The organism is Petrimonas sp., assembly GCF_963921705.1.
Lineage (GTDB): Bacteria > Bacteroidota > Bacteroidia > Bacteroidales > Dysgonomonadaceae > Petrimonas > Petrimonas sulfuriphila.
In genome coordinates, this window is record NZ_OY997410.1 from 1,787,818 (window position 1) to 1,903,160 (window position 115,343).

At 41.9% G+C, this 115,343-nt stretch carries 84 protein-coding genes, 1 tRNA gene and 3 pseudogenes (2 of these 88 only partly in view); 64 read left to right on the top strand and 24 right to left on the bottom strand.

What is annotated here, in order from left to right; genetic code table 11:
* Positions 1 to 1,140: the 5' portion of a transposase gene (locus AACM02_RS07375; RefSeq protein WP_339115938.1), read on the bottom strand. It extends 303 nt beyond the left edge of the window; the window shows 1,140 of its 1,443 coding nt (coding positions 1-1,140); its start codon is at positions 1,138 to 1,140; its stop codon lies beyond the left edge, outside the window.
* 164 nt (positions 1,141 to 1,304) lie between these two features.
* Between AACM02_RS07375 and AACM02_RS07380 the strand changes: the two genes are divergently transcribed.
* From AACM02_RS07380 to AACM02_RS07420, 9 genes are all read left to right on the top strand, one after another.
* Positions 1,305 to 2,684 (top strand): hypothetical protein, encoded by a 1,380-nt coding sequence (locus tag AACM02_RS07380; protein WP_339116535.1) that lies wholly within the window; start codon positions 1,305 to 1,307, stop codon positions 2,682 to 2,684.
* A gap of 214 nt (positions 2,685 to 2,898) precedes the next feature.
* Entirely contained in the window at positions 2,899 to 3,339 is a 441-nt protein-coding gene (locus AACM02_RS07385; protein WP_332456760.1) for a hypothetical protein, read from the top strand.
* A gap of 429 nt (positions 3,340 to 3,768) precedes the next feature.
* Positions 3,769 to 4,785 (top strand): tRNA (adenosine(37)-N6)-threonylcarbamoyltransferase complex transferase subunit TsaD, encoded by a 1,017-nt coding sequence (tsaD, locus tag AACM02_RS07390; protein ID WP_339116536.1) that lies wholly within the window; start codon positions 3,769 to 3,771, stop codon positions 4,783 to 4,785.
* Between the two features lie 31 nt (positions 4,786 to 4,816).
* Positions 4,817 to 6,514, top strand: coding sequence for a glutamine--tRNA ligase/YqeY domain fusion protein (locus AACM02_RS07395; RefSeq protein ID WP_339116537.1), 1,698 nt, complete (start codon positions 4,817 to 4,819; stop codon positions 6,512 to 6,514).
* A 1-nt stretch (position 6,515) separates the two neighbouring features.
* Positions 6,516 to 7,946, top strand: a complete 1,431-nt coding sequence (locus AACM02_RS07400) for a tetratricopeptide repeat protein (RefSeq protein WP_339116538.1) — start codon at positions 6,516 to 6,518, stop codon at positions 7,944 to 7,946.
* Positions 7,947 to 7,950: 4 nt separating this feature from the next.
* Positions 7,951 to 9,075: a DUF5009 domain-containing protein gene (locus AACM02_RS07405; RefSeq protein ID WP_339116539.1), complete on the top strand. Its 1,125-nt coding sequence runs from the start codon at positions 7,951 to 7,953 to the stop codon at positions 9,073 to 9,075.
* A 221-nt stretch (positions 9,076 to 9,296) separates the two neighbouring features.
* On the top strand, positions 9,297 to 10,766 hold the full coding sequence (locus tag AACM02_RS07410; RefSeq protein WP_339116540.1) for a Gfo/Idh/MocA family oxidoreductase: 1,470 nt from the start codon (positions 9,297 to 9,299) through the stop codon (positions 10,764 to 10,766).
* Between the two features lie 119 nt (positions 10,767 to 10,885).
* The gene (locus AACM02_RS07415) at positions 10,886 to 11,758 is read left to right on the top strand and encodes a DUF1080 domain-containing protein (RefSeq protein WP_214062443.1); all 873 of its coding nucleotides are present in this window, start codon (positions 10,886 to 10,888) and stop codon (positions 11,756 to 11,758) included.
* A gap of 67 nt (positions 11,759 to 11,825) precedes the next feature.
* Positions 11,826 to 12,719, top strand: coding sequence for a sugar phosphate isomerase/epimerase (locus AACM02_RS07420; protein ID WP_339116541.1), 894 nt, complete (start codon positions 11,826 to 11,828; stop codon positions 12,717 to 12,719).
* Positions 12,720 to 12,749: 30 nt separating this feature from the next.
* Here the strand turns inward: AACM02_RS07420 and AACM02_RS07425 are convergent, their stop codons facing one another.
* A complete protein-coding gene (locus AACM02_RS07425; protein ID WP_339116542.1) occupies positions 12,750 to 13,916 on the bottom strand; it encodes a helix-turn-helix transcriptional regulator in 1,167 nt (388 codons plus the stop codon).
* Positions 13,917 to 14,109: 193 nt separating this feature from the next.
* Between AACM02_RS07425 and AACM02_RS07430 the strand changes: the two genes are divergently transcribed.
* The gene (locus AACM02_RS07430; protein ID WP_214063748.1) at positions 14,110 to 14,247 is read left to right on the top strand and encodes a hypothetical protein; all 138 of its coding nucleotides are present in this window, start codon (positions 14,110 to 14,112) and stop codon (positions 14,245 to 14,247) included.
* A 39-nt stretch (positions 14,248 to 14,286) separates the two neighbouring features.
* Positions 14,287 to 16,260, top strand: coding sequence for a hypothetical protein (locus tag AACM02_RS07435; RefSeq protein ID WP_339116543.1), 1,974 nt, complete (start codon positions 14,287 to 14,289; stop codon positions 16,258 to 16,260).
* Positions 16,261 to 16,323: 63 nt separating this feature from the next.
* Here the strand turns inward: AACM02_RS07435 and AACM02_RS07440 are convergent, their stop codons facing one another.
* Complete coding sequence (locus AACM02_RS07440) at positions 16,324 to 17,316, bottom strand: class II fructose-bisphosphate aldolase (RefSeq protein ID WP_214063297.1); 993 nt, start codon at positions 17,314 to 17,316, stop codon at positions 16,324 to 16,326.
* A gap of 270 nt (positions 17,317 to 17,586) precedes the next feature.
* Between AACM02_RS07440 and AACM02_RS07445 the strand changes: the two genes are divergently transcribed.
* The 10 genes from AACM02_RS07445 (at position 17,587) to AACM02_RS07490 (ending at position 25,844) form a co-directional block, all read left to right on the top strand.
* Positions 17,587 to 18,744: an NAD(P) transhydrogenase subunit alpha gene (locus tag AACM02_RS07445; RefSeq protein WP_339116544.1), complete on the top strand. Its 1,158-nt coding sequence runs from the start codon at positions 17,587 to 17,589 to the stop codon at positions 18,742 to 18,744.
* Positions 18,745 to 18,772: 28 nt separating this feature from the next.
* Entirely contained in the window at positions 18,773 to 19,090 is a 318-nt protein-coding gene (locus AACM02_RS07450) for an NAD(P) transhydrogenase subunit alpha (RefSeq protein ID WP_339116545.1), read from the top strand.
* A complete protein-coding gene (locus AACM02_RS07455; RefSeq protein WP_339116546.1) occupies positions 19,087 to 20,511 on the top strand; it encodes an NAD(P)(+) transhydrogenase (Re/Si-specific) subunit beta in 1,425 nt (474 codons plus the stop codon). The genes AACM02_RS07450 and AACM02_RS07455 overlap by 4 nt, the downstream gene beginning before the upstream one ends.
* A gap of 165 nt (positions 20,512 to 20,676) precedes the next feature.
* Positions 20,677 to 20,988 carry a DUF3467 domain-containing protein gene (locus AACM02_RS07460; RefSeq protein ID WP_339116547.1) on the top strand — a complete coding sequence of 104 codons (312 nt, stop codon included), beginning with the start codon at positions 20,677 to 20,679 and terminating at the stop codon, positions 20,986 to 20,988.
* Positions 20,989 to 21,039: 51 nt separating this feature from the next.
* On the top strand, positions 21,040 to 21,288 hold the full coding sequence (locus AACM02_RS07465) for a DUF4492 domain-containing protein (protein ID WP_339116548.1): 249 nt from the start codon (positions 21,040 to 21,042) through the stop codon (positions 21,286 to 21,288).
* Between the two features lie 38 nt (positions 21,289 to 21,326).
* Entirely contained in the window at positions 21,327 to 22,874 is a 1,548-nt protein-coding gene (locus AACM02_RS07470; protein WP_339116549.1) for a cytochrome ubiquinol oxidase subunit I, read from the top strand.
* Between the two features lie 44 nt (positions 22,875 to 22,918).
* Entirely contained in the window at positions 22,919 to 24,073 is a 1,155-nt protein-coding gene (cydB, locus tag AACM02_RS07475; protein WP_339116550.1) for a cytochrome d ubiquinol oxidase subunit II, read from the top strand.
* Positions 24,074 to 24,200: 127 nt separating this feature from the next.
* Positions 24,201 to 25,112, top strand: coding sequence for an RsiV family protein (locus AACM02_RS07480; protein ID WP_339116551.1), 912 nt, complete (start codon positions 24,201 to 24,203; stop codon positions 25,110 to 25,112).
* Complete coding sequence (rsmG, locus tag AACM02_RS07485; RefSeq protein ID WP_339116552.1) at positions 25,109 to 25,729, top strand: 16S rRNA (guanine(527)-N(7))-methyltransferase RsmG; 621 nt, start codon at positions 25,109 to 25,111, stop codon at positions 25,727 to 25,729. Before AACM02_RS07480 ends, rsmG begins: the two co-directional genes overlap by 4 nt.
* A 40-nt stretch (positions 25,730 to 25,769) precedes the next feature.
* A tRNA-Val gene (locus tag AACM02_RS07490) sits at positions 25,770 to 25,844 on the top strand.
* A gap of 72 nt (positions 25,845 to 25,916) precedes the next feature.
* Here AACM02_RS07490 and rsgA read toward each other — a convergent pair.
* The 5 genes from rsgA to AACM02_RS07515 form a co-directional block, all read right to left on the bottom strand.
* Positions 25,917 to 26,984: a ribosome small subunit-dependent GTPase A gene (rsgA, locus tag AACM02_RS07495; protein ID WP_339116553.1), complete on the bottom strand. Its 1,068-nt coding sequence runs from the start codon at positions 26,982 to 26,984 to the stop codon at positions 25,917 to 25,919.
* Between the two features lie 17 nt (positions 26,985 to 27,001).
* Positions 27,002 to 27,151, bottom strand: coding sequence for a hypothetical protein (locus AACM02_RS07500; protein ID WP_339116554.1), 150 nt, complete (start codon positions 27,149 to 27,151; stop codon positions 27,002 to 27,004).
* A gap of 75 nt (positions 27,152 to 27,226) precedes the next feature.
* Positions 27,227 to 28,285, bottom strand: a complete 1,059-nt coding sequence (locus AACM02_RS07505) for a hypothetical protein (protein ID WP_339116555.1) — start codon at positions 28,283 to 28,285, stop codon at positions 27,227 to 27,229.
* Positions 28,286 to 28,882: 597 nt separating this feature from the next.
* Positions 28,883 to 29,020 carry a hypothetical protein gene (locus AACM02_RS07510; protein ID WP_339116556.1) on the bottom strand — a complete coding sequence of 46 codons (138 nt, stop codon included), beginning with the start codon at positions 29,018 to 29,020 and terminating at the stop codon, positions 28,883 to 28,885.
* Positions 29,021 to 29,747: 727 nt separating this feature from the next.
* Positions 29,748 to 30,074 carry a carboxypeptidase-like regulatory domain-containing protein gene (locus AACM02_RS07515; protein ID WP_313380657.1) on the bottom strand — a complete coding sequence of 109 codons (327 nt, stop codon included), beginning with the start codon at positions 30,072 to 30,074 and terminating at the stop codon, positions 29,748 to 29,750.
* 262 nt (positions 30,075 to 30,336) lie between these two features.
* Between AACM02_RS07515 and AACM02_RS07520 the strand changes: the two genes are divergently transcribed.
* Positions 30,337 to 31,557: a serine hydrolase domain-containing protein gene (locus AACM02_RS07520; protein ID WP_339116557.1), complete on the top strand. Its 1,221-nt coding sequence runs from the start codon at positions 30,337 to 30,339 to the stop codon at positions 31,555 to 31,557.
* An 80-nt stretch (positions 31,558 to 31,637) separates the two neighbouring features.
* Here the strand turns inward: AACM02_RS07520 and AACM02_RS07525 are convergent, their stop codons facing one another.
* On the bottom strand, positions 31,638 to 31,913 hold the full coding sequence (locus tag AACM02_RS07525; protein ID WP_339116558.1) for a carboxypeptidase-like regulatory domain-containing protein: 276 nt from the start codon (positions 31,911 to 31,913) through the stop codon (positions 31,638 to 31,640).
* Between the two features lie 183 nt (positions 31,914 to 32,096).
* On the opposite strand from AACM02_RS07525, the gene AACM02_RS07530 reads away from it, so the two are divergent.
* The gene (locus AACM02_RS07530) at positions 32,097 to 32,546 is read left to right on the top strand and encodes an AAA family ATPase (RefSeq protein WP_339117444.1); all 450 of its coding nucleotides are present in this window, start codon (positions 32,097 to 32,099) and stop codon (positions 32,544 to 32,546) included.
* Positions 32,547 to 32,875: 329 nt separating this feature from the next.
* Here AACM02_RS07530 and AACM02_RS07535 read toward each other — a convergent pair whose 3' ends face one another.
* Complete coding sequence (locus AACM02_RS07535; protein WP_339116559.1) at positions 32,876 to 34,354, bottom strand: hypothetical protein; 1,479 nt, start codon at positions 34,352 to 34,354, stop codon at positions 32,876 to 32,878.
* A 337-nt stretch (positions 34,355 to 34,691) separates the two neighbouring features.
* Positions 34,692 to 35,792, bottom strand: coding sequence for a LacI family DNA-binding transcriptional regulator (locus AACM02_RS07540; RefSeq protein ID WP_339116560.1), 1,101 nt, complete (start codon positions 35,790 to 35,792; stop codon positions 34,692 to 34,694).
* A gap of 342 nt (positions 35,793 to 36,134) precedes the next feature.
* Here AACM02_RS07540 and AACM02_RS07545 point away from each other — a divergent pair, with 342 nt between their 5' ends.
* The 10 genes and pseudogenes from AACM02_RS07545 to AACM02_RS07590 all read left to right on the top strand — a co-directional run.
* A complete protein-coding gene (locus AACM02_RS07545; protein ID WP_339116561.1) occupies positions 36,135 to 36,617 on the top strand; it encodes a carboxypeptidase-like regulatory domain-containing protein in 483 nt (160 codons plus the stop codon).
* A 46-nt stretch (positions 36,618 to 36,663) separates the two neighbouring features.
* Positions 36,664 to 38,883 (top strand): GH32 C-terminal domain-containing protein, encoded by a 2,220-nt coding sequence (locus AACM02_RS07550; protein WP_339116562.1) that lies wholly within the window; start codon positions 36,664 to 36,666, stop codon positions 38,881 to 38,883.
* A gap of 72 nt (positions 38,884 to 38,955) precedes the next feature.
* Positions 38,956 to 39,195: a hypothetical protein gene (locus AACM02_RS07555; RefSeq protein WP_339116563.1), complete on the top strand. Its 240-nt coding sequence runs from the start codon at positions 38,956 to 38,958 to the stop codon at positions 39,193 to 39,195.
* Positions 39,196 to 39,273: 78 nt separating this feature from the next.
* Entirely contained in the window at positions 39,274 to 42,345 is a 3,072-nt protein-coding gene (locus AACM02_RS07560; RefSeq protein WP_339116564.1) for a TonB-dependent receptor, read from the top strand.
* 12 nt (positions 42,346 to 42,357) lie between these two features.
* Entirely contained in the window at positions 42,358 to 44,256 is a 1,899-nt protein-coding gene (locus tag AACM02_RS07565) for a RagB/SusD family nutrient uptake outer membrane protein (RefSeq protein WP_339116565.1), read from the top strand.
* A 27-nt stretch (positions 44,257 to 44,283) separates the two neighbouring features.
* Positions 44,284 to 44,769, top strand: a complete 486-nt coding sequence (locus AACM02_RS07570; protein ID WP_339116566.1) for a DUF5018-related domain-containing protein — start codon at positions 44,284 to 44,286, stop codon at positions 44,767 to 44,769.
* A gap of 117 nt (positions 44,770 to 44,886) precedes the next feature.
* The gene (locus tag AACM02_RS07575) at positions 44,887 to 47,682 is read left to right on the top strand and encodes a hypothetical protein (protein WP_339116567.1); all 2,796 of its coding nucleotides are present in this window, start codon (positions 44,887 to 44,889) and stop codon (positions 47,680 to 47,682) included.
* Between the two features lie 88 nt (positions 47,683 to 47,770).
* Positions 47,771 to 48,241 carry a glycoside hydrolase domain-containing protein gene (locus AACM02_RS07580; RefSeq protein WP_339116568.1) on the top strand — a complete coding sequence of 157 codons (471 nt, stop codon included), beginning with the start codon at positions 47,771 to 47,773 and terminating at the stop codon, positions 48,239 to 48,241.
* Positions 48,238 to 50,778 carry a glycosyl hydrolase 2 galactose-binding domain-containing protein gene (locus tag AACM02_RS07585; protein ID WP_339116569.1) on the top strand — a complete coding sequence of 847 codons (2,541 nt, stop codon included), beginning with the start codon at positions 48,238 to 48,240 and terminating at the stop codon, positions 50,776 to 50,778. Before AACM02_RS07580 ends, AACM02_RS07585 begins: the two co-directional genes overlap by 4 nt.
* A 257-nt stretch (positions 50,779 to 51,035) precedes the next feature.
* Positions 51,036 to 51,935 (top strand): annotated as a pseudogene (locus AACM02_RS07590) (IS4 family transposase); the annotation flags it as partial.
* Between the two features lie 107 nt (positions 51,936 to 52,042).
* Here the strand turns inward: AACM02_RS07590 and AACM02_RS07595 are convergent.
* The 3 genes from AACM02_RS07595 to AACM02_RS07605 are packed head-to-tail and all read right to left on the bottom strand — an operon-like array spanning position 52,043 to position 55,290.
* The gene (locus AACM02_RS07595) at positions 52,043 to 53,074 is read right to left on the bottom strand and encodes a site-specific integrase (RefSeq protein ID WP_339116570.1); all 1,032 of its coding nucleotides are present in this window, start codon (positions 53,072 to 53,074) and stop codon (positions 52,043 to 52,045) included.
* Complete coding sequence (locus tag AACM02_RS07600) at positions 53,058 to 54,062, bottom strand: tyrosine-type recombinase/integrase (RefSeq protein WP_339116571.1); 1,005 nt, start codon at positions 54,060 to 54,062, stop codon at positions 53,058 to 53,060. The genes AACM02_RS07595 and AACM02_RS07600 overlap by 17 nt, the downstream gene beginning before the upstream one ends.
* A complete protein-coding gene (locus tag AACM02_RS07605) occupies positions 54,055 to 55,290 on the bottom strand; it encodes a site-specific integrase (protein ID WP_339116572.1) in 1,236 nt (411 codons plus the stop codon). The genes AACM02_RS07600 and AACM02_RS07605 overlap by 8 nt, the downstream gene beginning before the upstream one ends.
* Before the next feature lie 167 nt (positions 55,291 to 55,457).
* Here AACM02_RS07605 and AACM02_RS07610 point away from each other — a divergent pair, with 167 nt between their 5' ends.
* Both AACM02_RS07610 and AACM02_RS07615 read left to right on the top strand, forming a co-directional pair.
* On the top strand, positions 55,458 to 55,691 hold the full coding sequence (locus tag AACM02_RS07610) for a hypothetical protein (protein ID WP_339116573.1): 234 nt from the start codon (positions 55,458 to 55,460) through the stop codon (positions 55,689 to 55,691).
* Positions 55,692 to 56,058: 367 nt separating this feature from the next.
* Entirely contained in the window at positions 56,059 to 57,501 is a 1,443-nt protein-coding gene (locus tag AACM02_RS07615; protein WP_339115938.1) for a transposase, read from the top strand.
* Positions 57,502 to 57,813: 312 nt separating this feature from the next.
* Here AACM02_RS07615 and AACM02_RS07620 read toward each other — a convergent pair whose 3' ends face one another.
* Positions 57,814 to 59,025 (bottom strand): transposase, encoded by a 1,212-nt coding sequence (locus tag AACM02_RS07620; RefSeq protein ID WP_339116574.1) that lies wholly within the window; start codon positions 59,023 to 59,025, stop codon positions 57,814 to 57,816.
* Between the two features lie 158 nt (positions 59,026 to 59,183).
* On the opposite strand from AACM02_RS07620, the gene AACM02_RS07625 reads away from it, so the two are divergent.
* The 13 genes and pseudogenes from AACM02_RS07625 to AACM02_RS07685 all read left to right on the top strand — a co-directional run bounded on the left by AACM02_RS07625 (position 59,184) and on the right by AACM02_RS07685 (position 76,532).
* Positions 59,184 to 60,293 carry a class I mannose-6-phosphate isomerase gene (locus AACM02_RS07625; RefSeq protein WP_339116575.1) on the top strand — a complete coding sequence of 370 codons (1,110 nt, stop codon included), beginning with the start codon at positions 59,184 to 59,186 and terminating at the stop codon, positions 60,291 to 60,293.
* Positions 60,294 to 60,354: 61 nt separating this feature from the next.
* On the top strand, positions 60,355 to 60,978 hold the full coding sequence (locus tag AACM02_RS07630; protein WP_339116576.1) for an SIS domain-containing protein: 624 nt from the start codon (positions 60,355 to 60,357) through the stop codon (positions 60,976 to 60,978).
* A gap of 294 nt (positions 60,979 to 61,272) precedes the next feature.
* Positions 61,273 to 62,715: a transposase gene (locus AACM02_RS07635; protein WP_339115938.1), complete on the top strand. Its 1,443-nt coding sequence runs from the start codon at positions 61,273 to 61,275 to the stop codon at positions 62,713 to 62,715.
* Between the two features lie 154 nt (positions 62,716 to 62,869).
* A complete protein-coding gene (locus AACM02_RS07640; RefSeq protein WP_339116577.1) occupies positions 62,870 to 64,078 on the top strand; it encodes an MFS transporter in 1,209 nt (402 codons plus the stop codon).
* Positions 64,079 to 64,129: 51 nt separating this feature from the next.
* On the top strand, positions 64,130 to 65,296 hold the full coding sequence (locus AACM02_RS07645) for a Gfo/Idh/MocA family oxidoreductase (protein ID WP_339116578.1): 1,167 nt from the start codon (positions 64,130 to 64,132) through the stop codon (positions 65,294 to 65,296).
* Between the two features lie 74 nt (positions 65,297 to 65,370).
* A complete protein-coding gene (locus tag AACM02_RS07650) occupies positions 65,371 to 66,741 on the top strand; it encodes a Gfo/Idh/MocA family oxidoreductase (RefSeq protein ID WP_339115905.1) in 1,371 nt (456 codons plus the stop codon).
* A gap of 21 nt (positions 66,742 to 66,762) precedes the next feature.
* A complete protein-coding gene (locus tag AACM02_RS07655; protein ID WP_332457699.1) occupies positions 66,763 to 67,686 on the top strand; it encodes a sugar phosphate isomerase/epimerase in 924 nt (307 codons plus the stop codon).
* A 291-nt stretch (positions 67,687 to 67,977) separates the two neighbouring features.
* Complete coding sequence (locus AACM02_RS07660; protein WP_339116579.1) at positions 67,978 to 69,384, top strand: transposase; 1,407 nt, start codon at positions 67,978 to 67,980, stop codon at positions 69,382 to 69,384.
* A 140-nt stretch (positions 69,385 to 69,524) separates the two neighbouring features.
* The gene (locus AACM02_RS07665) at positions 69,525 to 71,429 is read left to right on the top strand and encodes a PfkB family carbohydrate kinase (RefSeq protein WP_339116580.1); all 1,905 of its coding nucleotides are present in this window, start codon (positions 69,525 to 69,527) and stop codon (positions 71,427 to 71,429) included.
* A gap of 6 nt (positions 71,430 to 71,435) precedes the next feature.
* A complete protein-coding gene (locus AACM02_RS07670) occupies positions 71,436 to 72,539 on the top strand; it encodes a hypothetical protein (RefSeq protein WP_339116581.1) in 1,104 nt (367 codons plus the stop codon).
* A gap of 352 nt (positions 72,540 to 72,891) precedes the next feature.
* Positions 72,892 to 74,400, top strand: a pseudogene (locus tag AACM02_RS07675) (glycoside hydrolase family 32 protein).
* 12 nt (positions 74,401 to 74,412) lie between these two features.
* Complete coding sequence (locus AACM02_RS07680) at positions 74,413 to 75,276, top strand: carbohydrate kinase (protein WP_339116582.1); 864 nt, start codon at positions 74,413 to 74,415, stop codon at positions 75,274 to 75,276.
* A gap of 104 nt (positions 75,277 to 75,380) precedes the next feature.
* Positions 75,381 to 76,532 carry a sugar MFS transporter gene (locus tag AACM02_RS07685; protein WP_339116583.1) on the top strand — a complete coding sequence of 384 codons (1,152 nt, stop codon included), beginning with the start codon at positions 75,381 to 75,383 and terminating at the stop codon, positions 76,530 to 76,532.
* Positions 76,533 to 76,658: 126 nt separating this feature from the next.
* On the opposite strand, the pseudogene AACM02_RS07690 reads toward AACM02_RS07685, so the two are convergent.
* From AACM02_RS07690 to AACM02_RS07700, 3 genes and pseudogenes are all read right to left on the bottom strand, one after another.
* Positions 76,659 to 77,623 (bottom strand): annotated as a pseudogene (locus AACM02_RS07690) (IS256 family transposase).
* Positions 77,624 to 77,668: 45 nt separating this feature from the next.
* On the bottom strand, positions 77,669 to 79,648 hold the full coding sequence (locus AACM02_RS07695; protein ID WP_339116584.1) for a DUF2075 domain-containing protein: 1,980 nt from the start codon (positions 79,646 to 79,648) through the stop codon (positions 77,669 to 77,671).
* Positions 79,649 to 79,726: 78 nt separating this feature from the next.
* Complete coding sequence (locus AACM02_RS07700; protein WP_339116585.1) at positions 79,727 to 80,563, bottom strand: exonuclease domain-containing protein; 837 nt, start codon at positions 80,561 to 80,563, stop codon at positions 79,727 to 79,729.
* Between the two features lie 1,160 nt (positions 80,564 to 81,723).
* Between AACM02_RS07700 and AACM02_RS07705 the strand changes: the two genes are divergently transcribed.
* The 10 genes from AACM02_RS07705 (at position 81,724) to AACM02_RS07750 (ending at position 97,859) form a co-directional block, all read left to right on the top strand.
* The gene (locus AACM02_RS07705; protein ID WP_339116586.1) at positions 81,724 to 82,464 is read left to right on the top strand and encodes a GntR family transcriptional regulator; all 741 of its coding nucleotides are present in this window, start codon (positions 81,724 to 81,726) and stop codon (positions 82,462 to 82,464) included.
* A gap of 106 nt (positions 82,465 to 82,570) precedes the next feature.
* A complete protein-coding gene (locus AACM02_RS07710) occupies positions 82,571 to 83,482 on the top strand; it encodes a dihydrodipicolinate synthase family protein (RefSeq protein WP_339116587.1) in 912 nt (303 codons plus the stop codon).
* Positions 83,483 to 83,561: 79 nt separating this feature from the next.
* Positions 83,562 to 86,726, top strand: a complete 3,165-nt coding sequence (locus AACM02_RS07715; RefSeq protein WP_339116588.1) for a TonB-dependent receptor — start codon at positions 83,562 to 83,564, stop codon at positions 86,724 to 86,726.
* A 50-nt stretch (positions 86,727 to 86,776) separates the two neighbouring features.
* Positions 86,777 to 88,204: a RagB/SusD family nutrient uptake outer membrane protein gene (locus AACM02_RS07720; RefSeq protein ID WP_339116589.1), complete on the top strand. Its 1,428-nt coding sequence runs from the start codon at positions 86,777 to 86,779 to the stop codon at positions 88,202 to 88,204.
* A 66-nt stretch (positions 88,205 to 88,270) separates the two neighbouring features.
* Positions 88,271 to 89,728 (top strand): sulfatase, encoded by a 1,458-nt coding sequence (locus tag AACM02_RS07725; RefSeq protein ID WP_339116590.1) that lies wholly within the window; start codon positions 88,271 to 88,273, stop codon positions 89,726 to 89,728.
* An 80-nt stretch (positions 89,729 to 89,808) separates the two neighbouring features.
* A complete protein-coding gene (locus AACM02_RS07730; RefSeq protein ID WP_339116591.1) occupies positions 89,809 to 90,966 on the top strand; it encodes a sialidase family protein in 1,158 nt (385 codons plus the stop codon).
* Positions 90,963 to 91,898 (top strand): dihydrodipicolinate synthase family protein, encoded by a 936-nt coding sequence (locus tag AACM02_RS07735; RefSeq protein WP_339116592.1) that lies wholly within the window; start codon positions 90,963 to 90,965, stop codon positions 91,896 to 91,898. The genes AACM02_RS07730 and AACM02_RS07735 overlap by 4 nt, the downstream gene beginning before the upstream one ends.
* Positions 91,899 to 91,955: 57 nt before the next feature.
* Complete coding sequence (locus AACM02_RS07740; RefSeq protein ID WP_339117445.1) at positions 91,956 to 93,560, top strand: sialidase family protein; 1,605 nt, start codon at positions 91,956 to 91,958, stop codon at positions 93,558 to 93,560.
* Between the two features lie 56 nt (positions 93,561 to 93,616).
* Positions 93,617 to 96,253, top strand: a complete 2,637-nt coding sequence (locus AACM02_RS07745; protein ID WP_339116593.1) for a sodium:solute symporter family transporter — start codon at positions 93,617 to 93,619, stop codon at positions 96,251 to 96,253.
* A gap of 271 nt (positions 96,254 to 96,524) precedes the next feature.
* Positions 96,525 to 97,859, top strand: a complete 1,335-nt coding sequence (locus AACM02_RS07750) for an IS5 family transposase (RefSeq protein ID WP_339116594.1) — start codon at positions 96,525 to 96,527, stop codon at positions 97,857 to 97,859.
* 94 nt (positions 97,860 to 97,953) lie between these two features.
* Here the strand turns inward: AACM02_RS07750 and AACM02_RS07755 are convergent, their stop codons facing one another.
* The 5 genes from AACM02_RS07755 to AACM02_RS07775 form a co-directional block, all read right to left on the bottom strand.
* Positions 97,954 to 100,224: a hypothetical protein gene (locus AACM02_RS07755; protein ID WP_339116595.1), complete on the bottom strand. Its 2,271-nt coding sequence runs from the start codon at positions 100,222 to 100,224 to the stop codon at positions 97,954 to 97,956.
* Between the two features lie 19 nt (positions 100,225 to 100,243).
* On the bottom strand, positions 100,244 to 101,317 hold the full coding sequence (locus AACM02_RS07760; protein ID WP_339116596.1) for a beta-galactosidase trimerization domain-containing protein: 1,074 nt from the start codon (positions 101,315 to 101,317) through the stop codon (positions 100,244 to 100,246).
* Between the two features lie 84 nt (positions 101,318 to 101,401).
* Positions 101,402 to 102,193 (bottom strand): alpha-L-fucosidase, encoded by a 792-nt coding sequence (locus tag AACM02_RS07765; protein WP_339116597.1) that lies wholly within the window; start codon positions 102,191 to 102,193, stop codon positions 101,402 to 101,404.
* A gap of 107 nt (positions 102,194 to 102,300) precedes the next feature.
* Positions 102,301 to 103,941, bottom strand: a complete 1,641-nt coding sequence (locus AACM02_RS07770) for a RagB/SusD family nutrient uptake outer membrane protein (protein ID WP_339116598.1) — start codon at positions 103,939 to 103,941, stop codon at positions 102,301 to 102,303.
* Positions 103,942 to 103,953: 12 nt separating this feature from the next.
* Positions 103,954 to 107,121: a TonB-dependent receptor gene (locus AACM02_RS07775; RefSeq protein WP_339116599.1), complete on the bottom strand. Its 3,168-nt coding sequence runs from the start codon at positions 107,119 to 107,121 to the stop codon at positions 103,954 to 103,956.
* A 583-nt stretch (positions 107,122 to 107,704) separates the two neighbouring features.
* Here AACM02_RS07775 and AACM02_RS07780 point away from each other — a divergent pair.
* The 6 genes from AACM02_RS07780 (at position 107,705) to AACM02_RS07805 (ending at position 114,481) form a co-directional block, all read left to right on the top strand.
* On the top strand, positions 107,705 to 108,004 hold the full coding sequence (locus AACM02_RS07780; protein ID WP_071135911.1) for a transposase: 300 nt from the start codon (positions 107,705 to 107,707) through the stop codon (positions 108,002 to 108,004).
* A complete protein-coding gene (locus AACM02_RS07785; RefSeq protein ID WP_339116238.1) occupies positions 108,001 to 108,894 on the top strand; it encodes an IS3 family transposase in 894 nt (297 codons plus the stop codon). Before AACM02_RS07780 ends, AACM02_RS07785 begins: the two co-directional genes overlap by 4 nt.
* Complete coding sequence (locus tag AACM02_RS07790) at positions 108,884 to 110,656, top strand: SusC/RagA family TonB-linked outer membrane protein (RefSeq protein WP_339116600.1); 1,773 nt, start codon at positions 108,884 to 108,886, stop codon at positions 110,654 to 110,656. Before AACM02_RS07785 ends, AACM02_RS07790 begins: the two co-directional genes overlap by 11 nt.
* Before the next feature lie 119 nt (positions 110,657 to 110,775).
* Positions 110,776 to 112,233, top strand: coding sequence for a RagB/SusD family nutrient uptake outer membrane protein (locus AACM02_RS07795; RefSeq protein ID WP_339116601.1), 1,458 nt, complete (start codon positions 110,776 to 110,778; stop codon positions 112,231 to 112,233).
* 161 nt (positions 112,234 to 112,394) lie between these two features.
* Positions 112,395 to 113,477, top strand: a complete 1,083-nt coding sequence (locus AACM02_RS07800) for an MBL fold metallo-hydrolase (protein ID WP_339116602.1) — start codon at positions 112,395 to 112,397, stop codon at positions 113,475 to 113,477.
* Between the two features lie 98 nt (positions 113,478 to 113,575).
* Entirely contained in the window at positions 113,576 to 114,481 is a 906-nt protein-coding gene (locus AACM02_RS07805; RefSeq protein WP_339116603.1) for a DUF6528 family protein, read from the top strand.
* Positions 114,482 to 114,729: 248 nt separating this feature from the next.
* Here AACM02_RS07805 and AACM02_RS07810 read toward each other — a convergent pair whose 3' ends face one another.
* Positions 114,730 to 115,343, bottom strand: the final stretch of a protein-coding gene (locus AACM02_RS07810; RefSeq protein ID WP_286879758.1) for a GDSL-type esterase/lipase family protein. The gene runs 1,507 nt beyond the window's last position; the window shows 614 of its 2,121 coding nt (coding positions 1,508-2,121); its start codon lies beyond the right edge, outside the window; it ends in the stop codon at positions 114,730 to 114,732.

Genomic DNA, 115,343 nt, shown 5'->3' on the forward strand with positions numbered 1-115,343 from the left:
GGATTGACATCTTCCCAGGTTCAACAATTGCTTCGATTCTCGATTGAACACCTCCACAACCCATCTTACCTGGTAATGCCCGATCAATCCCTTGAACGTCAGTTTCGTGTCCGTCGTCAACAAAACCTTCCATTTGTCATTTTTGCCCCGACGACTAAAGAAAAGGCAGATCTCAACACCTTGGTACAGCACCCTGGCCTGTTTGTACTGGTAACCCAGGGAACGGCAGCGCCTGGGTTTGCCCAGCATGTTATTGATCTGGGCGTGAGTCAGGCTCTTACCCTGATACTCAAACTTAGTCTTTGCAAACTTGTACATCCCGATCAGGTGAACTTCCTTGTCCTTCACACTCCGGATAGCCTGTATCAACGCATCGCAAGTAAACCAGCTGTCCACCAGGACGTAATCAACACGAAGCCCGCGATAGATGGCCGTGAAAAACATCCGCAGGACCATCTGAATCTTGTTCGTGTCCAGTTCTTCCACACGTTTAGCGGTGTACGAGTCCTTGATACGCTTGCAACTGTATTGCTTGCGGATCTGCTTTTTGGTCATCCCAAACGGGCGTTCCTGCTTTTTCCCTTTTTCCCGGTGAAGACTGAAATCCAGTGGTATGGAGGACTTACCGTCCCAGTACATCATCACCAACAGCTTGAATCCAAGCACGTAGCTGTTGGTTACATGATCCCATACCTTCCCGATCTTCTCTATACGCTTCCCGGTTTTAGACAGGGTGGTGTCATCGAAGATCAGGTAACGGGATGAGGTATCATCTACATCACTATCTTTGGACGTCACCGTCAGAAAACGATGCACAAGATGCCACATAAGCATCCGCCAGCATATGATGGAACTGTTCTTCAAGCGATAGAACACATCCTTGCCCATGGTGGAACCTTCACCTGTGGGGCTGTTCAGATAGGAGTTGACCGTCTTGTCTGAACTGACCACCATGGAGACCAGCAGGGCCAGGACCATTTTAAAATCATATCCCCGGGTCTTGAACCATTTGAACTCAGAAAGACCTTCGCTTAGCTTCAACGCCTTGAAGCGGCTAAAAATATCTTCAGCGGAAACCCTGCCGGGGGTAAAGTCCGCTTTCAACTCTTGAATCTTTTTAATATCTTTGTCCTGCAGCATATTTTAATGGTTTGGTTTCCATCGCTAAGATAATCATTTTCAATGATATATTAGCTAAAATATGCTGCTTTTTTTATCTCTTATCCTCTGATTATCAACTTCATTTTTAACTGCGAAACATCAGTAAAGAAATTCGAGAATTAGTTAAAGATGAAGCTTTGAAGATGATTGATGATGATTATGATGTTTTGTATATATTAGTGAAAGATGTTAAATTAAAGGATAATAGTACATTAGAAAGTAATCTTTCAAAATATTTGCCAAGAGAAAAACTATCTCAATTAATTCAAGAAATTCCTACTTTAACTATCTTTGTTCCTGAATTGATCGATGATGCATTTTCTGCTGTAAAATGGGATACTGATTTGGATATACCCAAAGTTGCTTTCATTGACAAAGAGAATAATGTTCATTATATTGATTCATTTGGTGATAAAAAGACCTTTGCCCATAATGAAATCCCTCTATTTCCAATAGTTGTTTTAAAAAAATCTGAAAGAATTGTTCTAAAGTCTTCAAAACTTAGATCCTCTATTCAAGATAATGTTACAGTGATAAGGGCCAACAACGGGCTAGAATTTGTATTTGACGATGAAATTTATGACAATATAAAACCAAAACAAATATTGACAAGACTAGGAGCGAATACAGACATCCCTTCAAATATGAATAAAATGTTTGATGCCAAAAGATTCAAGGATCAAGTCAACATTTGGCAAAGAGACTATATTTACTATGATATAAATTCTGTTACTGGTAGAGGATCTTTTAATGAAAACTTTGGCGAACATATTTATTCTTTTCAGCTATTAGGCGATCCTAATGGCGCATATAATGGGATATCTGATCAAACAGGTGACCCACGTTATAATTCATCCTTTGTTACAGGTCCTAGAGGAAGTACTCCAATCTGGACAGATGGAGAGTTTGAATTTTGGGTAAATGTAAAACTTGCATCGAAAACAGCAGTTGGGGATGGTATTAGAAAAAAATTTAAGGCGAAGGGTGAACAGTTATTTGATTTAGATATATATTATCCTCCTAGAGGCTCTGGTACTGCATTTGTAAGAGGAGTTAGTAAAACAAAAAAGTTTTTTTTACCACAACCCATGTACTTGTTTAGCTGGGATTTGGAGAAGTTTAGTGAAACAGTTAAGATAACTATCGAGGAACAGGACGATCCTGAAACTATTACAAATTCAGAAAAAACAACTTCAACCTTTGCAACTAATTTTGAATTCAATGCTTCTATTGGAGAAAAAGAGAAAGTAGGAGCGAAATTTGGAGCTACTTCCACTGAATCAAAAGAAGTCTTTTATTCAGTCGTGACCACTAAAAATGCCGATCCCTTAGGTGATGTCTACATAGCTTTTGGACATGATGTTATAATTTCTGAACAATTAGTTGATAATAATTTAATTACTCCAACAGGTGAAACACAACGTCCCCCCACACATTATCCAAATTATCAGCCAGCATTTAATCCATCATATATTTCAGGAGATTCTTATAAAATTGAAGTTGCAACTTTACAATTATATTAATTATCTTTGTATAAGATTATTAGTGCTGCAGTTTTTTTTTAATGACAATCTTAAAATTAGCTGATTATTTGATGAATAAAACAATATTTAACTTTTCTAGCCTGCAGATTTAGAGCATTATAAATAGAATTTCAACGAGCTGTGTAATTAAAATATTTTAATAATTATTTTTTATTTCGATTTCAATATTGTTTAAAACTGAAAATATAAGAATATGAAAACATTGCCCCAAATAGTTTTTACTCTTTTATTTGTTATTATTGCAGTTAGTGGATGTGATAAAAATGAAAGAGATCATTTAATTAACACAGAGGAGGAAATACCTAAAATAAAAGTGTCTGTTCATTATGTTTTAAATGAAAAGGAGTTTCCAGACACATATTCAGGTGTTTATATATTTTTTGAGAAAAAATCTGAAAACTTTATTTATTGGGATTATAACGGTGATGGTGTTTTTTCTAATGGAAAAGGATTTATCACTCCCAATAAAAGTTTGATAGTTGATAGTAATGGAATGGCAACATTTGAATTAAATGATGACGAAATAAAAAAAGACTTCATGATTTTAGTCGAAAGTAACAATACAAAAATTTATACATTGACTTATTTTGATAAATATGAAAAAGGAGTCTCTTTAAAAGCTATTTTCCGATAATTTATAAAAGTTTGAACTTGATCTGATAGTAGGACGATTTTAATCCCCCGCGACTATTCCAGTTATCGAATAATAGGGCGCTATATGGATATTGAAGATCCTACGGTCCTAATCCAAGACTGAACATGGTTGGAATAGGTTGGAAAATCATAGAATCAGATAGAATATTTAATAAAAATTTAAAAAGCCTTTCATAAATACTCAATCTCTTTCATTAGCTTTTTTCCATTATCTTTGCACTTTGTTATCGGTTACACCGTAACCCGATTATAATTCGTTTGGCGGTATTCAATTCTTAGCCGCAACGGATTACACAAACGGAGTAAGGGATGTGAAATAAATAAGTTGTCATTGTAAAATGCAAAAAGAACAAGTTTGTTGTTATAAGTTATTTGTTTTACGTCCCTAAGTGAATTACAACCGGATAGAATGATTACGATATTAGGTATAGAATCTTCCTGCGACGACACCTCGGCAGCGGTTATCCGCGACGGTGTCATTTTGTCGAACGTGATCGCCTCGCAGGCAGTACACGAGCGGTATGGCGGCGTGGTGCCCGAGCTGGCATCCCGCGCACATCAGCAGAACATCATTCCCGTGGTACACGATGCCCTGAAACAAGCGGGCGTCACAAAACAGGAAATTTCGGCGGTGGCTTTCACGCGCGGGCCGGGATTGTTGGGTTCGTTGTTGGTAGGAACCTCCTTTGCGAAAGGGCTCTCCTCTGCTCTTAATATCCCGATGGTGGAGGTGAACCATTTGCAAGCACACGTGCAAGCCCATTTCATCAAAGAAACCCCGGACGATACGAACCGACCGGAGTTCCCGTTTTTGTGCTTGCTGGTTTCGGGCGGTAACTCACAGATTATTCTCGTGAAATCGCACCGGCAGATGGAGATTATCGGGCAAACCATCGACGATGCCGCCGGTGAAGCCTTCGACAAATGCGCCAAGGTGATGGGCCTGGGTTATCCCGGAGGGCCTGTCGTGGATAAATTAGCCAAACAGGGCGATCCCGGCCGGTTTACTTTCAGCAAGCCCCATATCGCGGGATACGATTATAGCTTCAGCGGCCTGAAAACATCGTTTCTCTATTTCCTGCGCGACGAACTGAAAACCGATCCCGGCTTTATCGGGAAAAACAAGGAAGATCTCTGTGCGTCCCTGCAAAAAACGATCGTCGATATATTGATGGATAAGTTGTACCGCGCGTCAAAAGAGTTAAAAATAAAGGAAGTGGCCGTGGCGGGCGGTGTGTCTGCCAATTCAGGCTTGCGCGCTGCTTTTGAAGATTATAGTCGCCGTTATGGATGGAAAATACATATCCCGAAATTTGCTTATACTACCGATAATGCGGCTATGGTAGCTATCTCAGGGTACTACAAGTATCTCGACGGTGAGTTTTGCGGAAAAGACGTGGCGCCGTACGCCAGGGTATCCATATAACAGTATTTTAAAAATTAACCAACCATATATTATGTCACAAAAAGAGATTCCTGCTGTGGAAGAAAATAAGAAAAGTCTCAACTTCATTGAACAGATTGTTGAAAACGATTTAAAAGAAGGTAAAAACGACGGCCGTGTGCAAACCCGCTTTCCGCCGGAACCCAACGGGTACCTGCATATCGGGCACGCCAAAGCCGTGTGTATCGACTTCGGTATTGCCGAAAGATACGGTGGCATTTGCAACCTTCGGTTCGATGATACCAATCCGGTCAAGGAAGACGTTGAATACGTGGATTCCATTATGGAAGATATTCAGTGGCTCGGATTTCAGTGGAAGAACGTGTTTTACGCCTCCGATTACTTCCAGCAGTTATGGGATTTCGCCGTCCAGCTTATCCGGGAAGGAAAAGCCTATATCGATGAGCAATCGGCCGAAGAGATTGCGCGCCAAAAAGGGACGCCAACCGTTCCCGGGACGCCCAGCCCTTACCGCGAACGTCCCGTCCAGGAATCGCTCGACCTGTTTCAAAAGATGAATAGCGGTGACGTTCCAGAAGGAAAAATGGTGCTACGTGCCAAAATAGATATGGCGTCGTCAAACATGCACTTCCGTGACCCCATCCTATACCGGGTCCTCCATATCCCGCACCACCGTACGGGGACTGCCTGGAAAGCCTACCCCATGTATGATTTTGCGCACGGGCAATCCGACTATTTCGAAGGCGTGACCCATTCCATCTGCACCCTGGAATTTGTGGTACACCGCCCGCTTTACGATTGGTTTATCGACCAGCTGGCCACCGATGATTACCGTCCGCACCAGTACGAGTTCAACCGCCTGAACATGACCTACACCATGATGAGCAAGCGCAAGCTGCTTCAGCTCGTACAGGAGAAGCTGGTTTCGGGATGGGACGACCCGCGCATGCCCACGCTTTGCGGACTGCGCCGCCGCGGCTACACACCACAATCTATACGCAACTTTGTCGATAGTATCGGCTATACCAAATACGACGGGATGATCGACGTGTCGCTCCTTGAGTTTGCCGTGCGCGAGGACCTTAACAAAAAAGCCGTCCGCGTGTCGGGCGTTATCGACCCCGTAAAGCTTATCCTCACGAATTATCCCGAAGGACAAACGGAAGAGATGGAGGCGATCAACAACCCCGAGGACGAATCGATGGGAAGCCGCCGGGTTAAATTCTCGCGCGAACTCTGGATCGAACGCGACGATTTTATGGAAGACGCACCCCGTAAATACTTCCGTCTTACGCCGGGAAACGAAGTACGCCTGAAAAATGCCTACATCGTGAAATGTACCGGATGCAAAAAAGACGAAAACGGAAACGTTACGGAAGTATATGCCGAGTATGATCCGCAGACCCGGAGCGGGATGCCTGAGGCTAACCGCAAAGTGAAAGGAACCATCCACTGGGTGTCGGCACCGCATGCCATCGACGCTGAAGTACGGCTTTACGACCGGCTGTTTATCGTGGAGGATCCGGCCGGAGAGAAAGAAAAGGACTTTCGCGAACTGCTGAATCCCGATTCGCTTATCGTGAAGAAAAACTGCAAGGTGGAAGAATACCTGGCCGGCGCCGCACCGCTAGACAGCTTTCAATTCCAGCGTATCGGGTATTTTAACGTAGATACCGATTCTACGGGCGAAAAACTTGTCTTCAACCGGACAGTAGCCTTGAAGGATTCGTGGAAGAAACAAAATAGTTAAAATGGACGAGGAACTGGACGACATATCTTCCCTGGTGGAAAAATACGAGCAAATGAGTATGTTCGGCAGGAAAATTTATTTCGATGCCGACGAGTTTGCTGTGCTTGCTGATCATTACAACAATCTGGGAGACAATGAACTGGCCGAAGAGATTATTGAGGAGGGACTCAAGATGCATCCAGCCAGTCCGGAGTTGATGATTTTAAAGGCCAAGACATTGGTCTACTCCGAGTTGTATGACGAGGCGTTGTCGTACCTGAACAATATCCCCGGGGAGGGAGATATCGAGCTTCCCCTGCTTCGGATTGAGAGCCTGCTGCACCTGGAAAAGACGGATGAAGCCAATGAGGTGATCAATGAAACGATGAACAGGGAGCTGTCCATTGATGATTTGTACGTTTTTATTACCGAGGTTGGTTATGTGATGAACGATGTGGAGCATTTCGACCGGGCCATTTCCTACCTCGAGGAGAGCCTGAAGATTGATGAATCCAATCCCGATGTGCTTATCGATCTGGCATATGCCAACGAGATGAAAGGCGATTTCGCGCGAGCCATAGAATACAACAACCGGTTGCTAGACTTGGATCCCTATTCGTTTGAAGGTTGGGTAAACATCGGCAAGCTCTATTCGATGAATGAACAGTACGAGAAAGCCATTGATTCCTTCGATTTTGCGCTGACCATAAACGAAAACGATGTCTCGGCCTTGAAGATGAAAGCGTTGTCGCTCTACCTGAATGATAATGCACCCGAAGCCATCCGTATCTTCGAAGAATGCATCCGCATATCGCCCGATGACGAGTCGCTTTATGATTCGCTACTCGAGGGGTATGAGGCCATGGAACAGTACGACCAGATGATGCGCGTTATCGATATCAAGGAAAAGCGTTTCGGACCGAAAGGGATCGCTACGCGCCGGGCATTCGTTGAACTGTTGAAAGACAATATGGCTTCAGCCCGGGAATTATACAACAACATTCCCGCCGATGAAAAGGAATCGCTCGATTACTACATGCTCGAAGGAGAGTTGATGTTTATCGACGGCGATTTGCGAGGGGCGGAAGCGGCATATATAAAGGCTGCGCTATTGTCGGAAGATAACGAGGAGATCATTGACCGCCTGGCCAACGTGAGTGTTGCCCAGGAGAAATACGAACAGGCTGCGGAGTATCTGGAACAGTTGCTGAAGATCGACTCCGATTATCCGACGGCAAAATCGCGCTTGGCCTTCATCCGTTTCGAGATCGGAAACAAAGAACCTTTCGATGAAATCATGAAACAATTTTCAGACGATGAACTCCGTGCCTTACTGAACGTCATCTCTGGCTACGAAGATGCCGATTTCTCTAACTATAACCGCCAGAAGATGCTGGTTCGTCTCAATGAAGCGCGCGAAAACAGGGTGCTGTTTAAGAACATAAAATACTAAAAAAATGAATACACATTCCATCCCGTCCAATCGCCTCGCGTCTCTTGATATCCTGCGTGGCTTTGATCTTTTTATGCTGGTTTTCTTTCAGCCAGTTTTCGTAGCTTTTGCCAGGCACTGGAAAGACGTTCCGGTTTTTTCATTTCTGTTGCATCAGTTTGAACATGTTAAATGGGAGGGCTTTAGTGCCTGGGATTTGGTGATGCCGCTTTTCCTTTTTATGGTGGGTGCCGCCATGCCTTTCTCGTTTGAGAAATATCGCGCGAATCCTGACAAGAGGGCCATTTACAAAAAAATCACGAAGCGGTTTGTCATTCTGTTCATACTCGGTGCTGTGGTGCAGGGTGATCTGTTGAGCCTCGATCCGATGCAGATCCGCATTTATACCAATACATTGCAGGCAATTGCCGTAGGTTATGTTATTTCAGCCGTGCTACTGCTCCATCTGTCCCGGAAAGGCCAGGTGGTGGCCACTTTGTTGCTGCTGACTGGTTATTGGGCATTACTTACTTTCCTGGGCGACTTCACCCCCGACGGCAACTTTGCGGAAGCTGTCGATAGGGCCGTACTGGGAAGAGTTCGCGACGGCGTAACGTATGCCGAAGACGGTTCGTGGAGTTTTTCGGATAACTACCGCTATACCTGGGTGCTGACCAGTATGGTGTTTGGGGTAACCACTATGCTGGGTGCTTTTGCCGGACAAATCATGAAAAACGGTAAAGATAAACGGAAGAACAGCCAATTGCTGTTCATTATTGGTGGGGCGTTGCTCGTTTCAGCCTGGCTGTTGAGCTTCCAGACCCCTATCATCAAAAAGATATGGTCAGCCAGCATGACGCTCTGGTCCGGAGGATTATGTTTCCTGTTGATGGCATTGTTCTATTACATCGTCGATTACAAAGGCCGATCAAATGGATTGAACTGGCTGAAAATTTACGGAATGAATTCAATCGTTGCTTACACGCTTGGGATGGTTGTCAATTTCAGAAGTACGGCACATTCCCTGCTTTGGGGATTGGAAAAATATACGGGTGACTATTATTCTGCCATACTCACTTTTGCCAATTTTCTAATCCTATTTTTTATTTTGCAATTGATGTATAAGTTGAGGGTTTTTGTAAAAATTTAGGCGTACCCCCTGAGCGTAAATCAACTGAGTTACCCGTTCTTCACCGTAAGGTATTTCCGGGCTTTTATTTTTTTATTGAAAATTTCAGTTGTTCAGTTTTTATTGCTATTTTTACGGCAATTATTCTATATCCATTTTTCCCAGGAAAAAAAGAGTAACTTATTAAATCAGAAAAGTTATAAAACAATATTTTTGAATTTTTTAATCTAAAACAAATTTTTATGTCATCAAAAATGTCAAGAAGGAAGTTTATCCAGGCAGGCGCAACAGCTGCGGTTGGATTAACTGTCGTACCTTCATCGGTACTCGGTAAAAGCATGGGGCACATGGCTCCGAGTGATAAACTCAACATCGTTGGTGTTGGAGTTGGAGGGATGGGTTTTGCTAACCTGAAAAACCTCGAAAGCCAGAATATAATTGGCTTGTGCGATGTGGACTGGAAGTACAGCCAGCGCGTTTTTGATTATTTCCCGAAAGCGAAAAAATACTACGACTATCGTAAGATGTATGACGAATTAGGAAAATCAATCGACGGTGTTGTTGTAGCTACTGCTGACCATACTCACGCCATTGTTGCGGCTGAAGCCATGACCATGGGAAAACACGTGTATGTGCAGAAACCGTTGACACACAGTGTATATGAGTCGCGTCTTCTGACAAACCTGGCTAAAAAATACAAAGTAGCCACCCAGATGGGTAACCAGGGATCTTCGGGCCCAGGCGTTCGCCAGGTGATTGATTGGATCAGGGATGGACAAATTGGTGAAGTCACCCGCGTGGACACTTTCACCGACAGGCCCATCTGGCCGCAAGGTCTCATGACACCTAAGAAAGCAGACAAAGTGCCGTCTACCTTAAACTGGGATTTGTTTATCGGCCCGGCCAACAAACGTCCGTTCAACAACATCTATCACCCCTGGAACTGGCGTGGATGGTGGGACTTCGGAACAGGCGCATTGGGAGATATGGCCTGCCATATTTTGCATCCCGTGTTTAAAGGATTAAACCTCGGTTATCCCACAAAAGTTCAGGGCTCATCTACCATGTTGTTAACAGACTGTGCTCCCAATGCACAAATGGTGAAATATGTTTTCCCGTCTCGCGACAATATGCCGAAAGTAGCTATGCCTGAAGTGGAAGTTACCTGGTACGATGGCGGCCTGCAACCGTTCCGTCCCGAAGGAGTACCTGCCGGAAAGAACCTGAACGACCAGGGCGGTGGCGTTATTTTCCACGGAACAAAAGACACGTTGATCTGCGGCTGCTACGGCGTAAATCCATGGTTGGTATCCGGAAGGAAACCCAACTCCCCGAAAACCCAGCGTGAAGTTACCCTTTCTCACGAACTGGATTGGGTGCGTGCATGTAAGGAAAGTCCGGAAAATCGCGTTGAAACAGCCTCTCCTTTCTCAGAAGCAGGTCCTTTCAACGAAATGGTGGTCATGGGTGTTCTTGCCGTAAGATTACAGGGTCTTAACCAGGAACTCCACTGGGATGGTGAAAACATGAAGTTTACCAACATTCCGGCTGATGCGACAATAAAGACAATTATTGAAGACGGTTTCAAGATTACCGACGGTCACCCCACGTTTAACAAAACATGGACGGAACCTGTAAGTGCTAACGAGTATGCTGCCGAAATGATCAACCATACTTATCAAAACGGTTGGAAATTACCGGCAATGCCGTAAATTTTTAGATAACAGATGTCAGATATCAGACTCCTACGCTGTTTAACAACACCGTTTTGAGCCTGATGTCTGATGTCGTCATCTATAAGGAAAAGTTTAAATTTTAAAAAAGAACAAGTATGAAAAAAGTTTTTAATGTGCTCTTAAGCGTTGCGGTTGCCACAGCTTTTGTAGCTTGTACCGGAGGTGCAAAAAAAACAGCAGAAACAGAAGGTGTTGATTCTATGAAAACAGAAACTCCTCAATATTCAGTAGTTGACAAACCGCAAGTGGACTTGTCGAAGTTTGAAACGGATAAAGACGGTTACATCGTATTGTTCAACGGTAAAGACTTTACCGGCTGGCGCGGATACGGCAAGGATGCTGTACCCGGAAAATGGACCATCGAAGACGGTGCTATCAAGTTCAACGGTTCTGGAGGCGGTGAAGCCCAGGACGGTGACGGTGGCGATATTATTTTCGACCACAAGTTCAAAAACTTTGAACTGGTGCTGGAGTGGAAAGTCTCCAAAGGAGGTAACTCGGGTATTTTCTATCTGGCACAGGAAGTAACTACAACCGATAAAGACGGCAACGTAAAAACCGAACCTATCTATATTTCCTCTCCCGAATACCAGGTGCTGGATAATGCCAACCATCCCGATGCCAAACTGGGTAAGGACAATAACCGGCAATCCGCTTCGCTCTACGATATGATTCCTGCAGTTCCACAAAACCAGAAACCTTTTGGTGAATGGAACGCAGCAAAAATTATGGTGTATAAGGGAACCGTTGTTCACGGACAGAACAACGAAAATGTGGTTGAGTACCATTTGTGGACTCCCCAATGGACAGAAATGCTCCAGGCCAGCAAGTTCAGCCAGGAAAAATGGCCGTTGGCTTTTGAACTGCTGAATAACTGTGGCGGACCCAACCGCGAAGGATTCATCGGCTTCCAGGACCATGGGGATGATGTTTGGTTCCGTAACATTAAAGTTAAAATCTTAGATTAAGGGTATAATCCAAAAAAGAGTGTTTCTATCAAGTTTAGGAATACTCTTTTTTTAATAGAATAAAAGAATGAAAAAAAAATCAAATTTATTTGCAGTAATTTTGTTGGGTAGCCTGTTCCTGTTATCGGGTTGCGATCAGGGACAGAAAAAAGAAGCAACGGAAGCGAACGTTAAAAAAGACATCTACCTTCAGTTGTATTCTGTTCGGGACGACATAAAAGCCAACTATCAGGCAACCATAGATACTGTTGCCAATACAGGCTTTACCGGAGTAGAGGCGGCTGGTTATAACGACGGCCAGTTTTACGGAATGGCTCCTGCCGACTTTAAAAAATCCATTGAAGATGCCGGGTTGGAAGTTCTTTCTTCCCACGCAGGACGTCCGTTGGCTGATAATACAAAAGATACCAACTGGGACGAAGTTTGGAAATGGTGGGATACCGCTATCCAGGCTCATAAGGATGCTGGTATGAAATACCTGGTGGTCGCCTGGATCCCCACACCCAAAACGTTGGTCGATCTTAAAGCTTATTGCGATTACTTTAACCAGGTTGGAGAAAAATGTAACGCAGCAGGAATCCGCTTCGGCTATCACAACCACAACTTCGAATTCACCGAAATAGAAGGAGAAGTGATGTACGACTATATGTTAAAAAATACCGATCCTGCCAAGGTGTTCTTCCAGATGGACGTGTACTGGGTAGTTCGTGGTGGACAAAGCCCGGTGGAATACTTCAATGCTTATCCCGGACGTTTCGAAATTCTTCATATAAAAGACAATAAGGAACTCGGACAAAGCGGAATGGTCGGATTTGATGCTATTTTCAAAAATATTGACAAATCCGGTGCAAAATACCTGGTAGTAGAAGTTGAAAAATATACTGGAACTCCTTTTGAAGGTATAAAAGAAAGCTATAACTATCTGGCGAATGCTGATTACGTGAAGGCTAGTTATAAATAGTTCAAAAAAACCGGCAATTCGCCGGTTTTTTTATTTATGCTCCCTGTATTCTCCGGGAGCAATCCCTTCCTTCGCCTTGAATACCCTGTAAAACGCACTCAGACTCGAGAATCCCGACATCTCGGCGATCTGTAACATCGACAAATTGTCGTACTCCGGATTCTTCATGATTCCCTTTACATACTCTATACGAAAACCGTTCACCCAATCGCAGAAGTTCGTCTGCATCTCTTCATTCACAATTCGGGATATGTAGGTCCGGTTGGTCCCTGCCATCAATGCAATATCGGTAATCCGTAGTTCGGGATTCTTATACAGCTCGTTCTTTCTCAGTAAATCAGAGAGATGCTGCTTGGTTATTCTGTCGCTTAATGCCGGTTGCTTCCTCTCTGTGGCCCTGAGCCTTTTCTTGCGGTAATCATTCACGTCGTTCGTGAAATCGGCTACGGTAAAGTTTTGGTGATAGCCAACGTATCCGATAAAAAACAAAAAAAGCGAATGCGTGAGAGCCGGAAAGGCTATCAAAGGGCCTTTATCTACAAAGAAATCCTTGCCAATCACATTGGAGACAAGCGAGACAACGGAAGCAAACAGAAAGGCGAAAAGAATCCACTTTACCGAACTGAGGTCCTTACCCCCTGTGTTGGAGTAAAACTCTTTCACCTCCTTATTGTACCGGACTATAAGCCTGTATCCGAACCACACCGATAAGATTACCTGCACTAGAAAAAATGCCTTGAACAAGGTGGTGCGAAGAACCTGCAGCCGTACCAACCGAGGATAGGGCCCGGTAAAACCCTGCTCGTGGTACATGACTCCGCGGACAAAAAGGTTCAGTTCTTCGGGCGACATGGCGAAGTAGATGACGAACGAGAAGATCGACAACACCATCGCAGGCAGTAAAATCCAACTCCACCGCCAGTCGATCCGGATCTCGCGCGTAAGAAGCCGGATATAATAGTAATAAAGCGGGTAGGAGGAGAGGGACGTGAACACCCAGATGTTGTCCGTAAAGGCGAACAGGTCGTATTGCCGGTTGAAAAAAGCGGCGTGCACAAAATAATTGATTGCCGATAACGACAAGAAAAAAGCCAGGTAATTTTTCGGTAGATTCCGGTTATTGTCGCACAACAGAAGTACTACCCAAAACAGGCATACGAACATGGGCATGACCGACAGGATAAGTTGTATCAACATATGGGGGCAGTTTGTTTTTACAAAAATAAGTAATTTTTATGAATTAGGAATAAATTTTTACGAATCGGGAAAAAGAGAAACCCATCCCTCCGTAAATTTGCCAAAATTCTATACTGTGGTACCGTCTTTCCTTCTGCTTTCCCGATCAACGTAAAACGTGAACAGATAGTAAACTACAAACATTTTTTTAACAATGAGAACAGAACAAACACCAACGGAGAAACCTGCTGAACTTTACACAGCTCCTCAAATTGAAGTTATCGACATCGAACTGGAACAAAACATCATGGGCAGCGGTACATTGCCGGATGCACCGGGTGAGGACTGGTAAATGAATCCATTACAAATTACAATTTACAAATTTTAAATTATGAAGAATAAATTCTTATTGTGGGCAGCCTCGGCCCTGTTTGTGATTACCGGATGCACCACTGATGTGATTGTTGATGAGAAACCGGTCACGGTGAACGGCCGTAAGATTACCCTGACGGCATCCATGCCCAATGAGGCATCGCAAACCCGCCTCAGTCTGGAGCAGGAAGCGGGTACAAAGAACATTACTGTTAAATGGAAAGCGGGCGACGTGGTGCAGTTCTTCTTCAAGCAAGACGCAACGCTCGTGGCGGGAACTCCCGTAACGTTGGCCGAGACAGACATTACTATGGAAGGGAAGAAAGCTGCCTTTTCCCTCGAAGTGCCAACAGAGATCGATGAGCAATCCGCCTTTACGGTTTACAGCCTTCATGGGGCGGAAGCTTCCGTCAACGGCGGGAAGATAAACGCAAATGTTTCCCCGGTCGGGTTCAAGCCCATAAGCGAGTTGACAGACGTGCCTGTTGCGGGTAAGGTTGAGGTGGCTGCGGGCGCTTCGGCTGGCGATGTGCCCCTGGCTCATTTGGGTGTGTTGCATTGCCTGACCATCAGAAACAGTGCGGAAGCCGAATGGGTGGTTACCCCCGCCCTGGATTTTGTAAACGCGGAAGATGCCTGGTTTTACCGGCCCGATGTGGCCGGGATCCCTTACTACGACCTCGTAGGAGAAACCGTTGAATTCCTGCCCGGAACGCCATTATCCCCTTCCGCCGTAACCGTTCCTGCGGGAGGTAGCCTGCAACTGGTGCAATGGGTAATGCCCAACACCAATATTACTCCGGAAATATGGCTGACAGCTCAGCTTACGGGAGACATAAATGTTGTTTCCAGTAACAGCAAGCCCGCCCGGAGTACAGCCCTGGTGAAAGGGCGGGCGTATCACCTGTACGCCTTATGGGAGGGCACTTCGCTGAACTTTACAGACGATACGTTTACGCCTCCTCTCGCCATCGACGAGTTGACACTTTCCGGTGACCTGATGCATGCCGCTGATGGTTCCGGATTTATCGGTGTTGTTTATTCCAAAGGCGACGGAAAGGTCTATTACAACGCCGCGCAAACCAGCGGAACCTGGGTGGGTGAAACCGATTTTGGAACCGGATCCGAAGCACGCGTGGCCGTTGACCGGAGCGACCATCCGCATGTCGTGTTTAAGACTGTCGACAATAAAATTGCCTACCTAAGGCATAACGGCACGGCATGGAGCAGCCCCGTTTATATCGAATCCAACGACGCGGGAGCCTGTTCAAAACCCGATATTGATGTGGATGCAGGCGGGAATGCCCATATCACCTATACCGACACTCGGGGGCAGAACGGAAATTATACCGACCATCCCGATATCATGTATGCGGTAAACAGTTCGGGAGGCTTTGTTAAAACAGTTATCCATAACGGTTATTACGAGTCTTACGGAGGTGCGGACGCGGGAGCCGATTATTTCAACAAAGGTTCATACATTTCCGTAGATGGAGTAGGAAACTATTACATCATAGCGCATCATTACGGTTTTTGGAAGTGGATGTCCGGAACCGATCGTACCTACAGTATAGCCATAACTACCAATTCGGCGACCGGAAGCTCATCCGTATCATCCGCAGATCTTTACGATTTGTACGACCTGGAGTTTAACGGTACTGAGGTTGTCGCCCTTTATAAGGACTACACCGCGAACCGCACGGCTACTATTGAGGTTAGTGCCGCAACCGCTTTGTTTACAAACCCGCAAGACATTGTAACTGCAGTTACCCCTCACGGGTTATCGGGCACATCGTCTGCAACGCTTGTTGCCGGCTTGGCGGCTTCAAACTTGTTCACTAAGTACAACACGATGGAAAATACCGAATCGGGAGTGACGGTGAAGACAGGTACCCGGGTTGCGGCGGTGAATATCGGCACGGATTTCTTTTCGGTCTATACCGATAACGCCGACTCAAAGATCAAAATCCTGAAAATCATAATACCCCTATAACAGTAAAAATCCCCGGCCAGTATAGCCGGGGATTTTAGTATAATTCAGAAACCGTAAGGTGGATTACGCTTTGCCTGCGCTGCCGAGTACTTTCTCGGTTTTGTGCATATAGAGTTTCTTCAACGATTCGCGAGCCGGGCCCAGGTATTTGCGCGGGTCAAACTCAGCGGGCTGGTTGGCGAACACTTCACGAACGGCAGCTGTCATAGCCAGGCGGCCGTCGGAGTCGATGTTGATTTTACATACAGCCGATTTGGCAGCTTCACGCAGCCATTCTTCGGGAATACCGATCGAGTCTTTCAGCTTGCCGCCGTATTGGTTGATGATATCCACGTATTCCTGTGGAACCGAAGAAGAACCGTGCAGAACGATGGGGAATCCGGGTATACGCTCTTCGATCTCTTTCAAAATGTCGAAACGCAGCATAGGGGGAACCAACTTGCCGTTCTCGTCGCGTGTGCACTGGTCGGGCGTAAATTTAAACGCTCCGTGCGATGTCCCGATGGAGATAGCCAGAGAATCAACTCCGGTGCGGGTGACAAAATCAACCACTTCATCCGGTTCGGTGTACGTGTGGTGTTCGGCCTGAACATCGTCTTCGATACCGGCCAAAACGCCCAGTTCACCTTCAACCGTCACGTCGAATTGGTGCGCATAGTCCACCACTTTCTTGGTCAACGCGATGTTTTCTTCGTACGGAAGGTGCGAACCATCAATCATAACCGAAGAGAAACCGCTTTCGATACAATCCTTGCACAATTCAAAGCTGTCGCCGTGGTCCAGGTGAAGGACAATGGGTATCTCATATCCCAGTTCCTTTGCATACTGAACGGCACCTTGAGCCATATAACGCAGCAGGGTCTGATTGGCATACTTACGCGCACCGCTGGAAACCTGCAAAATTACGGGCGACTTTGTTGCCACGCAAGCAGAAACAATTGCCTGCAACTGTTCCATGTTGTTAAAATTGAAAGCAGGAATAGCATAGCCTCCCTCAATCGCTTTTTTAAACAATTCTTTTGAGTTTACCAAACCCAACTCTTTGTAACTTACCATATTCTTGTTATTTAAAAAATTAATGAATTACGTTCCCAAAACAAGGTACAAAAATAACATTTATTCTGCACAAACGGAAATTTTTTCTCCTAAGAGAATGTAAAAGAGTTGAGTTTATTAGAGATGGAGTCTCATATTTTTGTTAAAACTGTCGTTATGTCATTTTTTTCTCCTATTTTTGTGATTAATTTTTGAGTGGCCTTTACAAAGAGAAACATCCAAAAAGTTAGTTTTCTAATATTATTTTGAACAATAAATTACAAATCAATTATGATCGTAGGGATTCCCAAAGAAATTATGTCGGGAGAAGCTCGTGTGGCTGCTACCCCCGAAACCGTGAAGAAATTTATTCAGGACGGCATGACCGTGCTTGTGGAAGCCGGTGCCGGAGTAAAATCGCTTTATTACGACGAACAGTATAGAGAAGCCGGAGCCGAAATGGTAGGCGATGCGGAGCACCTCTTCGAAAGAGCTGACCTTATCCTGAAAGTGAAAGAACCGCTTTTTAACGAAAATGTGGGTAAGCACGAAGTGGAGATGATGCATCCGGGGCAGTTCCTGATTACGTTCATCCATCCCGCCTCACCCGTAAACCACAACATGGTAAAGCAATTGGCCGCCCGGGGCGTGACCGGCCTCACACTCGATAGCATCCCCCGCATCTCGCGCGCTCAAAACATGGACGCCCTCACCTCGATGAGTACTTGTGCAGGTTACAAGGGAATCATCATGGCGGCCGACGACCTGTCGGTATTCATGCCGCAGATGTTCACCGCCGTAGGAATGCTTAAGCCTGCCAACGTGCTGGTTATCGGTGCCGGTGTTGCCGGATTGCAGGCGCTGGCCACTGCCAAGCGGCTGGGGGCAGTGACTTACGCCATGGACATTCGTCCTGCTGCCAGCGAACAGGCCAAAAGCGTCGGAGCCAGGATCATTGAAACCGGCATTCCGGAAGAGTTGGCGGTCGGCAAGGGCGGATATGCGCAAAAGCTCCCCGAGGAGTGGTTGGCGAAAGAGCGTGAAGTGCTGGCAAGTGTGCTGAAAGATATGGACATTGTGTTCTGCAGCGCGTTGATTCCGGGAAAGGTGGCGCCGGTTCTTATTACCGGGGAAATGGTGGAATCGATGAAAAACGGAGCGGTGATTGTGGATATCTCCATCGATCAGGGCGGTAACTGCGAGGTTACCCCGGCAGGAAGAAAAGAGGTGATCCACAACGTGATGGTTCAGGGAATCAAGAATATACCGGGATTAATTCCCACCAGCTCTACCTGGATGTTCTCTCAAAACGTTTATAACCTGGTGAAATACTTATCGAAAGACGGAGAGGTAGCGCTAGACCTGAACGATGAAATTGTCCGTTCTATCCTGGTAACCCATAAGGGCGAGATCGTGCACGAGGGAACGCGTGAAGCGATGGGATTGTGAAAAATAAATTTTAATTGCTGAGGTTGACATGAATCCAGTTTTTTTGATAGTGATTTTTGCATTGGCCACCGGGGTCGGATACGTGATCATCAAAAACGTGCCGAGCTTGCTGCATACCCCGCTGATGTCGGGAATGAACGCCCTGTCGGGAATTACCATTCTCGGTGCGGTAGCCGCGGTGGGTTTGTCGGTTGCGGCCGTTCGGCAGCAGGACGTTATAACCGGACAGATCCTGGGTGGATTGGCCGTTGTTGCCGCTACGGTAAACGTTGTCGGCGGTTTCGGAGTTACACACCGGATGCTTAAGATGTTCGACAAGAAAAAGAAGGAGGAAAGGCCATCATGACACCCACTCTTTATTACGTTGTTTGTGCGGTTTTGTCCGTCACCGTTTTGTTGGGGATCTCCATGATGAGCCGGGTGAAGACGGCTGTCCGGGGCAACATCATCAGTGCGGCCAGTGTTCTCGCGGGGATTGTGGTTACGTTGCTTTACAACCGGATTGCTTCTGTTGGAAGCATATACGTTTATATGTTGGTGGGGGTTGTTATCGGAAGTGCGTTTGCCGTCCGTGTAAAAATGATCCAGATGCCACAGCTGGTCGCCTTGCTGAACGGGGTAGGCGGGCTGGCATCTGCCCTGGTAGGTATCCTGACGTTGCTGGGAGTGGGGCAGTGGGTAAGTGATTTTCCCGTCTTTTCCAACGTTACCGCCGTCCTGGCGATAGTGGTGGGGGTTATCACCCTGGTTGGTAGCCTGGTCGCTGCCGGGAAGCTGCATAAGCTTTTGTCCCAGAGGCCGGTAATCTGGAAAAACCACGCTGTCGTGTTGAACTTCAGCCTGATTGTGCTCACCGTTTCCGTGGTTTATTCTGCTTTTGCGGGAAACGTGTTTGGCCTGCCTGCGGACGTTGCACTGATTCTGTTGATAAGCATCGCATTCAGCACACTTTTCGGATTTGCTTTTTCCATCCGCGTGGGAGGAGCGGACATGCCCATTACCATCTCGCTGCTTAACTCGTTGAGCGGTGTGGCCGGAGCTATTGCCGGTATGGCGATCAGCGATATCCTGCTGGTTTCGGTCGGAGGGATTGTGGGTGCATCCGGATTATTCCTGACGCAGATCATGTGCCGTTCGATGAACCGCAGCCTGATGGATATTTTAACCGGGAAAACCTCCGTTTCGGGGAAAAAAGTGGTCCAGCCCCAGCCAGTAATGGAAGAGCCGAAAAGCGAAACGCCAGATGAGCAACCCGGTAAGCCGTCGGCCGGAGAAATCCTGCGGAATGCCCGGTCGGTGATCATCGTTCCCGGATACGGAATGGCCCTGGCACAGGCACAACACCTGGTACGCCAGCTGGCCGACAAGCTGGAGGCGAACGGTGCGGAAGTGCGTTACGCCATCCATCCCGTCGCCGGCCGCATGCCCGGGCACATGAACGTGCTGCTGGCGGAGGCCGACGTGCCTTACGAGCAGCTTTACGAGATGGACGTGATCAACGGCGACTTCAAAGACACCGATGCAGTGATCGTGATCGGCGCCAACGACGTGCTCAACCCGGCTGCCCGCGATGCGGTGGATACCCCCATCTACGGGATGCCCGTGCTGAATGTGGATGAGGCCCCGGAGGTTTTCATCTGCAATTTCGACCTGAGCCCCGGTTACGCCGGCGTGGAGAATCCGCTTTACACCAAAAGGAGCGGCGTTCACCTGATGCTGGGCGACGCCAAGGAGTCGCTCTCAACGATGATCGCGTGGTTGAATTAAAAAAACAGTTGCAAAAATGTCCCTGAAAACGGGACATTTTTGATTTAAAACAGGCCATTTCCCCATTTTCCCTTACGGATAGCTTTGTAGTTTAATAAATTTTATATTTCTTTGTTTGGCTTTATTTATCTTTTCCACACTTATTAATGTTTAATTTCTCGGCAAATGGAAAATTTCAACAACGATAATCAAATTCAGATAGAGCTCACGGAAGAAATTGCTCAGGGAACCTATTCTAATCTGGCCATCATCTCACACTCCTCTTCGGAATTTGTGGTGGATTTCGTACGGATTGTCCCGGGTATTCCCAAGGCAAAAGTAAAATCGCGCATTATCCTCACGCCCGAACACGCCAAAAGACTTCTTCTGGCGCTGAAGGACAATATTGATAAGTTTGAGAAGATGAACGGGACCATTTCGGTGAACAACGAAAATCCCGGTTTTCTCCCTCCCATAGGAGGAATGGGGCAGGCGTAGCCTCTCCCCCTTTTTTTGTTTACATTTATTTTAAAAATCACACTTTTTTTTATGGAATCAGAAGTAAAAAAAGAAAAATTCAATTGGTTCACCATGTTTTGGGAGGGCTTTATCAGTATGTCGAAACTCGGCAGGACACTGTGGATAATAGTGATTGTAAAGCTCATCATCATGTTTGCCATACTCAAGCCCATTTTTTTTCCCGATTTTCTCAAGGCACAGGTAAGCGACGAATCGGAAAAAGCGGGATACGTGCGTGAACAAATGATTGAAAGGTCGTCTTTCGATTCAGAAGAATAAAAATAAAATTATTAACCCAATTAATCTTTTAAAGATCTATGGACTTATTACTGAATGCATCAGCTGTTGGTTGGGCGAGAGGGCAGTTTGCCCTTACGGCCGGCTATCATTGGATTTTTGTCCCGCTTACGCTGGGATTGGCCGTGATCATGTCTATCATGGAAACCATGTATGTGCGTACCGGAGACGAGAAATGGAAAAAAACCGCCAAGTTCTGGCAAATCATTTTCGGTATCAATTTCGCTATCGGTGTGGCAACGGGCATTATCCTGGAATTTCAGTTCGGTACAAACTGGTCGAATTACAGTTTGTTCGTGGGCGATATTTTTGGCGCGCCGCTAGCCATTGAAGGTATTGTAGCGTTCTTCCTCGAAGCAACGTTCATTTCCATCATGTTTTTCGGGTGGGACCGGGTAAGCAAAAAGATGCACCTGGCTTCGACCTGGCTGGTGACCCTCGGGGCCACTCTGTCGGCGTTCTGGATCCTGGTGGCGAACGCCTGGATGCAGTATCCCATCGGGATGGAGTTCAACCCCGAGACCATGAGGAACGAGATGGTCGACTTCTGGGCGGTGGCCGGATCTCCCGTTGCCATCAACAAGTTTTTTCATACGGTCACCTCGTCGTGGGGCCTCGGCGCCGCGTTCGTGGTGGGGGTAAGCAGCTGGTACCTGATCAAGAAGAGGCACCAGGATTTTGCGCTCAGGAGCGTAAAGATTGCCACCATATTCGGATTGGTGTCGTTTATATTGATTGCGGTCAGTGGTGACGGGTCGGCCTATGAAGTCACGCAAAAGCAGCCGATGAAGCTAGCCGCCATGGAAGGCTTGTACGAAGGAAAGGAAGGGGCCGGATTGGTAGCTGTCGGTTTGCTCAACCCGAAAAAGGAAGCATACAACGACGACGTGAATCCCTACCTGTTCAAGATAGAAATCCCCAAGCTTTTGTCCCTGATGGGATACCGGAACATAAACGCGTTTGTACCCGGCATCAAGGACGTTATTGACGGCGGATACACACTGCCCGACGGCTCCACCGCCTTGTCTTTCCAGGAAAAAAGGGAGCGCGGCCTGCTGGCCCACAAGGCGCTGGCCGATTTCCAGCAAGCGAAGAGTGAAGGACGGGATACCGATGCCGCCAATTTCGAAACCATCATCAAAGACAATTACAGCTACTTCGGCTACGGTTTCCTGGAAAAGGAAGAAGACCTGATCCCGAATGTTCCCCTCACGTTTTACATGTTCCACTTTATGGTGATGGTAGGTGGATATTTCATCCTGTTCTTTGCGGTGGTTTGGTATTTCCACAGCAGGAAAAAGCTCGAAAACTTCACAGCCCTGCAATACATCGGTTTATGGAGTATCGTGCTGGCCTACCTGGCCAGCCAGTTCGGATGGGTGGTTGCCGAAGTGGGGCGCCAGCCGTGGACTATACAGGACGTGCTGCCTGTTCAGGCGGCAGCGTCGGGAGTATCTGCCGGAAACGTGATAACCACTTTTATCCTCTTCGCGGTGTTGTTCACCGTTCTACTTATTGCGGAAGTTACCATTATGCTGAAACAGATCCGGAAAGGGCCTGATTTCTAATCTTTCACAGAATAATTTATACACTTTAAAAACTCAAGCAAATTATGATAACTTACGAATTTCTACAGAATTACTGGTGGTTTATAATATCGCTGCTGGGAGGATTGTTGGTCTTTCTTCTTTTTGTGCAGGGTGGACAGTCGATGATCCATTCGATCTCGAAGACGGAAGATGAAAAGAAACTGGTTATAAATGCCCTGGGCCGCAAATGGGAGTACACCTTTACCACACTGGTCACGTTCGGTGGCGCGTTCTTTGCATCGTTCCCGTTGTTTTACGCCACCAGCTTCGGCGGGGCATACTGGGTATGGATGTTGCTTTTGTTCTCTTTTGTGGTGCAGGCCGTATCCTATGAATTTCAATCGAAGCCGGGTAATGTGTTCGGGCCGAAGACGTATCGGTCGTTCCTGTTCTTCAACGGGATAATCGGTACTTTCGTGCTGGGTGTTGCCGTTGCCACGTTCTTCACCGGATCGGAGTTTACCATCAACAAGGTGAATCTGGTGAGCTTTGGAACTGCCGGGAACGTGATGAGCGGGTGGGACAATCCGCTTCACGGCCTCGAAGCGCTGGGGAACCTGAGGAACTGGTGCCTGGGGCTGGCCGTTCTTTTTCTCGCAAGGACGATGGCGAGCCTGTTTTTTGTGAACAGGCTTGATCACGACGTGTTACACAAGAGATCGAGAAAATACACGCTGTACAACGGTGTGCCGTTTGTGGTATTCTTCCTGGCTTTTCTCATCTGGACGCTGGTTTCCGACGGCTATGCTGTTAATCCGGATACGCAAGAGGTATATATGGAACCCTACAAGTACCTGAACAACTTCATCCAGATGCCGGTGGTGCTTGTTCTTTTCCTGTTGGGTGTCGTGTCGGTCCTGTGGGGAATTTTCGGTACGGTGGCCAACAAATCGTTCAATAAGGGAATCTGGTTTGCCGGGGCTGGCACAGTGGTGGCGGTAACCATGCTGTTGCTTGTGGCCGGCTACAACCATACGGCATATTATCCGTCGTATACCAACCTGCAAAGCTCGCTTACCGTACAAAATTCATCCTCCAGCGAGTTCACGTTGACGGCCATGTCAATTGTTTCGTTGCTCGTTCCTTTTGTGTTTGCCTACATCGTTTATGCCTGGAGGGCGCTGGAAGGGAAGAAGCTGAAACTCGAAGACTTGAACAAGGACGGGCACGCCTATTAAAAATTCTGTGTCCGGTGTCATTTAAGAAGGGGAACAATCAAAAAAAGGTTGTTCCCTTTTATTTTAACCGTTTCAGGGCAGGTGTGAAAAATAAAATGTGTATATTTGCATACATATTTTTTAACAGATGAGACGAAAAGTATTCGTGTTTTCATTCCTTGTGGCGGTTCTGCTCTCTTCACTCTTCTCCTCCTGCAACCAGGACAAGAGAAGTTTGTTCAAGGCAGACAACGGGATAGAGTTTGATACGATAAACATAGAAAAGAAATACTTTCTGGATGATAATCCGGAAAATCCCTCGTGTAACCTGAAACTGACCTTTGTTTATCCGGAAAGAATTTCGAATTTCGACGCTCGGGCAGCCAGACGTGTTTTTCTAAGGACGGTGATCGGCCCCAGCTACGACAGCTTGTCCGTTCAGGAAGCCGTTGACAGGTACGCCCGGAATTATATCGCGAACTACCGCAATGATGCGGAGATCTATAAGGTCAACAAACCCTTGCACGACGAGCATGCCGGCGACACTGCAGAAGGCCTGTATGTCACCGATGAAGAGCTCGATTATCTCCCCGAGGTGTTTTACTCCTATTACGAGAACCTTTCCGATTCCATCGTTTACAACCAGTTTGGCATTATCTCGTTTCAGGTGAGGCAGGTGAACAACAAGGGTGGCCGCATGTCGTACGAAACCGTTAGAAACTACGTGCTCGACTTGTCGAGCGGCGAGCTGATGGCCGAAGGCGACATTTTCTCCGCCGGTTACGACCTGGCATTGCGTCCGATCCTTCAAAGCTTTTTGCTGGAAGCACACGGCGTAAAGTCCGTCCAGGAGCTGGAAGACCTGGGCTTTTTCGGTATTGACGAGATCGTTCCGAACAAGAATTTTCTCATTAACGATAAAGGAATAACCTACACGTTCAATAAGGGAGAGTACTCGGCTTACCAGCTTCAGGTACCCGAGGTTTTTATCCCGTATACGGCCGTCCGCTCCCTGTTGCGCGAGAATTCCGTTGTCTCAAAATTAGCCCGGCTGAAGTGAGTGTCATCGATACATATTTCCCCTCGCTTTCCGCGAAGCAGAAAGAGCAGTTCGACGCCCTTTTTGATTTGTATTCCGACTGGAACTCCCGGATAAACGTCATTTCGCGTAAGGATATCGATAATCTTTACCTCCACCATGTACTGCATTCGCTTGCCATTGCCCGGTTCATCCGTTTTCAACCCGGTACGTCCGTCATCGACGTAGGGACTGGCGGTGGGTTTCCCGGTGTGCCGCTGGCCGTGTTTTTCCCTGAGGTCCGCTTTCTGCTGCTGGACAGCATCGGGAAGAAGGTAAAGGTAGCCCGCGAGGTTTCGCAAGCCATCGGCCTGGAAAACGTGGACTTCATCCATTCGCGTATGGAAGACGAGAAGCGGAAATTCGACTTTGTAGTGAGTCGCGCCGTCATGCCGTTGCCCGATCTGGAGAAGATCGTGCGGAAAAACATCTCCTCCGAGCAGAGAAATGCACTCCCCAACGGGATTATCTGCCTTAAGGGCGGTAATCTGGCCTCCGAGCTGTCCCCGTTCAAGAACAAGGCGGAGGTGTTCTCCCTCAGCAGCTACTTCCCCGAACCTTTCTTCGAGACCAAGAAGTTGGTCTATCTGCCGGTGTAGGGTTGTATATTTGAAGAAAATGTTGTATTTTTGCAAGCCCGAATTGTTAGCTCAGCTGGTTTAGAGCGCTGCCTTGACAGGGCAGAGGTCGTTGGTTCGAATCCAACACAGTTCACTACATCACCTTACTTGTCTCCTCCGGGATTCATAATGTCGGTTTAAGCGGAGGATATTTGCATCGTCAAGTTTAGTACTTGTTCTTATTCATGTCCTTCTTATAATTCTTTATTATTTTCCCCAATTCTTTATCTTTTTTGCGTTTCTCCACCACTGTCAATTCAAAGTGCGCTTTCTCTCTTTCCAATTTTAAGTAATTTTCATAAGAGTTTTTATCTATATCTCCTTTTTCAACGGCTTCAAGAATGGAGCAGCCCGTCTCGCGGGTGTGTGTACAATCTTTGAACTTACAATTTTGAGAAAGACTGACAATCTTGTCAAATGTGATTTCTAATCCGCTTGTTGTGTCTGCAATGCCTACTTCTCTCATACCTGGGTTGTCAACCAGTATCCCTCCATTTTCAAGAATAATCAATTCTCTATGACTTGTAACGTGCCGCCCTTTATTTGTACTCTGGCTAATTGTATCTGTCCTCATTATGGTCCTGCCAGAGAGATTATTCAATAAGGTGGACTTCCCAACTCCCGAGGAACCAAGCATACAATATGTCTTCCCTTTTTCAATCGTCTTTTTTATTGCTTCATATCCATTTTGAGTCTCGTTACTTATTGCAATAACCGGTACATTTTTTATACGTAGTTTAATATCGTTCAGTATCCCATTCATTCTTTGCTCATCTATCAGGTCAGTTTTACTGAGCACAATGATGGGGCTAACGTCTGATGAGTAACAAATGGTCAGGTATCTTTCAAGTCTGTTTATATTGAAATCCCGATCAACCGCTTGAATTAAAAACGCATAATCAATGTTTGTCGCAATTATCTGTACCTCTCCGAATTGACTAACAGCCTGCCTCGAAATGATTGAGGACCGTGGTAATATTCCATGGATTATAGAAAAGCCTGAATCATAGATTGTCAATGCAACCCAATCGCCTACTGCTGGAAAATCTTCGCGACCTTTTGCTGAAAATCTCAAGTTGCCGGTAATCTCGGCTTCAAATTCGCCTTTTTCGGTTTTAACTATGTATCTTTCTTTATGTTCCGAAATTACCCTGCCAATTTCAAAGTCTTCAAGGTTATTCTCAATCCTTGATTTTTCAATCTTATCATTATATCCTAGATCATCTAATTTCATATCCGTATCAATCTACGTTATTTGAGGAACCTGCTGAAGAACTTCCACAGCTCATCACCCGTTCCATGCCCCACACTGCCAACGGCAGCAACAAAAAGCATGAGTACTGTCAGGAAGGGTCTGGCAGTCAGAACTTCAAATAAATGTTTCAGGTTAGATGTTGACATAAAAATAATGTTTTAAGTTCTTTACAAGCTCGTCATCTACTTTACAACCGAACGCTTTTTCTCTGCCGAGTTTATTTATTCTACTTCTTGCATAATCCGTTTCCAAATTGTTTGATTCTGGAAGATTTCATGCATCTTGTCATCGGTAAGTGCGTAACCGGGTTTCCATGTTACAACGATTAAGCGAATCTTGTCGTTTGCGTTTTTGGATATTGCCTTGTCGTTCGGTTTTACCAATGGTTGAGCTTTTTCGGTCTCGTTGTCGGAAACAAGCCCCGAAAAGTTACCCTTCTTTTCCATTGAATGAATGGCGTAGTATGCTTGCTTTTTTCTTTCGGCAGGCGACAGGTGGGCTAGTTCTTTCTTGTAGGAAGATGTCAAATCGTCTGTGGTGTTATTTTGAACCAGATCTTTTCGGAAGCTTTCCATATCTTTTCTGAATTCCTCGGCAGCTGCTTTATCGGTTTTCAGTAGTTCCTGATATGCTTTTTCAATCTCTTTCAAATTATCATCCATAGAAATCGGACTGCCATTTTCCTTGTTTTTCTGTTCTTCGTATTTTATCAGTGCATTGAGATATTCTTCTTGCGAAACAGGCAGGAATAATGGTTCATTGCCTGTGTAAATTGCGGTGGTTTCACGTCCTTCGTGTTCATAGATGGGAAAGCCCATAAAATCGCCGGTTTTTGCGGGTAGGGTATAAATTTCGCCGATACCTGACTGCAAGGATTGTCTGAAAATAGAGGCTATGTCATTGAAATAAAAGTTGATATTGCTTCCCGGCTTGCGCACGGTTTCTCCTTCTTCCAGCAGATAGGGCACAAAGTGTAGCTCCAATATGTGACTGGTTCCGTCGCTGTATGCTTCCACCTCGTAGCCTTGAGGTGTATTTACACTCGGAAGTGGCCGTAAAATGGCAAATATTTTTTGAGCAATCAGGTCATTTTCTGGTATTCTGTTTATAACTTTTCCCTTTATATAGGGTAAAAATGTGTCTTCGCCCACGGTTACGGGTTTAGGGGAATACTGCTGGCCAAAAATTGCCATGTTCGAGACTGCCAAAAGTAATATAAAGAGGCGTGTACGCATTATTGCAGATAAATTTTCATTCATGATACTTTCCGACTCCATCATCGTTTTAGATTTCAATGGTTCAAAGCTTCGCCATCATTTTTTTGATCACTGCAAAACTAATGAAAATTTTTTAATCCCTGTTGTTATCAACAAATTAATCGAAGGAGTACATCCATTCGGAAATCGAATGGGCCCCAATAGTAAACCTGCAATTAAATATTCTTGTTTTTTATGTGCACCCTGCATGAGCAGCGCGCACCTGTTGGAAGCAACAGTAAAATTTCAAAATTACAGCAGCATTTCATCCCACTGTACCCCTTGTTCAAGTAGCTACAGCATCCGTATATTTGGATGCTTCTGTCTGATTATCAAGGATAACCATTTTTAGTGTGTTTTTTCCCTCCTATAGTACAGTTGTATCAAGCCCGTTTCGAAAGTTTTTGCTGTGATAAATTCAAGTCTTTGTTCAGGTCTTCCATCTTCATAGTAATTCATTTCGGGGCTTACCCTCCTAAACTCTTCAGAGCTTATCGGCTAATTTTATAATCACATCTTCTTTTATAATTTCCTCAACGTTTGTCAGCGGTAAAACGACATGATTCAGGTCTGTTCCTTCAGTCCTGCTATGTAGAATTCCTCTGCACGTGCCTACCACTATTACACTGAGATGACGTGCGAACCCTTCGCTAATTGTGTATTTACTCCTATCGGCGCATCGGGTTCGTACATATCTCTCAGTATACCAAACTGATCAGTACTCAGTCTTACTAACCTGAAGTTAATAGTTTCTTTCATGCAACATTATCATCCTTGTTTTGGAAAGTATTTTTATAGTTGACATAATCATCATTCACCCGGGTACTCAAACTCTTAGATAATGGAATTCTCGTATATGACTCATTATACGTTATTGTTTTTCTATAGAAATGTACTTCCAGGTAGATCGATGAAGATCTTTGTAATTGAATTTAAAAAAATTGTACAGAAACTCCGGATCTTTCCAATTGCTGAATTGAAATGCAAGCTCGTCTTTGGAAACTCCTTTATACCAAAAAGTGAATAAATTTTCTACAAAGGTAGTAACAATTTTCATAATATCAACCTACAGGTTTACTTTAACGTCATTTTATCTCTAATTTAACAAATGCTGATACAATGACTATTTAATCATTTCCCGCTACATTAATTTTCCATGGTGATCTTCTTGGTTTAGCTTATCTACAGTAACTTGTTCGCAATTCTTGAGATTATCCCCACGCTCCGTTTCCCAAATCTTGATAATGCAATTTTGCAAGCTAATAAATATCTTTCGATATAAAAAGATTTTGTAAATAAATGTTTGAATAAAAGTAATTTGCTTGTTGAGTAATGTCATGTCAAATGAAACATTTGTCAGAAAAGCTCCTTTTATTGCAAATTAAAAAATCAGTCTTCCCCAAGCCCCGACAAGATAAAGAAATTCCTCAAACTTTTGTAAAACATAAAGTTTGAGGAATAGAGTGGGAGGGAAGAGTAGCCGATTTTACTTCACGGCCAGCTCTTCAGGTTCCTTGGCCTCTCCCCGGAGCTTGACATTCTGTTCCGGCAAAGCGCGAAACGAGATTTCTTTGTACCCGTCGACGGAGAACTTCAGCATTTTGTTTACGCTCTGGAGGTTTGTGAAAGCAAACTCACCGTGCTCATCGGTCGTGGTTTCGTTGATCAGTACCGAGTCCGGCAGGGAGTAGACAGCCACTTTGGCGTACTGAATGGGATTGTTGTTACTATCGGAAACAGTACCTTTTATCTTGGCGCTCATGGGTATGATCAACCCGCTTAGAAGAATAGAAAAGAGAATTTTTTGTACCATCTTGCTTGATTTTTATTTGTTACAATCATAAGACTTCAATTCTCTTTATATGGTTACAATAGTTTTCCTTTTTTTCTTTTTATCGCAGTGCTCCATCAGCATCTTATCCATCCCTGATTACATCAAAAAAAATGGGCAGAAGAAAATAGTTTTAGGAAAAACAGTATCTTTGCAAAACAATGATTATATACTATAAAATAACATGAGCGTTTGCTTTTAATTGATTACTTCTGCACAATAAACCAATTATCATCATAAAAACATGAAGAAAACGATTTTTTTGCTGATTGCTGTGTTCTGTTTATCAGCTACAGTCAAGAATGAACCGAAAGACTCCAAGACAAGTTATGCAAAAACAGTGCTGCAACCCTACGTGGACAGTGGTCAGTTGGCCGGTGCCATTAGTGTATTCTACAAGGACGGCGTGCAGGAAACCTGCTGCATAGGCTATGCCGACGTATCAAAAAAGCGCCCAATAAAGATGGACAATGTATTCATGCAATGTTCACAGACAAAAGGCTTCTGCGGAGTGACAATCGCCAAGCTGGTGGAAGAGGGCCGTATTTCACTCGACGACCCTGTTTCAAAGTATCTTCCGGAGTTTGTGGAATTATGGGTGTTGGATGCTGCAAATGACAGTGTCAAGACCCTTCGTAAGGCCAAGAACGTCCTTACCATCCGTATGGTGCTCAACCATACTGGAGGCTTCCCCTTCGAAATTAGTGCCAAGCGCTCCGACGTCAGGGGTGGCGGATGGTCCGGAGGAGCTCCTCTTCGCCAGACAGCCTCCATCGCTGCCGCATCGCCCATCATGTTCGAGCCCGGTACCCGCGAGCTCTATTCCAATACGGGAATTGACATTGGTGCAGCTATTGTTGAGGTCGTCACAGGGATGAAGTGGGAGGTATATCTCAAGCAGGAGGTGCTTGATCCCTTGGGAATGAAATCCACATGGTTCTGGCCTACCGACAAACAGCTTAAGAACAAGATAGAACTCTATGAGAACAAAGAAAATGCTCCAGCTGAGTGGCGTGAAGAAATGCCATGGCAGCAACGGCCTTATAATGACTCCCATGTATTTGCTTCTGCCGGTGCGGGTCTCTGGACTACCGCCAATGACCAGCTGAAGTTCTATAAGATGCTGATGAATCTTGGCTTGGGAGAGAATGGCGTGCGCATCTTGAAAGAAGAAACCGTGAAGAATCTTCTCGCTCTTTCCACCCGTCCCAAGGGTCTGGGCGGCTATTCCCTGGGCTTGTCAGCACCAGAACAGGACAGCGAAGACGCTTGGTTTGGTCATGGTGGTGCCTGGGGTACTAACTGTTCCGTCAATTGGCACAAGAAAGAGCTTAAGCTCTGGGTGGTCCAATCCGCCGGAGGAGGACAGCCATGGCTTGCCGAAATCAGTAAAGCTGCCGAGAAGTTCTTCGCTCAACCATTAAGCAAATCTGGCGTTGATGCATATACTGGAAGGACCGAATAATTCATTTCATGAGTCGGCTTGAATGATATCCGTGCCAGACTGTCCTCGACATTCTACTTTTTCATAAAAGCCAACTGCTTTTACTTTATGGCAAGCTCTTCAGGTTCCTTGGCCTCTCCCCGGAGCTTGACATTCTGTTCCGGCAAAGCGCGAAACGAGATTTCTTTGTACCCGTCGACGGAGAACTTCAGCATTTTGTTTACGCTCTGGAGATTTGTGAATGTAAACTCACCGTGCTCATCGGTCGTGGTTTCGTTGATCAGTACCGAGTCCGGCAGGGAGTATACAGCCACTTTGGCGTACTGAATGGGATTGTTGTTACTATCGGAAACAGTACCTTTTATCTTGGCGCTCATGGGTATGATCAACCCGCTTTTTTCTTTTCACTGGAAACTAAGCGGCCGTCTTTTTTGGTAGTTTTAAATACAATCATCACATTTGTGCAAAATAGAAATAGTATTTATGATATGCAAAAGCTTATCGATAGAAATATATAAACGTTTGTAAAAGAGGATCTAATCGTATTTCCTGCGGTTGTCATTTTAGGCCCAAGGCAATGCGGAAAGTCCACCTTGGTGAAAATGCTCTATCAAAATTCGAATGCCTATCTATATTTGGACCTTCAGAACCTGGATGACTTGAACAAGTTGAGAGAGCCTATGTTATTCTTCCAGGCTAATCAGGATGTGACAATTTGTTTGGACGAGATTCAGTTAGTCCCGGAACTTTTTTCTGTCTTACGAAGTGAAATAGACCGTCACCGTCGTCCAGGACGGTTCATTTTGCTTGGATCTGCTTCGCAGGACCTTATACAGAAAACGTCAGAATCGCTAAGTGTAACCTATCAAACTATTCGCCGGTATATCGACCTGATGGAACAGACCTTTATTATCCGTTCGCTACCGCCATTTGAAAAGAATATCAAGAAACGTCTGGTTAAATCCCCAAAAATTTTTGTGAGAGATAGTGGGTTATTACATAGGCTGTAAGTTTTCTTTTTATCGCAGTGCTACAGGGGATAAGTTAGACTTGCTTATTGAGAGGGGTACCCGAACGATAGCGGTAGAATGTAAAGACTCATCGGCACCACAGGTGACCAAAGGCTTTTGGAGAGCTATAGAAACCACAAAACCGGATAAAACATATATTGTTTCTCCCGTATCAGCATCTTATCCATTTAAAAATGATGTGGAAGTTTGCGGGTTGAGTGATTTTTTGGATACACCAATTAAAAATAACTATTCCAATCAATTATGACTTAGAAAACCCAACGTTAACTCGTATTAAAGTTAAGTGTCAATTTATTCCGAGAAGAAAATTATTTAATTTTTTGTATTCGTATATTTTGAACAGTGGCACTTCCATTTTTTACATATATGAAAGAGTTTGTGCCTTTTTGTTCAGGTAAACGATTCAGTATACACCTTTTGTTATTTATTGATACATCAAATAAATCTCCATAGACTATTACATCGAGAGTGATTGGTTTATCTAAGTCCTTTACAGCATAAAGTGATAGATTATGCATTAAGACGGTTTGATTGTTAACATTTAATGCCAATCGGTACCCATTCTCCCATTTATTAGTTGCTCGTAAAAATAATCCCAGCTCCTCATAATTCCCAATTGGTGTAATTTTCATTGAGATACGATAATTTTCTGGTAGGTTTGGAAGTGAAACGATTCCAATATTTCCTGATGCATTTATTTGAACATTGTTGTTGGACATCGTAACTGTATTTCCTTGTGAAGGTATTTCTATTGTTGGATTAGTTATATGCTCCATTGTTGGTAACACCTCCTTTAAAAATTTTGTAGATAATGTACCATCCGTTTCTTGATAAACTTCACGAAACAAAATAGTTCCACCCCATATCCTGTCTCCATTATCTTTATCATCTTTGCGGTAAGGGGAATATGCGACTGCTATACGACGATTATTTTTAAAACAGGTAGTTTTGTATACACTACCAAAATATTCAATTAAAGTTTGAGAATCAGGGTATATCCATGGGCCGTAGGCTTCTTTTGATAATAGATAATAAGTATGACCGCTAATACTGTATAACAGATAATACCAATCATTCCACTTAAAATAATCAGCACATTCTGGAGTTCCTCCCTGGCCTTGTAATGGGGACTCTACTTCTTCCCAACTCTTTAAGTCGCTAGAAATCAAATGAACAAGATAACCTCCAAAACCTCCTAATAAGGGTTCTTCCAAATTTCCAGAAATAAATAAATGAAAAAGACCATTTGCATCTTTAAAAATCTTTGGATCTCTGAAATCTCTACTAATACATTCTTCAGGAGCATAAAAAAATGGATTTGGTTCCTGTTTTTGAAAATTGTACCCTCCATCAAAACTGATTGCGTAGCTTAATTGTTCGTGTACTTTTTCGTTTTCTTTTACACGTGTAGCGTAAAATGCATAGAAATTACCACCTTCTGCGATAACTGATCCTGTGCATATAGATTTCTCCCATTTCTCGTTATCTATCCCTAATGCTACAGGATAATGTTTCCAATTTATTAAATCTGTTGTTGTACTTAATGCCCACTGATGCCCTCCCAATCCTTCCAATCCACTATGATGCCCCTCATCTAATAACCAATATAAATAAAAAGTTCCATTATAATAATAGGGCATACAATCTCCAGAAAATAAATGCTTCTCCAGCGGTTTAAAATATTGCATACTTGTTGTACGTTGAATAGAAGGATTATAATCTTTTACCACTTGTGCAAAAGTTGAAATTGTTATGAACAAAAAAGCTATGAGTAATTTCTTTTTCATCGAGATACGGTTTAGAGGTTATTGTATAATAAAATTTTATTTGTATTTATCTTGTTATTTTTGAATATAAATACTTTAATTAAATAAATGAAAAATTTTATCTTTTTCAAAATAAACAATTACATAGTGTCATATGCTATTTATATATGGTATAATATATTCTTTAAGTTCATACAATACAAACTAGTTATAAAATCTCGCCATAATTCTCTTTTAAATAATTTTATACGTCATTAAATCCTTATTTAAAATGTTTATAATTAGTTTTTATCAAACATATGAATTGTTATTTTTTATCGATATTTTATGTATTACGGTGATTTTAAAAACTACAGAACTATTGAAAAATACTTGATTCACGTATTTTTATTTCACCCTCTAAGTTCACTTTGACAGGCATCAATTTTTTATTTTTAATCCGTCTAAGTATAAGTTCAACGCTAATATTGGCAATTTCTTTGCAGGGCTGTTCATAAGACGTTAGCGAAAATTTTAAATGGTCGGAATATCTCATATTATCATACCCACAAATCAGAACATCAGACGATATTTTATAACCGATGGAATCCAAAGATGAAATAAGTACCGCGGCTGTAGAGTCGTTCGCACAAACTATGCCTGTTTTTCCGGGATCAATTTTAATTGATTTTACAAATTCAATATCTGCTGGATCGCCACAATAAATATTTTGGTTATTGAATAAAAAGTTGTTTTTTAAAACGGTATCTTTTACGCCTGACAAGCGTAAATCTACCGAACTGGCTGAACAAGGACGATAAAAAAAATGAACAACTTCGCATCCCGCATCCAACAAATGTTTCGCCATAATACATCCCGCATTGAAATTGTCAATACCAACAAGGTCATATTTACTTCTCTCCGGCGGCGTCACAATATCTCGGTCAATTAAAACGAGTGGTATGTTTGCTTTGCTTATTTCGTTGCATATTTGAATATTTATTTGGTTACTATCTTTAATCCTTTCTACAGGAGAAAAAAGAATACCATCTACTTCTTTTTTGATGTAGTCTTTACACCAGAATTCTATCATAGATCTTCTTGTTTGTGCATTATTTGCAGCAGTTCCTTCCCAAAGAAAATTGTAGTCTCCTTCCTCGGATAAATGTAACAGCTGGTCATTAATTACAGAAAAAATCTCAGATTCTCCCGCACCAGGCAGCAGCAATCCAATTATATACTTAGCCTTACTAGATGGTTGCTCGAATATAATTTGATTTCCATAACCTCTTTTTTTACGAATATATCCATTCTCTTGTAGGGCAAGATATACTTTAGATATCGTTGGACGTGAGACAGAAAACCTCTGAGCTACTTCTTCTTGAGTAGGTAATAGTGCTCCGAATGCATATACACCATTAATAATATCCTCTTTTAAATAATTATAGATTGTTTTGAAATTTTCTTTTTGATTTAGCATATTATTAAATTTAATGATACAAAGATAATATTTTTATACAATAAATTTACATGGATGTAAATAATAGTATGTTAATAATATGTAAAATACAAGTTAATTGGTAGGTTGTATTGTTTTGATGTAAATATATATATTATATTTGTTTTTTAAATATATTGTTTATTTGATAATATATTTACAATGATGTAACGTAATAGTTTGCATGAATGTCTCAAGTAGGGCATTGGAGCAGAAAACCAAGATTGTTGATTTATTTCAAAGTATCGTATTGAAAAGCATTATTTGCGATAAGTCCAAATTTAAATGAAAAGCAGTGTTTAATTAAAAAATGTTATTACAGCCATGAGTAAGAACCTAAACAAAGTAATATCCACACGTTGTTGGATATTTGTAATTTTTTTCAGTATTTTTCAAATACACATGTACGGGAAGACAGTTCTTGTGTCTAATTCAATTGAGATTGACAACATCTTGCAGCAACGAATTACAGTTACAGGAAAAGTTGTTGAGCCAAGTGGTGAACCAATAATTGGAGCAACAGTTATCGAAAAAGAGAATAGGGCTAATGGAACAGTAAGTGATGAAAATGGAAACTTTTCATTGGAAGTAGCTAATAATAGTTCACTCGTTATTAGCTTTATCGGATATAGGGTTATTGAAATCAGAGCTTCTCAAGTTAGCAATAGTACTATTACTATGTCGGAGGATATACAGAGTTTAGATGAACTTGTTGTTACAGGTTATACAACTCAAAAAAAAGCCGACCTACTCTTGCTACTCAGAAGCGTCTCTATGAAAATAAAATCAGAAATTCATTTTTCATGAGTTTAATTATTATTGTTCTTGAAATTTTTAAAAGGTGTGCATAGATATGAAAAATTTATTTTTAATAATTTGTTTATTTATTTTCTTTTCTGCTTGCAATAAATCTAACAGTTTTAATAATGCCAAGGGAGTATGGTTGTTCACTGATATTAATGACAAAACGGAACAAAATAGCCAATTAACGTCATATGGAGATATAGAATTTGTCACTTTAAAAGGTAGTGAAAACAGTGAATCTAAAAGAAGAAACGGTGATGGTTCGGTAGTTTATCTACGAAACGGTTGGTTTGATGCAGGTTTAGGAATAAATGAAGAATTAAATTTAACAGGTAAAAACATTTCAATTTTAGCTAGAGTAAAAGCCGACACTATAAATGGTTACACTCCAATATTAAATAAAGCAGGCAATGATCAAAATATAGCATACGCTATTGCATTTAACCAAACTGAAGAAAAGGATGTATTTATTGAAGCAAAAATTGGTTCGGATGATATTGCTGGAGCTCATTTATTAAAATATAAAATACCAAAAGAAAAAATATTAGATTGGCAAGATATAATTTTCAGATTTAATGGTAGTAAATCAGAATTGTATGTAAATGGGGCACTGTGTGATGATGAAGTTACGGTTGGCGATATAAGAGATTGGAATCGTCGTCCTTTCCTAATAGGCGCACAATATAAAAAGCCTTATGGATACAATGAGTCTAAAGATGAATATGTAGAATCAAAACTTAAAGGTTATATTGATCATATCATATTATGGGAAAGGTTTATTTCTGATGAAGAAATAAAAAAGTTTTCTGGCGTAAATGAATTACAGGATGCTAGACCTGATTATTATAATGAAAAATATAGACCTCAGTTTCATTTCACTGCTAAGAAAAACTGGCTTAATGATCCTAATGGCTTGGTATATTACGACGGCACTTATCATTTATTTTTTCAATATATGCCACCACACCGCCCGGGGGCTTTCAAAGACTGGGGACATGCTGTGAGTAAAGATCTTGTTCATTGGGAACAAATACCAAATCATATTACGCCTCATAAGGTTTGGGGAGGGTGCTGGTCAGGATCTGCTGTTGTTGATGTTAATAATGATGCAGGGTTTCAGGTTGGAGATAAAAAAACCATTATTGCTTTTATGACTTGTGGTGGAGTTGGTGGAAGAAGTGGCCTTGGCCCCCTAAATACACAATGTATAGCTTACAGTACAGACGGTGGCTTTACATTTAACTATTACGACCAAAATCCTGTAATTTCTAACATTTATCCTTTTAATCGTGATCCAAAAGTTACATGGGATGAAGCATCAAAAAAATGGATTATGTCTTTGTTTATGGATAATAAAGGTGATGATTTTGGACTTTTTTCATCTTCAGATCTCAAAGAATGGAAGTACTTGTCAACAATTTCTCTTCCAGGTGTAAAAGAATGCCCAGGATTTGAACCTTTACCAGTAGATGGCGATTCATCTAACCAAAAATGGTTACTTTTTGGTGCAAATGGTAATTATATGATTGGTTCTTTTGACGGTGCAAATTTTGAGCCTGAAACTGAAGTTATTCGTATGGATTATGGAAATAACTTTTTTGCCGGACAAACATGGGATAATGCACCGGACGGACGATGTGTACATATAGCATGGATGCATACAAAGCGTTATCCAGGTATGCCTTTTGAACAACAAATGAACTTTCCCACAGAGCTAACTTTACGAAATACACCAGATGGAGTAAGAGTTTTTAGAAATCCCGTACCAGAAATAGCAAATTTATATGAAAATAACTACAGCTGGAAGGATACCTTGTTGACTGCAGGTGAAAATCTCTTTAAAGAGTTAAATGGTGATTTATTCGATATTAATATTGAGGTAGATTATTCAAATTCTTCCTCATTTATAATTAACCTTAGAGGTGTACGCATATATTACGATATTGAGAAGAAAAAAATAATATGCGAAGGACCTGTTATTGAGAATAATATTGTTCCTGATATATGGAAGTCAGAGTCTGAACCAAAAAGTGATTATTTAAATAAACTTGGAGAGGCACCTCTATCGCCTATTGAAGGTAAAATAAAATTAAGAATATTAGTAGATCGAACGTCGATTGAGGTCTTTGGAAACGACGGTCAAATTGTTATCACTTCTTGTTTCATGCCAGATGACGAAAAAGTGTATTCATTTATTTCCGAGAATAAAACTAAAATTATTAGTTCGGATGTTTACTCGTTAAAATCAGCTTGGAATTTAGAAAGATAATTATTTATTGTATCTCGGTTTTAAAAACATAAAAAATTCGCAATAGATCAGAAAAATTTGAGGATAAACATTATGAAGCAAATTTTTATTATTTTATTTCTTTCGACTACATGTACTTTTTCCTTTTCTCAATACTCTTCAAAACAAGAATCAGGAAAAATGGAGTTATTGAGTCCCTATTTTCTTTTTCCTGAAAATGGGAATGTTCAACGGAAATTTTGCAAAGATTCTCTCCAATCACCTATAGAGAAACAAAAGAAAAGTTTAAACACAAAGAAACGTGCCCTTGATTTTACAGGAAAAAATAAATAATAAAATATCATTTGAAGGACATTAAATCTGACAGGTGTGATTAATGAAATGTGTATTAATTTTTAAAATGAGAACAGAATGAAAGAAAGACATTCAACTAGTAAATGGAAAGGACTGTTGTTCGCCATGCTGTGGACAATATCCTTGGGAATGTTTGCTCAAAACGTTATTGTTAAGGGCAATGTTACTGATGCAAACAATGAGCCCGTAATTGGTGCCACTATTGTAGTACAAGGAAGAAGTACTCATGGCACTGTTACGGATATTGATGGTAATTACACACTTGTAGATGTACCGTCTACCGCATCACTGATTTTTAGCTATGTAGGTATGCAGACACGAACAGTTGGTGTAGAAGGAAAAACAATTATTAATGTACAACTTTTAAACGACACTGAATTATTGGATGAAGTGGTAGTTATTGGTTACGGAACAAGTTCCAAAAGGGATTTAACTTCTGCCATTGCTACAGTTGATGCAGAAAAAATGAAAAACTTGCCTACAGCATCAGTAACTGACGGATTGGCAGGTAGAGCTGCCGGTATTATCGTTCAAAAAGCAGGAGGGGGTCTCGGACAAAAATCGACCATTTCTATTCGTGGAGGGGGAACACCTCTAGTTGTTATTGATGATTTTGTTGTACCGTATTCAGACTTTGAGAACTTAAACTCAGATGATATAGAGTCTATGTCTATTCTGAAAGACGCTTCGGCTGCCGCTGTTTATGGAGCACGTGCTGGAGATGGTATTATCGTGGTAAAAACTAAATCAGGGTCTAATGGGTTGAGATTCGACTATAGCTTTAATCAAAACTGGAGTCATCCAACCTATATGGCTAAAAGAATTGATTCGTATGAAACGGCACTTTTAAACAACCGAATCAATAAAATGTATAATCTTACCGAACCATACAATGCAGAGGCATTGGAAGCATTCAGAACGGGATCAGATCCTTACAATTTTCCAAACACGGACTGGCAAGAATTGACTCTGCGTAAATTTGCTCCAGAAAACAAACATTCACTATCTTTCCAGAGTGGATACAATCAATCCGATGTTTTTGCCAACAAACTGTTTGCATCTTTTCAAACGTATAATCAGGAATCGATGTATAAAATTAATTCGAACTGGCTTAAAAGACACAATCTTCGCTTGAATGAAGAAGTTATTTTTAAGAAAATAGGCCTTAAATTGAATTTTGGTGTAGATGGGTATATTGAAACAAACAGACAACCATTATCGCAATACAGTAACAGTTACTGGTACACATGGTCACACATTCAAAACAATTCAACAATGCTTATCCCGCTCAATAAATTTGGACAGCCTTACCTTGGATTCGACAACCCTTTGGTTGAATTATCGTTAGAATCAGGTTATAATAAAAGAGAGACCTCTACTATTAACACCACGTTTGGCGCCGAATTGGATATTCCTAAAGTAAATGGGTTGAAATTCCGTACTTCCGGTAATTATCGCATGGGATTTTATGATGGGAAAGCCTGGAATAAAACGGCAAAGCAATATGACTTGGAAGGCAATCCGGGGCCTGAATATCCGATGGATTTATTCTACACTAAGAATAAAGCAACACAATATACACTGCAATATTTCTTGAATTACAAAAACTCTTTTAACGACACACATAATGTAGAAGCTACTGCGGGTTTCGAACACACCTATGGTTTTTATACCAATACTGGGTTAGGCCGCAAAAACTATGTTTTTGAAATTGACCAAATAGGTTCGGGACCTGCCTCAACTATGGAAAATAGCGGCGGAGAAGATGAGGTTGGCCGTGCGGGTTTTGTAGGAAGAGCATCATATAACTACAAAAAGAAATACTATATAGAGGGTTCATTAAGACGTGACGGTAGTGACTTGTTTCCCAAAGATAAGCGATGGGGAACATTCTATGCAGGAACAGTTGCATATGCAATTTCTGAAGAAGATTTCTTTGCTCCCCTGAGAGACCGAAATATTCTTAACTTTTTTAAGATCAGGGCTAACTACGGGCAAATAGGTTTAGATAGTGGCGTTGGCAGATTTAGTTATTTACCTTCTTATGGATATAACGAAAGGGGTTATACTGTTGATGGAAATTTAGTTCCAACATTTAATGAAGGGGCATTAATAAGCAACGATATTACTTGGTATACAAGAAACTCTACAAATATTGGCCTTGATTTCAGTTCGCTTGCTAGAAGGTTGTCAGGCTCGCTAGAGTATTTCTATATGCAAACTACTGGCTATTTAAGTTCGCCATCTAACGTAGGTTATACCGACCCACTCGGAACCAGCTTACCGAACGTAAAATCTGATGGAGAACATAGGCGCGCTGGATTTGATGCTACTTTAACATGGAAAGACACTGCCGGAAACTTAACCTATGAAGTTGGAGTGAATGTTACTTATTTTGACCAACTGATTGCTAAATCTTGGTCTGAAGATTTGGCAAGCCAAAAAAACCCATATAAACGCGGAGTACAACAAACCGGATATTGGGGGCAAGCGTATATTAATAAAGGATTCTATAATTCTGCAGATGAAGTTTTGATGTATCCCAGACTGGACGGTTCAACAGGAATTACTGCCGGAGATTTACGTTACGAGGATTTTAACGGGGATGGTTTTATTGACGGAAACGACTTTGTAAGGCTTGGCAAAAATGGTTTCCCGCGCGCAAACTATGGTATTTTTGCGAACACATCCTATAAAGGATTTTTCGCAAACGTTCTATTTCAGGGCTCCTCATCGAGAGACTTATATATGGGAGACGTTTTGCGTGGAGGTTTAATGTATGGATTTATGCAAGATTTTTGGACTCCAGATAATAGGAATGCCACTTATCCCAGAAGGCTGGCAGGTAACTACAGTAACGGAGGTAACAACGGAGCCACAAGTGACTTTTGGTTGGTCAACGGAAGATATATCCGGTTAAAAACGTTGCAACTTGGCTATAATTTCAAAAATATTTTGTTTAAAAATGTTACTTGGATAAGAAACTGTCAAGTTGTGCTAAGCGGTCAGAACCTCTTAACATGGTCTCCTACCACAAAATTTGAAATTGACCCTGAAACTGCCGACATGAATAATTACGGATATCCAACTCAACGTGTTTATTCAATCAGCTTTAATGTAGGATTTTAAAAATAAAGAAATATGAAAAAAACAATATATATACTATTAACTGCCCTTATTGTAGGATTTAACGCCTGCGAGGTATTGGATACAAAACCATTGGCAAGCTACGATGAGGCAACTGTCTGGGGTTCTAAAGCAACAGCTGATGCGTTTATTAACGGTACGATTAGTAATGTTATGAACGGATATGTAAATGATAACCAAACAACTTGGGAAGAACGCACTAATAATATGGTAAGCGTAGGCTGGGGTGAAAGCCTGACCAAAGAAGAAATTAACCGCGAGTCCGGTGCCGGTGGTTTTGGTAATTTTGGAAATATACGTCGATGCAACTTGATTATTGAGAAGGCTGCAGAATATAACGGAAAGGGATTGAGTGATGCAGAATCAAAAGAACTGATTGCAAAAGGCAAATTACTGAGGGCTGCCTTGTACTACCAACAAGCACGCACAATGGGTCGCTTTGTATGGGTGGATAGAGTTATGACTCCGGCAGACACCATAAACGCAGGATTAATGCTTCCTACAACAAAATCAACAACAGAAAGCTATAGATATATTTTGAAAGACTTGGAAGAAGCGATTCCCAACTTACCTATAACGGCAAAACCTGGAGAGCTAACACAAAACGTAGCCTATGCTTTTCAATCAGAGATAGCGTTACAAGCTGCAGCTTATGAGCCCGACGCGGCATTGAAGAAACAGTGGCTTAAAATTGTTATTGCAGCTGCAGATAAAATAAAAGAATCCGGGAAAGCTTTATCTGCAGATTATGGAGGAATGTTCAACGAAAGAGATCCAAAATCGAGTGAAATTATTTTTGCCATTTATCGCAACAAAGCAAATACTAGTTGTCACAATATTGCACCGTTGCAAAATATGATGCCCAATACAAACAACGATCGAATTAACGAGTATGATCAAGCAAGAGAAGAGTTGAGACTACAACCAGGTGATGAACTCACGTTTTTTAAAACAAACGGAGGAGAACCTTTTATCGGCTGGTTATGGTGGTCTCCTACTCAAAATCTAGTTGATGCATACGATGTGATTGATCAAACAACACAAAAAGCAGTTCCTTGGAGTGAATCATCGCAATTCAAAAATGCAGTGACTATTTCAACAGCAGCTCCAGCTTGGGCTTTTAAAGACGAAAAACACTTAGTACAATATACTGCAAAATTAAAAGCCGGTATAACCAAGAACATTAGCGAGTTAATGTACGAGCACCGCGATAAGCGTTTCTATGAAACCATTGTATATGATGGCTCAACATTCTATGGAGAAGATATCAGAACTACGCTGCGCGGCAACTTGTGGAGATATGTGAATAAAGGGTTAGGGCCTCACATAGGATGCACAAACTATTATTGGAGAAAGGGTATCTATAACATACAACCTCGTATTGCGTTTGGTACTCCAACTGATTATCATTTTGTCGTCACTCGTTACGGACGTGTGTTATTGAATAAAGCAGAAGCTATACTATGGCTTGCAGGTTTGGGCGAAGGTAATATTGCCGATGCAGTTGCATTGTGCAACCAGACTCGCACCATACATGGAGGATTACCAGCATCTACAGCCAACACATTAGAGGAGGCATGGAAACTATACATGAAAGAACGCCGAGTGGAACTTGCTTTAGAAAATGATTATTACTGGTCTTTACTGCGTTGGGGCAAACACGGTGGCCCAGCTAATTATGGCATTGCTCCGAATGGAAAAATCACAGAATTTACTATTTCCCCGGCATATATTGAAATAACGAACAACAGACAAGAAATGTACGTAGCTGATATTGAATTTAATAACCATAACATTAGAAGATTTGACGAAACAAGACGTTATCTCCTTCCAATTCCACAGGGTCAAATTAATAGAAACCCGAATTTAGGGCCTCAAAATCCGGGTTGGTAATTTTTTAATTAATAAAATAATATGAATATGAAAAAAATATTTTCCGGCATATACTATTTATCAGTGATGCTATTATTGGTTTTTTCTTCTTGTTTAAGAGCCGGTTTAGAAGAATTGCCTGCTTTTGAGGAAGCTGAGATTACAGATGTAAAATTTGAATTTCGATACAAAGATATGGCTGACATCAATCCGTTGGATAAAGAACCAATAGTGAAAGTGGTAAGCCTAACCTTAAGAAATAAAGTTATTAACAAAGACAACGCAACGGTAACTTGCACATTGGAAGTTCCGGCTGCCAATGATTCTTTTACTGAAAGTATTCGCAACACAGTATCATTAAGCTCAATTGTAGGAAAATTTAACGTTTCAACAGCTGCAATGGTTGAGCCAAGTGCAGGGTCACCTGTTTTGGGGACCCCTGGGGATTGGTCTAAAGCAAACAAATATATAATTAAAGCTGCTAATGGATCTACCAAAGAGTGGACTGTTACTGTAACAGACTTAACCAAGTAGATGTAGTGGGCCGTTCGGCTAACGCCGAGCGGCCCACTTTTACCTTATAACTTAATCTAAACATGCCAATTGTATCAACATATATTCCTTTCTGTTGGCATTAACTAAAACTAACCAATGAAGCGTAATTTTTTTTTCTCTTTATTACTATTTTCAACGATTCTAGCCTTTTCACAAGAAGGAGCTTCAACAGTGGGCGAACGTCCTTATGAAATATCAGAAAGTGCTGTTAGCCGAAAATCGACATTTGATTTCATGAATATCGATAAGTGGCAAATAGTTTCACCTACAAATTGTGATGTTGAACTAACCCGCACATCAGAGCAAATTGCAACCGTTCCCTTTTCGGGGAAAATAGAATATGAGACGAAACAACAAGAAGCTTCTTTTTTTGTTTCGCTAAAAGAACCCATCTCATTGGATGAAGCTTGGGATTGCCTTGATATATGGACTTTTGGGGATCACTGGCTTTGGGGAGAACCAGCTTCACACACTGCCATGCAAGCATACGCCGTTGTTGAAGACAGTTACAAAAGAAGACACGAAGTAAACCTTGTCCAGAGCGGATACGCTGGTATGGTACACAAATACTGGATGCTGAACCACGTAAAGTTTCCGCAATCATTTTCGCCCAACGCGAAGTTTTTAGGTATAAAATTCAAAGGAAATAATACAGATGTAGGTGTAAAACACAATCTATATTTAAGCTCCGGCTATTTGTATAAAGAAGAATTATCGCCTCTCACTTTTAAGCCATTTCCAAACGAATTACCTTTTCCACTGCGTAAAGAGACTATTCTTCCATCCAATTTTAGCGAATATCAAAACAAAACCGTCCAAACAAAAAACAGTTTTCAGTTATCTTACAAAGGCAAAGATGGAGAACTAACCTATGCCATCGACAAATCAAATCCTTTAGGAGATATTGTCGTTTTATGGAATAACAAAACAGTGCAAACCATCAATAACCGCAAACTTATTCTTGCCGATAACAGCGAATTGTCCATAATTCCTGCCATAACAAAAATACAAAACGATACAATATGGTTTAATGCCAATATTCTTTGGCAAAAGGAGAATATACCTCTTGACTTTTTTTATACCGTCAGACAAAAGAGTCTGATCATCGGTATTGAACAAAAGGGAAATGAAGGATTTATAAAGGAGATACATTCGGGTGAAATCCATTCAACCGACAATTACAAGGTTGTTGTTCCTTTTTTGAAATACAACAATAGCGACCGTCCGACCATTTTAGTAAACAGCAATTTGTTCACATTCATAATATATGATTTTTATTATACCCATGCTTCCAGTTTCAGCGTAGGTAATCCGAATGCTAAAATACCATTCAGCGGGGGAAAAACAATCTATGTTTCTAAAACAGACGGGAAGAGAAATCCGGTTCGAGATAAACTTTTCATTACGGTTTCGCCCAATGTGCAGGAAGTACTTCCTACTATCGACAATCCACCATCGCCCATGCGCAGCATGCAAGCCGACAGGCTTTGGGCAATTAACGGCGGTTCCGATTTAGATAAGTTGGGGAGGTTTGTAAGCGATTTACGCAATCGGGGTGTTGAGAAGGTTAGCATCAGATACCACGAAGATTTCTGGCGCGAAGGGGGCGAAAGTTATACATTCAGGCTTACCCCCAATCCTCAGTTAGGCATAAAGAAAATACAGGATTATATTCAGTTTGTAAAGAGTAATGATTGGCGCGTAGGGCTTTATACAAATTACACCGATATGGCTACCGTTAATTCTTTATTTGATCCCGACTGGATAAAACAAGGATCTAGTGGAGAATGGGAGGTTTCTTGGTCTCGTTGTTATTCGCCCAAACCTCAAATAGCTTGGGAGCAAGAAGCTATTTTAGCGCCTCAAATTGGGAAACTCTATAATACAAATCATTCGTATTGCGATGTACACACGGCTGTAGCGCCATCCACGCGTGTGGATTATGATTATCGCGTACCCGATGCCGGAATGATGCGCGGTGTAATAAACCGTTACGGAATGTTGCTCATGAATGAACGAAAAGCCTATGGCGGTCCTGTTTACTCAGAAGGAGGTAATCATTGGTGGTATGCCGGATTGGTGGATGGAAATTACGCCAACGACGATTTAGAGCAACTTCCTGTATTTCCCGATTTTCAGTTATTAAAAATTCATCCGCTTCAAATGGATGCCGGAAACAGAGGGAAAGACTATGCCTATATTGCCTACACTTTCGCTTATGGAAATATCGGAATCCTTTCTGAAGGAATAGATGCAATCCGTCGTTACGCCTTTCTACAACCAGTTCAGGATGAATATGTTATGAGGAACGTGAAATCAATAGAATATGCTGATGTCAAAGGCGTTCTATTTAACTCTTCACAAGCCGTTATAAAAAAAATACTGGAAAAACCCCGTTTAAAGATAGTTTACGAGACGGGGTTGGAAATGTTTATCAATTTCAATGAAAAAGAGTGGGACTTAACTATTAACAACGACAAAATAAAGCTTCCTCAATTTGGTTTTTATGTTTATAACCCGAAAAAAAAATTACTAAGCTCTTCATTTTTAGCTAACAAAACAAGCAAGCGGTTAGATAAAGTAGTAAGCCCTGAATTGTTATACATTAACACACACGGTGAAAACAGCAATGAAAATCTCGGAGGGAGAGGCGAATATTTACTGAAAAAAGAAAAATTCGGTTGGGAAATTATACCTTTTTCTAAAGAAACAGAATTTAATTTTTCCCTTTCTCTGTTAGGTTTTGAGAGTGCATACTCTGTGCAATTAAGGGTATTGAATGATACCGGAAGTATAATTGAATTGAGAGAATTACTTGTGTCTGATAACAAAGTGCAATTCACTCACGATAACAATGAAAATTATAAATACCGATTGGCAATTGTTGAATAGTTTGAAAACTTATAAAAAAGAAATCATGAAATACTATTTACTTATAATCGCGTTTTCCATTTGTTCTTTGGCTTTTGGACAAACAAATATGTATAAATATAAAGTATCGGATATACCTTGGCCCGAAAAATTTGGCAACCACCGCGCCGTGATTCATGTAACTAAACCAGCAAATGCTGTTTTGCTTAATTTTCAATGGCGCCGTTCCGATGCGAATGTAGCTGAACGGATGTTTTTGATTGTGAACGCCGAAACAGGCGACACCATTAAAAACATTCAACGTATCAACGTAAACAACGATATATGCAATATTAAATTTGGTCCCGTAACAAAAAAAGGGCGGTATTACTTCTATTATCTTCCTTACATAGTGCAAACCGGGCACGGTTTTTACGGCAGAAACTACTATCCGAAAGAAAATGTGCCGAACGTCACGTGGCTTAAATCCCTTTCAAAAAAAATTCCTGTGGCTAAAATTGTAGAAATACAATCGCGCACAGCTTTCGACATTGTAAATATTCATTATAAAGTTTTAACCAATAAATATCAATTAAAATGAAGAGAGTTTACTTATTATTCACATTGATTACAATCAGTTATGCTGTTTTCACACAAGAAAAGCAGTCTCTTGACGAGATCGATAATCTAAGTTTCAATGCAGGGCCTGCTCCATTCGAAAAGGCTTTTATTCCGATCATGCTTGATTCTGATATTCCTGTGCATCTCAATGCACCAAAAGACATTGTACTTGACGGAGTTTGGCAGATGGTCGAAGGGGGTGATGAGTCAGAAAGACTAACAAAGCCATGGAGAAATATCACTAAAGCAGAGGTCCCAGGAAGTGTTCATACTGCGCTTTGGAAAGCCGGGAAAATTCCCGATCCATATTTTGGAAAAAATGATTCAATATCCAAAGAACAAAGTTTCAAAACTTGGTGGTTTAAAAAAGAATTTACAATTAAAGGCGAATTAAATCAACCTAGGTTAGTTTTTGGAGGTGTTGCGATTCACTGCACAGTATGGCTAAATGGAAATAAATTAGGAGAGCATGAAGGAATGTTCGGAGGACCGGAATTTGATGTGTCAAAATACTTAAAAAAACAAAATACGCTTATTGTCAAAATAGACCCAGTTCCTTTGGATTGGAGGACGACAGCTGTTTTCAATAATGTGTATGGCTGGCATTATACTGATATTCGATCATTAGGGATTTGGAGGCCGGTGAAAATTCAGAACCATGCTCCCGCAAAGATAAATTCATTATTTGTTGCCGCTCAAGATATAGATGGACAAATGAATCTTGAGGTTACACTTAAAAAGATTTCTTCTCCTATAAACGGCGAACTGCGGGTTAATATAGTTCCTGAAAACTTTAAAGGTAACACTAGATCATTCTCATATAGAATAAATTCATCAAAGTCAGAAGATACCATTCGTTTTGCTTTTAAGATTCCCGATCCGAAATTATGGTGGCCCAACGGGCTAGGTGAACCTAACTTGTATCGATTAACGGCATCCTTTTTACCAGACGGCAATAAAACAGCAGATGTTGCTGAGACCGTATTTGGCATTCGAACAATTGAGATGGCTCCTTTACCCGGTGGACCTTATCCTGACAAATTTAACTGGACATTTGTAATTAATGGGGAAAAACATTTTATAAAAGGTACTGGCTGGTGCACGATGGATCCTTTAATGGATTTTTCCATAAAGCGATATGATCGATTTCTTTCTCTTGCAAAGCAACAAAACATACAAATGTTGCGAGCATGGGGGAGCGGTATGCCTGAGACAGATGAATTTTATGATTTGTGCAATCAATATGGGATTTTGGTTATGCAGGAGTGGCCTACTGCTTGGGATAGTCATTTAGTTCAGCCGTATAATGTTCTGGAAGAGACCGTAAGACTTAACACAATCCGCATCCGAAATAATCCTTCATTAGCCATGTATGGAGGGGGCAACGAATCGGGGAATCCTTTTGGAGAAGCAATAGACATGATGGGGCGGTACAGCATAGAGTTGGATGGCACAAGACCTTTTCATCGTGGAGAGCCATGGGGGGGGAGTAGACACAATTATGATATGTACTGGGGAGGGCAACACCCGGACGTAACTCTCAAGTTAATAACTGATTTCTGGGGAGAAACGGGAGTAGCTGCATTTCCTATTAAAGAATCTGTTTTAAGGTATCTCCCTGAATCGGAGAAAACCACTTGGCCTCCTCAACCCGGATCTGTATTTGCTCATCACACCCCTGTTTTTAATAAGGCTAATGATATGGCATTATTGGACAAAAGTTCCGGATATATAATGCCAAATGACAATATGGATAATTACATAACCGGTTCTTTGCTTGCCCAAGTTATCGGAGTAAGGCATCTGTTGGAACACTCGCGTATCCGCTGGCCATATTGTACGGGTGTGTTGTATTATAAAATGAACGATAATTATCCGGCTGCCTCATGGTCTTCTGTCGATTGGTATGGCGCTCCCAAACCTTTGCATTATTTTGCGCAAGATGCTTTTTCTCCGGTTGCTTCAGCGGTACTTTTTGAACATACCGACATGACAAATAGCGGATGGGAAATTTATTTACCAGTTTATCTTCTTGACGATAAATTGGAATTAATTAACTCAAACTGGGAGGTTAATGTCCGGGCATTTAACAGTGACCTGAAGGAGATGAGAAATAGGAAATTTCAGGAAGTTGAATGTTTCAGTCAAGTCAATAAGCTTGGAGAATTTCTCATTGACAGGAATCTATACCAGTCTACCCCTTTATTAGTAGTTTCTGATGTAAAGATTGATGGTGAATTGAAGCATAAAACATTTTATTTTATGAACTTTGAAAAGAAAAAAGGATGCTTGTTTGAACTTCCCAAAACAACTCTTTCAACTCAAATTCGTGGTGATAAAGTCGCAATAACTAATACAGGATCGTTTCCTGCAGTAGGTGTAAACGTGCAATGCCCGGGAAAAGCCGATGAGTTCACGGTATCCGATAATTTGTTTTGGCTGGATCCCGGTGAGAGTTATACAGTAGAAGTTAATATGACGAATAATATTATAGTTGATGCATGGAATGTGAAATGAATTTTAATTATAAATTGTATATCTTCAAACTAAAGTTCACCATTACGGCTTAAGTGTTTTGATTTACAAACATAGTGAAATTGTTTCATATTTTTGTTTTTCAAGTCCTCATTATTTTGTGAGAGGACGTCACTAGTGTCCCGTTAAAGCAATTCATTTTGTTTATAAACAACTTATATTTAATAATATGCATACTAAATTCCTTGTACACGATTTGAATGGATTAATTTTGCTTTTTCCATCAAGCAATGTACAATATGAATTTCGGAAAGACAGTCTTCGCACAAATTATGCAGTTTATACCTCGTAGAGAATTTAATGAAATAGTCACCAAGTATAAGGGTGATTATCGTGTCAGAAGCCTTTCCTGTCACGATCAATTTCTTGTAATGTGCATGGCTCAATATGCAGATAAGAACAGCCTGTGTGATATCGAGGCGAGCCTGAATGCACTGGCTGTTGTCCGAAAGCTGTATCACTGTGGCATTAGTTATGCGGTTCCTCGAAACACATTGGCAAAAGCCAACGAGAATAGAGACTGGCGCATTTATGCCGAATTGGGACAAGTCCTCATAAAGAAAGTGCGGCCACTTTATGCCAAGGACAAGTTCAGGCTTGATATTGACAATATGGTTTATGCTTTCGACAGCAGCACCATCAGTCTCTGTCTTAAACTTTGCCCATGGGCTAAGTTCCGCAAGAATAAGGGAGGTGTAAAAATGCATACACAGATTGACCTGAGAGGCAACATCCCTGTCTTCATTCATCTTACAAAAGCATCTGTACATGATGTAAATGCAATGGATGAAATTTGCATTGAAATGGGTGCCATCTATTTGATGGATAAGGGGTATATTGATTTCTTCAGACTCTTCAACAACATTCATAAGAATGGCGCATTCTTTGTGACCAGAGCAAAAGACAACATGCAGTATGAGGTTATTTCTTCCAGAGCGGTCGACTTGCAAACAGGAGTAATCAGTGACCAAATTATCCGCCTGACCGAAGAAGTGTCTTCGGAAAAATATCCGGATGAATTCCGCATGGTTGTGTATGAGGATTACGCCACTGGGCATGTCTATCGCTTTATTACGAACCATACCGGTTACGAGGCTCTCGCCATTGCCGAACTCTATAGGGAGAGGTGGAATGTGGAGCTTTTCTTTTATGACAAGTATATCATTATGCAAAGTCGAAAAGGGAGTATGACATATAATCAATCTGTTACATTATTACTTCTCATTTCGACTTCGCATAAAAACAGTCAACGTTTAAACCCCTTGAGCCATTCAAGCAAATTCTTATTCCGTTCCCATTCACGGTCGGTATCAATATTGGGAACGAGATTTTTATATGCTTTTTCAAGTGCTTCACGCTTGGCTTTGGAGTCTGCACGCGCGTAAACCTCTGTCGTTTGTATGGACACGTGCCCTAGTATATCCCGGATATAAACAAGATTGACGCCAGCTTGTAGTAGGTGCATTGCCCTGCTGTGTCGCAAGGAGTGGCAACTCAACCTTTCGGGTATCAGCCCGGGGTCTTCGTTTCTGGCCTTGTCTGCACTCGTTTTCAGCACGTGGGCAATGCCTTCCCTGGTGAGTTTCTCGCGGCGGCTATTGCAGAAGAGCGGGCGCGTAAGCTCATTGTTGTTATTTAGATGGTTCTCCTCCATGTATTCCCTGAGTATAGCCGCCTGCTCCCTTACAAGAGGCACAATCCGTGTCTTACGCCCTTTCCCGACGAGTCGGATGGTGTACGGCTCTTGACCGATCCGCACGGAGTCCACTGTAAGATCTGCCAGTTCTTGCACGCGCGCTCCCGTATCGTACAACAGTGACAGTATCGCGAGATGTCTGCGTCCTTGCCACGTGGAGATGTCCGGTTGCGCGAGCAATAGTCTCATGCCTTCCACGGAGAGGTAGCTCGGCGTTTTCTTCTCTGTCCGTACCGCCTTTATGGAAAGTATTTTTTGCCACTCTTCCATACGTTCTATCACGGTATATTGGAGATACGCCGCGAAGGAGCGCAATGCCGCCAGGCGGTAATTCCTTGTCGCGGGAGAACATGCGCGCACCTCCATGATCCAACCGAGGTAGTCCATGACACTGTCGTGTGTGAGCTGCTTAAGTGTCAGTTTATCGAGCGAAGTTCCTTTCACGGTCTTCATGTAATTGATGTATTGCACGAATGAATCCCTGTATGAAGCGATAGTATTGGCACTCGCGTTCCTCTCATGCGCAAGGTGCTCGGAAAAGAAACGGCTCAGATGTTTTGCAAAGTCAGTCGTTGTAATCATAAGCCTTGCAGATTTTAGGATAAACAAAAGCATTTATCGGTGAACATTGCTTCTCTAGTCCCGGGTACATGGCGCGTGTAAGGCGGACATACTGCTCCGTGGCGGACAAAGAATGATGTCCCAAAAAGGCCGATAGCACGGGAAGACACGTGTATAGGTCCATGCCAGCGTTCGCCATCCGCACAAGGGCATGGACCGCGCTTGTATGCCGTAGGTCATGAACTCGCGGCCCGTGGTGATTGCCGATATGGGGTATGCCGCATTGGGCAAGCAGTTTCTTGAAGTGCTGGTATACCGTGTTGGCATTGAACACCGTACCATCACTTTTCACGAATAATGGATAATCCGGGGCGTCAAGTCCTTTCACGGGCATTCGGTTGCGATACGTCACGTACTGGGCGAGCACTATCGCGAGAGTGTCACACACCGGTACGACGCGTTCACTCCCATTCTTGGTTTTGCGCAAGTAAATGACATGCTCCTTCAGGCGTATGTCTTTATTCTTGATGGACAGGGCTTCCGAGATGCGTATTCCTGTGCTATAAAGTAAACGAAGCATGGCCGGTATGGCGATAAGTGCCGTGCCCATCCGTGTGTCGTACAGCCGGTAATTATCACACGCCTCGAAGATCGCTTTTATTTGCTCGCCGGTAAAGATATACGGGGTAAAATCCCTCTTTGGTTGTTTGGGCAACCTTGGAATAAAGCACGCGCATCCGTTGCGGGACATCATCGTCGTGAGCTGGGACCACACCGAGTATTTTGTATACAGTGTGCTGTCGCAGTCCGCAACCCGTGTGGAACGCCACTTTTGGATAAATTCCTCCGTTATGCGCGGGTCGTCCAATGAGTCGGTGTTAGCAAAATCATCAAACTCCTTCAGTATCCATTTGGTCCTCTGCGCGCTGATGCCAGCGGATGCTTTTAACCCGATGAGATGGTTCATCCACGGGGCCAGAACGCTGCTGTAATTGAACTGTTCACTCATAAAACACCCCTCCTCTCTGTAAATAAAAGTCGTCCGGAACGGCCGGTACCGGCAAGGCGCATTTTAACAGGGACAAGATGTCTATCTTCAAGTAGAGCATTGTGGTTTGCGTGCTCTCGTGTCCAAGCACTTCCGATATGACGGGCAGCGTTGTGCCGGCATTTAACATGACCCCGGCAAGGGAGTGGCGCAAAGAGTGCGGACCGTGGTGTTTTCCATCCGTTCTCACGCCGGACTGGTTGATAATATGGCTGATAGCCGCGCAAACACATGCTTTGGTCGCGCTCGCGTAAGGGGCGCGGCTGGATAAGAACAAGCTATTTAATCCTGATTCGGGACGTCCGTGACGCAGGTAATCAATTATAGCGTTGCCCACCTCGGCGAGCAGCGGCAACTCGATTATTTTTCGTGTTTTCCGCATCGCGAGAGTGATGACGTTCTTTTCCCAGTCTATATTATCGAACCGCAGGTTGGCAATGTCCGACGCGCGCAGTCCCAGTCTTGACGCGAGCAGCACCATTGCATAGTTGCGTTTGCCGACCCCGCTGCTTCGGGATATCGAGTTCTCTATCGCCGCGATGTCCTCCGGCTGGTAAAAAGAAGGTAATCGCTCGGGTCTCCTGATTTTGTAGGTGTCGAAAAAATTGTTGAACCCACCCTCCAAAATATGTTCCTGTTCCCAAAACCGGAAAAGGACACGCAAAGCGGACACTATGTTTACCTTGCTCGTGGGATGGGATGAGATAAACGACAGGATGTGCCGTTCCGATATCTCTTTCACGCGGGTGATGCCCGTCGATGTTAAATGATAAAGGAATTCACTTAAGTACAGGCGATAGTCGTTGATTGTTGTTTTGCCGCGGCGCAGGTTGCTCAAGCGGGTGATAAGCTTTTCCATCTCCTGCCCTATCTCGCCGTCCAAAGAGTGGAATACAGGAGTGTAACATCGCTTCCTGATAAGACCCAAGGTCATCATGTCGTCCAGAACTTGCACACTGCGTATCTTTTCACGTTCCTGGGGACGGATAGAGCCATGATAATGGCAGGTTTCTATGAACTCTGCCCCTATGGCAGGTGTATAGGTGTCAATCCCCTTTGCTTTCATGAAGGGAATGATACCGTGTTTCCAAAGGCTTATGTAGCGAGATATCCGATGCCCCGTGTAACAATTAGCCTGAAAGTAATCGGTACAGCGACCGATTAGATGTTGAATCTTGATTGCTTCCATAAAATTACAATTAAGTTAGAGGCTTATGCCTGGTCCAAATGTAATATTATGCGAAGAAATTATGAGAAGCTTCTCATAAGCTGTTCAAGCAGCTGAAACAGAACTTCCCCTTAAAATATTTTCTGGGGGACAATGAAAATGCCATTATCATACAGATATGGTCCGTTATGCTGGCCAACTTGCTACTGATGATACTCAAAAGCCAGGTTAAGCGGAAATGGGCATTCTCAAACATGGTTTCTGTCATCAGGCAGCACTTGATGAGCTATATCGATGCCCGAAGTTTTTTTGAGAACCCAGAAAAAGCCTGGCAGGAGCTTATTGAAGAGCAAAAGGCTCGTCAAAATGGCATAACTGACCAATATTCGCTCTTTCCACAATGGGAGGGGGCTTGCTTTTAGAAACTCACGAAAAACAGTGCGCAAAGCCACTGAATTGGTGTCAAAAATTTAATTTACCGGTTTTACCGGACAACAATGATTTTTATACAATAAATTTACATGGATGTAAATAATAGTATGTTAATAATATGTAAAATACAAGTTAATTGGTAGGTTGTATTGTTTTGATGTAAATATATATATTACATTTGTTTTTTAAATATATTGTTTATTTGATAATATATTTACAATGATGTAACGTAACTGATGTTTCGCAGTTAAAAATGAAGTTGATAATCAGAGGATAAGAGATAAAAAAAGCAGCATATTTTAGCTAATATATCATTGAAAATGATTATCTTAGCGATGGAAACCAAACCATTAAAATATGCTGCAGGACAAAGATATTAAAAAGATTCAAGAGTTGAAAGCGGACTTTACCCCCGGCAGGGTTTCCGCTGAAGATATTTTTAGCCGCTTCAAGGCGTTGAAGCTAAGCGAAGGTCTTTCTGAGTTCAAATGGTTCAAGACCCGGGGATATGATTTTAAAATGGTCCTGGCCCTGCTGGTCTCCATGGTGGTCAGTTCAGACAAGACGGTCAACTCCTATCTGAACAGCCCCACAGGTGAAGGTTCCACCATGGGCAAGGATGTGTTCTATCGCTTGAAGAACAGTTCCATCATATGCTGGCGGATGCTTATGTGGCATCTTGTGCATCGTTTTCTGACGGTGACGTCCAAAGATAGTGATGTAGATGATACCTCATCCCGTTACCTGATCTTCGATGACACCACCCTGTCTAAAACCGGGAAGCGTATAGAGAAGATCGGGAAGGTATGGGATCATGTAACCAACAGCTACGTGCTTGGATTCAAGCTGTTGGTGATGATGTACTGGGACGGTAAGTCCTCCATACCACTGGATTTCAGTCTTCACCGGGAAAAAGGGAAAAAGCAGGAACGCCCGTTTGGGATGACCAAAAAGCAGATCCGCAAGCAATACAGTTGCAAGCGTATCAAGGACTCGTACACCGCTAAACGTGTGGAAGAACTGGACACGAACAAGATTCAGATGGTCCTGCGGATGTTTTTCACGGCCATCTATCGCGGGCTTCGTGTTGATTACGTCCTGGTGGACAGCTGGTTTACTTGCGATGCGTTGATACAGGCTATCCGGAGTGTGAAGGACAAGGAAGTTCACCTGATCGGGATGTACAAGTTTGCAAAGACTAAGTTTGAGTATCAGGGTAAGAGCCTGACTCACGCCCAGATCAATAACATGCTGGGCAAACCCAGGCGCTGCCGTTCCCTGGGTTACCAGTACAAACAGGCCAGGGTGCTGTACCAAGGTGTTGAGATCTGCCTTTTCTTTAGTCGTCGGGGCAAAAATGACAAATGGAAGGTTTTGTTGACGACGGACACGAAACTGACGTTCAAGGGATTGATCGGGCATTACCAGGTAAGATGGGTTGTGGAGGTGTTCAATCGAGAATCGAAGCAATTGTTGAACCTGGGAAGATGTCAATCCAGTAACTTTGACGCCCAGGTAGCAGAAACGACCATCAGCATGATAGCCTATCTGTTATTGACACTGCGTTTCCGGTACGATAACTACGAGTCGAAAGGGGCACTTTATCGGTCAATGAACGCCGATGTGCTCAGGGAAACACTCGACAGACGGCTATGGGGGCTGTTCATCGAGTTAGTCTGCTCAGTATGCGAGGTATTGGAGATGGATGCCGATGATTTACTTGAAAAAATGTTGGCCAATCCAAAAGCAGAATCCATGATCATTGCACTGTGTTGTTCGGTGATGGTTAAGGACGATTGAGAAATTGTAAAATATAAAATGTTATAGTACAGAGATATAGATAATAATGCATTTCCCTTCTATTTCTTTGTCAATGGTTTGAGGGAAGTGCGAAACATGAGTTATTTTATTTCTTTCGACTACATGTACTTTTTCCTTTTCTCAATACTCTTCAAAACAAGAATCAGGAAAAATGGAGTTATTGAGTCCCTATTTTCTTTTTCCTGAAAATGGGAATGTTTTTTCTTTAGTTAAATGAAAGGAATATCTCAGATATCGATGAAGATAGAGTTTATATAAAAACAATAGTCCGTTAAAAATTTACTATATGAGTCATGCAGCAATGGCTGCAAACTCCACGAGTTCTTTAACAAGTTTATCATTTAATCTTCTGTTCGGCTTTATGCCGGACACGCAAATAAATCGTTCAAGCAGATACGCATTGTGAATCATAGTTTTACAGGAAGCCATTGAAAAAGGGATGCCCTTTTCTTTTGCCAACACCTTTGCCAGGTTTACCGATGTAAGAGAAGCATTAAAGTTGAAAGATAATTTTGAAACATCTCTTGCCTGGGATTGCATAAGTCCTGTAAAAGACTTGGCATCACGGAAACAAAATTCAATTTGAAAACGGGTACGGTAGTATTCTATTACATCTTTACCGCTCATGTGGGGGTTAGTTGAGAAAAACAGCTTAGGCTTTTTTGAGTCCTTAGAATACCAGATAACAAGTCGTACCATCTGCTTTAGTGATTTTGAGTAGGCTGTCAGCGTATATAGCCCTCCATTATCGACAGCTATTTTCTCAGCTCTTGATTTATCAAGATTTGCCATGTCAATCTTGCCGTCGTATAGCTTAGGTCTGCCTCTTTTACCTGTTGGGCCCTCCAGTGTAGGATAAAACAAAACGGCATCATCCCTGAAACGGCTGATAAGATGGAAGTCCATTTCTTTTAAACCGGAAGCGAAACTGATTTTGGAGAAATAGGAATCAGCTACCACATAAGGGCTTATCTTGTGAAGTTTTTCTTCCATTGATTTTAGTACAAGAAGGTACCAATCAATCAGGTTGATATCGTTGCTCTCCAGCGTTTTACCATCCGGTGTCTGAACAGCCTGAAGACTGATGCAGTCTTTATTGTCTATGTCAATGAGGCCTACTCCGAGAATTTCCAATCCTTTTTTTGCCCCTCCGGCTGTGCCCGACCAGAAGTAACCAATCCAGGGAGTACACTTTCCTGACTTGGATATATAACTGGGGTCAATGGCTATGGCCTTACGATCGCCGTTTAATATCCGTTCAGACAAGGAAAGGTTAAACGAAAGCCAATCAAAATCCTTCGAGAAGTTTTGACGGAATCGTTGTTCACACGATTTGCCATACCTTCCCATCTGGAGGAAATTAATCCTGCCAGGGATGATTGTGTATAAGATTAATGTCTCCATAAGGAACGATTTGAAACTTTTGTTTAACTTCGTAGCTAGTTTATTTAAAACGTCACTACAGATATCCCTATATTGGTTAAGTATGCTGGTTTTGTCCATCTTTACAGTGTTTGCAATTACTATAAAGATACTGAATATCAGCTGCTTAACCTTATTTTTTATGTTAAATCATGTTGTATAAATCATTGATTATTAATTAGTTAGTTAAATATTTACCGAACTATTGATAAAAAAATAATTAAATAAAATTGTGAAAAATGGATGATAGTTTTGAAAATAATCTTAGACAACCTTATTTTTTTAAACCAAATCGTGTTTGGCGATTATATAAAGGTGGATTATTATTAGACCGTTTCAAAAATGAGAATAAAGAGGCGGATGATCATTTTCCAGAAGAATGGTTGGCCTCTACAGTGAAAGCATATAATGGTGAGAATACGCAATCGGAAAACGAAGGTGTTGCAGAAATCAATAGCGACGAATTAGGATTTCAATATTTTTCGGAATTCCTATATAATTATGGAGAAATGATTCTTGGTGAAAAACATTTTAAGAAGTTTGGCCCAAATACAGCAATTCTGTGTAAATATCTGGACTCAGCCGTAAGACTCCCAATTCAATGTCATCCGGATGTTGAAATTGCTAAAAAACTTTATAATTCGAGTTTTGGTAAAACAGAATGTTGGCATATAATTTCTACACGCAAAATTAATGACATAAAACCTTACATTCTGCTAGGTTTCAAAAAAGGTGTAAAAAAGGAAGATTTTAAAAATGCTGTAATTAATCAAAAAATTGACACAATGATAGAAATGCTTCATAAAATTGAAGTAAAAGAAGGAGAAACCTATTTCGTACCGGCAAGGATGCCACATGCTATTGGTTCGGGTGTATTTATGCTCGAAGTCCAGGAACCTAGTGATTGGGTTGTTCAGCCAGAACAGATGTGTGCTGACTTTATATTGTCTCAAAGTGATATGTGGGGGCCATTGACGCCTGAACAGGGATTGGAAGTTTTCGATTATACCGGATATACCAAAGAAGAACTTTTGTTAAAAATATCTCCTTCCAATGAATTGTTGGTAGATTCAAACAATTTAAAAATCCAGGAACTTATTGGTAAAAAACATACTAATTCTTTTAGGCTCTGGTCAGCAAAAATAAAAGGAAATGCAGAGATTCAAATATCAAATTCTACATTAATAGTTGTTTTAAAAGGAGAAGGTTATTTAAAGTGGAATAATAGAAATCGCTTTATAAAAAAATCTGATTATTTTTTTATTCCTGATTTATTAAAAAGTATAGTGTTCCAATCAGATGAAAATGAATTGTTGGAAATACTAATTTGTATGCCTCCGGAAATTTAGATAATACTCAATAAAAAAGCTATCAGTTGATGTTAAATTTAAATATGGAGAGAAACTAAATATGATTTTTTTTAATAATCATACAAAAATAAAAAACTTGGATTTTATCATTACTAGAGCTGCTCAGATGATGATCAAAACATACCTAAATGGCGGGAAAGTTCTCGTTTGTGGAAATGGTGGAAGTTGTTCTGATGCCGATCATATTGTAGCCGAACTAATGAAAAATTTTGAAAAACAACGTCCACTAAGAGAAGATTTACAAGACAGACTAAAAATGCTTTCATCAGAAAGGGGCAAATTGTTGGCTGAAAACTTACAACAAGGTCTACCTACCGTTTCTCTTACAGTTCATAATGCTCTTATAACAGCTATTTCTAACGATATTAGTGCTGATATGATTTTTGCTCAACAAGTTGTTGGTTTGGGAGAAAAAGGTGATGTCCTTATTGGTCTCAGCACTTCTGGAAATGCCAAAAATGTGATTGATGCTTTTATTGTTGCAAAAGCCAAAGGACTAAAGACCATTGGAATGACTGGAGAGTCAGGTGGAAAATTGAAGGAATTCTGCGATGTACTAATAAACGTACCAGAAACAAGAACTGCTTACGTTCAGGAGTTACATTTATCTGTTTACCATGCCATTTGTATGAGGATCGAAGATGAGATTTTTAGAAAAAAATAGATAAATACGAAATAATAAAAGCAAATGTTTTTAAACAAAAAAATCTTCTATTGAATTGAGCAAGTGCATACAATATCTTAAAAAATCTATTAATAACTATGATCATTATAAATAGAAAATTAAGAGTTTATTTTTTGTTTCCGTCTATATTGCCTTTAATATTTTACTAACTGATGTTTCGCAGTTAAAAATGAAGTTGATAATCAGAGGATAAGAGATAAAAAAAGCAGCATATTTTAGCTAATATATCATTGAAAATGATTATCTTAGCGATGGAAACCAAACCATTAAAATATGCTGCAGGACAAAGATATTAAAAAGATTCAAGAGTTGAAAGCGGACTTTACCCCCGGCAGGGTTTCCGCTGAAGATATTTTTAGCCGCTTCAAGGCGTTGAAGCTAAGCGAAGGTCTTTCTGAGTTCAAATGGTTCAAGACCCGGGGATATGATTTTAAAATGGTCCTGGCCCTGCTGGTCTCCATGGTGGTCAGTTCAGACAAGACGGTCAACTCCTATCTGAACAGCCCCACAGGTGAAGGTTCCACCATGGGCAAGGATGTGTTCTATCGCTTGAAGAACAGTTCCATCATATGCTGGCGGATGCTTATGTGGCATCTTGTGCATCGTTTTCTGACGGTGACGTCCAAAGATAGTGATGTAGATGATACCTCATCCCGTTACCTGATCTTCGATGACACCACCCTGTCTAAAACCGGGAAGCGTATAGAGAAGATCGGGAAGGTATGGGATCATGTAACCAACAGCTACGTGCTTGGATTCAAGCTGTTGGTGATGATGTACTGGGACGGTAAGTCCTCCATACCACTGGATTTCAGTCTTCACCGGGAAAAAGGGAAAAAGCAGGAACGCCCGTTTGGGATGACCAAAAAGCAGATCCGCAAGCAATACAGTTGCAAGCGTATCAAGGACTCGTACACCGCTAAACGTGTGGAAGAACTGGACACGAACAAGATTCAGATGGTCCTGCGGATGTTTTTCACGGCCATCTATCGCGGGCTTCGTGTTGATTACGTCCTGGTGGACAGCTGGTTTACTTGCGATGCGTTGATACAGGCTATCCGGAGTGTGAAGGACAAGGAAGTTCACCTGATCGGGATGTACAAGTTTGCAAAGACTAAGTTTGAGTATCAGGGTAAGAGCCTGACTCACGCCCAGATCAATAACATGCTGGGCAAACCCAGGCGCTGCCGTTCCCTGGGTTACCAGTACAAACAGGCCAGGGTGCTGTACCAAGGTGTTGAGATCTGCCTTTTCTTTAGTCGTCGGGGCAAAAATGACAAATGGAAGGTTTTGTTGACGACGGACACGAAACTGACGTTCAAGGGATTGATCGGGCATTACCAGGTAAGATGGGTTGTGGAGGTGTTCAATCGAGAATCGAAGCAATTGTTGAACCTGGGAAGATGTCAATCCAGTAACTTTGACGCCCAGGTAGCAGAAACGACCATCAGCATGATAGCCTATCTGTTATTGACACTGCGTTTCCGGTACGATAACTACGAGTCGAAAGGGGCACTTTATCGGTCAATGAACGCCGATGTGCTCAGGGAAACACTCGACAGACGGCTATGGGGGCTGTTCATCGAGTTAGTCTGCTCAGTATGCGAGGTATTGGAGATGGATGCCGATGATTTACTTGAAAAAATGTTGGCCAATCCAAAAGCAGAATCCATGATCATTGCACTGTGTTGTTCGGTGATGGTTAAGGACGATTGAGAAATTGTAAAATATAAAATGTTATAGTACAGAGATATAGATAATAATGCATTTCCCTTCTATTTCTTTGTCAATGGTTTGAGGGAAGTGCGAAACATGAGTTAATAGAACTCCCTCTTTAACATTACTCAATTCATTACTAAATAATAATTCTATGCAAAATACGATTAAGGCGAAGTTATCCGCCATGATGTTCTTCCAGTTCTTTATTCAAGGCTCATGGTACGTGACCATGGGAACCTATCTGGGAAGGACCCTCGACTTTTCCGGAGTTCAAATCGGCCTGGCCTACAGCACCGCCGCCATAGCAGCCATCATCTCACCGGTGATCGTGGGAATGGTCGCCGACCGGTTTTTCTCGGCAAACAGGGTGCTGGCATTCCTGAACATCGTGGGGGCAGTACTGCTGTTTTCCCTGACCCGCATCGAATCGTTCTCCTTGTTTTTTCCCGTCTTGTTGCTCTACAGCGTCTGCTTTATGCCCACCATGTCGCTGACCAACTCCATCTCGTTCGCAAACCTGGGGAATCCGGCCAAGGAATTTTCCAAGATAAGGCTTTTCGGCTCGTTTGGGTGGATCTGCTCCGGGCTTCTGATCAGCGCCCTGAAGATTGAACCCTATTCCACCCCTTTCCTGATCGGGGCAGGCATCTCCCTGCTGGCCGGAGTATATGCGTTGACCCTGCCCCACAACGCTCCCGTGCGGACCGTCGAGAAAGCGGGCGTACGCCAACTGCTCGGGTTCGACGCGTTCAAACTGACCAGGGACAGGTCTTTCCTGGTCCTGCTCGTCTTCTCGGCGCTCATCTGCATCCCGCTGGCATTCTATGACTCCTTTACAAACCTTTTCATTACCGATGTGGGGATCGAAAATGCCGCCGCCGCCATGAGCCTCGGCCAGGTTGCCGAAGTGATCTTCCTGTTCACTTTCCCCATCTTCTTCCTCAAGTTACGCTACAAGGGAAGCATCCTCGCCGCCATCGCGGCATGGATCCTGATGTACGGGCTGTTCACGCTGGGGGCGCACACCGGACAAAACGGATTCATCTTCGCCGTATTGCCCCTCCACGGTTTCTGCTTCACTTTCTTTTTCGTCGCCGGCCAGCTCTTCGTGGATGAGAAAGCTCCCTCCTCGCTGCGCAACTCCGCACAGGGGCTCATCGCCTTTGCCACGTACGGGGTAGGCAAATACCTCGGCACGTTGATTGCCGGAAACGTGGTGGACCTCTATTCCGAACAGGGAAAGTACGACTGGATATCCATATGGACGGTTCCTTTCGTCATGGCAATCATTTTCCTTGCCGGGTTCCTGTTCCTGTTCAGGGAAGATGTCAGGGACCGGGTAGCGGTACAGCGGACATGACTTCCGAAGCTATTTTCAAACTAATTTCAACTACGTAAACATTGCATAATTATGAAACAGAGAAAACTGAAAATGGGCATGATCGGCGGCGGCAGCGATGCCTTTATCGGGGCCATACACCGTCGTGCTGCCTTTATGGACAACTACATTGAGCTGGTTTGTGGCTGCTTCAGCGTCAATCCTGAAATCTCCAGAAGCTCAGGCAGGGAATATTTCCTCCCGGATCACCGGATTTACGACTCCTACCTGGAGATGTTCGAGAAGGAGATGGAGCTGCCTGCCGGAGAACGGATGGATTTTGTAACCATAGTCACACCGAACAAGTGGCATTTTGAACCCGCCATGATGGCATTGCAAAGAGGGTTTCACGTGGTTATCGACAAACCGATGACTTTTTCACTGGAAGAGGCCCTCAAGCTGAAGGAGAAGGTGGAAGAGACGGGACTGGTCCTGGCGCTGACCCACGTATACTCGGGATATCCGGCAGTCAAGGAGGCAAAGGCAAGAATCGCAAACGGAGAACTGGGTAAACTGCGCAAAGTATACGTGGAGTATACCCAGGGATGGCTGTCGCAACGCATAGAGCTGCAGGGAGGGAATAATGCCGGATGGAGAACCAATCCAAAGACCACGGGCAAGGCCGGTTGCATGGGCGACATAGGAACGCATGCCTGGCACCTGGCAGAATACGTTACCGGTCTGAAAGTGCTGGAGGTGTGTGCCGACCTGCAAACGTACGTGGAGGGACGCCTGGTGGACGACGACGGGGCATCCCTGCTGCGAATGGAGAAGGGGGTTACCGGAGTGCTGATGGCTACCCAGATAGCCACCGGAGAGGCGAACAATATCCGTCTGCGTGTGTATGGTGATAAAGGCGGATTGGAGTGGAGACAGATGGATTCGAACAGGTTGACCCTCAGGTGGGGGGACAGGCCTGCTGAAGAGCTTTACATGGGAAACAATGAATTTCTAAGCGACCTGGCCAAATGGAATACAAGAACGCCTGCCGGCCATCCCGAAGGATTCATCGAAGCCTTTGCCAATATTTACCGCAATTTTGCCCTGGCCGTCATGGCCAGAGAAAGCGGAGACAATCCGGGTGAACTGATTACCGACTTTCCTACCGTATACGACGGGGTAAGGGGAATGCAATTCGTAGAAATGATGGTACAATCGGGAGGCGATAATCATACAAAATGGCAGAAATGGATTGAATAGCGAATATTCACGAGATGGCAAAACTTGACCTTGTTAAATAAATGATGCATAACAAACAAAAAAAATATAACCATATGAAAAGAGAGAACAACTTAACGAGAAGAACATTTCTTAAAACTTCGGCTGTTGCCGGAGCAGCAGGCGTGATCGGGACCGGAACGACGGGTTTTTTAACCTCTTGCAACGGTGAGAAAAAGGATGTGACGGTTCCCCTGAAAGAACCCGGAACGTACTATGTGCCGGAGTTGGTGGACCTGGCTACAGACGGAAAAGAGTTGAAAGCTGGTGTTGTCGGTTGCGGAGGAAGAGGATCGGGCGCCGCCATGAATTTCCTGAATGCCGCTAACGGTGTTACGATCGTGGCGTTGGGCGACGTGTTCGAAGACAAGGTGAACGGCCTGGCCGACAAGCTGAAAGCGGAAAAAAGCATCGATGTGCCGGCCGACAAGCGTTTCGTGGGCCTGGATGCGTACAAGCAGGTCATTGACAGCGGGATTGATATCCTGATCGACTGCACGCCGCCGTTTTTCCGCGCGGAACATTTCAAGTATGCCGTGGAACAGGGCAAGCATTGTTTCCTGGAAAAACCGGTTTGCGTGGATTCGGTGGGATACCGCACCATCGTGGCGACAGCCAAACAGGCCCAGGCCAAGAATTTAAGCGTTGTCACCGGAACGCAGCGCCACCACCAACGCTCATACGTTGAGTCATACAAACAGATCATGGGCGGCCTTATCGGGGAGATCACCGGGGGAGCCGTCTACTGGAACCAGAGCATGTTGTGGTACCGCGACCGCCAACCCGCCTGGAGCGATTTCGAATTCATGGTCCGCGACTGGGTGAACTGGAAATGGTTGTCGGGAGACCACATCGTGGAACAGCACGTCCACAACATCGACGTGTTTACCTGGTTCAGCGGGTTGAAACCGGCGAAAGCAGTCGCCTTCGGCTCCCGCCAGCGCCGCGTGACCGGAGACCAGTACGATAATTTCAGTGTGGATTTCACCATGGAGAACGGGATCCACCTGCACAGCATGTGCCGCCAGATTGACGGATGCGCCAACAACGTGAGCGAATTCATCCAGGGAACAAAAGGTTCGTGGACAAGCCAGGGCGGGCACGTGATCAAGGATCTGGCCGGAAACGTCCTCTGGCAATACGACGGTGAGGCTGAAAAGGCGAACTTCAAGCAGACCGACCCCTACACGCTGGAACACGTGAACCTGATTAACTGTATCCGGGCAAACACCCCCATCGAACAGGCATCCGAAACGGCAGTTTCCAACCTGGCAGCCATCATGGGACGCGAGGCGGCCTACAGCGGCCAGGAGACCACCTGGGACGCCATGGCGGCGGCTCCCCTGGATTATACCCCGGCAGACCTGAACATCGGCAAGATGGACATGAAAGGCTTTACTGTCCCTGTGCCGGGAAGTGCCAAATAAAAGAATAAATACGTTATAATCATGACGATAGACAGAAGAAAATTCATCAAATCATCACTTGCCGGTGCCGCTGTAGCCGGCCTTGGAAAGTCCCTGAGCGCTTTCGCGGGTGAAACCCCGGCCGGTACTCCTCCCGCCTTTCCGATCAAGGCAGAGCTCAGAATATCGTTTCAGGAAGGGACAGCTCCCGGTGCAAACCTGAACGAAAAGTTCGACTTTATGGAAGAACACGGCGTGGTGGGGTTCGAGCCCCACGGCAGGGGGATGAAAGGCAGGATGCAAGAGTTCAAGGATGCGTTAAAAGGGCGTAACATCAAAGTTAGCGCCGTTTGCGCCGGCTTCGAAGGATTCATTCTTTCTACCGATCCCGCTATCCGCAAGAAATGCCGTGACACGATGGAAGAACTGATCATCCTGGGCGGTGAACTTGGCTCAACGGGAGTGATCATCGTTCCGGCGTTCAATTCGCAGGTGCCGGTGATGCCACATACACAAGAAACGCGCGATTTCCTGTGTGAGCAGTTCAACGAAATGGGCAACACGGCTCAAAAGTATGGCACAACGGTTATCCTGGAGCCTCTGAACCGAAAGGAAGCCTTTTACCTCCGCCAGGTGGCGGATGCTGCATCCATATGCCGCGACATCAACAACCCCGGAGTTACCTGTCTGGGAGACTTCTGGCACATGACGTGGGAAGAAACGTGTGATATGGCGGCTTTCGTTTCTGCCGGGAAATACCTGCAACACGTGCATATGGCCAGCCGTAAGCGCCGCAGCATGCCGGGAGAAGACGGTGAAGCCGACAACTACGTGAACGGTTTCCGCGGATTGAAAATGATCGGTTACGATAAGTACGTCAGCTTTGAATGCGGCTGCCAGGGCGACCGCAAGGTGGTTGTCCCTGCAGCACTGGATCTGTTGAGAAAACAATGGAAAGAGGCTTAGTTAATTTACCACGTCAATCAAGCATTTGATTAAATAATACAAGAGTTTCAAGCAACTGTTAATTTTCAAATTTAGGGTATTCTTTAAAACATTATCGGATGAGATTTTTAGGAGTGTCCTTTCAAAAATAGTTGCTTGGACTCTATGCATTCACAAATGAACAGTAAAGGATCTTCTTAGTTGATATCTATTACTGATGTTTCGCAGTTAAAAATGAAGTTGATAATCAGAGGATAAGAGATAAAAAAAGCAGCATATTTTAGCTAATATATCATTGAAAAGATTCAAGAGTTGAAAGCGGACTTTACCCCCGGCAGGGTTTCCGCGGAAGATATTTTTAGCCGCTTCAAGGCGTTGAAGCTAAGCGAAGGTCTTTCTGAGTTCAAATGGTTCAAGACCCGGGGATATGATTTTAAAATGGTCCTGGCCCTGCTGGTCTCCATGGTGGTCAGTTCAGACAAGACGGTCAACTCCTATCTGAACAGCCCCACAGGTGAAGGTTCCACCATGGGCAAGGATGTGTTCTATCGCTTGAAGAACAGTTCCATCATATGCTGGCGGATGCTTATGTGGCATCTTGTGCATCGTTTTCTGACGGTGACGTCCAAAGATAGTGATGTAGATGATACCTCATCCCGTTACCTGATCTTCGATGACACCACCCTGTCTAAAACCGGGAAGCGTATAGAGAAGATCGGGAAGGTATGGGATCATGTAACCAACAGCTACGTGCTTGGATTCAAGCTGTTGGTGATGATGTACTGGGACGGTAAGTCCTCCATACCACTGGATTTCAGTCTTCACCGGGAAAAAGGGAAAAAGCAGGAACGCCCGTTTGGGATGACCAAAAAGCAGATCCGCAAGCAATACAGTTGCAAGCGTATCAAGGACTCGTACACCGCTAAACGTGTGGAAGAACTGGACACGAACAAGATTCAGATGGTCCTGCGGATGTTTTTCACGGCCATCTATCGCGGGCTTCGTGTTGATTACGTCCTGGTGGACAGCTGGTTTACTTGCGATGCGTTGATACAGGCTATCCGGAGTGTGAAGGACAAGGAAGTTCACCTGATCGGGATGTACAAGTTTGCAAAGACTAAGTTTGAGTATCAGGGTAAGAGCCTGACTCACGCCCAGATCAATAACATGCTGGGCAAACCCAGGCGCTGCCGTTCCCTGGGTTACCAGTACAAACAGGCCAGGGTGCTGTACCAAGGTGTTGAGATCTGCCTTTTCTTTAGTCGTCGGGGCAAAAATGACAAATGGAAGGTTTTGTTGACGACGGACACGAAACTGACGTTCAAGGGATTGATCGGGCATTACCAGGTAAGATGGGTTGTGGAGGTGTTCAATCGAGAATCGAAGCAATTGTTGAACCTGGGAAGATGTCAATCCAGTAACTTTGACGCCCAGGTAGCAGAAACGACCATCAGCATGATAGCCTATCTGTTATTGACACTGCGTTTCCGGTACGATAACTACGAGTCGAAAGGGGCACTTTATCGGTCAATGAACGCCGATGTGCTCAGGGAAACACTCGACAGACGGCTATGGGGGCTGTTCATCGAGTTAGTCTGCTCAGTATGCGAGGTATTGGAGATGGATGCCGATGATTTACTTGAAAAAATGTTGGCCAATCCAAAAGCAGAATCCATGATCATTGCACTGTGTTGTTCGGTGATGGTTAAGGACGATTGAGAAATTGTAAAATATAAAATGTTATAGTACAGAGATATAGATAATAATGCATTTCCCTTCTATTTCTTTGTCAATGGTTTGAGGGAAGTGCGAAACATGAGTTACTAATAAAAAGAGAGGTATAATAATTTAACATGAGAATGAGTATAGGGCAACTTCAAAAAGTGTTAAACGACATTAGCAAAGTAAAAATCGCTGTAGTAGGTGATTTTTGTGTAGATGCTTATTGGTTTATAAATAAGTCTAAAAGTGAATTGTCTATCGAAACCGGTCATATGACAACACCAGTAAAGCAGCAGGAATACTCACTTGGCGGTGCTGGAAACGTGGCTAACAATCTTACTGCAATGGGCGTGAGAGATGTAAGGGCATTTGGAGTGATCGGTTACGACCCGTTTGGAGCTGAAATGGTGAAAATAATGAAGGAGAACGGGATCAATCCTCAAAATTTGATTCTTCAGAAAGAAAACTGGTCAACGCTTGTTTATACCAAGCCTATTATAGATGACGTAGAGCAAAGTCGTATCGATTTTGGCAACTTCAATGAAATGACGAATGAAACAGCTGACAAACTGTTAGAGTTGTTAAGGTTTGAAATACCACAAGTTGATCTTATCATTATTAACCAACAGGTTTTGGCAGGTATTCATACCGAATATTTCAGAAACAAACTAGTGCAGATGATAAAAGATTTTACTGAAAAAATATTTATCGTCGATTGTCGCAATTACAATGAGGTTTTTGATGGTGCCTATCGGAAAATGAACGATATTGAGGCAGCTGGTTTAGTTGGTCTGAAAAAAGATAGTGATGACTCTATATCTTATTCTGAAGTAATAGAAGCGGCTGAGAAACTGTATAAAAGATTTGGTAAACCTCTGTTTATCACTCGAGGTGATCGAGGATCAGTTGTAATAGATAAGGATGGCGTAGGCAGAGTTGAGGGATTAATGATATTATCTGAGGTGGATACTGTTGGTGCTGGAGATAGTTATCTTGCAGGAGCTGCTTCGACACTGGCTGCAGGTTACGATATGAAAACAGCTGGTGAAATCGGGTCATATGTATCTGGGGTTACTGTACAAAAACTATTTCAAACCGGAACTGCTTCTCCAGAAGAAATTCTAAAAATAGGCACTGATCCGGATTTAATATATAATCCTGAGTTAGCCGATGATATCCGTTCTGCCCATTACTTGAATGATTCTGAAATTGAGATAATCAATAAATGGCAAGAAAAACTGCAAATTACCCATGCGATTTTTGATCATGATGGTACTATCTCCACATTACGCGAAGGTTGGGAGCAGATAATGGAGCCTATGATGATTAAAGCTATTTTAGGTGAACATTTTCACGATGCAGATGAAGCCTTGTATCACAAAGTTCAGACACGTGTTCTTGATTTTGTTGATAAAACAACAGGCATTCAAACTCTCATTCAAATGAAGGGTTTGGTAAAACTTGTAAAAGAATTTGGTATAGTGCCTAATGATCAAGTTCTTGATGAGTTTGGCTATAAGGAAATTTACAACAAGGAATTACTGGAAATTGTTAAAGATCGTGAGGAAAAACTGAAAAAAGGAGTATTAGCCGTTGAAGATTTCACTTTGAAAAATGCTGTTATATTTCTTGAGAAACTGCACAGAGCCGGTGTCAAACTCTATTTAGCCAGTGGAACTGATGAAGAAGATGTTAGAAGTGAAGCAGAAAATTTAGGATACGACCATCTATTTGAAGGTAGAATATACGGAGCAGTAGGCGATGTGAATAAAGAAGCCAAAAAGATTGTTCTTGATCGAATTCTTGATATGATTGGTGAGTCGAAAAAAGGTCAGTTAGCTGTATTTGGTGATGGTCCTGTTGAAATACGTGAAACCCATAAACGAGGTGGTGTAACAATAGGAGTTGCAAGCAATGAGATAAAACGTCACAGTTTGAATAAAAGCAAACGTTCGCGGCTTATTAAAGCTGGGGCTGATGTTATTATTCCTGATTTTTCACAGTTGTCACAACTTCTCAAGTTATTAAATGTTCAAGACTAAAAGTAGATGCCTTACCCAAAATTTAACAGAGATAAGCTAGATATCAAAAGGCTGATCGATCGGAAAAGCAAGGTTTATATTGAACGAGATCATATTCCTGTAAATCAGATACCTTTAAACTTATCAGATTCAGTAATCTTGCTGATTAACCAAACTGTTGCGCGAATTAAACGGGCACGTGAACTTAATCGATCGGTGATACTTGCTTTTGGCGCACATACTATAAAAAACGGTATGGCCCCAACACTTATCGCACTTATGAAAGAAGGATGGATTACCCATCTTGCTACCAACGGAGCCGGAATCATTCATGACTGGGAGTTTGCATTCCAAGGAAAATCAAGTGAAGATGTACGTGAAAACGTTAATCTAGGGCAATTTGGTATTTGGGACAGTACTGGTTTTTACATTAATTTGGCCCTTATTGTAGGTGCTTATGAAGGGTTAGGTTACGGTGAATCAATAGGAAAAATGGTACACAGGGAGGGGTTAGATATTCCAGAAACTTCTTTTTTATATGAATTTGCCAGGAATAATATTGAATCTAAACCTGAACAAGTTGCTGCTGCTATAGATTTTCTTGGAGTGATTAATCATTTTAGTATTCCTTCAGGTTTTATGAAGATACCTCATCCATACAAAAAATATTCTGTACAAGGGAATGCTTACGAGATGAAAATTCCATTCACAGGTCATCCTATGTTTGGACACGACATCATATATACACATCCCATGAATCATGGAGCAGCTGTTGGTCGTACGGCAGAAAATGATTTTCTTTGTTATGCGCAAAGTGTTAGCAACCTCGAAAACGGCGTTTACTTGTCCGTAGGCTCAGCTGTAATGTCACCTATGATTTTTGAAAAATCAATGTCTATGGCCCAGAACATTAAAATCCAGTATGGCGAACATATAGAAAACCACTATATACTTGTGGTAGATTTGGCCGAATCGAACTGGAACTGGAATAAAGACGGTGAACCACCCATGGACAATCCCGCGTATTATTTCCGCTATTGCAAAACGTTTTATCGAATGGGTGGTGAGATGCACTATCTTACGGCTGATAATCGAGATTTTTTGCTCGCGCTGCACCAAAAGCTCAAATAAAGTTTGCGGAATACTTATATGGTACTATCATCAAAAAATAAATAATAGTAAAAAAGTTCAGTGAAAATTTTTCTTCAAAAAATATGTAAAAAATTACTCTTAAAGAAGTTTTATTGATGATGGAACCAATCCATATTCTTTCGAAAAAAGGAATACAGATACTATATGGGAATTCTATTTTTCAGAGAATAACATTGGCATCAGAATCTCGAAGTATATACATTGAAATCAAATTGGGAATAAATCAAAAAATAAAATGATGAATAACAAAAAAACGCAGTGTAAATCATTTTACCATTTATTATTAGTTGCCTTGTTTTTTTCGGTTTCATGCAAAGACAACAAAACAAACATGAATAACGACGTCCCTTTTCAGGAAAAATATCGTCCGCAGGTACATTTCACGCCGCCTAAGCATTGGATGAACGATCCCAACGGGATGGTGTATTACAAAGGTGAATATCATTTTTTCTATCAGCATTACCCTGAAAAATCGTTTTGGGGTCCGATGCATTGGGGGCACGCCATCAGCAAAGATTTGGTACACTGGGAGCACATGCCCATTGCAATTTATCCAGATAATTTGGGCTATATTTTCTCGGGTAGTGCCGTGTTGGATGCAAAAAATACATCGGACTTGGGAACGGCAAAAAATCCGCCGCTAGTCGCTTTTTTCACTTATCACGATATGGAAGCCGAAAGACAGGAGCGTTTCTACGAAATTGAAACGCAGGCCATCGCTTTTAGTCTCGATAATGGCCGCACGTGGACAAAATATGAAAACAATCCCGTGTTGAAAAATCCTGGCATACGCGACTTCAGAGATCCTAAAGTGATGTGGCACGATGAAACCCAATTATGGGTCATGAGCATTGCCGCTGGTCAGGTTATCCAATTCTACACATCGCCTAACTGCATCGATTGGACGTACGCCAGTGAGTTTGGCGAGGGTGTCGGCAATCACGATGGTGTGTGGGAATGTCCTGATTTGTTTCCGTTGAAAGTGGAAAACTCAGACGAAATCAAATGGGTGCTTATCGTCAACATCAATCCTGGCGGCCCGGCTGGTGGATCGGCCACGCAATATTTCGTGGGTGAGTTCAATGGAAAAACTTTTACTTCTCCGCAAACAGACGCCCAATGGATGGATTATGGGAAAGATAATTATGCCGGTGTTACCTGGAGCAATGCTCCTGACAACAGACGTATTCTTGTCGGTTGGATGAATAACTGGCAATACGCAGGTGAAAAACCTACGCAAATATGGAGTGGTGGCGTAACTTTTCCGCGAGATTTGGGTCTGGTAAATGTCGGCGGAAAATACCTGCTTACATCTAAGCCCGTAAAAGAGGTAGAAAAATTATATGGAGAAAGCAAATTGATGAAAAATACTGAAATTACAAAAACTAAAACCATATTCTCGAAAACTTCATTTGCAAAAGTGCCAGTGGAAATTTTGCTGAACTTCGATGTAAGAGACAATAAACAAATGGACTTCCCTGAAAAGTATGGCATCACTTTCAAGAATTCTACTGGAGAATATTACACTATTGGATACGACAATGAGAATGAATGTTTTTTTGCGGACAGAACTAACGCAACCAGCGAAGAGATTTCTGAAAATTTCCCGTCGATGCAAATAGTTCCTTTTGTCATAAACTCGGGAACTACAACGTGACGGATACTTGTAGATACTTCTTCAATGGAATTTTTCACATCCGATGGAAAAGTTGTTATCACTAATGTGGTTTATCCATCTGAAAGCTTTAACCAAATAGAAGTTTTCGCGGAAAACGGAAAGATTAATTTGATAAAAGCCCGTATTACAGAGTTGAAATCTATCTGGAAAACAGGCAAATAATATCATAACAACATGAAAAAGAAACCCATTATCATTGGTATAGGTGAATTGCTTTGGGATGTGCTTCCAACGGGCAAGAAAGCGGGCGGTGCGCCCATCAACTTCGTATATCACGCATCACGCCTCGGAGCTGAAAGTTACGCTATCAGCGCGGTAGGTAACGATCCACTTGGCGACGAAATTATGCATGAGATTTTGAAAATAGATATCGGTTATCTGATTCAGCGCGTGAATTATCCCACAGGAACTGTTTTGGTGAAACTTAAAGGCGGAATTCCTAACTACACTATTATTGAAAATGTAGCTTGGGATCATATTCCACTTACCGAAGATATGAAACAGTTGGCTAAACGTGCTGATGCTATCTGTTTTGGAACATTGGCGCAGCGGTCAAAAACATCACGCAAAACCATACAAACGCTGCTTTCCTTCGTGTCTAAAGATGCGTATAGGATCTTCGACATAAACATCCGTCAGCACTATTATTCAAAAGAGATCATAGTTTCTTCCTTGCGCAATTGTAACGTTTTCAAAATCAATGATGATGAATTGTTGTTAATAAAAAAGATTTTTGAAATCGATACAAAGACCGAAACCGATGCTTGTAAATGGTTTGTGGAAACCTTTAATTTGAAATATATGATCCTTACTGCCGGAGCAGATTACAGCGCTATCTACACATTTAACGACGTTTCGTACATCAAAACGCCGAAAGTGGAAGTAGCAGACACAGTGGGTGCGGGCGATTCGTTTATGGGAGCGTTTATATCTTCGATTCTTGATGGTAAAACACTTGTCGAAGCTCATCAGGTAGCAGTAAGTAGGGCTGCTTTCGTATGTACCCAAGTTGGGGCATGGGTATCCATTTCTTTTTAATATTTTTTTGAAGAAAGACTTTATAGGTATATTTTAATCTCAACCTCAAAAGAACCTTATAAAGAGATTGATAATAAATAAAAACAACAAATAACAAATGAAAAATGAAAAATAAAAACTCACTTGTACAACTTATTCCTGTCATGCTCGCGTTTTTCACGATGGGCTTCGTTGATTTGGTTGGCATTGCTACCAATTATATTAAAAACGATTTTTCACTTAATGATACTATGGCGAATACAATGCCACTAATGGTTTTTTTGTGGTTTCTTATTTTTTCTGTTCCAACAGGAATGTTAATGAATAAAATCGGACGACGTAAAACCGTTCTATTAAGCATTGTTGTTACGCTACTTGCATTGTTGGTTCCTCTTGTTGGCTACAGCTTTATCACCATGCTCATTGCATTTTCACTGTTGGGTATTGGGAACACGCTGATGCAGGTTTCGCTTAATCCGCTAGTATCAAATATAGTAACTGGAGATAAATTGGCCAGCACACTTACCTTTGGACAGTTTGTGAAATCAATTGCTTCGTTTCTCGCTCCGATAATTGCTGCATGGGCTGTTATTCGCTTTGGTGATTGGAAAATGCTCTATCCCATTTTTGCGGTGATAGCTTCTATTGCCGTTATAGCATTATTTTTTACAAAAGTTACGGAAAAAGCTGTCGAACATCAATCAACATTCGGAGAATCTTTTGCCTTGTTGAAAGATTCATACATTTTTATGTTGTTTCTAGGGATAATGATGCATGTGGGTATCGATGTCGGTATTAATATAACTGCGCCTAAGCTGTTAATAGAACGTGTAGGGATGGGTTTAGCACAAGCTGGATATGCTACGAGTGTTTATTTTCTTTTCCGTACTATTGGGTCTTTGAGTGGAGCATTTATTTTGGCAAAATTTTCATCAAAAAAATTCTTTCTCATAAGTGTTGTAATGATGGTCGCAGCAATTGTTGCACTATATTTCAGTTCTTCTACAATTGCAATTTATGTATGTGTAGCATTAATTGGATATGGAAATTCCAATATTTTTTCTATTATGTTCTCTCAAGCATTATTGCATTTACCACAGCGTAACAATGAAATATCGGGATTAATGATTATGGGATTGTCTGGTGGTGCTATTTTTCCGTTTTTGATGGGCGTAGTTTCAGATGCAATAGGTGGTCAAATTGGTGCAGTAATTATTCTTACATTTTGCATTTTTTATCTTATTTTTTTATCTTTAAAAATCAAAGAAAAGAGGTAATTATAGTATTAAAGCAGTATGGGACAGTGTCCGAAATTCTGTGTAAATAAGAAACAGAGGGTTTGGCTGTATTTACAGCTGAACCCGATTTTCAAAGATAGCTAATAGTTGGTTGAAAATCAATCCCTAGTTCTGAATGTGTTGTGTCCATTTTTTCGATATTTGCATAAGGGAAAGAAAAACAGACTTTTTCAGTGATTCATCGGTAGGGAATATCATCTTGTTTTTGGTGTACTTTCTAATTTTACCATTCAAGTTTTTAATCAGGTTAGTCGTGTAAATAATCTTCCGGATCTCGAGAGGGAAGGCAAAAAAAACGGTCACCTCTCCCAATTGTTTTGCCATGATTGGACAGCATAAGGGTATTTGCCATGGGGAAAACATTGGTTATAGCCCAGGTAAAGCAGTTCAGGTTATCGGTTACGGTGACCAAGGTATCTTCCACACCACGGGCTTTTAGGTCGCTCATTACGTCTTGCCAAAAAGCAGCCAATTCGTCCTGCTTCAACCACATTTCCAGGATTCCCTTGTAACCTTTACGGTTTAGCCCCACGGCAAGGTAAATCGTTTTATTCACGACCTTTCCTCTCTGACGAATTTTAAAGACAATACCGGTCCATCCAAACGATGCAGTAAACTGCCTCCAGCGAACGGTTTTGCCAGTCCTGCACCTGCCGGTTGACCTTGTCTGTAATAATGGATATAGCAGAAGGGTAGAAACTGTAACCATAGATTTCCTGGAGTTCCCGCTCTATATCGGAGACGCTCATTCCCTTTGCATAAAGTGATATGATGATGCTCTCTACCGGTGTGGCAGTACTCTGCTTGGGGACGATGATTGGTTCAAAACTGCCCTGGTGGTTCCTGGGGGCCTCGATGGTCGATTCCCCGAACTCGGTCTTGAGTCTCTTGGAGGTCGTGCCATTCCGGGTATTGGTATTCTCACTCTTCTCATTTTTGGCATAACCCAGATGAGATTCCAATTCCCCCTGAAGCATTGTTTCGATCAGGTCCGAATGGAGATTCTTCAATAAACGGCTGACATCTTCCTGTGTTTTGAGTCCTACCAGGACTCCACTCTCTTCAATAATTTTCTTGAATTCTTTTTTGGATACTACTTTTTTTAACAGGGAGTACTACGAAATTACAGGAATCCCTAAACTTTTTAAATAATTGAACGTTGCATCGTAATACTCCGGCTTTCTTGTTGAGTCTTCTGAATTACCATCAGGAACAACGATGATCATACCTTGTCTTGCTCGGGTCAGTAATACACGGTAAGCATTGATTAAATATTGTTTTCTCTCTTCTTTCTTGATATTTAGCCATTTACTTCCTCTGAACTCATAAGTTTTCCATCCGTCGTTAGCATACCTCAAATCGCCATCCCAAGCAATACAGGCCCAGTCTAACTCCAATCCTTGTACATGAAATTCTGTTGCCACATCTTCCAAGAAGTACGAGGAACGCACATCATCTTTTCCATTTAAGAACCAGTGAATCGGATTCATCGGCGATTTTACATCAATTGCATAGGGTTTAAGTCGCTGCGCTTGCGAAGAAACCACTATGCCATACCTTTCACTACCTCTAGCCTTCTCTTTCAGCCATTGTTTTGCCTTTTTCAGATCTCTTGTCAACACGATAGGGTATTTCTCTTTGACTTGATTGAACGTTTCAATTGCTTTTTCTTTTTGGATATCCAACATATTTTTCACAAAAAGAGAAAGGTTTTCAGCTCTAAATGAACGCATGGAGACGGATAGATGTAAATCGGGATTGAGATGCACTTCGGTTACATTGCTTAGTGCTGCAATAGCATCGGTTGCTGAATATTCAGAATCAGTTAAATTCGGTGATATATGGACACTCCAATGTGGGTACCAATTCTTTATAGCTGCCAACCATTCTGAAATTCCGGCTTCGCCCGTATTGATTTCCTGACCACCACCCACGAGACAAACAATAACTGCCCAATCTTCATGCCTATTCAGACAGGAAATCAAAAATTCAGGCTCCGAGTGATCAAAATCAGGTTTGTTCTTTTTTCGTTTCATGAAGGAGACCGTTTGCTCTTTATTCCACGCCCTTTGTGCTTCGTCAAAAATGGCCACATGATCGTATGGTGCGGTAGGATCTACAAGATAACTATCTCGATAATGATGGATGTTTTGTATAAATGTTTTGACGCTCGACTTGGCTTTCCCTTTGGTCAAAGTGACCCCTTTCTCCTTTTCATTTTTGATCTTATCACGTGCCAACGCTTCTTGTAGAATGGCCACCAATGGACCATTCCCTGAAAGATAAACACTTGCTTCTCCACCTTCATCATCCAAGTGTGTAGTCGCAACTTTCAATCCCACAAGTGTTTTCCCTGCACCAGGGACTCCGGTGACAAAACAGATAATTTTTTTGTTATTCTCCCTTGCTTGAGTGATAATTTCAGAGATTGTGTCAGTTGTTTTGGAGAGATTTGTTGCATCTGCATCACTTCTCGTAATCTCATCTACGGTGTGGTTCTTATAGAGTGAGATTGCAGCTTCAATGATTGTAGGGGTGGGAGAGTACCTTCCAGCAGCATAACCGGTAGGGTCAACAGTTTGGATTTCATCATAAAAATCCAATACAGCATGTATAATGATTTTCAAACTTTCCCCGTTGGTTTTGATTGGAAGAATCAGATTGTCGTTATGAGAGGTAGTGACAATCTCACTGAATATGTTCTTTGCTTCTGTTGCTACTAAAATAGGCACTAACAGTGCTTGATGGCTTGGCTCGTGGAAGTTTTTCAAATCCAGTGCATAATCCCATACCTGTTCTACACTGGATTGGTTATATTTATGCTCTCCTACTTTGAATTCAACAACAAAGATTACGCCTTCAATGATGATCAATGTATCCACTCTTTTTCCCATTCGAGGAATAGAGAATTCAAAGAAAATAGTGCCTTCCAATCCTTGAAGGGCCTTTTGTAAACAATTAATTTCAGCTACCCATGAATGATTCTGATTTAAATTGGAATCAAATTGATTCGATATGGTAATTTCACCTATTACCTGATCAACACTCTTTGTTAAGAATGAACAGATTGAGTCTTTATAATAATAATTTAGCATAGTCTTATAAAAGCGAATTCACATATATTTGGAGCATTTCTGTTACTAACAGTAATGTTTTTTACTTGCCCGCAGCTCTTATTTTATCATATTTAAGAAATCGTCCTCTATAATAATTCGGATTTTGAAGCCCGACAAATTTAGGTCTTCAATTTTCTTCAATTTTGAAGGTCCTGCGCCTTGTCCAACGATAACAAAATCTGTTCGTTTAGTGACACCAGTATCGATATCAGCTCCCAAATCTTTAACTCTTTTTGCCGCTTCATCTCTTGTCATGGTTTGCAGAATCCCTGTAAATACTACTTTTTTTGCGTAAAATGGATTTAAAATATTCTCAACATTCAAATCCGGTTTAAGAATGTTTCCTGTAAGTTTCTCATGTCCAGCAAAAGGGTTTGAATTCTTATATTCTCTTATTAAAGTTAGATTTGGTTTAATCCCTTGCTTAAGAAACAAATAGGCTTGGGCACAAGCTTTGGCATCTGAAAGAGCATCATGATGCTTCGTCATTACAATTCCTAAAGACTCAGCGAGAGACTTTAATTTTAATCCAGAAAGCTGATAAGTACAATCACAATTACATTGTGGTCTTGGCAAATTGTAATATGCAAGAGTTGAATTTAATATGTTTATATCAAAACTTACATTATGTGCTACAAGTAGTGAACTTATAAATTCATCTTTAATGTTTTCCCAAACCTCAGGAAATAAAGGTTTATCTTTTGTTCTTAATGAATCAATTCCATGAATACAAGAGTGTCGAGCTTCATATTCATTGCCCGGCGGCTGAATAAGATATGATTTTTCGCTTGTGATTTGTCCTTCTCTAACAACAACAAATCCAATCTGACAAATACTCGCACTATGACTAGTTGCTGTTTCGGTGTCGAATGCAGTGAATGTTAAGTTGTCCATATTTCAAAGTATTTGATTTTGAGTTGCCTATAATATGATAGAAAAAATCATGGATGTATCTTGTATCTAATAAACCAACCGTGTGTTTGTCGAATAAAATTACTGACTGCAAGTTTAGTTAATTTAAGGGTAACATTCTCATTTTTCGACAAAATTTTTAAACATCATGATTGAATATATTTAAAATGTGTTTGAAAAATAGAAATGAAGTGTAAGGGTGAAGGACTCCTGCAGGACGTTGAAATTCGTGAGAACAATATGATAGCAAGAAGGAATCGAAATAGGTTTCCTCTTTCTCTACAATTTGACCCTTATCTAAAATCCATAACAGGGAATTCCCCAAATTGACTCTTTCTTACAGTTTCCTGAATTTCAACAATTCTTTTTCGGTTATTTTACGAAACTCTTTTCTGGATCCTCAACTCGGGATAAGTCCATCGCAACCAGACATCTTGGGTATATAAACTCTCCGTGGATGTTTTTCATAGAAAAATTAGAAAAATCAAACAGGTGAACATAGTTACTCTGCGGTTGTAGATGATATAATAATCTTGACGTATGAATGATTTCAGCAGCGACAAGTCCTGTCCATAGATAGATTTCTTCATTCCTGTAATTGTCAACAAGCGTTTTTATTGTTTCCACATCTCTGTTTATGAGCGTAAGCATGCTGTCTGCATCCATTGATGTGGAACAGTAAAAACTTTTGACAACCAGTTACTCTTTTTTCCTATTTCCTCCACAGCGTCTACATCGCAAATGGACCTACATTTAAGATATCATTTAAGCAAATCAGTTGAATTGAATTCAAATCTATTGCGTAGTGCAGAGAAAAGTTTAAGGAGTTGAGTACTTTAAGGGAAAAGAAAGACATAATAGGATGAAAAGGTTTATATAATATCTCATAGTTTAATATTTCCATCAAACTATATCAAGATTCGTAATGTTTTTATGCAGCAGAGAGCCTCTGCAATAAATTTCACCTCTCAATACGTTAATAAAAGTTATATTATTGTTAAATATCAGGTTTTATAACAAATATTTAAAATATTCTTCATTTATTTGTCAGACAAATCAGATTAATAATATCTGTTGTTCATTTTTATCTGAAAACATCGCTCATTTTTAAGTGAGAAAATATATTTGAAAATAATCTTACGATGGAAAGGCTTAGGATTCAAAACAATTCAATTACACTGGTAGATCAGGTCGAGGACAGGCTTTTGAACTATTTCAAAGAGAAGGACTTGCAAAAAGGAGATGCTATTCCGAATGAAATGGAATTAACCGTCTCATTGGGGGTGTCGAGGAGTGTAGTACGGGAGGCATTAAGCCGACTGAAGATGATGGGAATAGTGGAGACACGCACACGACGGGGCATGGTACTTTCCGAGCCTTCTATATTCGGCGGAATGAAACGTGCTGTTGATCCGAGAATTCTAAGTGAAGATACCCTCTTTGATATTCTCGGATTTAGGATTGTTCTGGAAATAGGCATTTGTAGTGAAATATTCCGAAAAATTACTCCTGATGATATTGCAGATCTGGAAGAGATTGTGAATGTAGGAATCATGTATGAAAACAACGAATATGCTCCTTTTAGTGAATTTGCTTTTCACACAAAGCTTTATAAAATAACTGGCAACAAAACTATCTCCGAATTCCAGAATATCATTCATCCTGTGATGACATTTGTGAAGGACAAATTTCAGGAGTTTCTGGCACCCATTAATATCCGTTTAAAAGAGGAAGGGCGGATTGTAACCCATCAGGACTTGCTACAGTTACTAAAAGATGGAGACGAAGACAGGTATAGAAAGGCCTTGGAGGAGCATTTTGAGGTTTACAGAATTTTTATCAGTCAAAGAAATCAATATCACATTGCTCAGCAAAACGGTTGATTTGATCGGTACAGTGCGATGTTGCTATTTAAAGTGTTTATAAGGCTTTTTCGTCCTTGTAATCATCAGCCGAACACAAAAAGTATATTTACCAATTAAAATATCTATGAACAATTACAAAAAACTAAAAGGGCTAATTGCTGCAACCTTTACACCCGTTGATACCAACGGAGATATAAATTATTCTGTGATCAGAAAATATGCACAACATATCAAAGATTCGGGAATATCGGGTGTATTTGTTTGCGGGACGACAGGAGAGTTTACTTCCCTCACCACTGTCGAAAGAAAACTGATCTTGGAGGAATGGATAAAACGTGGTGAAGGAGACTTTCAAATTATTGCCCATGTGGGCAGCAATAACCAGCGCGAGGCAATGGAGCTGGCACGTCATGCTGCAGTGAAAGGCGCAGATGGAATCGGATGTATCGCCCCTTCTTTTTTCAAGCCTGAAAAAGTGAAGGATCTGATCGATTTCTTTACGCCCATTGCTTCTTCCGCTCCTCAATTGCCATTCTATTACTACAACATGCCTTCCATGACCGGGGTAAACCTTTCGGTTGCACAATTTCTTCACGAAGGGAAAAAAACTATTCCCAATCTGGCCGGAGTGAAGTTTACACACAACAACCTGATGGAAATGGGCGACTGTATTCAGCTGGATAACGGGGCATTTGAGGTGTTGCATGGCTTCGACGAGACACTGATTTGTGGATTAGCACTCGGAGCCGTAGCCGGTGTGGGAAGTACGTATAACTATATACCCCATGTTTATCTGAATATTCTGAAATCTATGGAAAGTAACGATGTGGAAACGGCGCGTGCCTTTCAGATGCAGTCGGTAGAAATGGTGAAAATCATTATTCAATATGGAGGTGGCGTGAGAGGCGGAAAAGCCATCATGAATCTGATTGGAATCGAATGTGGACCCTGCCGCCCTCCTTTTGCCACATTCGAAAGGGAAGAGTATGATGCTCTCAGGGAGAACCTCCAGGGCATTGGTTTATTGGTAAAATAGAGAAGGGAGTGTGTCCTCTAAACAATACCCCCTTCTGGAAGAATTTAAAAACACAATTATTTTTAAAATCTATACAAAGATGAGAAAAATTTATCGATTTTTGGCCTTATTAACTGGTATAATCTTTTCAGTTGCTTTTCTCCAGGCACAGGAGATAATGGTTAAAGGTGAAGTGCGCGATAACGAAGGTGAAACTTTACCTGGTGTTTCTGTGGTTGTGAAAGGAACCACACATGGTACCGTCACTGATATTGACGGGAATTATGCGTTGGCCGTTACTTCCGGTTCAACACTGATTTTTTCATATGTGGGTTATCAAACATTGGAAGTGAGAGTGACAAGCTCACCGGTCATCAATGTTGTTTTAAACACATCGACAGTAGGTCTTGATGAAGTGGTGGTCGTGGGATATGGAACCCAGTCACGCCGTACCATCACGTCTGCCATTACCAAAGTGGGTGGAGAGGTATTACAAAATGTACCAGTAAACACGGTAGGAGAAGGATTGAAAGGGAAAATTTCCGGAACACGTATTTATTCAAACAACAATACGCCAGGTGAAGATGCAACCATTCGGATTCGCGGCGGTTCCTCCATCAACAAGAGCAATGAACCACTCATCCTGGTAGATGGAGTTGAAAGAGCGTTTAGTGGGATAAATCCGAACGATATTGAATCAATAGAAGTTCTTAAAGATGCCTCATCCACAGCTATATACGGTTCAAGAGCTTCCAATGGGGTTGTTTTGATTACAACGAAAAAAGGATCTGTTGGCAAAGCTCCGAACATCACTTTCGAAGCAAACATGGCATTGCAGGAAGCAGGGACACTCTATAAGTTCATGAACGCCAGGGATTATCTGAGTATTGTTCGTCCGGCAGTAGCTGCAGGTCCCAATGCAAAGTATAATTCAATGGATGGTTATTCCGCCAGTTCCGGCAATACAGCTACCTCCATCTATTCTACTCGTTATCTGGGAGAAGGAGAGACTATCCCGGCAGGTTATTATTCCATGCCCGATCCAATTGATCCGACAAAAACGCTGATATTTCAGGATAACAACTTTCAGGATGAAATCTACAAGCAGGCAGTTTGGCAAAATTATTATGTCGGACTTGATGGGGGAAATGAAGGGATTCGTTACAATGTCAGCCTTGGCTATACCGACGACGCCGGTGTTGCCATAGCCACTGGGTTCGACCGATTGAATTTACGCAGTAACATCGATGTAAACATCAATAAATATTTGTCACTTGTCGCGGGATTCGACTACTCTAGAGCTAATTCACAGGAGTACCCTAATCAGATGAATGTCATTTCAAGGGGTTTGGCGACACCACCCACTCAGAAAAAGTACAATGATGATGGAACCCCCACCAAAGGATACAATGCCACCTCTCCCAATCCACTCTGGTATGCCTATTATAATGATCAAAGCCGAGAAGATAAAAGATTGTCAGCTTTTGGTAAACTTACTTACCGCATTTTTGATGATCTGAAAATTGAATCGCAATTATCAACCTACAACCATCATTACCAAAGCAACAGCTTTCAGAAAGCCAATGAATTTAACGGACTCCGTCCAGCCAGTTCATCCTTTGGCGAGCTTAAACGAGACAAACTGGAGATCTATGCAACCTATATTAAGGGGTTAGACGATCATTCATTATCTATAATGGGAGGACACTCTTATCAGAAGGACAGTAACCAATCCCTGGGGGCTTCCGTTGATGGGGCTAGTTCTGATAAGGTGCCTACACTGACCGCAGGTCCCAATAAGAAGGATGCCACCAGCAATTTTACTCAGGATGTGACGATTGGTTATTTCGGTCGTTTGACATATGATTTTCAAAAAAAATATCTGCTTTCTGCAACATTTCGGGAGGATGCTTCCTCACGTTTTGCAAAAGGAAAACAGTGGGGATTCTTTCCAGGAGCATCAGCCGGATGGATTATCTCGGATGAACCCTTTATGCAGGGAATAAAAAATCTTGATAACTTGAAAATCAGAGTTAGTTACGGCCAAACAGGGAACAATGCAATTGGTCTGTACGATGCGTACGGAAGGTATTCCACCAATGCAAGATATGATGGATTTGCGGGTATTGTAGCTTCTACTATGCCAAATATGGATCTGACCTGGGAGACCTCTACGCAACTCGACCTGGGATTCGATCTGTCACTTTTCAAGAATCGATTCACAGTCTCAGCAGATTATTTCGATAAAATCACAGAAAACCTACTTTTTAGCAAAGAGTTGCCAAATACCACCGGTTTTTCTTCTGTACAAACAAATATTGGAGAAGTAAAATTTTATGGATTCGACCTGGAGATTGGTTCGACCAATATTCGTACAAAAGATTTTGAATGGACTTCGAAATTCACCTGGAGTTTTGTAAAAGACAAGGTGCTTAAATTGCCAGATAACGGACGAGACAAGAATCGTATCGGGGGTATCACCCTAGCCGACGGAACGGCTTTCGGTGGAACTGCTGAAGGTGAGTCGCTTTACCGTTATTATGGATATATGGTAGACTATATCATTGAAACGGAAGAACAAGCCAAAACAGCGATGTATGATAATTCGGCAAAAGGCTATCTCCCTTCAGACGGGAAGAAAATTGCCGGAAGAAAGCATATCGGAGACTATGAATGGAAGAACAGGCCAGGTAGTCAGACCCGAAACGATAAAGATTACATTGACAGTCAAGATCAGTTTTTTCTGGGGTACACTGTTCCACACTCTACAGGAGGTTTAAATAACAATCTTACATTCAGAAATATATCTCTAAATGTTTTTGTTGATTGGGCATTGGGACACTCAATCAATAACAATTCTGAAATGCGATATTTTATGAACACCTTTGCCAATAATTACACATTGATTGATAAGGTAAAACAAACATGGAAAGCTCCCGGTGATAAAACAAAATATGCTCGTTTTACAGCCAATGATCCGGATGACGGAAATGCCAATTTTAGTCGTACATCCAACATCTTCAACTATAAAGGTGATTACCTTTGTATTCGTGAAATTAGCCTGCAATACAATGTACCTTCTTCAAAATTAGGTAAACTGGGTATGCAAAATCTGGCCATTACCTTAGCTGGTAATAATCTGCATTATTTCACCGCAGTGGAAGGCGTTTCACCTGAAGTAGGTGCATCCACCACATATAATGCTGGTTATTACAATTATCCTCCTATTCGTAAATATTCTATCGGAGTAAAAGTTACATTCTAAATCACACTACAAAAATGAGAATCATGAAAAGTAAAATCATCATATGCTTAATGTCCTTTTTTACGTTATTGACAGCATGTCACGGTGATCTGGACATCGTACAAAAGAGTGAGGTATCTGCCAACTCTATGTGGCAGGATGAAGGAGATGCTACTTCGGCTATATATGGGCTATATAACAGATTCAGATCTACATTTGAGCAAGGCTACATGTACTGGGGAGAGTATCGAACAGGATTGTGGGCCGACGGACTTGCTGGTCAGACGGCACGAGATCAGATTTATCAGAATCAGATTCCCACCAACCATGGTTATGCCAATTGGACTGATTTATATACGACGATCAATCAGGCTAATCTGATCCTGAAATATACACCAGAAATAGAATTTGTCAGTGAAGAAACAAAAAATAAGGTATTGGCCAATGCTTATTTCGTGCGTGCATTCTGTTATTACTGGATAGGCCGAATTTGGGGAGATGCTCCGGTATTGCTGGAAGGTTTTGAGTCAGATAAACAGGAAGGATTGTTCCCCGGTCGCGATGCGGCAGATTTGGTGTTTAAGCAAGTTGGTGATGATATTAATGCTGCGCTTAGTCATATGCCCGCCTCTGTAACCGACCGTAAATTAGCTTCACAGGCCTCTATAAACATGTTAAAAGCTGATTATAATCTTTGGATGTTTAAGGTACGTAACGGAGGCGATGCGGCACTCAACAATGCTGCAACGGCTGTTGCTGCAGTACTGGGAAACGGCAATTACAGCTTAGTAACTGATTATTCTTCCATTTTTAAGAATGAAGGGGGACCGGAGGTTATCTTTGCCTGGAGTTATCTTCAGGATGAACACACAAGTGGTGCCACGAATGACTGGCTGGTGCCCTCCCAGTATATTTCCCCAGAATATATTGAAAATCCTGTGAAAGTGGGAAGTCATCAACAATGGTGTTTTTATACGGCCGATTACAAAGCATTGCTTTCAGAGTATGAAAATGACCGACGAACCATTGTAAGTTTCCAGACGTTCTTTGATGATAAGAAAAATGGTACTTTCCAATGGATAAACAAGTATGCTGGATCCTGGGTAAGCAGTACTCGTATTTTCGATTCGGACGTGATCGTATATCGTTATGCAGATGCTGTACTGTTTGATGCAGAAATTAAAAATGCAAAAAACGACCGTAACGGAGCTGTGACTGCTCTCAACAAAATTGCCAAACGTGCCTATGGAGTCGATAGTTTTTATTCGAATACGCTTACAGCTTCCGAAATTGATGCATTAATACTGAAGGAGCGAATGAAAGAATTTGCAGCAGAAGGAAAGCTTTGGTGGGATTATATCCGTTTTGATGTAGTTTTTGAAAAAAATCCGTTCCTTGTAGGTCGTGAAAATGAACAAAACATCTTGTTGTGGCCTGTAGCACAAGCATCTATCAATCGAAATCCCAATCTCAACCAGACCCCGGGTTATGATAAATAGAAAATAATAAGAAGGAGACTCTCTAATTTCATGAGTCTCCCTCTTATTTAAAATAACCATAAAAGAATGAATATCAATTCGTCCATCTGTAACCTGAAATTTGGATTGTTCTTTCATCTGCTTTTTTTATCATGTAGTAATAGAGATGAAGTAAAAGGACAAATACCCAATGTATTATTTATTGCGATAGATGATATGCTTCCGGTATTAGGTTGCTATGGGAACTCAACGGCTCTTACACCCAATATCGACACGCTAGCAAATCAGGGAGTTTTATTTATGAATGCCTACTGTCAGGTGGGACTCAGTAATCCTTCCAGAGCTTCATTGATGACGGGAATGCGACCGGATGAAATTAAAGTGTGGACGCTAAAACCTCATTTTCGTGAAGAAAAACCGAATGTAGTCACATTGCCTCAGTTCTATAAAGAAAAAGGCTACGCAACACGTGCAGTAGGAAAGATATATCATGATGGGGCATATCATCAGGATCCTGTATCATGGTCGAATCCTTCCGTACTGAGTGTTACGCGTGACGGAAGAGGACATAAGTATGTATTACCTGAAAATTATATGCCCAAAAGGTCAAAAGCAACAACTACGGAGAATGCAAATGTACAGGATACGGCATATATTGATGGGAAAGTATGTCAGGCAGCAATTGAATTACTAAATCAACTGACAGATTCAACTTTTTTTCTTGCAGTGGGTTTCAGGCGTCCCCATCTTCCTTTCTCGGCGCCTAAAAAATATTGGGATCTCTATGAGCGTGAAATGTTCAAAAAAGAATTAAAAAATCCGAGAAGACCCGCAAGAGCACCAGATTTTGCATTTCATAATTCCAACGAGTTAAGAGGGTATGAAGATATTGGAGAATTAGGAGTTATCCGGGAAGAGAAACAGCTGGAGCTCTTGCATGGATACTTTGCAAGCGTAAGCTATATAGATGCACAAATAGGTAAGTTGATTGCAGAATTAAAGCGACTGGGTCGCTATGATAATACGATCATCGTTCTTTATTCCGACAATGGTTTTCATCTTGGAGATTTCGGATTATGGGGAAAAACAACAAATTATGAAGCTTCGGTAAATATTCCATTAATATTCTGTGGTAAGGGAATTGAACAGGGAGCAATTAATCGATCAATGGTCGAGTTAATCGATATTTATCCAACCCTAATTGATTTGACTCATGGAGAAATGAAATCATCTCACGACGGAATTTCTCTTTTGCCGATCCTTAAAGGGAAGTCCTCAAAAGTGAAAAGTTATGCACTAAGTCAGATTGTAAGACCTTATCAGGACGCCATCAATTCGAGATCACCAGATTCAATGGGATATTCATTGAGAACGGAAAAATATCGTTACATAGAATGGCGAAATACAAAAGACATGTCGGTGTTCGCCCGAGAATTGTATCGGATGGATGATGCTTTGTCAGAAAAAGAAAATATAGCATCTGATATAAAAAATGAAGCATTAATGAATCAATTTTCCGATATTGTTAACAGGATTAGAAAATAGGAGAATGTATGCTGTTTGTGAAATCAAACATCAGTTAAAGAATAACAATACAACAAATGGTTCTTTTTAATCTATATGATATGAGGAAAAATTTACTTTTAATATCGAGTATCCTGCTTGTCTTACCGTTCCTTTCTTTGAAGGAAAAGGAAGATATTGATCAAACCGTCTTGTGGGAACAGGGGATGGGTGAATATAACAATTACAGGATACCGGCGCTGGTTGTCACCAACGAAGGAACACTGCTCGCTTTTTGCGAGGGACGTGAGTCAGGTGATACCGGAGATATCAATTTATTGTTAAAACGTTCGGAAGATAATGGGATGACCTGGAGCAATGAACAGGTTGTATGGGACGATGCAAAAAACACCTGTGGGAATCCTTGTCCTGTGGTCGATGAGGAAACCGGGCGAATCTGGTTGTTTACGAGCTGGAATAATGGGAAAGACAAGGAAAGTGACATCATCAATAAAACGTCGTTGTCTTCTAGATTACCCTATGTCTGTTATTCCGATGACGATGGCAAAACGTGGTCGAAGCCAGCGAGTCTGGAAGAAACATGCCGAGACCCTTCATGGGGGTGGTATGCTACCGGCCCCGGAATAGGGATACAAGTGAAGAAGGGCGCTTACAAAGGCAGGCTGGTTATTCCGGCGAATCATAGTTACGATGATCCTCAAGGAAACCTGGCAGGAGGCCCCTATGGCTATGGGGCCCATGTGATCTATTCTGACGATCATGGAAAATCGTGGCAGATAAGCGAATCCATCAAGCCTGGGTGCAACGAAAGTCAGGTGACTGAATTATCCGACGGTACCTTGCTGATGAACATGCGGTCCTACAATAATAAACAGGCAAGGGCAATCAGTTATAGCACGGATGGTGGGCAAAGCTGGTCGGATATTGAACACGACTTTCAGCTGGTGGAGTCGTTATGCCAGGCGGCCGTATTGAATTTTGGTGAGGTGGACGGACAAGGGGTGCATCTGTTTCTCAATCCTGCCGTGCCTCACGGAAGAGATCATCTGACGCTTAAAGTTAGCCTGGACGACTGCCGGAGTTGGAGCAACAGTAAGCTGGTGTATGAGGGGCCGGCTGCATACTCCTGCATTACCAGGTTACCGAATGGAAGAGTGGGCCTTTTTTTTGAAGCCGGAGAAAAAAGACCGTACGAAAAAATGATCTTTGTCTCCTTTGACTGGAATGAGATTTTTCTTACGGGAACCATCGTACCATGAAGCCACTTTCTTCAGATGAAATATACGGCAATTGGGCAACGCTGCTCTTGGCAACTGACAAAAACGGAGAGATTGACGTTTCCCGAATGAATGATGAGATTGACGTTTTAATCGATTCACAACCCAACGGAATTTATTCAAACGGGACTGCCGGTGAATTCTATTCACAGACCGATGACGAGTTTCTTCGGATTAGTGAACTACTGGCTGTGAAGTGTGAAAAGGGAGGTATCCCTTTTCAAATAGGAATCAGTCACATGAGTCCGCAGATATCGCTGCACCGGTTGAAAATGATTACACATTTAAAGCCGGGAGCGGTACAAGTTATTCTTCCCGATTGGTTTCCCCCCACTTTGGAAGAGTGCGCGATATTTCTGAAAAAAATTGCAGCGGAAGCCGGCGAGATCAATCTTGTCCTGTATAACCCGCCACACGCGAAGAAACAATTACAGCCCGAAGAGTGGCAGGTTTTAAAAAAGGGAATACCGGCTTTGGTGGGTGTGAAGGTGTTTGACAGAAATTCCGACTTGGAATGGTACAAAAGGGTAAAAGACAACAGGGATGGCATTTCCGTGTTTATACCGGGTCATAATCTAGCGACCGGCATCAGCCTGGGTGCACAGGGAGCCTATTCCAACGTCTCTTGTCTGAACCCACGGGCTGCCCAGAAATGGTATCAACTAGTGCGAACCGACATGAGTCAGGCGCTGGAGTTGGAACAACGGATCAAACATTTTATGAAAACCCTGATAGAGCCGTTTATTACGCAACATCACTTTTCCAATCATGCCTGCGATCGTTTTATGGCTTTGGTAGGCGAATGGGCCGACGTAGGTGCCAGCTTGAGGTGGCCCTATAAGTCTATTCCGGAAGATTTGGCCGGTGATGTTCGGAAAAAAGCTGTGAATATCATCCCCGAATTTTTTGAATAACAACACACATATCTTTTTATCATGCAAAGAAAATTACTGTTTTTACTTTCTCTGGTCATGCTGACCATCTCATGCGGATATAACAATCGAGTAAGCGCCGAAATAGATTCGCCCACTCTTCCCGTTCTGACTGGAAAAAAGTACAACCCGGTACAGAAAATCAGGTTGATCCGCGATAGTACCGGCTTAAACCGGGAAGAATATATTCTTGAGAAAGTGACGCTCTCACTGGAAGGAACGACCGATATAAGTGACATCGACAAGGTAATGCTGTTCAGGGCAGGAGAGAACGATAAATTAGAAACAGATCATCCTGTCGGCGAGGTGCAGCCTACTGCAACGAAGATTACTTTTTCCAATCACTTCACCGTAACAGAAGATACTACTATCCTCTGGGTTTCAGTTACCCTGAAAAAAAGTATCGATCTGTCACACAAAATAAAAATACGGTGCGAAGAAATAGTCACCGACCGGGGAAAACTGAAAATTTTACCGCATGATGCAAAGGAACTGAGAGCCGGCGTGGCCCTGCGGCAGCATGGACAGGACGGTGTACACACCTCACGCATCCCCGGGTTGGCTACCTCTAAAAATGGCACGTTGATGGCAATTTACGATGCTCGCTACGAAAGTGCGCGCGACCTGCAGGGTCATATGGACATTGCCTTGAACCGGAGCTTCGATGGCGGACGCACTTGGGAACCCATGCAGGTAGTACTCGATAGGAAGGAGTGGGGTGGCATGCCGGAAAAATATAACGGGGTGAGCGATGCCTGTATCCTGGTGGATGATCGAACAGGAGACATTTATGTAGCCGGCCTGTGGATGCACGGATTGTTGGATGCGGAGACAGGGAAATGGGTTGAGGGTTTGACTGCCGACAGCACACGGTGGCTACACCAATGGCGTGCGAAAGGTTCTCAGCCCGGCTTTGGTGTGAAGGAAACCTCCCAGTTCCTGATTACGAAAAGCAGCGACGATGGCCTCACCTGGAGCGAACCAATCAACATCACCTCCGCAAAAAAGAAGGAGTGGTGGCTCTTTGCGCCGGCACCCGGACAGGGAATCACCATGACTGACGGCACGTTGGTTTTTCCATCACAAGGTAGGGATGAAAATGGCACCTCATTCTCTAACATTACCTGGAGCAAAGATGGAGGAAAGACATGGAAAACAAGTAACCCGGCAACCAAAAATACGACAGAGTGTGCCGTGGTTGAACTCCAAGACGGATCACTGATGCTGAATATGCGGGATAACCGCAACAGGGGCAATGAGGAGGTGAACGGCCGATCGGTGTTTGTTACCAGTGATCTGGGCGAGACTTGGAAAGAGCACCCCACCTCCCGGAAAGCTCTTATAGAACCCACCTGCATGGCTAGTCTCCATACACATCGTTATATGGAGGATGGTGTGGAAAAATCGTTGCTACTGTTTGTCAATCCGGCATCTACCTCAAAACGGAATAACATCACCCTGAAAGTGAGTTACGACGGTGGCAATACCTGGCCCGAAGAGAAACAGATCCTGCTTGATGAATACAGTGGACGTGGCTATTCCTGCATCACATCGGTGAACGACTCCACCCTTGGCATTCTGTATGAGAGCAGCCAGGCTGACATGGTCTTCCAGACGGTTTCTCTTAAAGAGATACAACCATGATGCGTTCGAAGACTTACAATTTTTTATTCACCACAAACTTCATATAAATTTACTGCATGATCCGAAAGAAAATTTCACGTATCTATCTCCTTATATGGATGTGGTTATCCATATCCGTCACTTTCCTAAAAGCGGATAATCTAAATACCCTTCACCAGATCAACTGTTTCTCCATGGAGACATTGGAAGATTCTACCCTGTGGGAGGGGCTGGCAGGTACTTTTTTCGGTAAACAGGAAAACCGGTTTATCATGGCTGGAGGATCCGCTTTCCCCGGAGGGAAACCATGGCAGGATGGAATCAAACATTTTTCGGATCAGGTATTTGTTTTTGAACAACTCCCTGACGGATCTTTCAGCAAGGTCTATCAGGGAAATGACCTGCCTGTACCCTTGGCGGAAGGCTCCTATGCCACGCTTCCCGGGGGACTGCTCTGTGTGGGTGGACTTACCCCGGATGGCATCACCGGAAAATCCTGGTTGCTGGCATACTCCGGCAGCGGCATCACTGTCACAGAATATCCCTCGCTACCAGTGCCGGTAAAAAATTCCACAGCTACAGTCATAGGCTCAAAGGTTTATTTGGTTGGCGGCGAACTGGCCGACGGCACCTCAACCGACCAGTTTTTGGTGCTCGACCTCTCCAATCCGACAAAAGGATGGGAAAAACTACCCAATTTTCCAGTACCGATTTCGGGAGCTACCCTTACTTCCCAGCAGGATGGGGAAGAGGTGGCTCTCTTCTCTTTTGGCGGAAGGGCCAGAAGAACTGCCGGAGAAGCCACAATCTTTTATGCATCTGTTTACCATTTCCGACCTTCACTCAACAGGTGGACCCAAAAAGGAGATATCCAGCACGATGAGGACACTTCAGTTTCTTTGGCAATGGCTACCGCCTCAGCTGTGGGTGGTTCACATGTGCTGCTCTACGGCGGTGATACTGGCCATATTTTTAACCAGGTAGAGAAGGCTGTCCGGGAAGGCAATACAGCTAAAAGAGATAGTTTGTGGATACATCATACGGGATTTCATAACAAGATATTGATCTACAATACCATCACCGATACATGGTTTGAAGCAGGAGAAACCGTGAATCCTCCCGTGGCTGTCACATCGGATGTATCCGACGGAAAGAATGTTTATATTGCCAGCGGGGAAATTCGCCCCGGAGTGCGTTCCCCCCTCATCACGCAGCTTTATTATACCTCACAACCCTCTTTCGGATGGATCAACTACCTGGTGCTTATCCTCTATTTTGGAGGAATGCTGCTGATGGGCTTCTACTTCATGAAACGAAATGAGAATACCGAAGATTTCTTCAAAGCGAGCGGACGCATTCCCTGGTGGGCCGCGGGAATCAGTATTTTTGCCACAACGCTGAGTGCTATTACATTCCTGTCGATACCTGCAAAGACTTATGCAACCGACTGGCGTATGCTTGTCTTTAATATCTGCATCATTCTTATTGTCCCGGTGGTCATTCGTTATTTTCTTCCTTTCTTTACCCGCTTCCGGTTGGGTACTGCTTACGAATACCTGGAGAAACGCTTCAACCGCACCACAAGATGGCTGGCTTCTGCCCTGTTTGTTGTCTTTATGGTGAGCCGCATTGCCATTGTGCTGTTTTTGCCGGCACTGGCACTGAATGCGGTGACAGGGTTCGATATTTATCTCTCTATCGTAGTCATGGGGTTGGTAACCATTATCTACAGTACTAGCGGCGGTATGGAGGCCGTTGTCTGGGGAGACGTCATACAGGGATTTATTCTTGTCTTTGGAGCACTTGCTGCATTTGTTTTGATGGTAATGGGTATCGATGGAGGCTTGGGAGAATTCTGGCATACTTCCATCGAGTTTCACAAATTCCGGACGTTCGATTTCCGGTTTGATTTTACACAGCCGGTATTCTGGGTCGTATTGATTGGCGGAGTGGCTAATTCGCTCATCACCTATACCAGTGATCAGTCTATCGTACAGCGTTATATGAGCACAAAAGATGAAAAATCCACTTCCCGCAGCATCTGGCTGAATGGTATCCTAAGTGTTCCGGTCACCATTTTGTTTTTTCTGATAGGAACCGGCCTTTTCGCATTCTATAAAGATAACCCCGCAAGCATGATGGTTACCAATCCCAATATCGATTCGGTATTTCCGCAGTTTATCGTGTCGGAGATGCCGGTAGGGTTTGCCGGACTGCTCATTGCCGCCATTTTTGCCGCAGCCATGTCAACCCTTTCATCCAACATCAACTCCTCTGCCGCCGTGCTCACATCCGATTTCTACCAGACCATTTTCCCGAAAAGTACTTTTTCATCACAACTGAAAATGGCCCGCTGGTCGGGCCTCCTCTGCGGATTACTGGGAATGGGTATGGCATTGATGCTGGCCACCTGGAACATCGCTTCTTTGTGGGACCAGTTCAACACGTTCCTGGGACTTCTCACCAGCGGAATGGGGGCCCTCTTTATCCTGGGAATATTCTTTCCCCGGGTGGGTGCAGGGGCAGCCCTTGTCGGCGTGATCACAGGGCTCTTCCTGCTACTGATTATCAAGGAGCATACTCCCTTGTCGTTTTTGCTGTACGGTTTTATCGGAGTGTCGGTAAGTATCCTGATTGCCTGGCTGTCAAGTTTTTTGTTACCCAACAAAAAGGAGATCAAAGAATACACCTGGAAGGGTATGCAGAAAGAATGACATGCTACCCCTTTTTTAGGGACAAGATAACTTGATCTTTTCAAAGTGGCACAAATCGAACCGTAAAAAGTGGCACGGTTTGAACCGAAAAGAGTGGCACTATCAGACCGAAATACACAGATTGAGATTATCAACACACAATCATATGAAAAATAATTAGTCGACCCTTAAAAAGCATTCAATAGTCTATAATACAGTAAAATAGTATATATTTTCCTTGGTTATATCTGCAAGTTTTCGTAAATTTGAGATATAAATCTTGCAGAAAATCATGCTGGCAAAACAACAAGACCGTTCACAACACTCATTGTTCTTTTCACTGGAAAGCACATTGAATCATAAGCACCCGCTATTCATTCTGGCCAATAAAATTGATTGGGAGATGTTTGAAAGAGAGTTTTCACCCCTGTATTGTCCCGATAACGGACGTCCGGCGAAGCCCATTCGCCTGATGGTGGGATTATTGATCCTGAAACACATCCGAGATCTCTCGGATGAAAGCGTGGTGGAACAATGGAGTGAAAACAATTACTACCAGTATTTTTGTGGTGAACAGGAATTCCAACCTCGTGTTCCTTGTGAAGCGTCAGAACTGGTTCATTTCCGTCACCGCATCGGCAAAGAGGGTATTGAGCTGATCTTAAGGGAGAGCATCCGTATCAATGGTAAAGACTCGAACGACAAGGACGTTTACATCGACACCACTGTCCAGGAGAAAAATATCACCTTCCCCACGGATGACAAACTGGCAAAGAAGATTATCAAGAGGTGCTGGAAGATAGCAGACAGGAACAGTTTGGATTTGCGCCAAAGTTACACGCGAATTTTAAAAGATCTTTCCTACGATCAGCGCTTCCGAAATCACCCACGAAACAGGGGTAAAGCCAGGAAAGCGGATAAGAAAGTGAGAACCATAGCCGGACGGCTGGTACGCGATGTGGAAAGGAAGCTGGGTCCGATGGTTGATGGTTACCGGAATGAACTGGACCTGTACAAGCGGGTACTGGCCCAGAAGAAGAAAGACAAGAACAAGGTTTATTCACTGCACGAGGTGGATGTGCAATGCATCAGCAAGGGGAAAGAGCATAAACTGTACGAGTTTGGAAACAAGGTATCCATCACACGAACCGGCAGCGGTGTAATTGTTGGAGCACTGAGTTTTAGAAATGAATTTGACGGGCACACGCTAGACAAGGCTATCGAGCAAGTGGAGAAGTTGACGGAAAGAAAACCCCGAAACGGTATCTGCGACAGGGGGTACCGGGGAAGAAGTAAAGTCAGGGATACACTCATCCACATCCCCAAATCCTTTTCAAAGGCTCTAAGCACCTATAGGAAGAATAAAGAGAGAAAGTACTTCCGCAAGCGGGCAGGTATTGAGCCGGTAATCGGACACCTGAAAGAAGATCACCGTCTCTCCCGCAATTACTACAAGGGAATCACCGGGGATGAGATCAATGTTATGCTCGCAGCTGCCGGATTCAACTTCAAAAGGATGATGAACAAGTGGAAGTCATCTTTTTGGCTCTTCCTTGAAAAGATAATTGTGTTCCTGAACAGGCAACTTCACCCCATCAGGGACAGTATAATTTTACAAACCATATAAAAATGGGCTTTTTAAGGCTCGATTATTTATGTATTTTACCTTTTAGATTTGATATTATCTCTCCAAATGTTTAAGTTTTTATTGATTATTTTTTTTATTCAATGATTCGAGCATTTTTGAACGCATCCAATAAAAGTTCTTTCGTCAACCCATTTGCTTTTATATAACGACGTTGTCCTATAGGAACTATTATTGAATTGTTGTTTCCGGAAGTAATCGTTTCTTCCTGACCGATTTTTTCATACAGGGTAATATCCGCCGGTTTTAAAGGAAGTTCCAATTGTTGATTGCCTGATATATGCCAATATACAACGTAATAATCTTTTTGTCGTTGGAATAAAAATGCTCTTACTTCATTGTTTCCCCCCGCTATATCGTCAATCTGGTTGTAAGGCAGCAATTCAAATTGGTTGTTCTCATTTATTAATAAATGATGCTCCTGCTGAACGTTTTGCAACATCTTTTTCTGCTCTTCGGTAAGCCAGTTTTGTTCTCTGACCTCTTCCCATCTGCGGACAACTTCTAGATTGTCGGCCGTTCTGGGATGTGCAGCAAAACCTTTAAGACTTGAATGTATTGATATAGGAGAATCCCATCCAGCTGCTATGCTTGTTACATATTCCCACATATCAGGTTGAGTTCCCAGACTTTTTTCATTGGGTAAATAATAGCCCAACCAGCCGAAGTTTAGTCGTGTAAAGTCTTGCCTCATCCTAGGGGCTTCCTCTGCTGGCCATTTTCGGGTTTCCTCTTTGATAACTTCTGGAGGGAAAATATCGAAAGCATTTCCTCCACTTAACATATGCCAGGAAAAATGGGACTTGGCAGCACCTTCGGCAAATAATGGGTGCGGGTTTAATTGCTTAAAGACCCTGTATTGAGCCAAAGCCACATTGATACCGAAAGGAGGATTCACCCCTTCAGATCCATCAAAGTATATGAATTGAAACCCTGCATCGAAAATATTTGCAATTTTATTGGCAATTTCGTCCTGCAGACTTGTACTTTGGTCAATATAAATACTGGCCGCACCAAATTCACAAATATCCACCAAACCGATTAATTCACCCTTGGGGCGGCTGTTAATAGTTGTTTTGTCTATTCCCCTTTCACAACCCGTAAATTTATAAGGACGTGTGGTAGTATAATTTTCATAAGAAATAAACTCAGTTCCTACTTTCAAAACCCTTGCACCATCAGCCATCGTACATCCTTCCGGATTTTGTTCTACAAATACTACAGTATCATTTTTTCCTAAATCTTCCGATAAAGTAAAATTTTTTATAAGACTTAACCGGTGATCGGGAACAGGGCTTACGTAACGGCTATTTCGTCCGATGAAAGTATGCAGAAGATGAACTCCGGGTGTAATACCTGCGGCTTTAATTTTGTCCAACATCTTTTTCAAATCTTCTTTCCCATTTGGATATCTTCTTTTGTCAATCTCATAATCCCCGATTCCATTATATCCGTAAGGGCCTTCAAATGCAGGATAGTAGATATTCATCAACCTGAATCCACCCATTTTTGCATATTTGATATGCTCTTCAACATTACTGGGATTAACATCTGAAGTCCAGTAATACGAGGCATTGATTAAATTGCTTCTCCGGCTTTCCACTCCCTTGGGTAAATTGAAGTCTTCCTCTAATTGAGCAATATTGTCTAATAGTTTGTCCGGTTGACAAGCTATAAGCGCTGCACCTGTACCCTCAAATTTGATTTCTTTAATTGCGGCTGCTGACATAACATGATAACCATTACGTTTTTCGAAGTCGATGTAAGCATAAGGATCCGTAGCCAACACGTTAACGGCTGCTTTATCATCCCAACTGACATTGAGCCATTCTCCGAAATTTTTCCTGCTACGGATTGGTAGCTGTATTAGTCGTAGTTCAGTTGCTGGTGGTGGAGTGATTTTCAAATAATCAGGATAATCATCAGGTTCTACTATAAAACCATCGTGACTAAAACCTATGTAAGCCGCTGTTTCTTTTACCCGGATAACTGCTTCCCAGGGTACCCATTCAAATCCAACTATCAATTGATCTCCTTTTCGGTAAATAGTATCTGCTTGAAAAGTTGTTTTCTTGTTAGGATGACCCAATTTTAACTCGTTGTGATATGGTCGTTCCTGTGTGACAGAGAAAATTGCCATATTCTCTCCAGGCATTAGGCATTCCTCGCCGTTAGATTTCAAAATCAGACTTTTGGCAATTGCATTACTTCCAATGGTTAGTTTAAATTGCTCATTTTCGAGCACTATATCATTTTCATTTACCTTTTGAACACTTTTGTCTGAACATGCCACAACAGCTAAATTCACTATTATGTTTATGCTCATTAAAATTAGAAAATTTCTCATAACTGATTGTGTTAAATTTTTAATACTCAAATACAATTAAGGAATACCCTTTGCTTTTCGATATGGTTACTTCGGCGTAACAATTTATATTCTTTACCGGTAATTCTTTTTTTTCAGGAGCCAAATAAACTTTTTTGAAGATTTTTTTTTCATCCCGAAGCATAATTTTTACATCGCTAATTTCAATTCCCTCTTCAATAATAGGAGTCTTACCACGAATTTCGGGAATATAGGATAATAAATGTACCATTTTTCTGTTGGGTTGTTCAGTGACAAAGATGCGGGCGAATGCCGGCAGATTTTCAGTTTTTAAAATGGGTTCATCGTGAAATGTATTCAAAACATTTGAAAATAATCGTCTCAATTCTACCGAAGCTTTGTCGTAATACCCAGAAAAAATTTGATGACTGAAATGAGCAACATTGCCTTTTACGGTTAATCCGGGCATTTCAGTCTTTTTCTGCGGTGGGTTATACACAATGGCATAATTTCCATCCCACCCTCTGTTCTGATACGGTTTTATCAAATTTGCTTCCACTTTTGTGTCTGACAATGGCTGAACATCAATTCCTGATGAATAAAGCGAAAGAGGCATTTCGGGTAACCCTGAATCGAACCTTTTTCCTACAGTTATATAAGCGGGGTCAAAATCATTTTCACCCATAAATTTTATTCCCCACTCTTTTTCAAGTTTAAACCCAGTCTTTTGGCTATCCAAACCAGAAAATCCAGTGGAGATAATTGTTTTGCCAGCATCGATATGTGATTTTACCCGACAAGCAATTTCATCGGTAAATATTACATTGTCGGGGAAAATCAGCACTTTGTATTTCGACCAGTCTGATGACAATGTTACTACATCAAACTGCTGTTTTAATTCACAGAGCATCCGTACAGCACTACGTAATTCTACATCATTACGTATGTGCTGTATGGTTTTGGGATAAACAATCGCTATATCAGTTACTGGCCTGGCTCGATTATACCACTCTTCTTTGTCTTGTAAATCTGTATAAATTTTTTCGATCCGATTCAAAACTGGTGTTTCCAAATCGCCACGCGGATGGAAATGCCCACCAATATTAGGTCGCATACCATTTGCCAATCCGTACAATAATTCAGATTTTATTGCTTCTTCGGGCAGTAATCCTCCAAAATCACCCCAATCGTAAAACCGTCATGTCATATTAATCACTGGAAAATCACCTAAAGTACGCACGTAATGAGCCATGACAGGCATAAACTCATTACCGTCTGTAGCGGGTAAACTTATCACATCATAATAGTTATTGATGCATCTTAGTTTTTCGTAGGGCGGATAATTATTGGAAATAAGAAGATCAGGATTTATATTCCTCACTTCTACGGCTATATCATGCGCTAATCGAATTGCTGAATCTTCGGAAAAACCAGCAATCAAATCCGAATTCGACCAATCAATGCCGTTCTCTTTCATTTTCTTCATACAGATTGGACAAACACACGGATAATTTATTAGGCAGTCTATCATCAGCCCAGAAACTGTATAATTAGATACAACTTCCTTTGCCATGGCTATCAAATGGTCGCGATAGTCCGAATTATAACACATGGTACGGACATGAGGGGTTAAACGAGGTTCACGTAACGACCTGCCGTCAGCGTATAAGGTAGTCCATTCTCGATGCTCTAAACCTTCTTCACTGCTGATGCCTGCATTAAAATATGCTGCTAAGGCGATACCCTTTTTGGCGCAAGCCTCAGATAATTTACCAAAGAGATCATATTTTAGCGATGGATGCTTTGTTCCAATTTTGGTGTCATAATAGGCAAATCCTTGATTACAACGTGCATGGAATATCAAATAATCTACACCACATTTTTTTACTCTATCGGTAAAGATATCCACATTAAAATTCTCCCCTACATCAGGTATAGCCTTCATAGTGTGGTTATCGTAAAAGAGGCAATATTTAGGTTGATGCATCATTCCTATTTTCAATTTAGTTATTCAATTTAGCTTAAATAAAATTCCAATTTCACATCCTGAATTAAATTTTGGAGGTTTTAGAATCCTCACTGATTTACTTTCATTAGTTAATACCCCGGATTTTGGACTAAGTTTTTGTTAATATTCATTTCATATATTGGAATGGGTAATAAAGCCATATCTGAAGTAAAAGAACCGGTTTTATCTACTGCAATATAATGACCTCTGTATCGGCCCACTTTCTCAACTCTGTATTTTGTGTAGTTATCCGGATCATCGGTTAGTTTCATTCCATAAACTTTTCGATTAACAATATCAGGAAAGAGGCCCCACCTACGTATATCAAAATATCTGATATGCCTTTCAAAACAGAATTCCACCCGACGTTCTCTTCTTACTATTTCTCTGAGTTTATCACGATTAGTCTCTGTTACGATGGGCATATTTATTTCTTCACGTTTTCTAATCTGGTTTATTGTTTGATCCAATAGTTCTTGTGAGATGTTATCCCCATTTTCAATTTTGGACTCCAAATAACTAAGGAGAACCTCTGCATAACGAAGCAATATTATATCATCACCAGAATTATTATTTGCACCTTCATAATCTTCAGTTACATATTTTTTCCAGCTATATCCTGTAGCTCCCGTAAGAGTCGCAAGTCCGGAAGTTGTTGATTCTGGATGCGCAAGAAATAATTTGCCTCTAAATACAGTATATTCAGGTAAAAATATACTTGCATAAAGTCTTGGATCTCTATTTTTATAAGGATATTTGGGATCATATAATGAAGATTCGTCTATTGAAAGACCGTCTGTCATAAGAAAAGCATCAACCAGATCTTGAGTAGGGCAAGTTTCATGATAACCACCATATAAGTCTGCATGATAATTTAATTGATTTTGAGGATTCCCTCGTAAGCCTGCAATACAGTTAGTTGATAAGATGATTTCTTTGCTATTCTCTCCTTTTTCCTCAAACAAAGCTTTATATTGTGAGTCTATCTCGTGAACATTGAGATCAATGATTTCTTTAAAGGTACCTACAGCCTCATCCCATCTTTTGTGAATCATTAATAATCTTCCTTTTATGGCAAGTGCAGCGGATTTGACAATCCTACCTCTTTCATTATCAGGTCTTTCACTAGGTAAATCTATTGCCGACTCCGTCAATTCATCAATGGCAAAATTCACAATTTCATCTAAAGAATTTCGGCTTTGTGTATTTGCTTCTTCAATAGTTAATACCTTTGTAATCAGTGGTACACCTCCATACATAACCGATAAATAATAATATTCAAATGCTCTTAGAAAACGGACTTCCGCAATATATTGAGCTTTAAGATCCGCATCCATTTCAACAGACTCAATATTCTCTAAAAAATAATTCGCTCTGAAGATGGTAGCATAAGATCTATTCCAAATTGTAGGAACTACTTCTCCTGAACTTGGCAGGAAATATCCAGAATAAATGATACCTACTCCCGCCCATTTATATTCTGCATCGTCTGTTGCGCTCGATAAACAAAGTAAATGGTTATTGTAGCTATTATCTCCAACTGTACTTTGAGCATATACACCGGTTAAAGCCAGTTTTGCGTCATTCTCTGATATCCAGAATGTTGATTCAGAGATACTCGATAATGGTTGTTCATCTAACCAATTGGTTCCACAACCAGCTATGATCATGAAGATAGATGAGGAGAGAACCAATAATAAAACATTATATATTATTCTTAACATTTTCATAATCTAATGGATTTAAAATTCTAAGTTTATACCAAAAGCATATAATTTCACAAGAGGGTAAAAGCTTCCAGATGCATTCATTTCTGGATCCCAACCTTTATAATATTTGGTGAGAGTGAACAGATTTTCTCCTGTTACATAAATACGAGCCTTACTCAAAGCTAATTTATTGGACCATTCTTGGGGTATTGTATAACCAATTTGTAAATTTTTCAATCTTATGAAATTAGCATTTCTATACCAAAAGTCCATCAAGTTGTTGTTGTAAAATAAAGTACTTGTAATCAATGCTTTTGGGTACATTGCATTAGGATCAGGATTATTGGCTGTCCATCTGTTCTCGTAATAATCCCTTTGTACATTACCATTATTATTCAATGCATAGAAATATTCTATATTAACCATCGCTTTCCGACCACCTTCTCCCTGAAAGAATAAATTAATATCAAAGTTTTTGTATTCTCCATTAAGGGTAATTCCATATGTTGTTATAGGTAGTGGCATACCAATAATATCCCTGTCATTTGAATCAACTTTTCCGTCCGGAACACCATCAGGTCCGCTTATGTCTGTTAATTTTATTCCTCCCGGATTTGCAATGACAGAAAATGGTTGAGTTGGGGAATTATCTACATCATCTTGGTCAACAAAAAGTCCATCACTTATATATCCATAACTGCTACCAATAGGATATCCAACAAATAGTCCTGCATTGATATCTCTATCCAAATTGGCAATTTTAGTTACTTTATTGTGAACCATTGATAATACACCTGAAACATCAAATGAAAAATCTCCTATTTTTTTCCTATACGAAAGATTTATGTCAAATCCTGTATTTTGCACTTCTCCGGCATTTGCTGCAGAAGGTGTAGCCCCTAACATTTTCGATACAGAAACACTATATAGGATATCTGAGGTTATCTTCTTATAGTAGTCAAATGATAATGAAAGCGCATTGTTGAAAAGCCCTATGTCAACACCTCCATCTGTAATTGTTGTGGTTTCCCAAGCTATTTTCTTATTAGAGATCATTGTAACAGCCAAGCCAGACGCAATTTCGTTTCCAAATGCATAATTTTGTCCTGTAGAAAGGAGGTCTTGATAAGGATAGTCACCTATAGATTGATTTCCTAATTCTCCCCAAGAAAAACGTAATTTTAGATTATTAATTGTCGAAATATTGTCTTTAAAAAAACTTTCTTCTGAAATTCTCCATGCTGCAGAAGCCGATGGGAAGAATCCCCACCTATTGTTATCTGGAAATCTGGAAGAACCATCATACCTGAAGTTTGTTTCAAATAAATATTTTTCTTGAAAGTTATAGTTTAAACGTCCAAAATAAGACGCTAATTTATTAGCAGAAGCTGCTCCTCCATTGGTGCTCTGAGCTGTGGAACCGGCATTGATTTGTGTAATCTCATTATTTGGGAAACGATTTCTATATGCTGATATATCGTTATAATAATAAGATTGACTCGAAAAACCGCCTAATAAATGAAGATTGTGATTTCCAAAACTTTTACTATATTCTATTAGCGATTGTAGCGTTAATCTATCACTTTTTGCCCATGAATTATTTAAAGTATTCACTGTTATTCCATAAGTTTCTGTAACTGGATAGGTAGCTAAAAAAGCTCTATTTTCCGAAACCCCAAAAGTATAACCCACCTGTCCGGTAACCTTCAAATCTTTTAAGATTTCCCATGTCATATCTCCATTCGCATAAAAATAGTTATCATTATAACTAGTAAATGATTTACTGTCTAAGTCAGCCTCGGGATGATAGACTTCATTTCTACCATAAAAACCATCTGGTTTCAGACCAGGTATTGTATTCGCATTCCTCATAGCACCCTGTACAATCCATCCAAGACCATTATACCCATGTGGTTGTTTGTTCTCGTACTTTTGTCCATATAATTTAACGGAAAGGTCTAGATTTTTCCTTAATTTTGAATTTACGTTTAAACGTAAATCATACTTATCTCCATAATTTTTTTTAATCAAACCTTGTTGATTATAATAGCCAAATGAAAATAAAAACTGTGATACTTCAGATCCACCGCGCATGTTGATATTATGAATTGTTTCAACTGCATTACCAGACTCAAAAAGATGTCCAATATGGTCGAAGTTAGGATAATTGACTGGATCTGTTCCTGATTTATATTTTTGAATATCCTCATCAGAATACCTCCTTTGTTGGCCAACGTTAGTCATTGCCTCATTGACTATCTCAGCATATTCCCATGAATTTACCATTTCGGGAAGAAAAGTTGCTTTGCCCTTTCCTACAGATCCATTATAGGATATAGCTAACTTGCCTGCGGCTCCTTTTTTTGTTGTTATGAGAATTACACCATTAGCTGCTTTTGATCCATAAATTGCCGAAGAAGCTGCATCTTTCAATATAGAGATGTTTTCAATATCATTTGGATTAACCGAATTCATTGATGTTTCTATTCCATCTACAAGTACTAAAGGCTCTGTACCTGCACCGCTGAAAGTACCTTTACCTCTTACAAGAAGTGAAGCGGAATTACCTGCAGGATTTCCTGAAGTTTGTCTTACAGAAATTCCACTTGCTTTACCCTGCAGTAGATTTGATGCTTGCGTTACTGTCCTTTTGCCAATATCTTTACTGCTTACACTTTCCACAGAACCAGTCAGGTTAACCTTTTTCTGAGTGCCATAACCTACAACTATTACCTCATCCAAGGATTTCATATCTTCATACAAAATAATTTCTAGCGTATTTAATCCTGTAGTAGAAATGCTAGATGGTTGGTATCCCACATAGGTTATATCCAATACAGCATCCGGGGATACGCTGAATTCGAAGTTTCCGTTTATATCGGAGATAGTACCGTTAGAAACATTTCCTTTTTCAACAATAGTGGCGCCGATGATCGGTTCTCCATTTTCATCTTTTACATTTCCGGAAATTTTTCTCGTGATTGGTTGTTGTTGTAGATTTACCGACTGAGCCTCTGTTACTAGTAAATCAATGGGATCATTCATTGTAAATCTGATGTTTTCAGATTGTGATGAAACTGCAGAAGCTGAAAAAAAAGATCCCAACAAATACATCATTAGGAACAATTTTGCAGTTCTCCACAGATCAGACTGAATGAAGAAAAATGGTCCATTCAACTTGTGTTTTACGTGTTCATTCATATTTCTTTTGTGTTAATGGTGAAGAATTATGTACATTGAAATTAGTATTTAATTAATTTATGATAAAATGTCATTTTCAATTATCCTTTGTAGGATATGTTTCATGAAACATGCTATTAATTTAAAGCAAAGAAATGTTATATTTTATTTTTATAAATTATAAATAACGAAAAATATATTGCAAATACCGCAAATATACATTAACTAAAGTGTGAAAATCGCAAAAAAATAGACGTAATAGCTCTATTATTAAATAGATACCAACCAAATTTACCATTTATTAGTAGTGTTAAAATCAATCTAATGAGCTGATAATAATTTATTCAAGGAGATTAAATTTTCTTTATTATTATCAAACGTGTAATTTACGATATTCTGTAGGGGAAAAGCCAGTTACTTTTTTAAATAATCTGTAAGTATTTGAATAGTCGTTAAATCCAGACTTAATTGTTATTTCTTCTATAGATAAATTTGTAGTTACCAACAATGTTGTGAAATGTTCTATTCTAAGATTCAGTATAAATTGGAATTACTAACTTAGCCGGGACACAGAGTTAAGCATAAACGCTTATTTTTGTGTAATATGAGAAAACAAAGAACCCATTTTGACAAGGCATTCAAAGAGAATGCGGTCAAACTCAGTTTAGAACGCAAGAATATTTCCGAGCTTGCACAGGAATTGGGTATTGCCCCCTTTCTTTTATATCGTTGGCGGAAAGAATACCAGCAGAAAGGAGAAGCCAGTTTCCCCGGACACGGTGTCCAGTCATTAAGTGAAGATACCAAAAGGATTGCTGAACTGGAAAAACGCCTTGGCGAGGCTGAAACGGAGCGGGACATATTAAAAAAAGCTTTGAGCATCATCTCCAAGAGAGATCGTTGATCTATCTCTTTATAAAGGAATATAACTCGAAACAATGGACGGTCGAGGTGATGTGCAGAGTACTGAAAGTCCCCAGGAGCAGTTATTACCGCTGGCTTAAAGATCCGGAGGGCCAACGTAAGCGCAAATATATGGAGCTGGACGAAAAGATCAGGGATGCATATTTTGCAGCCAGGGGACGCAATGGAAGCCCCCGGCTGGCAAAGGATTTGCAGGTATCCGGAACTCCTGTCTCGAGAACCACTGTAGCATGCCACATGAGGAAAATGGGCTTGCGCAGCAAACTCTCGAGACGATTCAAAGTGACGACGGATGCCTCTCACAACTATAAGGTTGCTCCAAATCTGTTGAATCGCGAATTTAATCAGAATGAGCCTGTGAAAGCGTGTGTCTCTGACCTGACGTATATTCCGTGTAAGGATGGATTTCTTTATCTGACCTGTGTGCTGGATCTTTTTGACCGCAAACTGATCGGATGGTCCATAAGCGATCATATGAATGCATCCCATACCGTAGTTCCGGCCATCAGGATGGCCAATAGGAACAGACCTTTTGGAGAAGGAATGATATTTCATTCTGACCGGGGCATACAATATGCTTGCAAACAGACTGTCAATCTGTTGAAATCCTTGAAGCTGGAACAAAGTATGAGTGGAAAGGGAAATTGTTGGGATAATGCCGTGGCTGAAAGCTTTTTCAAAACTTTCAAATCTGAATTGGTCTATGGTACCAAACTCAAAACAAGAGAGCAAATGCGCTTGTATGTATTTGAATATATTGAATCCTGGTATAATCATAAAAGAAGATTCTCAGCATTGGGAAACTTAACCATTGATGAATTTTGGAATCAGTATAATATTAAAAAAGATTCAATTAAAAATGTCGCTTAACTTTTTGTCTCAATTAAGTTTGCAAGTCCAATTAGCTAATTTATCCGCGAACTTAAGCATTACAGATAACCTGAAATATTCGGCAAGAGGGTCAGTTAATTATTTAAACCTTTTGTCGAGAAACTTTGCTCCCGTTACTTTCTTACACAATGTTAAGACAGGTGCTCCGACCCGAAATCCCTGGACTTCTACAGGCTATAAGAGTGAAAACAACAGTAATAATCAACGGTTAAATTTTACCCACACGATCAATTACGTTACTAATTTAGGCAGCAAACATAATTTAAACATATTGGCTGGCCACAGTATTGAACAATATACGTCTGCCAGCCGTCAGGCCCGAAAGACTGGCTATATTTCAAAAGAACTTGATGAATTGAATGTCGGCACTATGGATCCCTCTGTCTCCGGCACTTCGGTTGAGGATGTTTTAATCTCCTACTTCGGTCGTATCCAGTATAATTATAAAGACAAATACATGCTGGAACTAAATTCACGATACGACGGTTCGTCAAGATTCGCGAAAGAAAACAGATGGGGATTGTTCCCTTCTTTTTCTGCCGGCTGGAGAATCTCGGAAGAAGCTTTTATGGACAACGTCTCCTGGGTTGATGAGGTTAAGCTTAGAGGTTCATGGGGGCAAATAGGCAATCAGGAAATTGGAAGATTCCAATATGTGAATGCGGTATCTTTCGGATATGGATACCCTTTCGGAGGAACTTATGACGGAGGAGGTGTCGCAATTACACAATACCGTGATCCAAAAATAAAATGGGAAACCACTACCATGACAAATTTTGGTATTGATTGGGTCATACTGGAAAATATGTTTTCGGGAGAATTTGAAATTTTCAAAAAAAGAACGGATGATATTCTCAGAGGAATTACCATACCGGCGCAAGTAGGAGCACTGGCTGGCCCGACCACCAACATTGCAGTAGTGGACAACACCGGATTTGAAATTTCAATCAACCACAACAAACGGTTTAAGGATTTTTCGTATCAAATAGGGGCGCATTTAACTAAGGTCAACAACAAAGTGGTTGACCTTAAAGGAGAAACTATCTATTCGGGTTCAAGAATTACGAAGGAAGGATACCCGATTGAATCCTGGTATGTGTACGAGACGGACGGGTTGTTTCGCACACAAGAAGACTTGAACAACAACCCAAGAATCACGAACAGGGTAGGGCTGGGTGATGTCAAATATATCGATAGAAATAAGGATGGGGTAATTAATGGCGACGACCGTTATATCGCAGGCAATACTTTTCCTGACTACACGTATGGTTTTAACGTTGGGTTAAACTACAGGAACCTATCGTTGACGTCTATTTGGCAGGGAGTTCAAAATATTGATGTGTGGTTATCCGGAAACACAATATTGCCTTTTAATAACGGTGCGGGCCTTACTAAAATATGGATTACTGATTCATGGACCCCGGAAAATCCAACGGCAAAACTTCCTCGGATAACGACGCGGCATCAATATACTGCCGAGAATTTTTCTCCTTCTGATTTTTGGTTGGCAGATGCTTCGTATTTACGTTTGAAGAATATCCAACTTTCCTATAACCTTTCTCACAAGAAGTTCTTGAATAGGATAAAAGCAGAAAAATTGAACGTGTTTGTCAATGCTGAAAACTTGTTCACTTTCACAAAAATGAAAGATTACGATCCGGAACAGAATGTTTCAGTGGAGAATCTTGACAAATATCCTACCATCAAAACGATTACAGCCGGGATTAATATTAGGTTTTAAATAAACAGCACTAAAATATCACTTTTGCACTAATAAACATTATGAAAAGTATAAAATTAAAATTGAAACATATACTGCAAACAATAATTATTGGAAGTGTTTTGCTTTCATGTAATGATATGTTAAACACGACTTCCAAGGATTTTTATATTGAAGAGTCTTTTTGGCAAACTTCACAACATGCAATGGATGCCATTACCGGTTGTTATCGTGTATTAAATGAAACAGGTATGTACGGAGAATATACAATCAACATGTTTGAATGTATGACACCCAATGCCTTTCACAAGGATAACTATTACAGCACACGCGATTTTGCAACGGGGTCGCATACAGAAACAACTCTGGGTATGAATCAGATAACCTGGCGTGTATGTTACAGAGGAATTGGCAGGTGTAACAATGTAATTGAAAAGGTTCCCGACATTGTGATGGATGAAAAACTTAAAAACAGGATAATTGGGGAGGCTAAGTTCTTGAGGGCATTCTATTACTGGAAAATGAACGCAGTATTTCATGGTGTTCCCCTTATCCTGTCTTCTCCTAACCTGGAAAAAGATGCCAGCCTTCCTAGAAATTCTTACGAAGAAGTAAGGAATCAGATAATAAAAGATTTAGACGAAGCATTGCCTGTTTTAGAAACAAAGTACTCCCGCGCAGACGATGGCAGGGCAACAAAAGGGGCCGCACTCGCACTGAAAGCGAAAGTGCTGTTGCAGGATCTTGATTATGCAGGGACAAAAGCTGCGTGTGAAGATCTGTTCTCTCTCAAGCGTTACGAACTTTTCCCTAATTACAATGGGCTATTCAGGCAGGCAAATACAGGTAATTCATCGGTTATTTTTGACGTAAGATGGAAGTATCCGTTTACAAATTGCAATTACGACCTTTTTCATGGCCAATACAATACACAGGCTCCCGTGCAGGAGTTAATTGATGCATATCAGATGATTGACGGTAAATCAATAGCCGATAGTCCTTTGTATGATCCGTCAAATCCTTTTGAAAACAGGGATCCAAGATTGACCCAGACCATTGCCTGGGTAGGTAAACCGTGGAGAAACAGGACGGCAACTGCTGCGGATTTTCATCAAACCGGATATGCATTCATAAAATATACGGAGTACAATGCTACTTCAACGGGTACCATCAATAATTCGGACATTCCTTACGTGGTCTTGCGTTATGCAGATGTTCTTCTAATGTATGCTGAGGCCGTTAACGAACTTGAAGGGCCTGTAAAGTCGGTTTATAATGCTGTGAATGAGGTAAGAGGAAGAGAGTCGGTAAACATGCCTCCGTTGCCCCTTAATTTGTCGAAAGAACAAATGCGGGAAGCCATTCAGTTGGAACGCAGGATTGAAATGGCCGGGGAGGATGATTATTTCTATGCAATCAGACGGTGGAAAACAGTTGAAAAGTTAATGAATGGAAGCGTGCATACATCTTCTATTCCTCCGTACAGCGGGGCGGTAATAGAAACCCGAACATTCAATCCCGACCGGGACTACCTTTGGCCGATCCCTTACACGGAGATAGACCTTAATCCGAATTTAACTCAAAATCCAGGATATTAGTCGGGATTGCAATCTGTACAAGAAAGGAGCAATCATCATTGCTCCCTTCTTGTATTAAGTTGAAGGAAAAATTAAATTAAGTATTTAACTTTTAGTTTTAAATTACGCCGATAAATTGTATCTTCGGCTTGTTAAAAAAACACATAAAAAAACCGATTGTTATGAGACAAAAAACAATCCCATTTCAGCTTCTTGTGGTTATTTGTCTTCTTGTTACCCCGTCTTGTGCCAACAGGTCAATCTCTTTAAATGACACTTCTACATTCGTATTGCCGGAAGCACCTGCCAACTTTTTTGGGAAACCGGGGGAATATCTTGACTGGCAATCAAAATCTATTTTAAACATTACCGAATCCATTTTATCAGAATATCCTCCCCGGGTGGATGAACCGAAAGATCGGCAAATGGCTATGGTATTGCTGGATGCCGTTTTTCATGATGAAGGAGCACCGCAGCGGAGTTCGGTGCAAAATTTCCATCTTCAGCGTACCTTATCCGTTTTAGAGGAAATAGAAAACACGAAGGTTTCAACAGGTGTGAAAATCTGGAAACTTTACAATATGGGCGTTATCATACGTACTAAAACCGTAACCGTTGCTTTTGATATTACCCGGGGACATTCATCCAGTTCAGATTCGTTCGCTTTGTCCAAAGAGGTAATAGATAGACTCGCAACACATTGTGATGCTCTTTTCATAAGCCACTTCCACCGGGATCATGCGGACGAGGAGGTGGCCGGAACATTTCTGGAGCAGGGCAAACCCGTGATAACCCCGCCGGATATCTGGAAAGAGAATGAAATTTACAGCAGAATCACTCATCTGGAACGTAAAGCACACGAAATACAGAAGATAAGGTTGAACAACAAGGATCGGGACCTGGAGGTTGTGGTATATCCGGGACATCAGGGTGCGGACATCCTGAATAATGTTGTGCTTGTTGTTACACCCGAGCAATACTCCGTATGTCATACCGGTGATCAATCGTTGGAGGAGGACTTTTCGTGGATAGATGAAGTGGGGGATCATCATAAAGTAGATGTTCTGTTGCCTAATTGCTGGACTACGAATCCTCTCCGTACCTCCAAAGGGTATGTTCCCCGGTTAATTATTCCGGCTCATGAAAATGAGTTGGGCCACACCATAGACCATCGTGAAGCCTATGCTTTAAATTATTCGCGGTGGGACGTGCCCTTCAATAAAATAATAATGACTTGGGGAGAATCTTTTCACTACATTCCGTAGACATGTGTGAATAGTCGCCCCGATTCCTGCTGAAGAGCTTACGTTAAATAAAATGTTGAAACAAAATCCCGGATGGGATAACTTAAACTAAAAGAACGATGACAAAATGTAAATGTGTTGATTGGATCGCTCTCGTTTTCTTCCTCTTCATTGCCGTTTCGTGCAGCGAATCAAACTCGAAGCGTCCGCGGGAAATAATCGTCGGGGGAGACAATGTGGTGATGATCCTGGATTTCGACAACTCGGCCGACAGCGTAAAGAAAGTCAATTGGTACCTGAAGACATCCGAAGTCACGAACATGCCCGATACAATGATCCGGCACATGAGGACCGTTGATGATCACAAATCGGTAGACAACCATACCAAGATCCTGATCTGTTCCTCAAGCGGAGGAACCCTTCTGGTGGACCGTGCGACCCGGAAATGCCTCTTTTACGCCATCACACCCAATGCGCACTCCGTAGAATACCTTCCCGGTAACCGTATAGCGGTTGCATTGTCTACCGCCGACAAGGGGAACCGGTTGGAAATTTACGATGCGGGCCGTTCAAATACCGTGTTGTTCAGCGATTCGTTGTATTCCGGCCACGGCGTTACCTGGATGGCGGGAAGGAACCTGCTCTATGCGTTGGGCTACGATGAACTGAGAGCGTATTCGCTGGTTGACTGGGACACTCCCAACCCGGGTTTACAACTGGAGGAGAAGTGGACACTGCCGGAAACGGGCGGGCATGACCTGTATGCCTCTTCGGAAAATCAGCTGCTGATAACCACGTCGAAAAAAGTATGGAAGTTCGATTTAAACAGCAATGCGTTTGAGCCTTTTGCTCCCCTTGCGAACGAGCCCGATGTCAAGTCGGTCTATTACGACGAAAAAGCGGATCATCTCATCTATACAAAGGGTGAAATAAGCTGGTGGACCCACAACATATACTCCATAAATCCAACCAAACAAATAACGATCCCCGAAATTGACGTGTATAAAGTGAGGGTCATCAAATAATTCGGATAAGTTTTAATCAGCACTGCACTAAAGCACCCGTAAGTCGGTTTTATAACCCCTCTTACGGGTGTTGACGTTCATGCAGGATAGTGATGTGAATTTACACGAAAGGGAAAAGAAAGAATTGCGTAAAAACACTATCGGAATTTACATATTTCCTTTCTCAACGATATAGATACAGAACAAAAACGACTACTCAAAAGCTGATACGTTTAACGAACTATTGTTGAAAATAACAAGTTAAAAAATTAATTTTTTAAGAGCCTTACGATCTTATCGGCTGTAATTTTATATCCCTCACTTGTCATGTGTATATAATCTGAACTATAAAGACCTTCTCTGATAACATTATTGTTATCTAAATACCATTCCGTAGGGTTAATATACTCTACTTGATTAAATTGATGAGAACTTAATATGTCATGTACTTTATCACATTTGATGCGTATTGGATCTTGTTGATATTTACCAGACGGATAAAGCCCGAGAAGAATGATCCGAGATTCTGGAAATTGCTTCCGTGCCTCTTCCGCTACAGCAATTATTCCTTCAGCAGTATCTTCCGGAGTATCTGATGCTATCAAATTATTAATGCCAATTGCTATAACTACATTTTCTGGCTTGCAAATATTATAATTGCCATTTTGAAGCCGCCATAAGAGATTTTGCGTTCGATCACCCGAAATGCCGGCATTTTCCCACGTACCTTCTCCGATAGCTTCGTCCATTGCTTGCTTTCCGGTAAACGTAGTAATTAATTGCCGTGTTCCTCCCCACGCTTGTGTGATTGAATTGCCCAATAAAAGTAATTTCAATCTCTTATTTTGTAAAGTTTCCGTTATATCTTCAGAGACATTATGCC

What these genes read in the sequence shown, in the direction of transcription:
- AACM02_RS07380 (WP_339116535.1), top strand. Translation starts at nt 1,305, where the DNA reads ATGATTGATGATGATTATGATGTTTTGTATATATTAGTGAAAGATGTT.
- AACM02_RS07385 (WP_332456760.1), top strand. Translation starts at nt 2,899, where the DNA reads ATGAAAACATTGCCCCAAATAGTTTTTACTCTTTTATTTGTTATTATT.
- tsaD (WP_339116536.1), top strand. Translation starts at nt 3,769, where the DNA reads ATGATTACGATATTAGGTATAGAATCTTCCTGCGACGACACCTCGGCA.
- AACM02_RS07395 (WP_339116537.1), top strand. Translation starts at nt 4,817, where the DNA reads ATGTCACAAAAAGAGATTCCTGCTGTGGAAGAAAATAAGAAAAGTCTC.
- AACM02_RS07400 (WP_339116538.1), top strand. Translation starts at nt 6,516, where the DNA reads ATGGACGAGGAACTGGACGACATATCTTCCCTGGTGGAAAAATACGAG.
- AACM02_RS07405 (WP_339116539.1), top strand. Translation starts at nt 7,951, where the DNA reads ATGAATACACATTCCATCCCGTCCAATCGCCTCGCGTCTCTTGATATC.
- AACM02_RS07410 (WP_339116540.1), top strand. Translation starts at nt 9,297, where the DNA reads ATGTCATCAAAAATGTCAAGAAGGAAGTTTATCCAGGCAGGCGCAACA.
- AACM02_RS07415 (WP_214062443.1), top strand. Translation starts at nt 10,886, where the DNA reads ATGAAAAAAGTTTTTAATGTGCTCTTAAGCGTTGCGGTTGCCACAGCT.
- AACM02_RS07420 (WP_339116541.1), top strand. Translation starts at nt 11,826, where the DNA reads ATGAAAAAAAAATCAAATTTATTTGCAGTAATTTTGTTGGGTAGCCTG.
- AACM02_RS07425 (WP_339116542.1), bottom strand. Translation starts at nt 13,916, where the DNA reads ATGTTGATACAACTTATCCTGTCGGTCATGCCCATGTTCGTATGCCTG.
- AACM02_RS07430 (WP_214063748.1), top strand. Translation starts at nt 14,110, where the DNA reads ATGAGAACAGAACAAACACCAACGGAGAAACCTGCTGAACTTTACACA.
- AACM02_RS07435 (WP_339116543.1), top strand. Translation starts at nt 14,287, where the DNA reads ATGAAGAATAAATTCTTATTGTGGGCAGCCTCGGCCCTGTTTGTGATT.
- AACM02_RS07440 (WP_214063297.1), bottom strand. Translation starts at nt 17,316, where the DNA reads ATGGTAAGTTACAAAGAGTTGGGTTTGGTAAACTCAAAAGAATTGTTT.
- AACM02_RS07445 (WP_339116544.1), top strand. Translation starts at nt 17,587, where the DNA reads ATGATCGTAGGGATTCCCAAAGAAATTATGTCGGGAGAAGCTCGTGTG.
- AACM02_RS07450 (WP_339116545.1), top strand. Translation starts at nt 18,773, where the DNA reads ATGAATCCAGTTTTTTTGATAGTGATTTTTGCATTGGCCACCGGGGTC.
- AACM02_RS07455 (WP_339116546.1), top strand. Translation starts at nt 19,087, where the DNA reads ATGACACCCACTCTTTATTACGTTGTTTGTGCGGTTTTGTCCGTCACC.
- AACM02_RS07460 (WP_339116547.1), top strand. Translation starts at nt 20,677, where the DNA reads ATGGAAAATTTCAACAACGATAATCAAATTCAGATAGAGCTCACGGAA.
- AACM02_RS07465 (WP_339116548.1), top strand. Translation starts at nt 21,040, where the DNA reads ATGGAATCAGAAGTAAAAAAAGAAAAATTCAATTGGTTCACCATGTTT.
- AACM02_RS07470 (WP_339116549.1), top strand. Translation starts at nt 21,327, where the DNA reads ATGGACTTATTACTGAATGCATCAGCTGTTGGTTGGGCGAGAGGGCAG.
- cydB (WP_339116550.1), top strand. Translation starts at nt 22,919, where the DNA reads ATGATAACTTACGAATTTCTACAGAATTACTGGTGGTTTATAATATCG.
- AACM02_RS07480 (WP_339116551.1), top strand. Translation starts at nt 24,201, where the DNA reads ATGAGACGAAAAGTATTCGTGTTTTCATTCCTTGTGGCGGTTCTGCTC.
- rsgA (WP_339116553.1), bottom strand. Translation starts at nt 26,984, where the DNA reads ATGAAATTAGATGATCTAGGATATAATGATAAGATTGAAAAATCAAGG.
- AACM02_RS07500 (WP_339116554.1), bottom strand. Translation starts at nt 27,151, where the DNA reads ATGTCAACATCTAACCTGAAACATTTATTTGAAGTTCTGACTGCCAGA.
- AACM02_RS07505 (WP_339116555.1), bottom strand. Translation starts at nt 28,285, where the DNA reads ATGATGGAGTCGGAAAGTATCATGAATGAAAATTTATCTGCAATAATG.
- AACM02_RS07510 (WP_339116556.1), bottom strand. Translation starts at nt 29,020, where the DNA reads ATGAAAGAAACTATTAACTTCAGGTTAGTAAGACTGAGTACTGATCAG.
- AACM02_RS07515 (WP_313380657.1), bottom strand. Translation starts at nt 30,074, where the DNA reads ATGGTACAAAAAATTCTCTTTTCTATTCTTCTAAGCGGGTTGATCATA.
- AACM02_RS07520 (WP_339116557.1), top strand. Translation starts at nt 30,337, where the DNA reads ATGAAGAAAACGATTTTTTTGCTGATTGCTGTGTTCTGTTTATCAGCT.
- AACM02_RS07525 (WP_339116558.1), bottom strand. Translation starts at nt 31,913, where the DNA reads ATGAGCGCCAAGATAAAAGGTACTGTTTCCGATAGTAACAACAATCCC.
- AACM02_RS07535 (WP_339116559.1), bottom strand. Translation starts at nt 34,354, where the DNA reads ATGAAAAAGAAATTACTCATAGCTTTTTTGTTCATAACAATTTCAACT.
- AACM02_RS07540 (WP_339116560.1), bottom strand. Translation starts at nt 35,792, where the DNA reads ATGCTAAATCAAAAAGAAAATTTCAAAACAATCTATAATTATTTAAAA.
- AACM02_RS07545 (WP_339116561.1), top strand. Translation starts at nt 36,135, where the DNA reads ATGAGTAAGAACCTAAACAAAGTAATATCCACACGTTGTTGGATATTT.
- AACM02_RS07550 (WP_339116562.1), top strand. Translation starts at nt 36,664, where the DNA reads ATGAAAAATTTATTTTTAATAATTTGTTTATTTATTTTCTTTTCTGCT.
- AACM02_RS07555 (WP_339116563.1), top strand. Translation starts at nt 38,956, where the DNA reads ATGAAGCAAATTTTTATTATTTTATTTCTTTCGACTACATGTACTTTT.
- AACM02_RS07560 (WP_339116564.1), top strand. Translation starts at nt 39,274, where the DNA reads ATGAAAGAAAGACATTCAACTAGTAAATGGAAAGGACTGTTGTTCGCC.
- AACM02_RS07565 (WP_339116565.1), top strand. Translation starts at nt 42,358, where the DNA reads ATGAAAAAAACAATATATATACTATTAACTGCCCTTATTGTAGGATTT.
- AACM02_RS07570 (WP_339116566.1), top strand. Translation starts at nt 44,284, where the DNA reads ATGAAAAAAATATTTTCCGGCATATACTATTTATCAGTGATGCTATTA.
- AACM02_RS07575 (WP_339116567.1), top strand. Translation starts at nt 44,887, where the DNA reads ATGAAGCGTAATTTTTTTTTCTCTTTATTACTATTTTCAACGATTCTA.
- AACM02_RS07580 (WP_339116568.1), top strand. Translation starts at nt 47,771, where the DNA reads ATGTATAAATATAAAGTATCGGATATACCTTGGCCCGAAAAATTTGGC.
- AACM02_RS07585 (WP_339116569.1), top strand. Translation starts at nt 48,238, where the DNA reads ATGAAGAGAGTTTACTTATTATTCACATTGATTACAATCAGTTATGCT.
- AACM02_RS07595 (WP_339116570.1), bottom strand. Translation starts at nt 53,074, where the DNA reads ATGATTACAACGACTGACTTTGCAAAACATCTGAGCCGTTTCTTTTCC.
- AACM02_RS07600 (WP_339116571.1), bottom strand. Translation starts at nt 54,062, where the DNA reads ATGAGTGAACAGTTCAATTACAGCAGCGTTCTGGCCCCGTGGATGAAC.
- AACM02_RS07605 (WP_339116572.1), bottom strand. Translation starts at nt 55,290, where the DNA reads ATGGAAGCAATCAAGATTCAACATCTAATCGGTCGCTGTACCGATTAC.
- AACM02_RS07610 (WP_339116573.1), top strand. Translation starts at nt 55,458, where the DNA reads ATGCTGGCCAACTTGCTACTGATGATACTCAAAAGCCAGGTTAAGCGG.
- AACM02_RS07615 (WP_339115938.1), top strand. Translation starts at nt 56,059, where the DNA reads ATGCTGCAGGACAAAGATATTAAAAAGATTCAAGAGTTGAAAGCGGAC.
- AACM02_RS07620 (WP_339116574.1), bottom strand. Translation starts at nt 59,025, where the DNA reads ATGGACAAAACCAGCATACTTAACCAATATAGGGATATCTGTAGTGAC.
- AACM02_RS07625 (WP_339116575.1), top strand. Translation starts at nt 59,184, where the DNA reads ATGGATGATAGTTTTGAAAATAATCTTAGACAACCTTATTTTTTTAAA.
- AACM02_RS07630 (WP_339116576.1), top strand. Translation starts at nt 60,355, where the DNA reads ATGATTTTTTTTAATAATCATACAAAAATAAAAAACTTGGATTTTATC.
- AACM02_RS07635 (WP_339115938.1), top strand. Translation starts at nt 61,273, where the DNA reads ATGCTGCAGGACAAAGATATTAAAAAGATTCAAGAGTTGAAAGCGGAC.
- AACM02_RS07640 (WP_339116577.1), top strand. Translation starts at nt 62,870, where the DNA reads ATGCAAAATACGATTAAGGCGAAGTTATCCGCCATGATGTTCTTCCAG.
- AACM02_RS07645 (WP_339116578.1), top strand. Translation starts at nt 64,130, where the DNA reads ATGAAACAGAGAAAACTGAAAATGGGCATGATCGGCGGCGGCAGCGAT.
- AACM02_RS07650 (WP_339115905.1), top strand. Translation starts at nt 65,371, where the DNA reads ATGAAAAGAGAGAACAACTTAACGAGAAGAACATTTCTTAAAACTTCG.
- AACM02_RS07655 (WP_332457699.1), top strand. Translation starts at nt 66,763, where the DNA reads ATGACGATAGACAGAAGAAAATTCATCAAATCATCACTTGCCGGTGCC.
- AACM02_RS07665 (WP_339116580.1), top strand. Translation starts at nt 69,525, where the DNA reads ATGAGTATAGGGCAACTTCAAAAAGTGTTAAACGACATTAGCAAAGTA.
- AACM02_RS07670 (WP_339116581.1), top strand. Translation starts at nt 71,436, where the DNA reads ATGCCTTACCCAAAATTTAACAGAGATAAGCTAGATATCAAAAGGCTG.
- AACM02_RS07680 (WP_339116582.1), top strand. Translation starts at nt 74,413, where the DNA reads ATGAAAAAGAAACCCATTATCATTGGTATAGGTGAATTGCTTTGGGAT.
- AACM02_RS07685 (WP_339116583.1), top strand. Translation starts at nt 75,381, where the DNA reads ATGAAAAATAAAAACTCACTTGTACAACTTATTCCTGTCATGCTCGCG.
- AACM02_RS07695 (WP_339116584.1), bottom strand. Translation starts at nt 79,648, where the DNA reads ATGCTAAATTATTATTATAAAGACTCAATCTGTTCATTCTTAACAAAG.
- AACM02_RS07700 (WP_339116585.1), bottom strand. Translation starts at nt 80,563, where the DNA reads ATGGACAACTTAACATTCACTGCATTCGACACCGAAACAGCAACTAGT.
- AACM02_RS07705 (WP_339116586.1), top strand. Translation starts at nt 81,724, where the DNA reads ATGGAAAGGCTTAGGATTCAAAACAATTCAATTACACTGGTAGATCAG.
- AACM02_RS07710 (WP_339116587.1), top strand. Translation starts at nt 82,571, where the DNA reads ATGAACAATTACAAAAAACTAAAAGGGCTAATTGCTGCAACCTTTACA.
- AACM02_RS07715 (WP_339116588.1), top strand. Translation starts at nt 83,562, where the DNA reads ATGAGAAAAATTTATCGATTTTTGGCCTTATTAACTGGTATAATCTTT.
- AACM02_RS07720 (WP_339116589.1), top strand. Translation starts at nt 86,777, where the DNA reads ATGTCCTTTTTTACGTTATTGACAGCATGTCACGGTGATCTGGACATC.
- AACM02_RS07725 (WP_339116590.1), top strand. Translation starts at nt 88,271, where the DNA reads ATGAATATCAATTCGTCCATCTGTAACCTGAAATTTGGATTGTTCTTT.
- AACM02_RS07730 (WP_339116591.1), top strand. Translation starts at nt 89,809, where the DNA reads ATGAGGAAAAATTTACTTTTAATATCGAGTATCCTGCTTGTCTTACCG.
- AACM02_RS07735 (WP_339116592.1), top strand. Translation starts at nt 90,963, where the DNA reads ATGAAGCCACTTTCTTCAGATGAAATATACGGCAATTGGGCAACGCTG.
- AACM02_RS07740 (WP_339117445.1), top strand. Translation starts at nt 91,956, where the DNA reads ATGCTGACCATCTCATGCGGATATAACAATCGAGTAAGCGCCGAAATA.
- AACM02_RS07745 (WP_339116593.1), top strand. Translation starts at nt 93,617, where the DNA reads ATGATCCGAAAGAAAATTTCACGTATCTATCTCCTTATATGGATGTGG.
- AACM02_RS07750 (WP_339116594.1), top strand. Translation starts at nt 96,525, where the DNA reads ATGCTGGCAAAACAACAAGACCGTTCACAACACTCATTGTTCTTTTCA.
- AACM02_RS07755 (WP_339116595.1), bottom strand. Translation starts at nt 100,224, where the DNA reads ATGAGAAATTTTCTAATTTTAATGAGCATAAACATAATAGTGAATTTA.
- AACM02_RS07760 (WP_339116596.1), bottom strand. Translation starts at nt 101,317, where the DNA reads ATGCGACCTAATATTGGTGGGCATTTCCATCCGCGTGGCGATTTGGAA.
- AACM02_RS07765 (WP_339116597.1), bottom strand. Translation starts at nt 102,193, where the DNA reads ATGATGCATCAACCTAAATATTGCCTCTTTTACGATAACCACACTATG.
- AACM02_RS07770 (WP_339116598.1), bottom strand. Translation starts at nt 103,941, where the DNA reads ATGAAAATGTTAAGAATAATATATAATGTTTTATTATTGGTTCTCTCC.
- AACM02_RS07775 (WP_339116599.1), bottom strand. Translation starts at nt 107,121, where the DNA reads ATGAATGAACACGTAAAACACAAGTTGAATGGACCATTTTTCTTCATT.
- AACM02_RS07780 (WP_071135911.1), top strand. Translation starts at nt 107,705, where the DNA reads ATGAGAAAACAAAGAACCCATTTTGACAAGGCATTCAAAGAGAATGCG.
- AACM02_RS07790 (WP_339116600.1), top strand. Translation starts at nt 108,884, where the DNA reads ATGTCGCTTAACTTTTTGTCTCAATTAAGTTTGCAAGTCCAATTAGCT.
- AACM02_RS07795 (WP_339116601.1), top strand. Translation starts at nt 110,776, where the DNA reads ATGTTAAACACGACTTCCAAGGATTTTTATATTGAAGAGTCTTTTTGG.
- AACM02_RS07800 (WP_339116602.1), top strand. Translation starts at nt 112,395, where the DNA reads ATGAGACAAAAAACAATCCCATTTCAGCTTCTTGTGGTTATTTGTCTT.
- AACM02_RS07805 (WP_339116603.1), top strand. Translation starts at nt 113,576, where the DNA reads ATGACAAAATGTAAATGTGTTGATTGGATCGCTCTCGTTTTCTTCCTC.